The following is a 115,343-nucleotide window of genomic DNA, read 5'->3' on the forward strand; positions in this document are numbered from 1 at the left end:
TACTCCAATTACAGCAAAAAATCTATCCATTCGAATCGAATAAGCCAATTCTTTTCGAATGTATATATAATTTACGATACAAATCATGATATATATGATAAGTGTACTATAAGCCGCACCAGTTATGCCAAATTGACTTACAAGTACTATATTTAATATGACTTTTACAAAACTCGCTCCAACAACTATCCACGCCGCTTGCTTAGAACGGTTAATTCCTTGCAAAATTCCTATTGATAATACCATAAGTGATGTGAAATACGAACTACCAATTAAAATAGCTAACATTCCGCTCCCTTTCGCATCTGTAAACAATCCAACATTTAACGGGATTGTAAGTGCCATGAGCCAGATTGTTATCGGCGTTGTTAAAACATGAGCAAGCTCATTTGTCCGTTCAATTGTTTGTTTTGCTAACACTCTATCTTTCTTTGTTAATGCAGCAGTTAACAACGGGATTAACGGAAATACCATCGCACTTGCAAACACGACAATTAATTGTGTAAACGCAAATCCACGACTATATATACCAAATTGTTCTTGAATCGTTGTAGTGGATTCATGCAACATATGTGGAATCGTTACAGAATCAACTAAATTTAACACCGGCATCGATAATGCTCCAACTGCAATTGGAATCGAGACCTGAAGTATCTTTTTTGCATTATCTTTAAAATCTTGTAGTGAATATGTATTACTTTTATAACGATATATACTTTTTACATACTTCATTCTCAAATAGATAAGTGACGTAATTACTCCAAGGCAAGAACCAATCATTGCGCCGCCTGTTACAACATCACTCTCTTTATTCCAATATACAAATAAAAATGCAATTGCTAACATAAAGAAAACACGAATGAACTGTTCAATTACTTGTGACACCCCGGTAGGAATCATATCTCCAAAACCTTGGAAATATCCTCGATATACCGCCATATATGGTGCGATTAATAACGCAAACGAAGTTACGATTAATGGAAGTCTTGTATCTTGTCCACCAAGCATATTTGCAAACATACTTGATCCAATCATAATAACTGAAAATCCAAGCACTCCAAATATTACTCCAATAATAGATGCTGAAGTAAATAGTTTGGCAATTCCGTTCTCATCATTCTTCTCATGAAGTTCAGCGATTAATTTTGATATAGCTAGCGGTACTCCCGCTACTGATAAAGTTAAAGCTATCATATACACAGGAAAAACAAGGCGAAAAATCCCCAGTACTTCATCTCCTGCTATATTTTGTAATGGGATTTGAAAAAAACTTCCCAACACTTTCGATAGAAACGTTGTAATCGTTAAAATCGCAGCGCCTTTCACAAACTTATTATTCATCTTCTAGCTCTTTTCTTTCAATATATAATTTCCATACATATTACAACATAAAACGAGATAGCTATATTCTTCTCTTTTTTGAAAAATTTCACTTTATCTCATTTAGCTATCATACCAAATTTCTTATACATTGAATACTCTCTTTCTTTCTATGTTTTAAATATAGTATGTACACTAACGCCTTATTTATATCCAGTTATTTCTTCAATTTACTACTTCTACTTATTCGGGATAAACATGTGCTATAATGTAGCTATTGTCAGTAAGAGGAGTGTTTACAACATGCTGAATTCGGTAAAAAAGCTGTTAGGAGATTCTCAGAAGAGAAAACTAAAAAAGTATGAACAACTTGTTCAAGAAATTAATAATCTGGAAGAAAAACTATCTGATTTATCTGATGAAGAATTGCGTCATAAAACGATCACATTTAAAAACATGCTTCGTGACGGAAAAACAGTGGATGATATAAAAGTTGAAGCGTTCGCTGTTGTACGTGAAGCAGCAAAACGTGTACTTGGATTACGTCACTACGATGTACAGTTAATTGGTGGCCTTGTACTATTAGAAGGTAATATTGCAGAGATGCCAACTGGTGAAGGAAAAACATTAGTTTCTTCTCTTCCAACATACGTACGTGCTCTTGAAGGAAAAGGCGTTCACGTTATTACTGTAAACGACTATTTAGCAAAACGAGATAAAGAATTAATTGGCCAAGTTCATGAATTTCTAGGTTTAAAGGTTGGATTAAATATTCCTCAAATCGATCCTACCGAAAAGAAACTTGCTTACGAAGCTGATATTACATACGGTATTGGAACAGAATTTGGCTTTGACTATCTACGTGATAATATGGCTGCTTCAAAAGATGAGCAGGTGCAACGTCCCTATCATTTTGCTATTATCGATGAGATTGATAGCGTTTTAATTGATGAAGCGAAGACGCCTCTTATTATCGCCGGTAAAAAATCAAGCAGCTCTGATTTACACTATTTATGTGCAAAAGTTATTAAATCATTCCAAGATACTCTTCATTACACATACGATGCAGAAACGAAATCTGCTAGTTTTACAGAAGACGGTATTACAAAAATAGAAGATTTATTTGATATCGATAACCTATATGATTTAGAACATCAAACTTTATATCATTATATGATTCAAGCATTACGAGCTCATGTCGCTTTCCAATGTGATGTTGACTATATTGTACACGATGAAAAAATTCTACTTGTAGATATTTTCACGGGTCGTGTTATGGATGGTCGCTCTTTAAGTGACGGTTTACACCAAGCTCTTGAAGCAAAAGAAGGCTTAGAAATCACTGAAGAAAATCAAACACAAGCATCCATTACAATTCAAAACTTCTTCCGTATGTATCCAGCACTATCTGGTATGACAGGTACAGCAAAAACGGAAGAAAAAGAATTTAATCGTGTATATAACATGGAAGTTATGCCGATTCCGACAAATCGTCCAATCATTCGTGAAGACAAAAAGGATGTCGTATACGTAACAGCCGATGCAAAATATAAAGCTGTACGTGAAGATGTTCTAAAGCACAATAAACAAGGACGCCCGATTTTAATTGGGACAATGTCTATTTTACAATCAGAAACCGTTGCCCGTTACTTAGATGAAGCAAATATTACATATCAATTATTAAATGCAAAAAGCGCAGAACAAGAAGCTGATTTAATCGCAACTGCTGGACAAAAAGGTCAAATTACAATTGCGACGAATATGGCCGGACGAGGTACTGATATTTTACTAGGTGAGGGTGTTCACGAACTTGGTGGATTACATGTAATCGGGACAGAACGCCATGAATCGCGACGCGTTGACAATCAGCTAAAAGGTCGTGCTGGTCGCCAAGGTGACCCAGGTAGCTCTCAATTCTTCCTTTCTTTAGAAGATGAAATGCTAAAACGTTTCGCACAAGAAGAAGTCGAGAAATTAATGAAATCACTGAAAACAGATGAAACAGGACTTATTCTAACTTCTAAAGTCCATGATTTTGTAAACCGTACACAATTAATTTGTGAAGGTAGCCATTTCTCCATGCGTGAGTACAATTTAAAGTTAGACGATGTAATAAATGACCAACGTAACGTTATTTATAAATTACGTAATAACTTATTACAAGAAGATACAAATATGATTGAAATTATTATTCCAATGATTGATCATGCTGTAGAAGCCATTTCTAAGCAATATCTTGTAGAAGGTATGCTTCCAGAAGAATGGGATTTTGCTAGTTTAACAGCAAGTCTAAACGAAATTTTATCAGTAGAAAATATGCCATCATTATCAGCAAATAATGTACATTCACCGGAAGATTTACAATCCGTTTTGAAAGAAACATTATCTCTTTATAAAGAGCGCGTAAATGAGCTAGATAGCCATACTGATTTACAACAGTCGCTACGATATGTTGCCCTTCATTTCCTAGATCAGAACTGGGTCAATCACTTAGATGCAATGACTCACTTAAAAGAAGGCATCGGACTAAGACAATATCAACAAGAAGACCCTACTCGTCTTTATCAAAAAGAAGCTTTAGATATCTTTTTATACACATATGGTAATTTCGAAAAAGAAATGTGCCACTATGTTGCAAGACATTTAGGTGTTCCTGAAAACGTACAATAACGAGGTGAAAAATTATGTTATCATTCCTAAAAAAAGCTAAGAAAAACGGAAAAGATACGACTGTCTCTAGTAATCAACTATTCGGACAAGAAAGCACAAATACTGAAAATAAAACTGTACAACCAACGCTTTACTTCCACCCTAGCTGGGGTGCAGTAGGACAAGAACAAAAATACATTTATCAATTTTTACATAAAGAACTACCACGTTTAGAAGAATATCAAATTTCTTTATCTGGAATTGAGATTGAAAAGCGTGATAACGGTTATGACGTAGCTGTATTTATTCGCAGCACTGTTCCGAAACCAATTTCTTTCGAAGAAGTTACATTAATTCTTCTAAATAAAGAGAAAAAATTATGCGCGCGAAAAACATTCAACCTTTCTGCATTAGGAGATATTCCTGCAAATGTAAATATGCCGTTTATCTTTACATTTGAGCAAGAAACAATTACAGATGCTGAATTATCGCAAACGGATTGGGAATTAGCGTTCGAACTTGAAAGTAAGCATGTATTAGATTTAGATCCATCTTGGGAAGCTCAGTTACCTGAAGCAAGCAAAGAAGCTTTACGTAATTTCGTAGACAATTTAACACCTCCAAATGATGGTGAAATTAACTTCCTAGGTCTGCAAGCTGCACGAAAAGAAAACGGCGATTTACATACAACGCTTCTTATTCGTAACGGTTGTAAAGACAACATTCAACTAGAGCAACTTCCTCTTCATATTGAAGATGCCACAGGTGCAGTTGTTGTTAAAGGCGCTTTCACATTACCGAACCTTGAAATTAAAGCGAACACTACAAAACCGTGGTCATTTGTCTTCCCTGCTTCATCTATATTAAAAGAAGATATGGACCTATCTTCTTGGAAGGCACTTGTACCACAGGACTAATCATAGAGAAGCTCGCCTCTCTTACTTTTTTTCATACAAAAAGCCTGCTCAAAAAGATGGTCATCACACCTCTTTGGACAGGCTTTTTCTTTATGTAAAATTTATTTCGTTACGAATAAACGTTCAATATGATATTCAGCTTCTAATTTGCACATTTCATCTGCATGCTTTACTTTATTTCTTTTTAATTGCTCCACTTGTTCTTCGCTCGGTTTTTCATTAATAAGCTCGTTAATTTTTTCATTTACTTTCATTGCTAACGCTTGATGGAAATCTGGATGTCCTTTCAACTCGTCATCTACTTTATTGATCCAAGTTGATTTTGTGTATAAATACTGTTTCCACTGTTCAACAAATTGTTGCATATCAAACTTTTCTTCGTTCCATTCAATTTCTTTCATATACTTCTCAAAAGAAACAACAATTGAGCGTGTAATCCCAATCTTCACTCCGTGTGGTAACTGTTTGTACATCAATTATTCCCTCCAGCTTAAAGCTCTTCCTTCTGACAAAAAAGGAATCTCAAAATTCATATACATTACTATAATATCAAATACCTAATCTAGAATGTTACTATACTTCTAAGAGGAATAAATGTCAACAGACTCATAACATCTTTATATACAGATGTTATAAACAACAAAAACACCCTTATATAAGGGTGTTTCTTCATATAGTTTCCGTTTTTACAAACAGTAATTTATCTTTCTGTTCATTACTCGCCATCACTACTAACGTCTTTTTAATATGAGCAGGTACTTGCTCTAGCGTTACACTCAATCCTGACTTATCCGACTGCTCAATGAAATTCAATAACGCCATAGCTCCTGATACATCCATATAGCGTGCATCTTTCATACGTAAAACAACCGGAGATTTTACGTCTTGTAAAGCATAAAAAACACGATCCACTGTTAAAAACGAAAGTGGGCCTTTAATTTTATATGTCGCTTCTTTTTCTTTTACAATAGAAGATTTACGTTCTTTACATTTCACCATGTATATAATGAAGGAAAGAAGAATTCCGAAGCCAACCGCGATCATTAAATCAAACTTCACTGTGACAATCATTGTTATGAGCATAACAATGACATCACCTTTTGGCGCTACATGCATTTTCTTCATGCTTTCCCAATCAAACATGCCAATACCAGTTAAAATTAAAATACCTGATAATACAGCAAGCGGAATGTATTGTACGACTGATCCAAGTCCCATAATGAAAATAAATAATATAACACTATGCATACTTGCTGAAAGCGCCGTTTTACCGCCACTTCTTATATTAACGATAGATCGTACAGTCGCACCTGCCCCTGCTAATCCGCCAAACAATCCGCTCATCATATTACCGATACCTTGTCCGACAAGTTCTTTATTACTTTTATGACGTGTCCCCGTCACGTTATCCATTACGACCGATGTTAACAACGAGTCAATCGATCCTAATAAAGCAATACTAAGCGCTGGTAAAACAAGTTCTGCTACGCCTGTTCCACTTAAAGATGGAATATGAAGCGTTGGCATCGCTTCTGGAATCGTCCCAATTTTTTCAATCACCATATTTAATGACAAATTTCCGATAACCGGTAACCTCACTGTAAGCCCTTCTAACGCAGAAGAAAATAAAGGAAGCATAGCTGTCACACCTACTAATGCGACTAAACTAGATGGGATTGCCTTAATCCACTTTCCGGAAACAATCATGACAATAATCGTTAATACGACGAGTAGAAAACTATTTTGCACATGTTTCATTTCACCTAAAATAATAATCAATGCGATACCGTTCATAAATCCTGAAACGACAGGATACGGAATGTAACGAACGTACGAGCCAAGCTTACATACACCGAATAAAATTTGAAATAGTCCCGCCATCATAAATGCTATAAAACTTGCCTCTAATCCGTGCGTCGCAATAACCCCTGTTGCGATAACCGTAATCGGTCCAGTTGGCCCTGTAACCTGCCCAGGTGTACCACCAAATAACGCCGCAAATAAACCTGCAAAAATCGCACCATACAATCCAACTAGTGCTCCCTCAGACGTTCCCGTTGCAGCAATACCAAATGCAATGGCAAGTGGCAACGCAACGATCGCAACCGTAAAACCTGCTAAACATTCATTTGCTATTTTTTGAAACATATAATAACCACCTTCATATAAAGTCCATTTCCCATTGTACACCTAAAAAGATACATTCGTTAGTCCACTTTTTACAGTGTCGTGACGTAAACGCATTCAATTATAAGCTCACGCCGCATCTTTGGAAACGATTATAACTATGTTATAATGAACAAATTAAATCTTTTATTATATATTTGGAGGCACTATGCTAACTTTTGAAGAAAAATTATCGATTATTGAATCTTTCCCTGAATTAGAAAGAAAAAACGTATCATTAAAACGTGTGAACTTTCACTTTGAAGAAAGTCGTTTAGATAAAAAGAACGTTGTTTATCACTTACATCCAAATGGAAACGGATTTGTATATGCAAGTGGTATTAAAGGTTACAAAACGGATGATAAAGGTATGGTTAACATCCGCGAATTTTCAGCAGATGAATTACGCTCAGTAATCGAGCAATCAATTGAATTACTTTCACAAGAAGAAGTAGTAATTCCTGCAGAACCTGCGAAAGAAGAAGAATGGCAGAACGAAGACGGTCATATCCTTACTCTTATCTCAGAGGACGATATGTGGAACGTGTACGCTGGTGTAAATTTAGACGGTACATTTAACTCTTATCCAGAAGCTGCGGAATACCTTGATGAAGAAGGGTTTTCACGTAAATAAAAATAGAAAGTGGGCATCCCCCACTTTCTATTTTTTTGCCCCTTTTAAAGACTCTCTAAGCACAAACTTCTGTAATTTCCCACTTGCATTACGAGGAAGTTCATCCACAAATAAATAATGACGTGGACGTTTATAATCCGCTAATTCATCACTTTCTTTACAATACGTTTCTAAATCAGCCTCTGTAATTGTTTCATCTTTCTTCACAACAACTGCCACAACACGTTCTCCCCATAATTCATCCGGCTCACCAAGCACCGCAACATCTAATATACCAGGATGACTATGGAGGAAATCTTCAATTTCACGTGGATAAATATTAACGCCGCCACTAATCACCATATCATCCACGCGATCTGCGACGAATAAATAACCATCTTTATCGAAGTAGCCTAAATCACCAGAGTGATACCATCCTTTATACATCGATTTTTCATTTGCTTCTTCTCGGTTATGATAACCAGCCATCATAGTTGGACCGCGCAAAATAATCTCTCCTACTTCATAAGGAGGCAATACATCATCTGGTTCTGCCGGTGCATCTTCGCTTGGTTTTACAATTCGAATTTCATGACTAAAGCATGGCGTGCCTGCTGAACCAGCTTTCGTAATTTGATCCTCTTCTACGAGAAACGCAACAACTGGTCCCATTTCTGTCATTCCGTATATTTGAACAAGATCAATATAAAGACGTTCTTTACATTCCTTCACTAATGCTGGCGCCATTGCAGCCCCGCCGTATATACCGATCTTCATTGACGTTAAATCATACTGCGTTAAATCTTTTTGCAACAGCATATTCCACATCGTCGGTGCTGCAAAGAATGTCGTAATCTTCTCTTCTTGAATTGTATGTAATACTGTTTCCGTATCAAAATGATGTAAAATAACATTCTTTCCGCCAACTTGAATACGCGGGATAATTCCAGCATTCAGCTCACCGCAATGATATAAAGGTGCAACGACAAGTCCGACACTATCTCGATTATATTTTAGGAAATACGTACAAATCATACTATGCTCAGCCATTTCACGATGGCGATGTAATACACCTTTCGGATGACCAGTCGTACCGCTCGTATACAGCATCGAACAATAATCCATTTCATTAATTTCGATATCTATTTTCTTAGAAGATGCTGCGTTCACTTTTTCATGGTAAGAACTTGCATAAGAAGGTGTATCGTCTTCTACATACCAAAAAGACGAATTCGGAAAATCTCGTTCAATGATAGCGACAGTTGGCTCAACTGCTTTTTCAAAAACAACGACTTTCGAGGATGCATCCTGAAGAATATAAGATACTTCTTTTGCTTTTAAGCGGAAATTGATCGGGTTAAAGATCGCTCCAATTTTTGCACAGGCTAAGTAAACGTTTACAAATTCACGACAATTATATAAGTAAACAGATACCGTATCGCCCTTTCTTACCCCTTCTTCTAATAGAGCATGCGCCGTTTTATTTATTTGCTCATTCCACTGTTTATACGTCCAGCGAATATTTTTTTCTGGTTCCACTAACGCCTCTTTATTCAGATACTTACCAACAGATAAATCAAATATTCTCCCTATCGTCATGTACATGCCAACAATTTCCCCCTTTTCTCTTTCATAAATCTATCATTTCGTCCATAAGTAGACATTGTCCTTTAATGATTTGACTAATTTTTCTGATTATTATCGACATAGTTTTACAAACAGTTCCGCTTTTGGCGGTAAGTGAAATTATATCGGCGATTTTCCGGATATATCGGCGCAACTTGAATTATATCGGCGATTTTCAAAATATATCGGCGCAACTTGAATTATATCGGCGATTTTCCAGATATATCGACTTACCGACAAAAACTGACAAGATAAAAAAGGAGCTGTCCCGACTCGGAACAGCTCCTTTCTTCTTATGCAAATAGCTCTTCTAAAATTTTCAGTTTGTCTTCTGTATATTTTACGAAGCCATCGTTATATGATTTTGGATCTTTCGGATTAGCAAAGTGCGTAATTGCACCTGTCTTCGGATGAACAAATTTACTTGATGCCCCGCAGCCAAGTCCGATAATTGATTGTACTTCTTCCATAATGACAATGTTGTAAATACTTTCTTGTGTCGGCATTGCATAACCAACGTTCTCTAAGTTACCTAAAATATTCTTTTGACGGTATAGGTAATATGGTACGTAATTATGCTTTTGCGTCCACTCTTCTGCTTCGTGCATCATCGCTGTAATTTCTTCGCGACCTGCTACTTTATATTTACGTTTGTTTTGCGTCATTTCAGAAGCACGTTTAAATGATAACGTATGAACTGTTAATGATTCTGGCATTAACTTTTCTGTTTCATCTAGCGTATGCTTGAAAATATCTAACCCTTCACCAGGAAGACCAATAATTAAATCCATATTAATATTATTCATTCCCATTTCACGAGCTAAATGATACTTCTCAATTGTTTCTTCTACAGTATGATGACGTCCAATTGCTTTTAATGTTTCTTGATGGTATGACTGCGGATTAATACTAATACGGTCAATGTTCCATTTATTTAACACTTCTAGCTTCGCTGGCGTAATTGTATCTGGGCGACCTGCCTCAACTGTTACTTCACGCACATTTTTCACATCTGGGAACGCTTCATACATTTCTTCATACAGCATATCCATCTCTTCTGCTGTAATGCTTGTCGGTGTACCGCCGCCGTAATAAATCGTCGTAACTGTTACACCTTTTTCTTTTAAAAACTTACCAATTTCACGAACTTCATAATGTAAACCACCTAAGAATGAATCAACAGAGCCTTGACGTCCGTTAATTGCATACGCCGGGAATGTACAATATGCACATTTTGTTGGGCAGAATGGGATACCGATATAAATACTTACTTCCTCTTTCAAACGATATAAATCCGGAACTACCGCTAATTGGCAATCAACGATACGTTGAAGAAGTTCAATTTTCTCTTCATGAATTAAATAACTTTCACGAAGTTCTTGGTGCGCTTCTTCTTTTGACATACCGTTTTGAAGCATTTTATGAAGAAGTTTCGTTGGACGAACTCCAGTTAAAATACCCCAGCTTTGTTCAATACCAGTTAACTGCTGAAGAACAGAAAGATATACATAAGAAACAACGTGCTTCACTTGCTTCATACGCTCTTTTTCATCTGTAAAAGCAGATAAATCTTTTGCGAATGTTTCTTCATACACATTTCCAGTCGCAACATCTGTTAAACGAGCTGATGCTTTCACATTCTCTTCAATGTGTATATCAACGATAAGATTTGCTTCCTCTTGTTCAAATCCAATCGTACTATCTTCAAAAAATAAGCCGCCAATATTTTGTAGCGGACGTAAAAAACGATCATCTTGTAACGTTTTAATTGAAATTAACAACATTATCACCTTTTCATTTGCAAACTCTCTTTAGTTTACTTGAAGGGCGTTTGCAGGTCAATACAGAAGGTTTTACCTTATTATCATATCCTATTTAAAACAAACTGAATATTGATTTTTCATGAACTTTCCCTAGTTGTATAGACATTAGAATATACTCTTGTTACAATCTAGAACGTATTAGTACTTGCTACTAATTTAAATACATATAAAGGAGGACTCTTAACACGACATAAAGACTATCACGTGTTAAAACAACTATGAAAAAAAAGTTTTACAATATTTTAGCACTATCTTTAGCATTACAAACATTTGTAGCACCTATCCATTCATTCGCGGAAAGCATAGAGAAAACTGCGGAATTGTCTACGGATGAGCAAGCTTTAAAAAGCATTGAGGAACATGCAAAGCAGCATAGACATGACGAAGAAAACGACCTTGAAATCTCGGGTGAATATCTTCTCCACTTATCAACAAAACTTCCACTATACGATTCAAATGACTTAAAAACGAAAACAAATATTGAAATTGCTGAACCAGTAGTAAAAGCAACGAAGAAAAAAGGGAATGCATATTACATACAAACTACGTTTGGTGCTGGCTGGGTTAATAAGGAAAGTAATAGTTTAGAAGTACAAGAGATTCATAAACTCTCGAATCAAAAGCTAATTGTATCAGAAGAAACATCAGTATATTCCTTCCCTTTCCAATCGTTTAAAGAAGAAACGAAATTACAGCCACAAACAGTAGCTCCTACTGAACAAGCTGGGAATTGGTTTAACATTCAAATGAATGGAACTGAGAAATGGATTTATGCTCCTTCAGCTACATTCGACGGTACGAAAGCATCATTATTTGAAAAAACAGGTGCTATCGAAAAGAGAAGCGCAACTTTCTTCAAAACACCATCTAATTTACCTACAAATAACGTTTATGGTGTTACATTTAAAGAAATGATTGTTCCAAAAGGAAATGAAAATATTCGCCCTGGCTACGCAATGGAACCGAAATACATTACAATTCATGAAACTGCTAATACAAGTAAAGGTGCGAACGCTTTAAATCATGCGAAGTACTTAGATAATCAAGCTCGCGGAAATACTGATCGTTCAGCGTCTTGGCATTTTACAGTAGATGACAAAGAAATTTATCAACATCTTCCGCTAAATGAAGTTGGGTGGCATGCTGGAGATAAAACTGGAAACTATGAATCTATCGGAATTGAAATTGCTGTGAATAGTGATGGAAATTATACGAAAGCGGTAGAAAATGCGCGCAAGTTAGCTGCTTTCTTAATGAATGAATTAAACATATCTCTAGATCACGTTCAAAAGCATCAATTTTGGAGCGGAAAAAACTGCCCTGCATTTATGATTCAGCGCGGACAATGGGATGCTTTCTTAAAGGGCACGAACGCTTACTATAACGAACATCGTAAAGATGTTATGCCGCCGCTAGAAGTCCCTCATGAAAAAGACGACATTGCAGGTGGTTGGTATGAGCAAGACATTCGTCAATTAGCTGCTAGAAAAATCATGTTCGGTGACGGCAATGGTTCTTACTGGCCAAACCGCCTCGTGACACGAGCTGAGTTTGCAAATTTAATGTCGAGAGCTTTAAAATTACCTGCTGGAAACGCTAAATTTACAGACTTAAACGAAGCACACCCATCTTTAATAGATGGAATTAACCGCGCCGCTAGCGCAGGGATCATTAATGGTCGTGGGAATAATAAATTTGATCCCAATGCTACAATAACACGGATGAAGCTGTTATTATGATTGACCGTGCATTAGAATATAACTGGATTTATAGAAAAGAAGTGAAATTACCATTCACTGACCAACACTTAGCATACGATAAAAAAGCATTACAAAACGTTTATGCATACGGAATTGTAAAAGGTAACGAACGAAATGAATTCGTACCAAAAGGCACAGCAACACGCGCTGAAGCAGCCGCATTTTTAAATCGAATGCTTAAAGTTATTGAAGCTTAAACAAAGAAAAACGTAGCCAAAAGCTACGTTTTTCCTTTATCGTTTCGGTGTATTTTTATGATTCTTCAAAAACGGAAGCGGGAATTGCTTGCGGAAATGCTCTTTAATCATATACTCTACGCCGTTCTCACTATTTGAACGTGTAATCCAGTCGGCCGCTTGTTTTACCTCTACAGGCGCGTTTCCCATCGCTACTCCGAGACCCACATTTTCAATAACCTCTAAATCTTCCATGCTATCTCCAATGGCAACCATTTCGTTTAGCGAAATATTTAAATGCTCTCCAAGCAATTGTAATCCACGTAATTTTGATACATTTTGTGGCAAAATTTCTATTCGTTTTGAATCACATTCAATATACTCTATATCTTGAAACGCTTTTCTTAATGTATTCAGTCCTCTTTCTTTTTCACCTTTCGTTTGGAAAAGAACATCAATTTTTGGCGCCGCGACTGGATGATCACGAAGCGCATCACCTAACGAATCTACAAATTGAACTGGATAAAATAACGGATCCGCACTCGATAGCACAGTACGCGCAATTAAGTTTGGTGTATTTCTCTCGCGATTTCCGATTGAAAACCGTTCATGAGAAATGCGGACGTTACAGTCAAAATGCTCTAATACTTGCACAATATTAAATGTCTTCTCTTCCGATAACCTTCTTTGAACGTACGGCTTATCTAACGTTGCTGAAATGAAAGCACCGCCATGTGTCACTAATATCGAATCTAATTTTAACGCCTTTGCTACTTTATGAGCAGACTGAAAATTACGGCTCGTAAATAATGTAACGTATACGTCTTTTCTTTTCACAAATTCAATTGTTTCTCTTAATCCTTTTGCAATTTTTCCGTTGTTGTATAGTAGTGTCCCATCTATGTTAAGAGCTAGTAAGCGATAAATCATGTCGCACTCCCCCTCTTCGCTGTTGTACTCTATCCATAATTTATGAAATAAATGTAGCAAATAGAACGAGTTAGAATTTCTACTGAAAATTTGGTTTACTATATACATATACACTCAGTAAAGGAGATAGTACAATGCAGGCACCTCCTTCCTTTTATGAAGGCGATACGTTAGAAGTGGCAAAGAAATTACTCGGACAAAAACTTGTTCATATTGTAAACGGAATAAAGCGAAGCGGAATCATTGTTGAAGTAGAGGCATATAAAGGTCCCGATGATAAGGCCGCACATAGTTATGGCGGCAGACGGACGGATCGCACAGAAGTCATGTTTGGTGCACCAGGACATGCTTACGTATATTTAATTTACGGTATGTATCATTGTTTTAACGTCATTACAGCACCAGTTGGTACCCCGCAAGGAGTGCTCATTCGAGCCCTTGAGCCAGTAGATGGAATAGAAGAAATAAAACTAGCGCGCTACAACAAAACGGACATTACAAAAGCGCAATATAAAAACTTAACGAACGGACCTGGCAAACTATGCCGTGCCCTCGGAATTACTTTAGAAGAACGAGGCGTATCATTACAAAGTGACACATTGCATATAGAAATCGTCCCAGACGAAGAACACCTATCATCACAATACAAAATAACAGCAGGTCCTCGTATTAATATCGACTATGCAGAAGAAGCTGTACATTATCCGTGGCGTTTTTATTATGAGGGGCATCCGTTTGTTTCAAAGAAATAAAGTGAAACTTTAATCAGTGGGGAGTGCCTTCATCCCCCACTGATTATTAGTTGAACCAATCGGACTTTTATGGGCAGTTGATCCCCCGCCTAACTTCTTTGCTTTCGCTGAATTTGGAGGTGGGGATCTTACTGCCCATTAAAGCAGGATAAACAATATCGACTTACCGACAAATAAAAGAAGATGTTGTCTCATAAGTCTCTTTCGAAGTAAAATCACATGAAATTGAAAAGGAAGAAACGTTATTAAATCAACGTTTCTTCCTTTCACTTTCTATTCGGTTTTGGCTAAAAAGCACCTTTTGGGACAGCCTCTCTCCCTTTTACTCCGCACCTTCCGCAGTCGCAATATTATCCTCTAAATTTTCTCTAGATAATTCAGCCGCCATAAAGTCAGCTGTTTCTGGAAGTGCTAAATGCATATGAGCTTTTTGACAAATTTGGATCGTACAGTTTTCAACAACATAGTCGAAAACATGTCCGCCTCCGCTTCTTTCATCGTCAATATAATGTAAGTGGAATCCAGCTACACCAATACCTTGCGCATAATCTGGTGTCCAAAATCCAGCAAGCGTACCTTCTGTATGTTTAAATGAGAAGATGGGTTGTGATTTCGTCACTTCAACGAGCGGTGTATACGGTTTTTCTTGTCTTGGAACCGTTCTCGTTCTTACTTCGCGGAACGTACCATCCATTCGAATACCATAAAATAGGTTTTTACTCGGCATTAATTCATGTAATAATGCTTCCACTTCTTCACGATTCATCGGATGCTCCACTGTATAACTCATTTCTTTCTCAAAAAACGTTACAGTCGCAAATGGTGTTGTTTCCTCCGGCTCTACTTTTTCTGCTGAACCATCTGAACGTAAATGATAAAATTCGTTATCAAATGCAATCATTTCACCATCTAATTGATCAAATGTACCGATACCGAAATCACCATGTTTTTTCAAATCTTCAAAGCTAATCACACCATCATATATACCATCTAATAGCGCAAGCATTGTAGATGTTTGATATACTTCATTACTCGTTTTCGTTTTTTTTGCATCAATATCAATTAATTGCGCAACAGTCATCTCAAATCTGCCTCCATTAGTTTAATTGGTTTGGTAATAATTTTTCGCTTAATTTAATGTTGTCACGATAGTCAATTGGAATATCAATAATGACAGGGCCGTCTGCTGCTAATGCTTCTTTTAATACCCCTTCTAATTCATCAGGCGTGTTAACACGAAGACCTAACGCCCCGAAACTTTCCGCATATTTCACAAGATCAACATCGCCAAACTCTGTAGCTGATGTTCTGCCGTATTTCATCATTTGTTGGAATGCAACCATATCATATGTGCCGTCTCTCCAAACAAGATGGACGATTGGAGAATTTAAGCGTACCGCCGTTTCTAACTCCATCGCTGAGAATAAGAAACCACCGTCACCTGATACGGAAACTACTTTTTTACCTGGTTCTACTAAAGTAGCTGCGATTGCCCAAGGAAGTGCAACACCTAACGTTTGCATACCGTTACTAAATAATAATCTACGTGGTTCATAAGAACGGAAACATCTTGCCATCCAAATAGAATGGGAACCGATGTCACATGTAACGGTTGTATCGTCACTAATTAAAGAACGAAGTGTACGAATCACTTGAAGTGGATGCGTAACACCTTCTGAAGGACGATTTGGAACTTCTGCTTGTTCTGATAATTTCGCACGTAATCGTTCTAACACTGCTTCTGATTTCGTACTTAACACAAGTTTCGGTAATTTTGCTGCGATGCTATTTACTGTTAAGGCAATATCACCAATTAATTCACGCTCTGGTTGGTAATCATGATCGATATCTGCTTGATGGTCATCAAGATGAATAATCGTTCTGTCCCCAAGTTTATTCCAGAACTTTGGATCATACTCAATTGGGTCATAACCGATAGAAATAACAAGATCTGCTTCTTCTAGTAAAATATCACCTGGTTGGTTACGGAATAAGCCAACGCGGCCGAAGAAATGATCTTCTAACTCACGTGAAATGGCACCAGCTGCTTGATATGTTTCAACGACAGGAAGTTCTGTATCCGCAATTAATTCACGAACAGCTTTCGTCACTTCATTTGTGCTTGCTCTCATACCGAGTAAAATAACCGGCAATTTCGCTGCTTTTATTTTTTCTACTACGTATGTAATATCATGTGTGGGAGCGATTCCAAGCTGTGGCTTAGAAAGCGCACCGATAGACTCTACATTCGTTTCCGCAGTCATAACGTCTTGCGGAAGACTTACTAGAGTAGCTCCTGGATTTGTGGAAGTCGCACTTCGAAATGCATTTGATAATGCTTCTGGCACATTATCAGGATGCTCTACTTCTACGCTATATTTTGTGATTGGTTCGAATAGTGCAGCATTATCCATAGATTGGTGCGTACGTTTTAATCGATCTGTACGTGGAACTGCACCAGCTAAAGCAACAACGGGATCACTCTCCGCATTCGCAGTAACAAGACCTGTCGCTAAATTTGATGTCCCTGGTCCTGAAGTTACAAGACATACGCCCGGTTTTCCTGTTAATCTACCAATCGCAGCTGCCATAAATGCTGCATTTTGTTCATGACGACAAACGATTAACTCTGGTCCTCTTTCTTGCAGTACATCAAATACAGAGTCAATCTTCGCTCCTGGAATACCGAAAACATGTGTAACACCTTGTTTAATTAAACAATCAACAACAAGATCTGCTCCTTTTGTTTTTGTCTTCACGTCGTTTGCTTTTACACCTGTACTCAAACTAACCATTCCTTTGTTTCATAATTTGTGTAATAAAGATTTTAAACTTCACCTAGTTAATTAACGTGGTGAAGTATTATTTATCATTATATTACAAATGCATTATTTTTCCAACGATATGAATTTGACAGTTTTTTGACGCTCATTAAGGAATGCGCTTACAACCCTTTATTTATCCTAAAATAATATTTTTATATTTTCTCGAAAAAATCTAAAAAACTTCCATCTCATCACGGTATTTTAAAAATAACAGTACCTTGCAAAGAACACTACTAAATGATATATTTGTAAATATTGGAACACCCATTAATTGGAATAACATTCGTAGTTAGTATATCCCCCTCTCAACAAAGAGCGGATTCTCAGCTATAATTCATTATTTTATAAAGGGAAGTGATCGCAATGAACAAAAGTGAGTTTTTAAGCCAACTTAGTTCCTCCCTACGGAATATACCTAATTCAGAAAAGGAGGATATTATTTCAGAGTATGAAACTCATTTTATTAGTGGTAAACAAGATGGGAAATGTGAAGAAGAAATTGCTAGAAAACTAGGAAACCCTAAAACCATTGCTAAAGAACTTAATGTTTCCTATGCAATAAGCAATGCTGACAAGAAACGAAGCTTCAAAAATATGATAACTGCACTATTTTCTGTTATGAGCTTAAGTGTTTTAAACTTTGCCTTTATCTTTATCGCCTTTTTCGTACTACTCTTTTTATTACCTTTTCTTCTAGCACTAATCATTGCCACTCCAGTATTAATTATTTCACCTATTTTATTAATAGGATTAGGATTCTTTAAAGGGTTTCATCAAATTAGTTATTCCGATGTTTATAATGTGTTCATCGCTTTTTGCGTCGGTTTACTCATATCCGTCGTATGTTATCAAATGGTCAAACATATATACGCACTTTTAGTAAAGTATTTGAAATGGAATATAGCTATTTTACAAAGACACTAATGAATAAAAAAGGAGATTAAAATGAAGAAATATACTTTATATTCACTCATGCTACTTACAGTTTTATTTCTATCAGCTTGTTCAAACAGTGCACAACCTAAGGAAGAAAACGATGTACAATCTATTAAAGATGTTACGGTTAAAATTCCGGAAACTATATTCACTTCCTCAAAAAAGAATGAAACGATTAATGAAGATGAAATGAGAAAAAATATAAAAGATTATATAGATTATTGCTGGGAGTTATCTGAAAACATCATTCCACTTGCCTCAACAACTCCTGATAAGAATTTCACTGATTCCGATCGAAAAAAATTACAAAAACTAATCGATCTAGCGAAACAAAACGATATGAATTTCCATGAGTTTATTAGTAATAATAATTTACCTACTGATTATAAAAAACCTTCAAAAGAAATCTATGAATTTATGTCATCATCTACGGCTATTTTCGTAGAACTAGATCAAGAATTAAACAAACTCGCCCAAGATGGTAACTTATTCAAAGCCGATTTTTCTTTTACGAAGCACCTTGAGAAAGCTAATGGACGGAAGCAAAAAGAGATTGAAAAGTTTTTAAACGAAAAAAACATTAAAACTTCAATTAACAGCAATAAAAAGAATTAACGGATGTACTACATACCACTTTCAAAATAGCTATTTTGAAAGTGAGGTTTTGTGGTCTAACTATCAAATTCCCTAAACAAAAAAGACGCCCCTATACAGGGGCGTCTTCCACTATTACGCTTGTTGTTGCGCGCTATATAATTCTTCAAGTGGCTTCATGATAATTTTGTTAACGTCAGTGATAACTGTATTTAAGCGTTGCTCAGTTTCCATTAACTTTGTAATTTTAGCATCTTGTTGAATGCGAACTACAACTTCTTGTGCTTGTTGGTTGTCTTCTTCAGTGATTTCTTGGCCTTGCATCATTTTTTGTTGTAGGCTAAGTTGCATTGTGCGGAACTCATCGAATAAGTTCTTTGAAGCTGCATCAGCTTGAACTGCTGCGTAGCTCTCTTTTAACGTTTTGAAGTCATCGTTTTCAGCGATTGCTTTTTGTAATTCATATGCTACATCATGAATGTTTTTTGTCATTTTATTTTTCCTCCTTTAGAAGGCTAGCGCTTATCATACGCACTGCCTTTTACGTGCATTTACATACGCACCTCTTCTTACCATATCAAACTATGCAAGAGATGTGAAGAAATTTCACTTTTATTTGTATGTACATATCTTATTATTTAAGAAACAACAGTAATAATCCTTGCACAATTCCAATCATACCGCCTAATAGTGCTCCTAAATACGTAATCATTTTCAGTTCATTTTTTGTAATGGACAGCACTAAATCTTCTAGTCTCTCCGTGGAAAATGTGGACACTTCTTGCTGCACAATTTCAGCCAAGTGGAGATTATTTAGTATACTCGCTACGTTTTCTGCTCCCCACTTCAAGCCTTTCGTTACTGCACTTGGAACTACCTTTTCCATAATTGTTTCTCGAACTGGCTCACATACTTGCTGCACAGATTGATTTAAAAATTTACTTACTGTTTCCTCAACTTTAACTGCTGACAATATAGAGCTTACAATCATTTCTTTTTCTACAAACGTTTCTAATTCTTTTACCTCTCTTCCTTTTAACTTTTCCCACTCTTTTTGCAGTACTTCAGTTAAAAGCTGCTTTGTGCCATCTTGCCCTAAAAACTTAATGACCTCAGGCTGCACACGATCCACTACACTTACATTCCCTAAAAACATTCCGACTAAGTTAAGTAGCGTTCCCCTAGAAGCAAAGAAATCATCAATCATTTTTGAAAGACGTGCTTTACCTTCTTCACTCTCAAAAAACTGAGTTGCTCGCCCTAAAATAAATGCCGAAACATTTGGAATCGCATTCTCTATTTTCTCATGAACAGAATGAGGTAAAGCTTGTTCCCATGTATATGTATAGTACTCTTCTAAAAATGCCTGAATCTTTTCTGTAATCACCTGTTCGATTTTCTCAGTTGCTTCTTTTTCTACATGCGCTACGTCCCATTTTTCTAACATGTTTCGCAGTGACTGTTCATTCGTAATTACTTTATCCACTTCTACTTGTGCCCAGTGGATTAAACCTTTTTGAAACTCTTCATTTGTTAACTTCTTGCCGATTCCTTCTGGCGTTAACAAATGTTCTACAACCATTCTCCCTAATTGAACAGCAAGCTCATCGCGGCGCTTCGGAATTAATCCTGGTGTAAATGGCACTTGAAACTTCCCAATATACATAGGGCGATGAGGACGAAATAACATTTTTATTGCTAAATGATTTGTAAATCCTCCAATAATCGCTCCGAGCCCTGTCGTCGTTAACATACTTAACCATATATTCATTACAATCAACCTTTCGCTTCTCCAAAACTATAGCATATCATCATACGGACAAAAGTATAATGGTATAAAAACGTATTTGCAATATATAGCTTCGCCTATTATGCCAACATTTTGTTAGTAAAGGAGTGATTTCGTTGGTTCTCGGTATTTTAACTTCTCAGCCTCATTATGAGCAAACGTATTACACCGAAATCGCTAAACGCGCTCGGCTTTATCATAATGTCGTTGCCCAGTTTACGCCGTTTGGTATTGATCCTAAAACAGATCTTATTTCTGGTCTGATTTATGATACAGATACAGGAAAATGGAAAGAGCAAATATTCCCTATTCCTTCTTATATATACGATCGTTCTTCTTTTAACGAGGAAACAAACGTCGAAAAAGCAAAGTCAATTATTCGCTCATTACACAACCGTGCTTCCACTACCTTTTTAAACAACACACTCATTGACTTAAGCGAACTACATGATGTATTTCTCACGAATAAAAAATTATCTCCTTATATACCAAAATTTGAAATAGCAACGATACACAACGTTTTCAAACTGTTATTAAAAACAAAAGATATTATTATACGTCCTACTAACGCACATTCCAATGAAAGTTTGTACCGGGTCGTTTATAAAAATAAAACGTTTCATGTTGATACGATAAATGATGCCTACCATACTTCTACTCCAATTAAACGAACTGATGAATTTATATCTTGGTACAAATCTCATATACGATCAGCACGTTACATCACGCATACAATGCTGCAACCTCCAAATCAATTAACATACCCACTCCATATTCGAACCATTTTACAAAAAAATAAAGAACAGAAGTGGAACGTTATCGGTCAGTTTATACAAAAAAGTTCATTTCCGAATCAACTTTTACTATCGGCAACCGATGATTCCTCGCTGCATGCATTTTCAAAAATTAAATACGTACTATCTAGTACCGGTGTACAATTGTTACAAGACGCTTTACAAGACATTATAAATGAAGTGTTTCAAACGCTAGATGCATCTTATTCTTCATTATTCGAGCTAGAGCTTTCCACTATTATGGATCAAAAAGGGGCAATTTGGCTTATGTATGTCAACACGATTCCCCCGTACGAACATTACATTCGCCATAGTGATTCATTAGCCGAAAAAATATATCACGGACCATTAAAATTCAGTCGCTTTACACCATAATGAAAGGAGGTAAACCCATTTTGAAAGAGCACATATATACATTCAACATTTCAGACGAGAATCCAAATAGTATTACTTTACCTTATATTTTTTCCATTACACCACCAATTACATCCCTTTCCTTCGGCCTACGCCATGTTGCAAGTGAAGATGTAAAAATTCATTATTCCTTTACTCGCGAAATCATAATTGGAAAACAAATTGCTGAAAAACTTTTACTGCCTCATTCCACTACTATCCATGCATTCACACAAAATGAAACGATTATTTTCGGACCATTAATCGGGATTTTCACAACTGGTTTTAACGATGACGCTTCTAATCCTTTAGGGAACCGTTCCACATCTCTTGGCGAGTTACTAACTCCACCATTCACCTTACGACCATTTGTATTCGTTTTTGGTGTGCAACATATAGACTGGGAAGACGAAACAATTGAAGGGTATTTCTTTCAAGAGGAAAAGTGGATAAAGAAAAAAGTCCCTTTACCGAATGTCATTTACGATCGATTACCAAATCGGAAAGCCGAAAATTATAAACCGATCGTAAGAGCAAAAAGAAAGCTAGAGCATGACTATGCGATTCCTTGGTTTAACCCAGGGTTTTTTAATAAGTGGGAAGTACATCAACTTCTTATGAAAGATGAATCCATCATGCCGTTATTACCAAACACAGAAACATTTCAGCACTTCGAACAAGTGGAACGATTTCTCGGAACGTATAAATCAATTTACATGAAACCGATTCATGGTAGCTTCGGTAGAAATATTCATCAACTATTTTATTCTCAAGCAGAGAATTGCTACTACTGTCGTTATCGCGAAAATGAAGAAAATAAACTAAGAAAGTACCAATCATTAGAAACGCTTCTGAACCATGTGTTAAAAGGACATGATTTAAAAAAATTTATCGTCCAACAAGGTATTTCCTTACTTCGCTTCGATGGGCAACCTGTTGATTTTCGCATTCATACAAATAAAAATCATTTCGGCCAATGGATGGTCAGTGCAATCGTCGCAAAAATTGCTGGCAAAGGTAGCTTAACAACGCATGTAAATAGCGGTGGCGATACGAAATTGCTACAAGAACTTTTTCCTGATTCAACGAAACAAATTCAAATTGAAAATAAATTAAAACATACAGCCTTACAAATTAGTTACGCACTCGATGAACAAGTAACCGGAAATATTGGAGAAATCGGCTTTGATATTGGTTTAGACACGCAGGAAAACCCATGGCTCTTTGAAGCAAACTCTAAACCAGGGCGAACTGTATTCCAAGATGCCAAGTTAAAAGAACAGAGTGAACTAACGCGCCAATTATTTTACGAATATGCCATCTACTTAACTGAACACTCTTTGCGCGATACAAAAGAAAAAATGTCTCAAATAAAATCAGAGACTTCCTCAAACAACGAGCATATTCCGTCTCCTATGATTCACTCACAAATACAAAAACAAAAACAAAAACTTCCACCTCATTCATAAGGTGGAAGTTTTCTATTTACACAAGTTTTACTACAACCTCTGTTTCCACGTTACATACTCCGCAATAAAAAATATGATTGCAATATTCATTTGAATTATTATGTGTCAATCCATCTACTGCACTTAATAATTCTTGGTCCATATACGCACTATAATCGTCTATGTAATCTACAGCCTTCCCATAATCTTGGAGTATACTTTGGCAATTTTGACAAGAATATGTTTGTGATTCTAATGCGTTGCAAAACGGGCAAATTCCCATCACGATTCCTCCATACTTTATCTGATTGAAGAGAGCATCTAGCTATGCATAGGGGAGCAGTCACTCAAAATAGAACTATAAGTGTAATAAGTCATACATAAGAAGTTAATGATTTGCCCCAAAATATCGGGATACAAAAAGAAAAATATATTTCATATCGCTCTTAGTTTTACCTTCTTTCTAAAAAATAAAACGATTACTCTTATTTCATAATTTACGAAATCACTAAGATTTTTTTACAAAATTTACAAATTATTATTTCGTATATCTTTCTAGGTAACATCCATACTATGAGTACAAACTTAATTACCGATGGATTAGCGCCAAACGGGGCGATAATCTGGTTCAACTCCAGCTAGTCCAACCAAAAAAATTTTTATAACTCTAAGGAGGATATATTCCTATGGCAAACCAAAATTCTTCAAATCAATTAGTAGTACCAGGAGCAACAGCTGCAATCGACCAAATGAAGTACGAAATCGCTCAAGAATTTGGTGTACAATTAGGAGCAGATTCTACAGCTCGTGCTAACGGTTCTGTTGGTGGCGAAATCACAAAACGTCTAGTTGCAATGGCTGAGCAAAGCCTTGGCGGATTCCACAAATAAATATATATGGCAAAAAGGTCTCAAGGCATATGCCTTGAGACCTTCCTTCATTTATTGCAACATTTGTAAAAACTTCTTCGTACGTTCTTCTTTTGGATTTGTAAATACATCTTCTGGTGTACCTTGTTCGACAACGACACCGCCATCCATGAAAATAACACGGTTCGCAATTTGATGTGCAAAGCGCATTTCGTGCGTTACAATGACCATTGTCATGCCTTCTTTAGCAAGCTCTTTCATTACTTTCAGAACTTCTTGAACGAGTTCAGGATCAAGCGCTGACGTCGGCTCATCAAATAGTAACACTTCTGGTTCCATTGCAAGCGCGCGAGCAATTCCAACGCGCTGTTGTTGTCCGCCTGATAATTGGAACGGATATAAATCCACTTTATCTGCTAGACCCACTTTTTCAAGGAAATAGTTTGCTTTTTTCTTCGCTTCTTCTTTCCCCATCTTTTTCACTGTAACGAGCCCTTCCATTACATTTTGAAGTGCTGTTAAATGCGGGAATAGATTATGGTGCTGGAATACCATACCTGTTTGCGTACGAAGGTTGACAATATCTTTCTTCGTTACTTTTTGAGAGAAGTTAAGCTCTTTATTACCGATACGAATATGACCAGCGTTTGGCGTTTCTAACACGTTAAGACAACGCAGGAATGTCGTTTTACCAGATCCAGACGGCCCGATAATAACAACAACCTCGCCCTTCTCAACTGTTAAATCTATATGCTTTAGTACGGTATTATCTCCGAAACTTTTTTGTAAGTGCTGAATTGAAATCATAAAAACAAAAACTCCTTTTGTAAAAGGATTATTTTAATGTATAGCGTTCTGAACGCTTTTCTAACATCTGTTGTACGATTGATAATAAGAAACAAATAACCCAATAAATAAGACCTGCTTCAAAATAAACAATTAAAAACTCATAGTTCATTGCCGCAATTTCCTGCGCTTTTCGGAACATTTCTGTTACTAAAATTAACGATGCTAATGAAGTATCTTTCACTAAGCTAATAAATGTATTCGAAAGCGGCGGAATTGATACGCGCGTTGCTTGTGGTAAAATAACACGTTTTAACGCTTGCGGATATGTCATCCCAATTGTGTAAGCTGCTTCCCACTGCCCTTTCGGAATGGAAAGGATAGAAGCACGAATAATTTCAGATGCATACGCACCGACATTTAATGAAAATCCAACAACTGCTGCTGTATATGGCTCAACTTCAATATTAAGAGTTGGCAGACCATAGAAAATAATAAATAACTGTACAAGAAGTGGCGTTCCGCGAATGATAGATACATAGATACGAGCAATCCATTGTAAAATACGACTACCTGAAATACGTGCAAGCGCCGTTAACGTTGCCAGTATAAGACCGATAATAAATGTAATAAGCGTTAATGGAATTGTCGTAAAAACAGCTTCCTTCAGCATAGGCATGAAGGAAGTCTGCATAATATCCATCCAAGTAGACAATCGATCTGAAATCAATGCACTACTTAGATACATTTTCACCAAACCATTTTTTCGTTATTTTGTCATACGTACCGTCTTTTTTCATATCTTCTAACGCTTTATCTACTTCTTGTACAAGCTTAGTGCTACCTTTACGGAATAAGAATCCACTTTCTGAAGCTTCTTTTTCTGTATCTACAATTTTAATTTTCGCATCTTTTTTCGTTTCTAAATAATTTAACACTGATAATTTATCATTGATTGTGAAATCAACGCGCCCTGAAGCTAATAGTTCTGCTGCTTGGCTAAATCCTTCTACACCAACGATTTCCGCACCGTTTTTCTTAGCAATATCTGCATAGTTACTTGTTAAAGATTGTGCTCCTTTTAATCCTTTTACATCAGCAAATGTAGCAGGTTTATCTTTATCTTTTGCGATAACTAATGCCGCTGAAGATGAAACGTATGGTTTAGAGAAATCATATTTCTTTTGACGGTCTTCACGAATACCAACTTCGTTTGCAACCATATCGAAACGTTTTGCATCTAAACCAGCAAGTAAGCTATCCCATTGCGTTTCTTTAAATACAGGTTTTACACCTAAACGTTTTGCAACTTCTTCTGATAGTTCAACGTCAAATCCAGTTAATTTATTGCTTGAATCGTGGAACGTAAATGGTGGGTATGTACCTTCTGTACCAATTACAAGTTCACCGCTTTGTTTAATCTTTTGTAACGCGTCTTGACTAGCTGTATCTTTTTTCTCTTCTTTACCGCAGCCGGCTACAATCCCGATCGCTAATGTAGTTACTGCAAGCACTGAAAATAATTTCTTCATGATGGTAATCCTCCAAGTATTCTGATAGGAATTTAAAAACTATATTGATTGTATGCAATCTTGAACAATTTTTCAATGAAAATGTTCTTATTTAGTTTATCCTTTTTCTTCATAATCAAACAAAAAGGAAAAATAATGCTACATACAAAAAATAAGTAACATTTTTTAATATAGCATTTATTGTACGAAAGGTAAAATAATACTTCTTATTTAATTGCCGTGATTCACTAAAAAAAGAACTTGTGAAAATCACAAGTTCCTCCCCATACCTATTAAGCGCTCTGATTCCCTTCCATTTGCGTTTTGTACATATCGTAATAACGCCCGCGCTTTTTCATTAATTCATCATGAGACCCTTTTTCTAAAATCGTCCCTCTATCAAGCACGATAATTTGATCTGCACTTTTAATTGTTGAAAGACGGTGGGCAATAATAAATGTCGTTCTTCCTTTTTTCACAACTTCTAGCGCTTGTTGAATCATCGCCTCTGTTTCTGTATCGATACTAGATGTCGCTTCATCTAAAATTAAAATGGCTGGGTCAAAAGCGAGCGCCCTAGCAAACGATATAAGCTGACGTTCTCCGGTTGAAAGTGTACTTCCTTTCTCCGTAATTTCTTCATTTATATTGTTCGCAAATCTTTCAGCACCTACATCACGCAATGCTTTTACGATGCGCTCTTTTGAAATTTTTTCATTTTCTAAACTAACATTAGATGCTACTGTTCCGCTAAATAAAAATGGATCTTGCAGTACAATTCCCATATGTTCACGAGTTGCTTGTTTCGGCATCTCTTTTACGTCATGACCGTCAATTGTAAGCTTTCCTTTTTCAAACTCGTAAAACTGAAAGAGTACATTCATAATGGAACTTTTTCCTGAGCCAGTATGACCGACAAGTGCGACTGTCTCGCCTTGTTTCGCTTCAAATGAAATATTTTTTAACACTTCATCTTTTCCATTATAAGAAAACGACACATTATCAAACTTCACATTTCCTTGTAAGCGAGGTATACGTTCTTCTTCTACTGCTTCCCCTTTTTCCTCTAATAATTCAAAAACACGTTCTGATGCAACGCGCGATTGTTCTAAGTTAGCAAGCTGATTCACCATATTTGTAATCGGTGAGAATAATCGTGTTAAATAATCAACGAACGCATATAGTATCCCTAGAGAAATGACGCCTGTAGCACTTAATGAAGCACCGCCGAAATACCAAATTACTCCTGTGAAAGCGATATTTCTTAATACACCTACTAAGTTATGCGAAGTTGCTGCATTTAAATTTAAAATTTTATTTTGATACTTAAAATAATCGCCATTTAATTCTTCAAATTCTTTTTTCGTTTCACGCTCTTGACGGAACGCTTGAATAATTGGCATCCCTTGAATGGATTCATTCACTGTTCCGTTAATATCAGATAAACGAGAGCGCATTTTATGATTGTATACAGACGCATACTTTCTATATAAAATAGCCCAAACAATTAAAATTGGGATGATGAGTAAACATAACGTCGCCAATTTTACATCAAGTAAAAATAGCGCAGCGAATATCCCAATAATATAGATGATACTTGAAACGAATGTTGCAAGCACCGTTACATATAAATCACGAATGGCCTCTGTATCATTCGTCACACGCGACACAATTTTCCCTGCTGGTAAATGATCAAAATACCGAATCGGCAACGTTTGAATATGAGAAAAGACATCTTCCCTCATAATTTGAATAATTTTGTTCGCTGCTTTCTGCAAGAAAAATTGCTTTCCGTATGCAAATAATGAAACGACTACTAATAAAGCAAAATAGCCTCCACCAAGTAATAATAGTCTGTTTATTTCTGGTTTATAAAACGCAAACACTTCTTCTTTCGTTAATGCTTTCGCTTTATACACTTGCACCGCCTTACCATTTTGAACGGTAATCATATCACCTTTTACAGTCCGTGACCCTTCTAGATTTACTTTATTCGGTACAAAGTAATATTGAAAACCGACTTGCATCACGCGTACTTCTTTTCCTTTTTTCTCACCTTCCTGGAAGCGATCGCTTCGCTTATAAAAGGCGCCATTATACGAAACAGCCTCTTCACTCTTTTCTGTTTCATACCAAGGCTTCTCTATTCCAACGATATGATCGTCAATCATCGTTTTCGCGACGAAAGGACCAGCAAGCTCTGCGATGACGAAAATAAATAACATTAGCATCGCTGCAAAAATCGTCCCTTTTACTTTCATTGCGTATTGAAACAATCGTTTTGAAACGCTCATATTTTCACCCCACTATCCGCACTTTCACTTTCACCCTGTTGTCTTTCAAACTGTTCCGCATACCAGCCTCCCTTTTGAATAAGCTGATCATGCGTACCTTCTTCTATTACTTCTCCTTCATCCATCACGAGAATCCAATCCGCATGTTGTACGGCAGATAAACGGTGCGTCGTAATAATCGTCGTCTTTCCGCTTCTTTCTGTTCTTATATTTTCAATGATCGCTGCTTCCGTACGAGCATCAACAGCTGATAAAGAATCATCTAAAATTAATATTTCCGGATTTTGAATAACAGCTCGTGCAATCGAAATCCTTTGTTTTTGCCCTCCTGATAAAGAAACACCTTTCTCTCCGACGAGCGTTTCTAACCCTTCTGGTAAAAACTCTAAGTCTTTTTTAAACGCTGCAATTTCAATCGCTTTCTCGAGTTCCTCTTCAGTCGCTTCCCTATTTCCGAATAAAATATTTTCTCTCGCTGTTTTTGAGAATAAAATATGTTCCTGCGGTACATAACCAATCCACCCAAGCACATTTTCATTCGTCATTTGATCTAACGTCACATCAGAGACTGCAATATCTCCATCTCCAAGCGGATATTGGCGAAGAAGCTGACGTACGAGCGTCGTTTTTCCGCTTCCTGTTTTTCCAACAACCCCAAGCGTTTCCCCTTGTTTTAATGTAAACGAAACCTTTTTTAAATTTGTTTCAGTTGATGAAGGATATGAAAAGGTAACATCATCAAATTGAATATAATCCGGCTCTTGTACAAGCTTTGGATGTTTCGGATCCTTTACATCTGGTTCATACGCTAACGTTTCATTTACACGGTCGAGTGACGCATTTCCTCTTTGCATAACATTGATTAATTCACCAATTGCAAACATCGGCCAAATCATCATCCCTAAATACACGTTAAAGGAAACAAGTTCACCAAGTGTCACCTTTGATTGAAATACAAGATATGCGCCATACACTAAACCAATTAAATAACTAAGACCGACAAGCATTTTCACAGTTGGCTGGAATAGTGCATCAATTCTAGCTACTTTCATATTCTTTTCGTAGACGTCATCTCCTAATTGATGAAATCTTTCCTGATCTGCATTCTCTTGTACATACGCACGAATAACACGCACGCCAGCAATCGATTCTAATACTTTATCGTTCATATCACCGAACGCATCTTGCGCAACTGTAAATCTTTCATGCAATTTCTTTCCATATATATTCATCGCATACGCCATAATTGGAAGCGGTATAAGTGCCGCAAATGTAAGCTCCCAACTAATTGTAAATCCCATCATAAAGACAATCGTAAGCATATATAAACTCGAATCAACGAGCGTTAATATACCGAAACCAGCTGTCATAGCGATTGCTTTTAAATCATTTGTCGCTCTCGCCATTAAATCACCAGTACGATTTTTTTGATAAAAAGTCGGCGTCATCTTAAGTAAATGCCCCATAAATTTAGAGCGCATCGTTTTCTCAAGCACGAATGCACCGCCAAACAATTGATGTTGCCATACGAAAGTGAGGCCATATCCAACTATCGTAACCCCAATTAAAATAAGAATAGACTGTATAATAGCTTCGTTCGATAACGTTCCTGTTTTTATATTATCTATCGTAACCCCTAACACTTTCGGGGGAATAACTTCAACTATATTCACAATTAAAAGAGCTCCAATGGCGATACTATATCTCCTCCAATGCTCTTTAAAAAACCACTTTAACTTTAGTAATACTGAAAACAATGTAATCTCTCCCTTCTCGTTCTCGTTTATCTCTCATTTCTTTATCCGCTATCCAGACCCATTACATTTACATTTCGTAACCCATACAATCTCATCACATTTTTCCACCTTCCAAAGTTTTATTTAGTAACATGGAAAATAAACAAAAAAAAGCATACCGCCGCTTGACGATATGCACAAAAATGCATAAAAGCGTACGTTACGATATACGCAACGTACGCTTTTTATAAGACAAAAATGCCCTATATATCCGCACGGGTTGCGTAATGATATAAATGTTTTCTGCCATTTAACAGAGCTAAACCCATTACATTTACGATTACAATCATTACGCACACCCCCTTCATTTATTTTCCATTTATAATCTTATAACTTTATTGAGTATTCTGTCAATTGTTTTTTTACAAATTGAATAAAAATATATGATCCATCATTTCGAAATAAGGGAATGTTCTGTAAGAAAGGGCATACAAAATAAAAACTTCATAAGAAATCGTTTTCACAAATATTTCATTTGAAAAATGTTATCAAACCCCATACAATCACCTTATACTCACTCTTACAAGTTGCTATTTTAGGAGGACTAATCATGACAACTAGCAATACGTACAAATTTTATTTAAATGGAGAATGGAGAGAAAGCTCTTCAGGAGAAACAATCGAAATTCCATCTCCATACTTACACGAAGTAATTGGACAAGTACAAGCAATTACTCGCGGAGAAGTAGATGAAGCAATTGCATCTGCAAAAGAAGCTCAAAAATCATGGGCGGAAGCTTCTCTACAAGATCGCGCAAAGTATTTATATAAATGGGCTGATGAGCTCGTAAATATGCAGGATGAAATTGCCGATATCATTATGAAAGAAGTCGGTAAAGGATATAAAGATGCGAAGAAAGAAGTTGTTCGTACAGCTGATTTCATTCGTTATACGATCGAAGAAGCTTTACATATGCACGGAGAAAGCATGATGGGCGATAGCTTCCCGGGCGGTACAAAATCAAAACTTGCGATTATCCAACGCGCACCACTTGGTGTTGTATTAGCAATCGCACCATTTAACTACCCAGTAAACTTATCTGCTGCAAAACTTGCACCAGCATTAATTATGGGTAACGCTGTTATTTTCAAACCAGCCACTCAAGGTGCAATTAGTGGTATTAAAATGGTTGAAGCACTTCATAAAGCTGGTCTTCCAAAAGGCCTAGTAAACGTAGCGACAGGACGCGGTTCTGTAATTGGTGACTACTTAGTAGAACACGAAGGTATCAATATGGTATCGTTCACAGGTGGTACAAACACAGGTAAACATTTAGCGAAAAAAGCTTCCATGATTCCACTTGTATTAGAACTTGGTGGTAAAGATCCTGGTATCGTTCGTGAAGATGCTGACTTACAAGATGCTGCAAACCATATCGTAAGCGGTGCATTCTCTTACTCTGGTCAACGTTGTACAGCTATTAAACGTGTACTTGTACACGAAAACGTAGCAGACGAGCTTGTTGGCTTATTAAAAGCGCAAGTAGCTGAACTATCAGTTGGATCTCCAGAACAAGACAGCACAATCGTTCCATTAATCGACGATAAATCTGCTGACTTCGTTCAAGGTTTAGTTGACGACGCTGTAGAAAAAGGTGCTACGATTGTTATCGGTAACAAACGTGAGCGTAACTTAATTTACCCAACATTAATCGACCACGTAACTGAAGAAATGAAAGTTGCTTGGGAAGAGCCATTTGGCCCAATCCTTCCAATCATCCGTGTTTCTTCAGATGAGCAAGCAATTGAAATTGCTAACAAATCAGAGTTCGGCTTGCAAGCGAGTGTCTTCACAAAAGACATTAACAAAGCATTCGCAATTGCTAACAAAATCGAAACTGGTTCTGTTCAAATTAACGGACGTACAGAGCGCGGCCCTGACCACTTCCCATTCATCGGTGTAAAAGGTTCAGGTATGGGCGCACAAGGTATTCGTAAGAGCCTTGAGTCTATGACACGTGAAAAAGTAACTGTATTAAACTTAGTTTAATCTTATACAAAGAAGCTGATCTAGTTTTAGATCAGCTTCTTTTCTATATACTTCCAAAAAACAGAGTATTTCGTTCTACTTCCGATTTGGTTTTCCAAACCGAACTAAAACATGCCATAATAATTTTAATTCCTGAAGCACTTCCTCATAAGTTCCACGATCACTCCAAGATAATGGATTGTGTTTCAAATCCGCTACAGCAGAACCGATTATATTTGCATCGATACAATTATGTCGTGCAATACGTCTTGCCAAAGATGGCATTTTGGAACCTCTAAAATCCATTGGAACTTCGTCTACCGGCAGTACAAAACCCATGTGCCAATACAAATCAATAGCATACTTCAGGCAAATTTCTTCTAAAGTTCTTCCTACATCCGTACCCTTAAATGAAGGATCTACAACAAGAGCTTCCACGTCTTCTTTAAGAGAAATCTCTCCATGAACTTGCGCTTCAATATAATGATTAAGATTACGGGCTGGCTCTTTGCTTACTAAATCTATAAACGGCCTTTCCATGTTAGCCAGTAAATGATTAACTAATCTTGTTGGAGTCAAATTCCCTTCACCAATTGCACACTCTCTTACGAATGTCTCTTCCAAAAGAGCAGCTAAAATCATATCAAACTCCTCATAAGTCCCCTTTTCTTTTGGATCTTGATGCGAATCTAAATACGTATATGTAGAGCGAGAAGAAACTTTTGGAGATAAGAGAAAATAACATGATCCAAAACGCGGAGCCGGCCCATCTGGATGTAACATCAAATTTAGCGCCCCATACTTTGGCCGTTGATCATTCGTTACACCTTCCAATTGATATGCTCCTCCAAATATTCTCTGTTCCCAAAGGTCACGTTCACCGCCAGGATAAGCAGATACGCTTCCGTTAGATAGCAATGTTTCAAACTGACTTTTATATATTCCTTGCTCAAACAATGCTTCAGCAACACTTTTCATACTCGAATCGAGTCTGTCTGGATGAAAGTGTAAAGCGATCCTTGCATGAGATTTTAAGTTAGCCACAGCTTCTTCAAATATTTCATCTGTAATATTACACATGTTAAGTATATGATTAATTGTTGCTTTCGCCTCACGTTTTTCGTTCTCTGCATATTTTGAAATATACTCTAAAGCAAATAATTGAGACCTTGATAATTCCATAATCCAATCTCCCCTTTAATTGAAATGACCTTAATCCTTTCAATTAAAAGTGCATTTTTTCCTTCTTATGCAACTAACCTAGTGTATTGAACAAAAAGTACTTTCATACAGTCTAATTACAGATGCGAGCATTCTTTACGGGTAAATCCACACATTCTACAGAAATGTGATATCCTAGCCAACGCTCAGCAATATGTTCAAATGATAAGGCAGAGCCTGTTGTAAAAAATCGATGCTCAGGATTCAGATTGTCAGACAAAATTCCTTTGTGCTGTAAAATTGTGCTTAACTCTATCGCTGTTTCTTCTGCAGAACTAATAATCGTTACATCCTCTCCTAGTTCCTTTTTAATATAAGACTCTAAAAGTGGATAATGCGTACACCCAAGAATTAACGTATCTATATCTTCTTTCGTTAATGGCAGTAAAGCTTGTTTCACTTGCTCGGTTACATATGCTGTATCTTCTAATTGATTTTCTACAACTGTAGCTAAGGTCGGGCACGCATGACTATGCACTTTCAAATATGTATCAAGCTCATGCAATGCTTTTTCGTACATATTAGATTTTATCGTACCTACAGTTCCAATTACTCCGATTTCCCCTTTCTTCGTCACTTTAATTGCCGCTCTTGCTCCTGGATGGATAACGCCAATAACCGGAATAGAAAGTGCTTCTTGCAGCGCAGTCAATGCAGCAGCTGCAGCAGTATTACATGCTACAACTAGAGCTTTTAACGGAAACTGTTTGAGGAACTCAACCATTTCAAATACGAAAGATTGTACCTCTTCTACACTTCTTGGCCCATACGGACAACGCTCATTATCACCAATATAATAAATGCTCTCTTTAGGCAATTGTCTTATAATTTCGCTCGCAACTGTTAATCCCCCAACTCCCGAATCTAACACACCTATTACTGAATGTTTATGACATACAGACATATACTTCATCCCCTTTTCAATCATCTAGCGCCAACAACATTTATTATATTATGAAAATTCAATATTACATAATAATCCCTCTTACTTTTAATCACAAACTCTTCTCTATAATCTGATTATTATTATATCCATTGACGTATAAAAATTCATTTGTTACTCTTAAATACGTTAAATTAATATTTAAATCCTCATTCGTATCTCGGTGAGGTAGAGGTTGCAGTCATTAAGAGTATCATTTCAGGAGATGTAGTGGCATTGATGAACGAATGAGAAAGGAATGATTGCCGAAGTAAGCCCGTGTCCACCATGCACGCTTGCTGGGTCTGCTACTTAATAAGTGCAGAACTGTCACAAACGTTTCGTTTGTGGAGAGCTATCGAGAGGTATGTCGTGGGTTTCTTATAAGATAGAAAGCATGTAGCGGCAAATTACGTGCTTTTTTTGTTTTGTTTGGGACTTCTCTTCCTGACTCAGGAAGACATACATATCTCCTCGCTTGACTTGGTTATACTAACTTTGGAGGTATTTTCTATGCAACAAAAAAAATGGGGCTTTTGGGTACTCACAGCTTTCGTTGTCGGTAACATGGTTGGCGCTGGTATTTTCATGGTGCCAAGTACGTTGGCACAAACAGCAAGCCCTCTCGGTGTCACTTTAGCTTGGTTAACAACAGGGTTTGGTGTTTTAATGCTAGCTCTTGTTTTCGGTAATTTAGCAATTCGTCGTCCTGATTTAACGACAGGGCCACAAAGTCATGCATATGCTTTATTCTCAACACCAAAAAAGAAAAAAATGGCTGGTTTCAGTATGGTATGGGGATATTGGGTTGCAAACTGGGCAAGTAACGTTGCCATCATTACATCATTTGCGGGATATTTATCACTCTTCTTCCCAATTATGAAAGATACACGACTACTATTTTCAATCGGTTCTTTTAATGTAGAAGTCGGAAAACTAATTACATTTACGATTTGTTCCATCTTACTTTGGGGAACTCATATTATATTAACAAACGGTGTAAGCGGAGCTGGAAAGCTAAACTTCTTAGCAACAACAACGAAAGTAACTGGATTCCTATTATTCATCGTCGTTACATTATTTGCATTCGAAGCTTCTAAGTTTGGACAATGGTACACACCGATGATCGATAAATCAGGTGTATCACACGGCCTTCTTTCACAAGTAAACTTAGCTGCTCTTACGACGCTTTGGGCATTTATCGGAATTGAATCAGCGGTTCTTTTATCAAACCGTGCTGTTTCTCCAAAAACGGTAAAACGCGCAACAGTTGCGGGATTACTTATTACAGTTGCGATTTACTTAGGAATTACAATTTTAACAATGGGTGTACTTCACATTGATAAATTACAAGCTTCTGAACGTCCATTAGCAGATGCACTAAACGCTGCAATGGGTCATGGCGGCGGGAAACTGATGGCATTACTTGCTCTTACTTCCCTATTCGGTTCCATCTTAGGCTGGATTTTATTAAGCTCAGAAGTACCATATCAAGCAGCAAAAGAAGGTTTCTTCCCTTCCTTCTTCACAAAAACAAACAAAAAAGGAAGTCCAATTTATTCATTACGATTAACAAACATTATGTCGCAAGTGTTCTTATTCTCAACATTATCAGGAACAATTGCGGAAGCTTATACATTCGTTATTACTGTATCGACACTGGCCTACCTCATTCCATATCTCGTTTCACCAATCTTCCAGTTAAAACTAGTCGCAACTGGTGAAACGTATAAAAATGAAATGCGGGCAAGAATTACAGATGGCATAGTCGCAGTGATTGCACTTTGCTACGCACTATGGGTTATTAAAACAGGAGCAGCCGATATAAAAACATTCCTTCTCGGAATTGGTTTATTCGTAATCGGCTTTGCCTTCTATCCATTAATGAATCGTGATCAGAAAAAAAATAACGAAAAGAAAAACGGGCAAGTTGCATAACGCAATTTGCTCGTTTTTTCTTTTCCAAAACATATATAATAGAACAAAGAGGTGAAAAACATGTCAATCGAATCACTATGGAGCAGCCGTTTCCAACAACATATGCAAAATATCATTACATACTTTGCACGTATGATTAACGGTTTACTATATAGCTTTATCTTTATTTCATGCGTTGGCGCATACTACTATGCTCAGTTTCTAAAAGCATCTCCTTCTAAAGGAATATCTTTACTACTCATCACGATTGTACTTACATTCATTATAACGAGATGCCCTATTCGTACATTTATTCAAAAACCTGACGCTGTCTATTTACTAGCACTAGAAGAGAAATTAACTTCTTATTTCAAAAAATCTCTTCTATACAATTACATCATTCAGCTTTTCCCATTATTATTTACGTTCCTTATTCTCGTTCCGCTTGCACTGCAATCATTACAATTAACGATACCTTTCTTATGTACAATCTTTATCATTTTAATGGTTACGAAAGCTTGGAACATATACATACATTGGATGTGGCGTGATCGTCACGAAAAAAATATATGGCTGATTATTCGTATTGCTTGTAACGCCCTAGTCATTTATATGCTGTTTTATGCGGCAAATGTTCTCATATTGGGCGGATTACTTTTACTGCTTGCTTTCCTGCTTCTTTATACGAAAAAACAGCCTACAAAACGAATACCATGGGATTACATAATCGAGCAAGAAGAAAAAATGAACGTTCGTTTTTATCAATTTGCTAGCATTTTCACCGATGTCCCGCAACTAAATAAGCAAGTAAATAAAAGAAAATGGCTTACAACTTGGATTGAACCTTTATTACATAAAAAACGAGCAACTTTCTTCTATTTACATACACTAGCATTTTTACGCGGGAATGATTATTTCGGTATATATATTCGCTTAGGGTTGATCGGTGCCTTCGCCTTATATTTTATACCAAGCATATACGTAAAAGGCGCTATCGCATATATCGTCCTATATATGATTTCTATGCAGCTCCGTTCCCTATGGAAATATTTTTCGGGAAATATTATTGTAACATTATATCCAATTGATACTGAAAAACGACTGAATCAATTTCTTCACTTACTCTTTATATTGCTAAGCATTCAGCTTGTTGTATTTTCAATTGTTATACTCATTGCTACAGGTCAATTTTTACATAGCCTTATCATTATGATTATCGGGTTACTCTGGATCAAATTTATTATTGTACCAAAAACGAAACAACGCGTTTCTTCGTTTTAACGAAAAGAATTATCTTAAATGCCAAGGAGAAAATAAAGTATCTCCTTGGCTTTTTTATTTTCCCTTCTCAAACAAGAATCACTGGTACAACCAACGTTTTATGATTTTTACATACAAAAACGATAATACATGTTTACATCCTAACAAAAAGGGTATCTATTAATTAACAGCGTAAAGGAGGGGCCTATATTGTGAATAAAAAAACGGAACAATTGGAACACCACGTTACGGATAATCAACGCAAACATGCTTTAACAACAAACCAAGGAGTAAAAATAGCCGAGGATGAATTCTCTTTAAAGATGGGCTTAAGAGGCCCAACCTTAATGGAGGATTTCCACTTTCGAGAGAAAATGACCCACTTTGATCATGAACGAATTCCTGAAAGAATTGTTCATGCGCGCGGAGTTGGCGCTCATGGTTATTTTCAGCTTTATGAATCGTTAGAAGCATATACGAAAGCAGATTTTCTTACTAATCCTTCAAAGAAAACACCTGTATTTGTACGGTTCTCGACCGTTCAAGGCTCTAAAGGATCCAATGACACAGTAAGAGATGTACGCGGATTCGCCACAAAATTTTATACAGATGAAGGTAACTATGATTTAGTAGGTAATAATATGCCTGTATTCTTTATCCAAGATGCTATTAAATCCCCTGATTTTGTCCATGCAGTTAAACCAGAACCACATAATGATATTCCTCAGGGAGCTAGCGCTCATGATACATTTTGGGATTTTGTTGCGCATAATCCCGAGTCTACTCATATGGTTATGTGGCAGATGAGCGACCGTGCTATTCCGCGTAGTTTACGAATGATGGAAGGTTTTGGGGTTCATACATTTCGACTTATTAATAAAGAAGGAAAAGCCCACTTCGTAAAATTTCATTGGAAACCTACCCTCGGGGTTCATTCATTAGTATGGGATGAAGCTCAAAGGATTGCTGGGAAAAACCCTGATTTCCATCGTCAAGATTTATATGAAGCAATTGAAAAGGGCGATTATCCAGAATGGGAGCTTGGATTGCAGCTAATTCCAGAAGAAGATGAGCATGCATTTGATTTTGATATTTTAGATCCAACGAAATTATGGCCGGAAGAAGAAGTTCCTGTAAAACTAGTTGGTAAAATGACATTGAACAAAAATGTTGATAACTTCTTTGCAGAAACGGAGCAGGTAGCTTTCCACCCTGGCCATGTCGTACCAGGTATTGATTTTTCAAATGATCCTCTTCTGCAAGGAAGATTGTTCTCCTATACAGATACACAATTATCTCGTTTAGGAGGCCCTAATTTTCACCAAATTCCTATTAACCAGCCCGTATGTCCTTTTCATAATAACCAACGTGATGGCATGCATCAAATGCAAATTCATCGCGGTCAAACAAGCTATCATCCTAATGGCTTAAATAACAATCAACCAGCAACCGTGCAAGCTGAACAGGGCGGATATGAGCATTATCAAGAAAAGATTGATGGACATAAAATTAGGGGGCGCAGTAAAAGCTTTCTTAACTTTTATTCGCAAGCTAAACTTTTCTACAATAGTATGAACCCTATTGAAAAGCAGCACATAAAAGATGCATTTTGCTTTGAAGTTGGGAAGTGCAAATCAGACATGGTGAAGGCAAATGTAATTGCTCTTTTAAACCACGTCGATCGTCAATTAGCAAAGGAAGTCGCTAACATGATTGGAGCCCCTTTGCCTAAAGAAAATCACGAAATAAATTCGGATGCAAAATCACCTGCACTAAGTATGTCCAACACTATTTTTAAAGCTGATTCCAAAAATGTGGCAATTCTATTGAATGGTGACCCAAGCGTCTCCCTTCTGTCCGAATGGATTCAAGCTTTTGTACAACACCGAATGAACTATAGCATCATAGATAATAAAATTCATCAATTCAATGATTCCATTAAAGTAACGGATATTTATACAACAGCAGACTCTGCACTTTTTGATGCGGTATTAGTGTTTAGTAGCGAATCTGTCATTCAACCCCCTGTTTTAGAATTTGCAGAAACTACTTTTAAACACTTTAAACCGATAGCCTATGTCCTTAGCGATCCTCATGCTTTAGACAATAGTAAAATCAAATTAGATGGAGCAGGAATTTACAACTTAACAAACACTTCAATTGAGTCATTTATAGAAGGCATTGCCCAAGGACGATTCTGGAACCGATAATATAAGGAGCGGATTAGAATGAGTAAAAAAATTGCTATTTTAATAACGGATTATTTCGAGGACACAGAATACACAGAGCCAGCAGAAGCTTTTAAACAAAAGGGATATGAATTAACAACTATTGAAACAGAAAAAGGTAAAACGGTACACGGTAAACAAGGAAAAAGTGAAATTGTAATTGATAAAGGTATCGATGACGTTTCTCCAGAAAACTTTGACGCACTCTTCATACCGGGTGGATTTTCTCCAGATATACTTCGTGCGGATGAGCGTTTCGTTCACTTTAGTAAAGCATTTATGGATGCGGAAAAACCGGTTTTCGCTATTTGTCACGGACCTCAGCTACTCATCACTGCACAAACACTTGAAGGACGTGATGTCACTGGATATAAATCTATTGAAGTCGATTTAAAAAACGCCGGTGGAAATTTCCACAACAAAGAAGTTGTCGTATGCCAAAATCAGCTAGTAACAAGTAGACAACCTGAGGACATCCCGGCGTTTATTGAAGAATCGTTGCGTATATTGGAATAGTTATTAAAGATTAATCAAAGTAGCTATTTAGCTACTTTGATTAATCTTTTTATTTGTATGAAAAACAAAAAAGAACCTTATTTTAATGATCTTTTCATACACCCTCTTTTCTCTCCCTGGAACTTCTAATCACTTTTCATAAGCAGTTCTCATATAGTGAAAATGACTATACAATTCCTATCCATAAGTTAAATCATGATTTTACACATATATAAATACAAAAGATGGGAGCCTTATTTATGAATAACAATCCACCTTCAACGCCCCCAAATCCAGCGGAAACGAATAATAATGAAGTGAGCTTACAAACGTTACGCGTCATCGGACTTATTGTACTGATTAGTGGCTACATATTAGTCACTCTTTCTGAAGTAGGAACGTTAAAAAATCTTTTACTACAACCGAGCACTACTCCAAATTTAGCTGAAGTTGATCCGTTTTAAAAGCCATATGAAAAGCGATTTCTAGCATCGCTTTTCATATCGTTTTATCCAATCTGAGAAACCTCCCCCTCATACTTCTCTCTCCCAATCGCCTTCATAAATAATAAAATACTGCTCATACCAACGATAAAGTACAGAGCACTCATGCCCCAAGATGCGATAAATGAACCTAGCATAACACCCAATGCCCCGTTCATTTTTGCTACTTGAAAGACCATTCCGTTAATCGCCATATATGAACCTCTCGCCTCATTTGGTACCATATCTGCCATAATAGATTGACGCACTGGCACATACATCATCTCTCCTACCGTTTGGAAAAGCCCTGCAATTAATAAAATCCATAAACTATTGCTCGTTCCGAGTATTGTAAATCCAATTGTATAAATGAATAAGCCTACATATAATATTTTCAAATCGTTGAAGTTTTTCAGCATTTTAATAAGAAGTGCTGAACATAATACAACTAAAATTGTATTCTCTGCAGAAATCCAGCTCAGCATGCGAATACCTGTTAAATCAAACGTAACACCATTCCCGAATAAAAAGTGCACCGTTTCAAATTCCTTCTGCAAACGTACTCCTAAATAATTATTAATTTGAAACTCTAACGATAATGTACATATACTTGCTGCACAAAAAATTAAAAATGCTTTATCTTTCATTACGACTTTATAACTATCCGCCATATCTTTTAATACATTTTTCCTCTCTACTGTTTTTCTCACTACGTACACTTCTTCCATATATACAGCCATCACATATAAAGTAATAATGGCAACAAGCGTTAATACGATGAACAATTGTAATCTATAGTTTTCAAATAGTAGCCCTCCAAATATCGCTCCAATCGCAATGGATAAATTAATTGCCCAATAGTTAATGCTGTACATCACTTTTCGATTTTCAGGTGTACTTACATCAATTAACATTGCCTCTGTCGCAGGGTTCATAAGTCCAGATCCTAAACTATTCACTAGCATAAAGATAAATGTTAACCAAGGTGAATCTATATAATCGGAATTTGCAATCCCCATACAAGCAATGGAAATGACTTGTATACTTTGACCGATAATCATAACCTTTTTACGACCAAGCCGATCTCCAACATACCCACCGTACAAACCAATTACTAATGAAGCTATGACATTAATAAGTAGTAACGCACCAGCAATCGCACTACCTAACTTTATTGAAAAATAAATCGCCATAAATGGAAAAATCATCGTGGATACAGTACGTGTTAAAAACGAAGTTATAATTCTAATTTTTATATTTCGATGCATACTCCAAAATCCCATTGTTTCCCCCTCCTTATGCTTACTTATTTTACTTTGAAAAAAAGGAAGAAAAAGGTTAGAATATTCTAAAGAGTTTCCCCTTTTATAATAGAAGGAAGTGTATATATGAAAATTATGGACTATTACATTAGACTAAGACTACATGCACAAGATCAACAGCATATGCGAAATAGCTTACAAGAATTAGCGGATGTTTTATATTGCAGTACGAAAAACGTAAAGATTTTATTAAAGAAAATGAGCGAGGAACAATTAATTCATTGGACTCCAGGGCGTGGCCGCGGAAATAAAACAGAAATTCTATTTATACATAATTTCGTAGAAGCGATTGAGTCCTATACAGATGAACTGTTAGCGCGAGAAAAATTAAAGGACGTTTTTCTTCTTTTAAAAGAACCTCTCCCCCTTGCACTTCAAAAAAAGATAGAAAATAAACTACATCATCATTTTGGATACGAACCTTCAAATGATATGTACGACATATTAAAAATTCCTATATCGAGAAAGATATTCCCCTTAGATCCGGCTTTTGTGGCTGTAACTACAGAGAGCCATCTTACGAATCAAATTTTTGATACGTTAGTCGTTTATAACGATGTTACGGAAAAAATGGAACCACACATTGCGCATACGTGGGAATTAAGTGGAGACGGGCTCACGTGGACTTTTTATTTACGAAAGGATGTATATTTTCATAACGAAACAGTTTTAACTTCTAAAGATGTACGATTTTCATTTGAAAGACTAAAAGAAGTTCATTCCCCTTTCAAATGGTTAACAGAAGAAATTGTTCAAATTGAAACACCATCACCACTGCAAATTCGATTTCATTTAGCAAAACCAAATTTATTTTTCTTACACTATGTAAGTTCCATACAACTAGCAATTTTGCCGCGTGATGCAGTTATTCAAAATCATCATTATATAGGTACTGGACCTTTCAAACTTTCTCATTACTCTGAAGATAATATCGTACTCGAAGCGTTCACTCATTATTTTAAAGAGCGCGCGTTATTAGATCGTATTGAATTTTGGAGTATTCCTGATCATGTACAAATCGATGCTGATTATGAACTGCCAAATGAAGAAGAAAATGAAAGGCATAATATACAAATAGAAGAAATAGGTTGTATTTATGCTGGCTTCAACTTTACAAAACCTGGTCCTCATCACGACATTTACTTTCGAAAGGCTTGGAGAGAACTATATGATGTTGAAATGATACTTCGTAGCATAGAAGGAAGACGAACAATTGCTGCATCAAGCTTTTTCCCTGAAAGAAGCCGCCAAGCTCCTAAAAGATCTTACTCTTTAGAAAAAGCGAAAGAGTATTTAAAAAAGAGCACTTATAATGGAGAGACGATACATATTTACTTCTTCGCATTTAAAGATAGTGCAAATGATGCATATTTCTTAAAAGAACGATGTGAAAGTTTAGGTATACAAGTAGAGCTTCACCCATTTCTCGTTTCAGATTATATGAACCGTTCTATCGATCAACATGCCGATATTATTTTCATGGGAGAAGTGTTTGCTGCTGATCATGAACTTGCATTCTTAAATGTATTTAAAAATAAAAGTTGCTTCGTAAACCGGTTCATGGACCTGCACTACGAAAAACAAATTAACTGTTTACTTGATACATTTTTATTAGAAGAAAATAAAGAAAAGCGCTACGAGCTCATGTATGAGATCGAAGAATTTTTACAAACAGAACACATCATTTTATTTAACTATCACGTTTTAAAAAGAAAGACATACCCTTCTTCTTTAAAAAACGTAACAATTGATTCATTCGGTTGGGCAAATTTTGCGAAGTTATGGATACAGCCATCCACGTATTAACATGCAAGTTTTTATAAAAGGAGAAGGTACTACATCCTTAGTAGTACCTTCTTCACATACAAATACAAACTATTATTTAATTACTTCATCTAAGTGATCTTTCAAGTTCAATAAATATTGCTCAATATCCGGATTCTTCACCACATCATAACAAGCAAAACTCTTTAACGGACTCATCCCAAGAAACTTCTGCACGCGGTGTAAATGACTAAGCGTTGATTCTAGACTTTCCCCTTCAAAGAACTTCGTCTTATCTCCAAATGAATTTTCAGGTGCATTCCAAGTTGTAGAGAACATATACTCTTTCTCTGTTAATAAACCACCTGTTCCGTATTCATCTGCACCTTTAAAGAACAAACCGTATTCATATACTTCATCCATATACGTTTTAAATAATCCTGGAACACTAAACCAATAAATCGGTGTTTGATAAATCACAACATCAGCCCATAAAAATTTATCTTGTTCTTCTTTTATATTGTATCCATCTTGAATCGTTGTTGTTTTCACTTGATGACTCTCGCTTAATACCGTCACCATATGATCCACTAACGTTTTATTTAATCGTCCTTCCTTTGTACCGTATTTTTCATGTCCATTTATAATAAATATATTTTTCATCGTTTTTCTCTCCCCTACTCTATTCCTCGTTTATTAACCCAAGTTGCTGTTTCAACGTAAGATTATCTTCTAAATGCCAGTCTTCCGTAATCTTTCCGTCTTTCACATGCAAAATATCTATTGCAGAAAAGCTAATATTTTTACCGTTATGCGTTCCTGTAAAAGAAAGACGAGCTGTTACTTTATCACCGACGACTAATAAATCTTCAATCTCGCAATGTATATTAGGAACGACTTTACGAAAATTTTGTGTTGCAAACTTTAACCCTTCAACACCTTGTGGTCGCCCTTTTGGCAACGTATTATCGAAGAAATTTTCAGTAACAGTCTGCGAAAGAAGCTCCTCTTTACCTGTATCCCAAAATGCATAAAAACGCTGCGCTGCATGAACCATTTCGGTCGCTTCCATTTTACTTAGTGAAGGATCGATTGTCATTTTTTTTGCCTTTGGCATTTCTTTTAATAACTGTACTTCAGTTTTTCCCTCCACGCCACATGCTACAAGCACAATACAAATAACAAACAAACTAAGAAATCCAAACAACTTTTTTACCCCCATGAAAATCACCTCCCCCTCATAAAAAAACTTTATATTTCGTATTGCTATTGTATATAGACTAACTTCCTTTATGGAAGTAGTGATATTTTTTTCATATAATTACCAAAAGTATAGTTTTGTGATACTATAAAGCAAATTCATCAAAAAAATTTTATGGAGGCTAGTTCCATGAACAATATAGATCCAGTTGAATTAACGAAAGGTTTACCTGGCATACCTTGTCCTATCGCTAAAACGCTTGATGTAATTCGTACGAAATGGACGTTTTTAATTATTCGCGACCTTCTTATCGAAGGAACATTACGCTTTAGTGATTTACAAAATCAATGGACGGCATTAGTCCGAAAACATTATTGCTTCAACTAAAAGAATTAGAAGCTCAAGACATTATAACGAGAAAAGTATATCCAGAAGTTCCGCCTCGTGTAGAGTACACATTAACGGATAAAGGAAAGCAATTAGAGAGGATTTTTATTGAATTAAAACGATTTAGATTAAGTTTATAAAACAAAAACCCCTTACCGTTGTAAGGGGTTTGATTACTTGGCAAAACTTTCAGCTAACTGTTTCTCTCTCCACATAAATGTAATAGCGAGACCAACTATTAAGACAACTCCTGAAAATGCATATGGATAATGAATATTCATATCAAATAATATTCCGCCCATCGCTGGTCCTGCGATATTTCCTAAACTCGTATAAGTCGAGTTCATACCAGCAACGAATCCTTGCTCTTTTCCAGCTGCTTTTGATAAAAACGTCGTTAAAGCTGGACGAAGTAAATCAAATGCAAGGAAAATAAAGCACGTAACGAGAAGTACAATCCAATAATTAAAGACTACCGTTGAAACGAACGCCAATACTGCACCTACAATTAAACAGATTTGAATTAACACTTTTTCACCGAATATATCAACCAATTTACCAAACATAAATACTTGCACAACTACCCCAAAGATTGAACTAATTGTAATAATTGCCGCAATATCTTTCGGTGTGAACCCAAACTTATGATCAGAAAACAGACTGAACACCGTTTCATACGCCGATAAACCGAACGCAAGTACAAATACGATAATAAATGCGATTGCATACATTGGATGTAATGATTTCTTTAAATCACCAATAAAGCTTGATTCTTTCGTATTAGAAGAAATCTCTGCAAGCTCTTCTTTCGTTAACGGTTCTTTCAAAATAAAGATCGAAATGACACATGCTATAAAAGCAATTGCTGCTGCAACGAAAAACGGCACACGTATACCGTATTCTGCAATAAATCCGCCGATTCCAGGTCCTATAATAAAGCCGGTACTAATAGCAGCAGATAAATACCCCATCGCCTTTGGACGTTCCTGTATAGATGTAATATCCGCAACATATGCCGTAACACCAGGCATAATAAACGCAGCACTAATTCCGCCTAACACCCTCGCTGCATAGAGCATCCATACATCTGTTCCTAATCCAAACAGAAGCTCTGAAACACCAAAAATAAATAATCCAATGATTATCATTTTCTTCCTACCATAAAGGTCGACCCACCGGCCTGTAATAGGTGAAGCAATAAGCTGAGCCATTGCAAACACTGCAACGAGATATCCCATCGTCTTACCTGTTAAACCCATATCATTCATAAAGGACGGCATAACCGGAATGATTAATCCAATCCCTAAAAAAGCAATAAATATATTACTCAAAAGAATGACCAATACCATCTTTTGTTCTTTTATCGGTTTCTTCACTTTCAACACCTCTTCCCGTAAGCTCCCCTCAAAAAAATAATGCCCAAGAAGCTTTTTCTTTATCCTGCTATTTGTGGGCTAATTATGAGTAGAGATGCCCCTACTCGTTAGAATTTCACTGTATCCTTCCACACATACATACGCATTAGGTGAATGACTATCATTCATTTTTCCTCAAAAATGAACCTACCTTCTCAGACAGGTTCATCTCACTATTTCTTTATATGTAATGCATGTGTTAAAAAATCTAGTACTTCTGCCTTTTGTAACTCGACTTGCTCATCATCTTTATGATCATATAAATACACTTGCTCCGCTGCTGATTCAACTAGAGCGATAAATAACTTCGCTGTTCGCTCTGCGTGAACCGAATCACGAATTTCACCCGCTTCTTTCGCCTCATTTAAAAATTCACTTAGCCACATATAAAGAGGCTCATACACAGCTTCCCATTCTTTTATATGTTCTGTAGATGCAAGACCCGCATACATTAAAGCTTGTATTTCACGATATTCCTCTATGAAGTGAAACACCGCATCTATTACTTGCGTTACTTTACTTGAGAAAGGCGCATCGTTTTGCACTTTTTCTTTTACTGCAAGTATCATCTTTTCAACCATCACTTCTGCTATTGCAGGCATAACAGATAACTTAGAAGGAAAATATAAATAGAAAGTTCCTTGTGCAATGCCAGCTAATTTCACGATATCAGAAATCTTCGTTTTTTCAACACCCTTTTCCTGAAATACTTCAATCGCTGCATAGACAATTTTCTCTTTTTTATTCATCATCTAAACCCTTTCACACGCGTATTGAATGACTGTCACTCATTTTATAAGATAATCGATTGTACTGTCAATGATAGTGAACTTTGCGAGGAAATCATTTTTTTCATAATAAAATCTCCTAACAAAAAATTAGGAGATAAAAATGCCAAATACCTTTAAGAAAGAGCCTTTAACCCTGTCACGCCGCATACAATAAGAGCTACACTAATGATACGTGCTTTACTTTTCGACTCACCAAACAGGAACATGTTTAATAAAACGGCACCTGCTGTTCCAATACCAATCCAAACCGCATACGCGACACTTACTTGTAAAAATAAGAAAGATGTATACAAGAATGCAAAGGATGTAGCAAACCCACCTATATAAAGAGCCCCATTTGCTAATGTTTTATCTTTACTATACATTTTAAGACCGATTACACCGACTATTTCACTAATTGCAGCACAAAATACGAAAAACCAACCCATCTTTAAGCAGCTCCTTCCATAGTATCTTCTTTATTATCAGCTAGCTTTAAACCGATAACGCCAGCTACAACCATCACGATAAAGAATAATTTTCCTACACTGAAACTCCCGCCAAAAAGGAATACATCCATTAAGAAAGTACCTACCGTACCAGCTCCGGCGAAAACAGCATATACAGTCCCTGTTGCAAGATGTTCACACGCTTTAGAAAGGAAGTGAAAATCAACAGCGATAACGCCTAAAATAATAATCCAATGCCACCAAGTATTCGCTGTATTAAAACCAAACACCCAAAAAATTTCAAAGATACATGTTAATATGACATATAACCAAGCTTTATTTTTCATACCTCTCACCTCTTATGACTGACTATCAGTCATTTTTATTTTAAAAAAATATGCTCTTTCATCCCTACTATATATAAACAACTATCATCCTCATTTACCTTTTATATTTGTTCCGTTTTCAAACTAACTACATCCTTCCAAAGAAAAAATGACTGAATGTCATTCATATATATTGTACATGAATATTTTAAAAACTGTCAATGCCGAAAGTTTATTTAAAATTTCTTTCATCTGATTTGTATATTTCCTAATAATCTGTCAATACTGCTAGTAACATAATATTTTCTCCACTCCCCCTTGGAGAGATCCCTTAAATAGAGCAGTTAGCTTTTGCTAGCTGCTCTTCTTTACATTTATTTCACCCAACATACCGAATCATCGCTACTTCATCACAATAATCTACCTTTGGACAATGTCTACAATCAATCCATACCTTCTCTGGTAACGCCTCTCTATTCACAAAATCAAACCCGCACTTTTGAAAAAATTCCGTTTCATATGTTAAAGAAATAACTCTGCTCACTTTTATTTTCGCTGCCTCATTTATTACATGGTTTACTAACATACGTCCGATCCCTTTCCCTGCATATGTATGCGAAACGACTAACGATCGTACTTCTGCAAGGTCCTCCCCTAATACATGTAAACCAGCAACTCCGACGATTTCTCCCTCTTCTTTCATAACATATAAACATTGTAAATATTGATAGAGAGACAAAAGAGAACGCGGTAAAACCACTCCCTCTTTTGCATAAACTTCAATGAGACTATAAATTTCTTTCACATCACTCGTAACTGCATTACAGATTTTCATATTCCATCCCCTTGCCCCCTGATATTAATATTTATAACTTTAAATGAATTTTAATACATAATTTTTATATAATAATACATCTCTCTTTTCTTCTCGTCAATCACTTTATACAAACAAAAAACCAAGCAATCTAATCGATGCTCGGTTCCTCATTTCGTATCGGTAATACCGTCGAATATTTAATTTCACGAAGTGCTAAACTCGTCTGTATCTTTGTAATACCAAGCTTATTCAGCTTTCTAATAAACTGCTCTAGTTCTTTACGATCACGATTTGCAACCTTTAATAAATAATCGTACTCTCCTGTTAAACAGTGACATTCTAACACTTCCGGCATCGATTCTAATTCTTTCTCCAACACTTCCAACTTGTCAAATTGATGAATATTCGTACTCATAAAAATGAAGCATAACAAGTCAAAACCAAGCTTCTCTTGATTTAAAATAGCTACTTGCTTATCAATGAATCCTTCTCCATCTAATCTTTTTATTCTTGCATGCATTGCAGCTGGTGATAAATTAACACGTCGTGCAAGCTCTGCATTACTTACTTGTGACTCCTTCTGCAATATATCTAAAATTTGGACATCTAGATCATCCAACACTTTAATAACAGACGACTCCATTATAATTCCCCCTTTTTTCTTACCGATGATTATTCGAAAAAACACCTTATAACTTATATAAAACTGAACATCCTTCTTTAAATATCATTCATAACAAAACATTTTATCAATTTTTATCCATTATACAAAAGAATATATTACACAATAAAGAAAAATGCTAAAATTATTTACAATTCACATTGATTACAACAAAGGGGATTTTAATATGCCTTATTTTTATGTCTTTTTACTATTACTAACGAGCTTATTATGGGGAGGAAACTTTGTCGTTGGAAAATCACTTGTTGATCACGCATCTCCAATGACACTTACAAGTTTAAGATGGATGATTGCGATCGTTTGTTTATTACCGATGGTATGGTTTAAAGAAAAGAAAATCATTCCACCACGCGCTGCGATACTTCCGTTAATATTGATGGGAATTTCAGGGGTTGCTCTTTTTAACATCTTTCAATTTTTAGCATTAGAAAAAACATCCGCAACAAATGTAGGGCTTATTTCTACATTAAATGCAATTTCAATCGCATTATTTTCTGTCTTATTTCTAAAAGAAAAAGTAAATACACTTCAAATTTTATCTATGATTCTTTCATTCTTCGGGGTTATCCTCGTCCTATTAAAAGGTAACTTTGCACTTTTATTTTCACTACATTTTAATAGCGGCGATTTATGGATGATTGCGGCAGTTTGTATTTGGGGAATCTATTCTGTTTGTAGTAAATGGGCAACAAAAACAACGACACCACTCATGGCGACGTTATACTCTGGTATTTTCGGCGTTATTTTATTACTACCATTTAACATAGGAAGCTTCACTGTTACAAATATCAACACTTCTTTTATAACATCACTTTTATATACTGGACTCATTTCCACAGTTCTTTGTATGGTATTTTGGAATGTTGGCGTACAAAAATTAGGAGCAACTACATCCGGCATTTTTCTAAACTTCAATCCCATTTTCACAGCTATTTTAGCATTCCTTTTCCTCGGAGAAGAATTAACGTGGATTCAAATTTTAGGGACAATGATCGTTGTGACAGGATGTTATTTATTTTCTCATTTCAAAACAGTTGCCGTTCAGCCAACTAGAGCTTTAATGCGAAAACATTCTTAATCCAAAAACATCGCCAGCGAAGTGGCGATGTTTTTATTTACGTTTCATTTCTTTCACATACTGCTTTTCTTCTTCTGGCGATAAACGTTCTGTCGCCTTTCCAGTATCACCACCTTGAATTTCCCACAAAAAGTTATGCTCCTCAACCGTTTGTGAAAAATCCCCTTTCTCCCAGCGCTCCAAAGTAGAAAGTAACTCTGACTTATATTTAAAATTCGTACCGCTTTCTACTGCGTTCTTCGCACCACGAATTTCCTTATTTGTCATTTCAATAAATCCCCATTTTTCAGAGGATTTCACTTTTTGATGTACCATCCTATGCATTGTAGAAATAATTTCAGCTTCACTAACTTGTTGCTTCTCTTCCTCTGCTTTCTTTCCTTGTTGTCCCATTACTTTTTGCGCTTTAAGACTCTTCTCCTCTTCTTCTATATAATTAATACCTTTAGTAACACCGAATACAGCTCCTATCGCAATTACGATCACTGTAATTGTCCCTATAATCCATTTTTTCATATTATGTATTCCCCATTCCCCTAATAATCACATAAACAAATGGAATCGCCTGCACACAGTCGATTCCATTTGTTTCCTTATTTTATTTTAAACCTTAAGCGCTTCTCGCACAATATAACTATCCACACATTGCTTGAATTTTATGATTTTTCCATTTTCAAGTTGCCATATATGAACAAATTCTGCTTCAAATGATTTTCCCGTTTCTTTATAAACTCCTGAATACATACCTTCAGCAATAATTACATCTTTTTCACTTACTTCATGATACGTATTTACACTTGCTTTATAATCATCCCATTCTGATCCTAATTGGCTAAATACATTTTCCATTATAGCTTCTACACCTATATAAGTTCCCCCGTACGGGAATCCTTCTGCCTCTGTCCATTCTACTTTTTCAGAGAGGGCTTCTGCTAAATGTTTTGCATTCGAAGAAGCTGATCCTTCATATGTACTTCGAATAATTTCTAAATTTGATTTAGACATGTTACTTCCTCCCGTTTTATTTTTTTTACACAAGATGTAACACATATAGTTACATCTTGTGTAAAAAAATATTAAATTGTTTTATTCTTAATTTATAAGTTGTAATCATTATAGTTACAATCATTATTCAAGTCAACAATTTATAAATAAAATCTACTTCGTTTTCATTACTTTCTCTTTTATGAAACGGTCTACATATCCTTCTGCTTTTACAACGAATAAATACGCACCCATTGCTAATAATGCAAGGTCTAATTCATATCCTGGATTCTTTCCATCTCCTAATAAACCTGCTGCTCCATTTACCTTTACGATAGCTCCAGCTAAAATAAGAGCGAATAACAATCCTACATACTTTACGCCTAAACCGATAATTAATAATATACCACCAACTAATTCAACTGTTGCTACGCCATATGCAAGACCGCCTGGTAAACCAATGCTTGTAAACCAGCCTGCTACGTTATCGATACCTGATTGAAACTTCGCTAAACCATGTGCAAAGAACGTTACTCCTAACACGATACGAATAATTAAATTCCCAATATATTGATTCATTTTTCCTCTCCTTTTGTTTTGTTATGGTGAACTTTTATTTACAAGTCAAAACAATACGGTATTTCATTTCATTCGTCAAATACTTTTTTAAAGAAAACAAAAAACATTATCCCTTTTACGGATAATGTTTTCCTACAAAGTAGCGTTAATTCAAGCTTTTACTCTATCGCACAAAAAGTTGAAACATTTTTCCAGCGCCAACATACGGCAATAATGATATATCCTCTTCTACAACCATGCCAACAACGTTCACTTTCTCATCTACAGGCAAATCATGTATAGCAACTTGCATCTCTCCAGCATATCTACCGTACAATTCATTATCAATTGTAATGCTGCCTTTCTTTCTTACAATTGCATTCATTGGCTGTAAAATCACTTTATTTTCTTCTCGTGATTCTACAGACCGAATGACATCACGGGCTGGATCCAGCCTATTTGTATGCACTTGCTCCACCACTTTTAATACTTCATTATCAGTTATAAATGATTTGTAACGCAATGGAATAATCCCTCTACTCGCACTCGCTATCTCTTGTACACTTTCTACACTTCCGCTTATATCCCCGATTAACACCTTATCGACACCACAATGTTGTACAAGTTCTAAGTACGCTTCAAGCGGGCGCATATTGCGGTGCTTTTCTAACGTTGGTAATCCTTCATATAACGGGCCCCGTTTCTCCCCATCCCCTGGAATAAATGCCATCGTTTTTATTCCGCACTCATGCAAATATTGATTTTGCTGTTGCAAGAAGGACTTTGCTAGTCCTGTTTCCGGGCGCGGGTAAAAATTATGCCATGCTTCTACATTCTCTACCCGTATCTTTTCAGTGATTAACTCTTTCCAAAATGAATCTGTAATCGTGCTCGCATTTAAAGCTACTTTCATTTTATGGGATACACGCGCGATTTCTTTCGGCGTGATGCCATAGTCCATTCGTAAACCAGTAATTCCCCACTCTACTAACTCTTCCACATTTTCGTACGTCATTCCTAAATGGTGTAGCGATTTTGGGGAAACATCGACCATTAATTCCATTTCATTTTCAAGAGCCTGTTTCCCAAGTATTTGAATTAACTCTTTATACGTATTTGGATCATCTTCTGGTATATGAAGTGATGTAAAAATAGATGAAAACCCGTTTTCCTTCGCTACTTTTAGCCACTCTTCTTGCTTCTTTACTCGTTCTTTTGCAAGGTAAATTGAAACTCCAATCATATGAATCTCCCTTTCTATAAATAGAAAAAGAGAAAGGAATCCCTTTCTCTATATGTTTTCTGCCATTTCTTCTTTAAATCCGAAGAAGTACGTAAAGATGAATCCGAACGTATATGCCACTACTAATCCAAGGAAATATAATAAATATTTATTATCAGCAATTAACGGAATTAACGATAATCCTGATACACCAATTCCAAGTGCAGCTGTTTTCATAACTGCTTGGAATGCACCGCCAACTGCTGCTCCTAAACAAGCTGTAAGAAACGGTTTTCCCAGTGGTAATGTAACCCCGTATAATAACGGTTCACCAATTCCTAAAAATCCAACTGGTAATGCCCCTTTAATTACGTTACGCAGTCGTTTGTTTTTTGTTTTTACAAAAATAGCAATCGCTGCTCCTACTTGCCCAGCGCCAGCCATTGCAAGTACCGGTAATAAAGGCGTTACGTGCGTTTGATTAATAAACTCCATGTGAATCGGTGTTAAACCGTGATGTAATCCGACCATAACGAGCGGTAAAAATGTTCCAGCAAGTACTGCCCCAGCAAACGCTCCGCCAATACTTAAAATACCATTAATTCCGCTCGTAATTCCTTCAGATAAGAAACCTGCTACCGGCTGAATTGCTAACATCGTTACGATACTTACGACTAACACAGTAATAAGCGGCGTTACAATAATATCAACTGCATTTGGTACAGCTTTTCGAACTTGTCTTTCCACTACAACCATAAGCCACGCTGCAAAAATAACTGCAAACAATCCGCCCCGTCCGGGTACGAGCGCTTCACCAAATAACTTTACGTTCGCCATCGCCGGATTGAAAATTAAAATACCAGCAATTGCCCCAAGAACTGGTGTCCCGCCAAACTCTTTCGCTGTATTCCAACCGACTAAAATGCCTAAGAATGTAAAGATACCGCCGCCAATAAGTAGTAACATTTGTAGCCATGTTGCATTCGGATCAGCGCCTGCGTTTTTCGCAAAGTTAGCAACCCCGTTTATAATACCTGACGCAACAAGACCCGGAATTAACGGAATGAAAATACTTCCTATTTTTCTTAAAAAGTTTTTCACCGGTGTATTATTTTTCTTCTTAATCTCTGACTTCATCTCTTGCCCAAGATCTTCAAGGTGATGATCTGCCACCTCACCAATTCGCAGTCCCGTTAAACCTTCCATCTCTGCTGCTACTTTATTTACCGTTCCCGGACCAACGACAACTTGAAGCGTCTCATCTTCAATAACGCCCATAACCCCTTCAACCTTTTTCAAAAGGTCCATGTTCACTTTACTTTCATCATGAAGCGTTAATCGTAGTCTCGTCATACAATGAGCAATGCCACGAATATTTTTTACTCCCCCAAGTTGCTCTGAAATTTCTCTGGCCATTCTCTCTTCTTTCTTCATAATAGAATCCCCCTCCCTATTATTTTATAGTGCCTTCTTCACAAACCCTTTCGCTTCTTTTAGTTTCTCCAGTGCTTCCCCATACTCACACTGCAATAACACCATAACAATCGCAGCTTTCACGTTACGTTCTGCTTTTTCATAATGCTCTGCCGCTACTTCATAACTAACACCTGTTGCTTCCACAATAATTCGTTTTGATCGTTCTATTAACTTTTCATTTGTAGATTGAACATCTACCATCAAGTTTTTATATACTTTCCCTACACCAATCATAGATGCTGTTGAAATCATATTGAGCACTAGTTTTTGCGCTGTACCAGCTTTCAAACGCGTTGATCCTGTTAAAATTTCTGCGCCTGTTTCTACTTCCACGTTTAGTTTTGCATATTTACTTATTTCAGCATTTTTATTACAGGAGATACTAGCTGTACTCGCTCCTACGCTATTCGCGTACTTCAAGCCACCAATAACATAAGGAGTTCGACCACTTGCTGCAATTCCAATTACAGTATCTTTCTCGTTTAATCCAATATTTTTTAAATCTTCTTCTGCTAACTCTTCGCGGTCTTCTGCCCCTTCTACCGCTTTAGTAAACGCTTTCAATCCACCTGCTATAAATCCTTGCACCATTTTATCATCTGTGCCAAATGTCGGCGGACATTCCACTGCATCTAGAATGCCTAAACGGCCACTCGTACCAGCCCCAATGTAAATTAAACGTCCCCCTTCTTCAAAAGATTTAATAACAGTCCCTACAACCTTTTCAATTTGTTCTATCTCTTTTTCAACTGCTAATGCAACAGTTCGATCTTCTTCGTTCATACTTTGTAGAACTTCTTTTATGCTCATCTCATCTAAATTCATCGTCTTCTCATTGCGATGTTCTGTCGATAAATTTTCTAACATATTACCACCTACTTTGAAATTTAATTTCATACTTTTATTATAACTTTAAGAAATTTAAAATCAATATTACTTTATTATTTTATGAAATTTCATTTCTTTTCATGACGAATTTATGTCCGTATGCAAAAAAAAAGATGGGGTCCCCATCTTTTCATTTTAACTTCCGTAACCGCAAAGCTTCTTCTCTTGTCTCCATAAATTGATCCAATACTTTATTACCAATACGATTAAACGTAATGACATATAAAGCATCAATCATATTCAATTGTGTCATTCTCGAAGCAATACTTGCAATACGATGATCTTGTTCTACATCTGGCATACAAAGACGAATATCCGCCTCTTTATATAACGGTGATGATTGATCAAGCTTTGTAATCGCAATAACTGTTGCACCTTGTCTCTTCGCATATTGCGCCATTTCGAGTACATCTTTCGTACGACCAGATGTTGAAATCGCCACAAATATATCGCCTTCTTTTAAATTTGTCACAAGCGGCAACATCATATGAAAATCAGATAGCATCATTGCAGTAAATCCGAGTCTTGTAAATTTATAAGCCCCGTCCATTGCTGGAGTTGCTGATCCACCTACTCCGTAAAATATAATTTTATCCGCATTTACAATACGATCCGCTGCTTTCTCAAGCTCCTTCTTATCAATAGCCGTAACGCTCGCCTCAATTGCAGCTTTATTCACATATGTAACTTTATTAAACAAGTCGTACGGGCCATCTTCCGTATTCATCACTGAAAAATCATTAATATTATAATCAGCAATCGTTAATTCACGAACGAGCGCGATTTTAAATGCTTTAAAGCTCCCAATCCCAATCGACTTACAAAAACGAACAACACTCGCTTCACTTGCACCTGCATTCGTTGACACTTCTTTCGTCGTTAAGTTCGGAACAATCTCTGCATTCTCCATTATGTACATGGCAACCTTTTTTTCAGCTGGTGAAAATTGATCCATATTACTTTCAATTTTAAATAGTAATGTTGAAGCTTTCACTATTTAACCTCCACTTCTTACGGTTGCGTTCACTTATTTTCTCTTGCTTCAAGAAGGTAAAAACCATCATCGCCAGGAGGATGAAACACATTTACAATGCGATTCCCTTTTTGATAAACAGTTCTTTCCCCTTCTGTCCACTTCTTTCCCCAACCGTTCATCCAAATCGTAACATCAGGTAAACAAGCAGTATATTTCAGCTTCTGATCGTACTCACCATCTGCTTCTTCTGAAAAAATAGAAACCGGAAAATCTTTCACTTTTGATTCTTTCCATGCAGTAAACGGTGTACATACTGCAATAAGTACGATTACACCGATAACCTTCTCCTTCGTAATCTTCACACTTTCCTCTCCTTGTCATATCACATACATAGATTTTACCATAATTACAAACCTTTCATGCCACATGACTATTGCTTGTTCCAATAAAAAAGAGCTTACCTAATTCAGATAAGCTCTTCCTCTTCACACGAAATATTTCTTTAAAAGCGGCGGCGTAATAATCGTCGTTAATATAACTACAATAACAATCGCTGTGAAATTTTCTTTCGCTAATAAATTCGCCGTAAGTCCATTCGCTGCGATGATAAGTGCTACTTCTCCGCGCGACACCATTCCTGCACCGATACTAATAGAAGATTGCAGGTTGAATCCTGTTAGCCTTGCTCCTAAACCTGAACCAATTAACTTTGTGAAAATCGCAATAAGCGTCATGATGATAATGAACCAAAGCTGGCTTCCGATACCTTGAAATGTAATTTCCATTCCGATACTTACGAAGAACACCGGTACAAATATTGCATAAGCAATCGGTTCAATTTTATGTTCTACTTCGTGCTTATACTCTGTTTGAGAAATGGCAATTCCGGCTGCAAATGCTCCAATAATGCCTGCAATTCCCATCATTTCACTGTAATAAGAAAAAGAGAAGCAAATAATAAGAGCCGCGCTAATTAACGCTTCTGTTACACGAAGCGGCACGAGCATTTTCATAATCCAAGGAACAACTTTCCATGCAATAAAAACAATGCTAACAAAGAAGATAATTTTCTTTACGATAACAAGTGTTATATTCACATCTTGCGTTCCTAAAAAGCTCATAACAAACGCTAATAAAATAACGACGATGACGTCATCAAATACGGCAGCACCTAAAATCGTTGTACTTTCTCTCGTATTCATTTTTCCTAAATCTCTTAGCGTTTGCACTGTAATACTAACTGACGTTGCGCAAAGTAATAATCCTAAAAAAATGGCATGAGATTGTATTAATCCAAACAGCAATCCTGTTACATAACCACCGATGAAAGGAAAAATAATTCCACCAGCTGCTACTGCAAATGAAGATTTCAAATTCCGATTTAACTCTTCTAAATCTGTTTCAAGTCCAGCCATAAACATAAGTAGTAAAACACCAATCTCACTCAATTCATCGATTAATTCAGAACTATTTATAATACCAAGTACAGCTGGACCGATAATAATACCGATAATTAATTTACCAAGTACAGAAGGCTGGCCAAGCCTCACGCTAATATCACCAGCTAATTTCGTACAAAGTAAAATGACGACAAGTTCAAAATAAAATAACATAACATCTTCTCCTACTTTAACTTTAATCAGTGGGTCGTTAACCCTCGTCCATTCCTGCAAGTAGTTTCTCCTATTCATCCGCATTTTATTTGTCATATTTTTATTTGACAAAATATTCTGAATTATATTAAGATTAATCCAGCAATTTTAAAAAACTATGCACCATAACTGTACCTCCATTTCCTTACATACTCTTTTCTAGTGGGCTCATACTACATTCGCAGTTATGGCAATGAAAAAACGGGGGAGAGTCCAAAGTGAAGTCATTATTACGAAAAAAGGCGATTACTACTGAATCACCACGACAACTACAAAGAACATTAACCGCACTTGATTTAACGTTTTTAGGAATTGGCGCCGTAATTGGGACAGGGATATTTGTATTAACAGGTATTGTTGCAGCGAAACATTCTGGTCCTGGTATTATGCTATCATTTCTTATTGCTGCATTTACTTGTGCTTGTGTAGCCTTTTGTTATGCCGAATTTGCTTCTTCTATTCCTGTCTCAGGAAGTGTGTATACTTACGCATACATGACAGTCGGTGAAGTCGTCGCCTTCATCGTCGGATGGTGTTTAATGCTCGAATATTTACTTGCCGTCGCAGCAGTAGCTGTCGGTTGGTCTGGTTATTTACAATCTTTACTACAAGGGTTTAACGTTCATCTGCCCGCCATAATCGCCTCGGCCCCTGGCGTAGGAAAAGGTGGTCTCATCGATTTACCAGCTGTTTGTATTTTACTACTCATTACAGGTCTTTTAAGTTTTGGTATACGTGAAAGCGCACGCATTAATAATATTATGGTTCTTATTAAATTGGCTGTTATTATCGCCTTTATCGTAGCAGGCGCAAAATATGTAAAGCCTGAAAATTGGACGCCGTTCATTCCATTCGGGTACGATGGTATTATTACTGGAGCTGCTACTGTATTCTTCGCCTTCTTAGGCTTTGATGCAATCGCAACCGCTGCGGAAGAAACGAAAAAACCACAGCGCGATTTACCAATCGGCATTATCGGTTCCCTTCTTATTTGTACTGTTTTATATATGATTGTATCTTTCGTTTTAACAGGTATGGTTCCTTATACACAATTAGATGTTTCTGATCCAGTTGCATTTGCCTTGCATTTCGTTGGCGAGGATACAATTGCCGGACTACTCGCTGTTGGAGCGATGACTGGAATGACAACCGTTCTCTTAGTCGTTATGTATGGACAAGTTCGCGTTTCGTATGCGATGAGCCGTGACGGTTTACTTCCAAAAGCGTTAGCACGTGTAAATAAAAGAGTGAAAATCCCTTTATTAAACACGTGGATTACTGGTGTTGTTGCCGCTTTATTAGCAGGACTTTTAGATCTGCACGTATTAGCGAATTTAGTAAACATCGGGACATTAACAGCCTTCACATTCGTTTGCTGCGCAGTACTTATTTTACGAAAAACACACCCTGACTTAAAACGCGGATTCCGCACACCTTTCGTACCTGTACTACCAGTTGTCGCAATTCTTTGCTGCTTATATTTAATGATCAATTTGTCTAAAACAACATGGATTAGCTTTGCCGTTTGGCTTATAGTCGGCTTATGCTTCTATTTCTTCTACTCTAGAAAGCATAGTCACTTAGCTACCGAAAAAACGAATGATGAAAAGAAAAAAGCATAACAAAATAGCTCGCCGTTTTAGCGGCGAGCTATTTTTCTGTACTATTATATTTTTTCGTTAACGATTGTAAAATGAAAAATATGCCGATGCAAGCTGTAAACGATGCCCAATTTCCTATTGGCGTTGCGTATTTCACAATTCCAATACCTACAAGTAATAGGAAAATAATCACCTGATATATGAGCTTCCACTTTTGCATATATTCCCTCCTTTACTTCGTTCCCTTCTTTTTCTTCTTCCATGCATTTAAACTATCAAAGAAGAAATTAATAAATAACGTGCCTAAACCCGCTAATAAAAACGTCATTAAAAATAGAACCCATATACTTTTTTCTTTTAAGAAATAATATCCTACAAGGAGCACAACCGCGATCCATACATATTCAAGAATTCTTTTTAGCTTTTTCTCTTCCAAATTATTCGCTCCTTCATTCTATGCTATTTTTAGTATAACAAAAAAGAAGCCTATCATGATAAGCTTCTTTTCTTCTCTCTTATTTGTTTATGCTTTTTTCAACAAGTGAAATCGTATACTCTAATGTACGATTCATCGTTTCTACTTGTGCATCTTTTACTTTTACATCTTTCACTACAGCTTCGGCCACTGTAATTTTTTGACTCAGTGCTTTCACTGAACCGTCCGTTACATTTGCAGCTTGCGCTTTTTTCACTACTGCTTTTGCAGATTCAATATTGATTTGTAATTTTTCTTTCGGTGTTTTCGGTTGTTCTACTACTTTAGATTGTACAAATGTTACATTAGCTGTTTTTAATTCGTTATACGTTTGAACGATTTGCTCTCCCGTACTCCCTACATTTTCAAATGCTTGCTTTGCATTATTATAGCTTTTCTCTAATTCTTGAAATGCTTCCTTTGAATATTGACCTGGCTTATCACCAAACTCATACGTACCAGCTAGCACTTCTTTTACTTTTCCAAGCTCTTCAAATAACGCATTTACTTGCTCTAATTTCGTACGGTTAGAAAACTCATTGTACGCCGCTAATACTTCTGAAGAACTTAACGCTTTACTATATAATCTTGCAAGTGCGATTTGTCCATTTAACGGAATACCGCCATTTCCATTGCTATCAGGATCCGCTCCAAGTGCAAATGGTACATTTGGATGATACACTTTTCCTGTAGCCGGTTGGCTATTTACTTTTTTACCATCTACATAAATAGCTACTTCACTTCCGTTATACGTTCCTGTTAAGTGATATGTTTTGTTTGCTTCTAATTGAACGCCAACGCGTTTATAACTGCCGCCAATGTGAGCCCATAATTCAACATATCCACTTCCTGTAGATTCAAAACCAATTCCGCCACTCTCTGTATTTTGCAAAATACCTTGTCCGCGAATTTCATTCATTGAAAATACAGTTTCTAGCGTGAACGTATTTGCTACTTTCTCTTTTTGTGCTGCTGAAAATGGAAGGTATCCAAATGTATTAGCTTGTCCATTCAATTTCATTACATTTGTTTTTAAAGCTTTATCGTATGCAATAGATACATTCCCTTTCACATCGCCCTTCGTTCCAAACGATGAATTATCTTTAAATGTACCATCTAAGAAATTCACATCAAAAACATCTGCCTTTGGCACTTTTACATTCGGATCAATATTATCTTTTTTCGTAGTAACTTCTGCCGTTAACGGCTGCGCACTTTCATTACCGAACGAATCGATTGCAACTACTTCAAGCATATATGTTTTTCCACCATCTAATCCTGCAAGCGTAAACGTAAGATCTTTTGGTACTGGATCACGATAAAACTCTGAGAATGCTAACAATTTATTCTTTATTTCGCCCGTTTGCTTATCTCTAGCTTGTACACGATAAGAGTGAACAAGAAGGTTATCCAACGCTTGTGGGAATGTTACTGTTGCCGCATTTTCTGTTACATTTGATACCGAAAGCTTTGCATCCTTAGCAAAGTAAGGTTTTTCTTTATCACGATCTTCTACATGTGTAAAAGTTTCTTTCTTTGCTGGTAATTTAATTTTCCAAGGCTCACCTGTCCAAGAATTTGTATGGAAATCACGACGATTGATCGTTACTTCTTCATCATCTACTTCTACTAATAAACCTTGGCTTAATGTACTAGCTCCTGGCGGGATCGTCCCTTGTACTTTACCACCTTCAACTTCCATATAACTTACTGAAGATGTACCAACTGATGTAAAGTCTTTTTGATGAATCGATCTCGGATCATCTAACGGATAATGTGAATGTCCTGAAAACGTAATAACCTGTGGATATTCTTTTAACACCTCGTTAATTTTCGCACTATCTTTTGTTCCCCACTCTTGGCTACCGTATACTGTATCTTTAATATGTTGGTGTAAAAATACGAAAATTGGTTTTTCTGGATCATCTTTTTGTGCCTTTGCCATTTCTTCTTTTAACCAATTAATTTGCTTGTCTGAATAATATCCATGAGTTGTCCCATCTTCCGGAGACATGACAAGGAAATGATACCCTTTTACCACTTTGTGATAGTAAATCGATTCCATTCCTGTTTTTTCTAAGAAACGCTTCTGTGCGCCCTCTACAGATAAACCGTTCCAATAATCATGGTTACCAAGAGAATTCATTCGCACAGCATCTTTATTTGCATTTTCATTATACACTTGCATGAAACGATCATATTGTTGCAGTGATCCTGAATCAGTAAAATCTCCCACAATTACAAACGCATCTTGTTTAGGTGCAAGTGTATTTAGTTGCTCGATTGCTCGTTTCCAACGAAACGTATCATCTGTTCCACTATTCTTAATATGTACATCACTTACAACCGGAAAAACGATCTTCTTCTCACTCGGTGCCTTTTCTTGCTTCTTCTCTTCCGCTTTAACTGATGTACCCCACGGAAATGATACAAATGCTAATACAAAAACCATTAATAATCCAATAAGACCTTTTACTTTGCGTAAAGCTGTTCTTTCCACATGAATCCCCCTCATATAATAAATTAATTACATTGGTTATTGTATCGAACATATATTAACTTAATTTAAACTAAAAATTTATTTTGTTTAAATTTTGTAAATATACAGTCAATTTTATATTAAATGCCACATTTACATAAAACAAGTACTTTTTGTCTAATAGATAACTAACTTTTTCCTATAAAAACTATGAAGAGATATAAGCCTATGAAACTATCACGATTTTATTTTTTTTATCCATTCTTAACACATCGGCCATGCTTCCACATTTAATAGTAGTAAAAGACTACTTAAAAAGGAGGGGGTTGTATTGAAGAATAAAAAAAACATTGGCTGTTTTGCTCCTTTGTCTATCATTTGCCCAGATCCTTGTCCACCTCCCCCTCCTCCAGATCCAGATTGCGAGCGAGTAACAAATGAATTTGCAGGAAATTTCCTTATAACGAATAACAACATTCCCTCCGCCAAAGATGAATCACAATCGATGATACTGTGGCAAAGTGATGGAATGCTGCCTATATCAGGCACTGTCTCGGTTTACAATAGTACTAGCAGCACAGAAGCAATTACCATTGAAATCGTTGGAGCAGTAACCAATATTTTCACTGTGTTTCCTGGTAATACAATATCGTACACAGGAAAAGACTTACAGTCAGTTAATATTGCTAATATCCAACATAATCCTTCACTATATTTAGAAGGCAAGTACTGTTGCCAATTTACATGTTGTTTATAAAATACCAATCTTATTACTTCCTCAATTAAAAAAGCATACCATTTGCGGTATGCTTTTTTATGAAATCGGATAACGTACTGTAATACAAAACTCACCTTGATTAACAGTTGTTCCTGTTGTAGTAATTCGAACAGTCGTAAAATATCGTACAGTGAAAGTACCACTACTTTGTGGTTGTACGGTAATTGTATCAATTACTGTAGCACCTACTAAAAAATCAACTGTAATTGGAGCCGCACCTACATCATATTTCACGTAACCTGAACCATATACTTCTTGCGTGATATTATTTGTATATACAATTTGAGTACCAGCACCTGTAATAGACCAGTCTGTACATACTTGATCTTGTACAAGCGTTTTATTAGAACAACAAGACAAACTGGAACTTCTCATTCCCATTTTAATCCTCTCCTATTCTGCTATGAAAGTGGATAACGTGTTGTAATACAAAATTCTCCCTGATACGTTCCAGCAGGTGTTGCAGGTAATACAACTTGTATAATGTCAAAACGCCGATACGTAAACCCGATACTCGTTCCTGGGTTTAATGTTTGTGTATCTATTACAGTACCAGCAGAATCAAGCGCCTCTACAGTAATTGGTCCTGGTCCAACATCATATTTAACAAAACCAGTCCCCACTACGTTTTGGTTAATATTATTTGTATAGAGAACATTATCAATTGCTGTTGCAACTACAGTAGCAGACCACGGACTACACACTTTATCTTGTACATAATTTTTATCTGGACAACAAGTTAATGCTGCCCCTGAGCACTCACAAGACATAGTTGTTTCCCCTCTCTCTTTTATATTCCCTATATGTGTATGTCCTTCAGAGTCTTTTGCCTGTACTATTCATCTATTTTCAAAAAATATACAAATATCAATGACTAGATAGATTCAGTGCTGTTCCTTTTTTTCATAAATTTATAGGTTACTATACCACCGACAACGATAACGACGACTAGTAATATCGGTAGCATATATTGCCCCACAACATCCGCCGCTTTTTCCCAATGCGGACCTAATTTCATTCCAAAATAGACATATAAAGTTGTTAACGGGAACATTGCTACAAATGTATATATACTAAATTTCCATATGTTCATTTTCGCCATACCACATGGAACAGAAATAAGCGTTCGAACGCCAGGTACAAAGCGTCCAACAAATGCTACAACTGGTCCATATTTCTCAAAGAAATCATCTGCTTTTTGAATTTGTTCTTCTTTAATAAAGAAGTATTTCCCGTACTTTATTAATAGAGGACGACCACCGTAATAACCGAGTGCGTATAACGTTAACGGTCCTGTCGTTCCGCCAAGCGTTCCAGCTAATACAGCTAGCCAAAAATTCATATCACCCTCGTACACCCAATATCCAACCATAGGCAAAACGACTTCTGCGGGAATAAATTCAAACGTTAAAGCCAATACAACTCCAAAATAAGAAAACTGCTTTAAAAACTCAATTATATCTAAAATAATTTGCTCCATATTTTAACTCCTATCCTACATTTACGTTATGCTTTTCTTGTAATTGAACTGGAGCCATTTTTACAATTCGGTTCAAAATAAATAACACAATCCCAATATCATCTAAAATACCGATGAACGGTAAGAAGTCTGGAATTAAATCGAGCGGCATCGTTACATAACCAACTAAAAAAGCAATGGATAAGATTTTCTTCTTTATTGAAACCTCTTTTGAAGTAAAAAAGTCAAATAGGAATGGAACAAATCGGCGAACATGAAATACAACTCTTAATCTACTAATAAGTTTTTTCATTTTTATTTCTCCTCTCTTTGTATACAAAAAGGCCCCTACCAAATATGGTAAGGGTCCTAAAAAAGACAATAAGGGGCCTTTACCATTGCTGGTAAAGGTCTCACTAACAACGAAACGTTGCCAATAAAGCCGAGGGTTTCTCCCTGTAATGACGACTTTACTGTAATAAGTTACTCCCCTTTATATACACAATTTTATACAATCACATTAAAATATTTTAGAGGGCTTGTCAATATCTTTTATATTCCAATCCCTTCCGTAAAAAAACAAAAAACGCATAGGAAATTTCTTACTATCTCATAATATACATAATCATTTTTGAATGAAAGGAGAGATTTCATTTGCATACCGTATGGAAAGGTGCACTTTCACTTGGACTATTAAATATAGGAATTAAACTATATAGCGCCGTAGAAGAAAACGACATAAAATTTTTAAGTCTCCATAAAGAATGCTTAACACCTATTAAATATAAAAAATTCGCTCCCGATTGTACAGATGAAGAAGTCAATGATAAAGATATTGTAAAAGCCTATGAATACGCACCTCATAAGTACATTATTATGGATGAAAAAGAATTATCTGCGTTGCAAAAAGCTCACGAACCACGATCTATTCGTATTATATCTTTTATCCAAAATAACGAAATTGATTCTGTTCTCTATGATCGTTCTTATTTTATAGGCCCTACTCCAGGACACGAAAAATCGTATCTATTATTAAAAGAAGCTCTTGAACGTACGAATAAACTTGGTCTTATCCATATTTCCATTAGAAAAAAACAACATTTAGCTATTATCCGTAACTTTGAAGATGGACTTATGTTGCAAACTATTCACTACCCTAATGAAATTCGCGATATCACAAATACACCTAACTTACCAAGTAATGAAAATTATCCTATCCAAAAACAAGAACTCACCGCAGCAATCAACTTAATTCACCACCTTACAAATCCTTTTGAACAAGAAATGTATACAGATGAGTATAAAGAAGCCCTTACCGAATTAATCGAAGAGAAAATTGAACAACAAGAAAAAACGGAAACAATCTCTCCTACTCCAAACATCATCAATATCATGGAGACATTACAAGCAAGTATTGAACAAGCAAAAATAAAAAGAGACAATAAAACAGAAAAAGAGGCCAAATAAAATTGACCTCTTTTTCTTTAAAGCGGATTACATTTCGGCATTTCGAGTCCAGATGATTGAGCTAATTTTAATAAATAATAACATTCTTCCCTTGCCATATGATCTGCCATTCTCGCTGATAATACACTTAATACTTCATTTGATAACTCAAGCTCTTCCACTTCATGTAAAAAATGTGAAAATAATTTTAGTTCAAGTGAAACATCTTTTGTAAACTTCTTTAATGCAGGAAAATGATGAAGCTCTGTTCGTAAATATCCAGTCATCTCAACCGCCTTTAAGTAAAATTGTTCAAAATGCTTCGTAAATTCTTCGCTTTTCTCTTTTAATCTTTTTTCAACAAGATCTAACCCACCAGAAATAGAGCCTGCATGACCAGCTGCATCTGTTAACCAAACGAGATGATAATGAAGTTCATGAAAAACAGGTGGAATTTCCCCCTTCTTCAAAAACTCTAAAACCGTTATATACTCTTCCACTTCGTTTACCATATGATTAATAAAAGTCGGCGTAAAATGAATTGTAATTTTCCCTTCCAACTGTTTCTGTATAATATTTAATTTAAACGTCCGGATCTCCTTAGCTGCTTGTTCTGCCTCTTTGGAAAATGCCACAAGATTCACATTACGAACTTTATTTAACAGATTCGTAAATGTTTCAACAAAATAAGTAGCTTTCTTTATATCTTCTTTTTCCTTTGGAGCTAACGCATCAAGTAAAAACTGCGCATGATCAGTAAGTACCTTTAGCCAAAATTGATGCTCAAACAACGCACTTTCTTCATAATTTCTCTCCACCAAATCCCCTCCGTCTATTCATCCTTCTCTACCACTTGAAGTTTATATCCATCTGGGTCTTGTACTACAATACTCCTCGCGCATTCATTTTCTGTATATAAAATTTCATAAAAAGCTAGCTTCTTTTTCAATTTCTCTATGTCAGAAATCGTAAATGTTAAATCCTCACATGAATCTGTAACACTTTTTTCCTGCCCACCTAACATACGATTCATAACAAAACTAATTCTCGTTGAATCGGCATCATACCAAACCCCCGTTACATCTAATTGTGGTCTTTCTAAACTAGGTTTAATTCCTAAAATCCCTTCGTAAAAATATAACGTTTCCTTTAAGTTTTTCACTTCCAATACAATGAATTGTTTCACAGTCTCCACATTCATTCCCCCCGTACCTATTACTTTTTTATATGTGTCATAAATGCTCATTATGTCTGAATACAATACGTAGTAATGAACATGTAAGGAGGTTTATTCGTGAATAAATATATGAGATCATTTGTGCCCTATCATAGTCCTCTCGATCCTTGTCCTCCTATCGGAAAAAAATATTATTCTACTCCTCCTAATTTATTTTTAGGCTTTCAACCGCCAAACTTACCACAATTCACGCCAAAAGAAGCACTCCAAAAAGGAACTTTATGGCCTGTTTTTTATGACTATTATGAAAATCCTTATAAAAAAGGGCGGTGACTACTGACGTGACTCAATCGCTACCAGAAGAATATTATGAGCTGTTACTGGAGCTTCAAGAACTAGACTTTGTACTAGTCGAACTCACTCTTTATTTAGATACACATCCAGATGACACTGCCGCGATTAATCAATTTAATGACTTTTCCTATAAACGAAGAGTATTAAAACAAAAGATGGAAGAAAAATACGGGCCACTCCAACAGTTTGGAAACAGCTATTCTAATGCCCCTTGGGAATGGAGCAAAGGTCCTTGGCCATGGCAAATATAAAGGAGAGAAACTATGTGGATTTATGAAAAAAAATTACAATACCCTGTTAAAGTAGGAACTTGCAATCCAGCACTTGCAAAATTATTAATTGAACAATACGGCGGTGCAGATGGAGAATTAGCTGCTGCACTCCGTTACTTAAATCAACGTTATACAATTCCTGACAAAGTCATTGGTCTCCTTACTGATATTGGTACAGAAGAATTTGCTCACCTTGAAATGATTGCTACAATGGTTTATAAGCTGACGAAAGATGCGACTCCTGAACAAATGAAAGCTGCTGGTCTTGACCCTCATTACGCTGATCATGATAGTGCACTCCACTACCATAACGCTGCTGGTGTTCCATTTACTGCAACCTATATACAAGCTAAAGGTGATCCAATTGCCGACCTATACGAGGATATTGCGGCTGAAGAAAAAGCACGCGCAACATATCAATGGCTTATTAACTTATCAGATGATCCAGATATAAATGACAGCCTACGCTTCTTACGTGAACGAGAAATCGTCCATTCACAACGTTTCCGAGAAGCGGTTGAAATTTTAAAAGAAGAACGTGATAAAAAAATATTTTTTTAAAACACGTATCCTAGTGATATGTGTTTTTTTACGCTATAAGTTAAATCCTTCCTATTAAACATATAAATAGTATATTTATTCGATTTAATGCATTATTTTTTAATTTTTTCAAAATTCCCTATTGCTTTCTAGTCATCAGACCTTTAAAATAATAACAGTTACTCGACAAATTATTTGAATTTTCGACAAAAACACTCATTAGGAGGATTTTCTTTATATGCGTACAACTTTAAAACCAGCGCAAATACTTTCGATTAGTTTACTACTATTCGCAGTTTTCTTCGGTGCTGGTAATATGATTTTCCCGCCCCTTCTCGGCCTTTCTTCCGGAGAAAATATGTGGATTTCCATTACAGGATTTATTATTACAGACGTCGGTTTATCTTTACTAGCTATCGTCGCTGTTGCCCTTGCCGGTGGTAGTTTTAACACTTTAGCAAGCCGTGTTCACCCAAAATTCGCAGCAATATTTGCTATCATTATTTATCTTTCAATCGGCCCACTATTTGTTATTCCACGAACTGGATCTGTATCTTACGAAATTGGGATTGCACCACTTTTCCCAGACCAATGGTACTCTATGTTAGTTTTTAGTGCGATTTTCTTTACAGTCGTCTACTTCTTATCATTAAATCCATCAAAATTAGTAGATCATATCGGAAAAATATTAACACCAATTTTACTTGGAATTATTGCGATTATGGCAACAAAAGCAATTCTTTCACCAGGAACATTTACAGAACCTATTGGTGACTATAAAGAAATTCCATTTTTCAAAGGATTTCTTGAAGGATTTTTAACGTTAGATGCAATCGGTGCACTTGTATTATCAACGATTGTTGTAAATGCAATTCGCCAAAACGGTATACAAGAGAAGAAATCAATTGCGAAATATACAATTATTTGCGGAAGCATTGCCGCTCTATTTTTAACAATTGTGTACTTCTTACTCGGTTATATCGGTGCTTCAAACGGCAACTTAGGACAATTCGAGAACGGTGGTCAACTATTAGCAACTGTTATGTATCACTTCTTTGGGACAAGCGGTAATGTTTTATTAAGCATCGCCATTATCTTCGCTTGTTTAACAACAGCAATTGGTGTTGTAAGTGCATTTGCAAACTATTTCGCAACAGTATTAACAAATGTTTCTTACAAAAAGCTTGTACTATACGTTTGTATTTTTAGCTTCATTATTTCAAACTTAGGATTAAGTTTACTAATTAAAATTACTTTGCCTGTATTAATTATTCTATATCCAATTACAATCATTTTAATTTTCGTATCATTTATCGATAAATATACGAAACGTAAACCTTCTGTTTACATCGGAGCAATGATCGCAGCATTCATTATTAGCTGTATTCATGCACTTGATAATGTGGGAATGATACCAAGTTTTATCGCTAATATCGTACACACGATTCCTTTTTATAACTTAGGAATCGGTTGGATCGTTCCAGCAATAATTGGTGGTATAATCGGATACTTTATTCCGCAAACAGAAGCTGAAGGCGAAGTTTCTACAAAATAAAGAAAAGAAGCAAGCATGAAATACATGCTTGCTTCTTTTTATTTTCACATCGTATGCTTAAAAGTAAATAACTCTTCTTTCGACTGCACAGCAGATTGTTCCTCTTCTGCAACGTCCTTCTTTATCTCTCCTCCCAACCTTACTTTCATCATCGCCTCTTCGATACTTTTTACAATCATATTTCCTGAAAAAATAGTAAGTCCAAAAAATGTAATCGGAACGAGAGGGATCCACGGATTCACTGTTAATGACCTAAAGTATACTCCAATTAAACCTGACCATTCATGCGTATAAGATTCCACCTCTTTTATTTGTCCACCAAACATTACAGTCCCACCAAAGAACACTTCAAGTAATCCTAAGTGCAGTAAAATAGTAAGAGTCTGCGTAAACTGCTGAAGAAATACGAGTATAAACGTCATATAGAGGTGCGGAAAAAGATGTTTTATAACAATATGTCTTCTCGATCCACCTAATATGCGTGCGGCATCAACAAATTCTTCCGTTCGCAATTTACGAACTTCCTTCGCAACATACAGTGCAATAACTGGCATTACAAGCAGTACAAGTAATACCACTTGAAACGAAGCCCTTTCAAAAAAGGTTGTTGTCTCCTCTCCGCTTCCAAATGTATTTGCAGATTGAAGAAAAAAATACGCAATCATAACTGTCGGAATAACTGTAAAACTATCAAAGAAAGCCTCAATTTTTGAAAATCCTCTTTTTATATACGTTCCGAGTACGACACCGAAAAACACACCTATTACCATTCTAAGTGCCGCAATTAAAATAGATATACCAATCGTCCACTTCGCGCCCTCAATGACTAAATGTAACAGGTCATACCCTTTCCGGTCTGTCCCGAGTAAAAATTGTAATGAAGGTGGAAACGGTGGCACTTGTGGATTTTCATCCGCATCATATTGCAATGTAACTTGTCTAATATGTCCATCATTCCATAACGTATTTCCGATGCTCAAAAGAACTAATAGGAGAAGAAACCCAATACTTATCCAAAATCTTTTATCACGTTTTATATACGTCCACATATTATAATCTCTCCTTCATCGCAGCCGGAATGAGATAATGAAACAATTTAAATAAAATAAAAATCGGAATATATATAAGAAGTACACTAACAATGAAAACCTCAACTCTAATACCGAAATACGATTTCAAAAACATAAAAATACCACCCGTATTAAAAATCCATTCTATAATATATAAATTAGATAACATAAAAAAGATATTCGTTTTCGCAAAGAATAATGTACTAAGCAACACATTTCGTAAAATATGGCGATTTAAAATATGAAAGCGCCCCAGCCCTTTCGCCTTAGCAAATAGTACATAATCTTTTTCTAGTTCATTTTCAAAACGAAGCACGATCATTTTTACAAACATAATCGTAGTCGGGATGCTCAAACACAATATTGGCAACCCCCTAATCGACTCGCCTCCAATTGAAGCAATTTGAAAAGGTAAAAAACCTGTTTGTTTAAAAAACCATACAACTAAAATTTGTGATACTAAAATAAGAAGGATATCTGGAATGGATTCTAGGAAGATAAGAAATGATTTAATTCGATGTTGTATACGCGGTGAACTACTCATAATTACATAAACAATACAAAATGCTACAAATAATGAAATGAAAAAAGCAGCTAAAAATATAATAATTGTTTCTTTATAATGGACAAACAACTGTGGAAATAAAAATTTATCTCCCACATATTTAAAATTGGAGATGTCCATTAAATTCACAAACACTTCTTGTAAACTCTTTATGTACTGTGATGCATGCAGCTCAAATCCATAAAATAGTTTCGGCAATGTCCCTAAACAAATAATACCCAAAATCGAAATAAGAAATTGAAACGTCACTTCCATCCCATTCAAAAATACTTTTTTGACCATTTTCGCCCTTCTCTCTCTATAATTTACCTCTTAATTTTATTCTTAATTTTCTGAATTGTAAATATTTAATATATAAAAAATCGCTAGGTTATGACCCTAACGATTCTTTGTGTAACTGTTTTTCTCTTTTCGCAAACGGCATATACAAAATAAAACATCCAATAAGCGCTGCGAGTTCTAATGAAATAATATAGTAAGGATGCGGTCCTAACATATCAAGTAATGAAGCTGTTTCTGGCTTATGGGCTAAAAACATATAATTACCACCTGTTTTGTAATTTACAAACGAAACAAGCGGAATCAATATGTTTAAAAATATCATTGTGCGTTTAATAGATTGTACTGTCGGACGATAACCTTCCACCCAAGTCATAAAGAGCGGTGCCCAAATGAGCAATATATGCGCGATAAAATATTCAATGAACCGAAAATGCGGAAAAGCATATTGCAAGTTTGGCGTTAAAATGGCTTGTGATGCACCAATAATTCCTGTAAAAAATACAATCTCATATATACGGTAACTTTTCGTTATGATCATAATTGACGCTAACAACAAACTAATCGTACATAACTCAAACGGTAATGAAGTGGCTAGCTCAAAAATCCCTGCTTTCCACTCCCACATATGAAGTCCAATTTCACTCCCTATAAATAGAAATGCAATCGCATATCGAACCGTTATATTCCACTCATTTTGACGTAATACATCTTGGTATTGATATAAAAAAACGATTCCCACCAACAGAATAAATAATATAATGGCATGTTGCCTTGAGTAGGGAATAAACGGTTTTAATGGATGCGCACTAAAATAAGCTTCCATCTTCCTTCCTCCTCTCCTTCATACAATATTATTGTAAGAAAAAAAACACGCGTCAATTCATTTGCTTACACTGGGACAAGCTCTACCTTACATTTACATATTCATACCTTACAAAACTGTAAGGTTATTGTAAGCTAAAACGATTTGTCAGATTCTTTCCCTCTTCTATACTTAATGTAGATACTAAAACGAACGAAAAGGTGATAAATAGATGAAGAAGAAAAATAAAGTGTTAATTACTAGTGTAGTAGCAATCGGAATTGCAGCTGGATCATACTTTGCATTTGCTGGCGGCGGTTCAGAAGTAGCAATGGCATATAGCGGATATAAAGTAACAGAAAAACAGATTGAAAACGCGCAAAAATTTGGCGGTGAAGTCATTCCAAACGGCATCGAAACAATTTCATTCGATCCAACAAAAGGAACGTATGAATTAGCTGTAAAAAAAGGTGATGAAGTAAAAAAAGGGCAACTCCTTTTTAAATACAATGACCCTGCTGCGAAACAAGGTATAACAGAAGCAGAAATGCAAAAGAAAATCGCACAAAAAGAAGTAACATTATTCCAAAAACAAATTGATGCTGCGAAACAAAAATTACAAAAAGATAAAAATGCAGGCCTTCCTGCTGAAGCATTAAAAGCATCAGAAGTTGAAGTTGGACAATTAGAATCACAACTTGAAATGAAAAAGTTTGAAGTTGAAAAAGCTGATGAAATGATTAAAGCAGCAAAAGAGAAAGTAAACACTCTTTCTGTAACGAGTCCTGCTGATGGCGTAATTGATGATATCGTAAAAGTCGCTGACGAAAAAACAGGTATGAGCGGTATTACACTTCGTCATGCTGGTCCATTTAAAGTAAAAGGTCAACTTTCTGAATATGAGCTTGCTAGTATGAAAGTTGGGCAAGAAGTTACTGTTTCATCAAAAACCGTTGCTGGTAAGACTTGGACAGGAAAAGTAACAGAAATCGGTTTTACTCCATTAAAGAGTATGGACGAAAACAAAACAGTTTCTAACTATCAATTCACTGTCACTTTAGATAATAGTGAAGAATTACAAAACGGCTTCCACGTTTACGTAACAAGTAAATCTGGCGAAGCAACTGGTACAATTGTTCCGAAAAGCAGCATCGTGAAAAAAGGTGATAAAAATGTTGTGTTTGTTGTAAAAGACGGTAAAGCGAAAGAACAAGCAGTTACTGTTGAATTCGAGACTGATAGCGAAGCAAAAGTTTCTGGAGTGAAAAAAGGAGAGGAAATTATTTCTAAACCTGAAAAAGACTTAAAAGATGGTATGGAGGTTGTCGCCCAGTGATTAACTTAAAAGGCATCACGAAATCCTTCCAAAATGGTGCAGAGTCCGTTCAAATATTACACGGAATTGACGTAACACTGAACCAAGGAGAATTCACTTCGATTATGGGACCTTCTGGTTCTGGTAAATCAACATTAATGAACATTATTGGTTGTTTAGATAAACCGACGACAGGTACGTACGAACTAGCTGGTCAAAACATTTCAAACATGTCTGAAACAGAACTTGCACACGTACGTAATAAAGAAATCGGATTCGTATTCCAAAACTTCATGTTATTACCGAGACTTACAGCACTTCAAAATGTAGAGCTACCTCTTATTTACGCTGGAGTCGATAAAAAAGAAAGACGTGAGCGCTCGTTAGCTGCTTTAACAAAAGTAGGTTTAGCTGATCGTGCTACTCATCTGCCGAACGAATTATCAGGTGGACAAAAACAGCGTGTCGCTGTTGCACGTGCAATCGTAAATAACCCGAAATTCATTTTAGCCGATGAACCGACGGGAGCACTTGATACGAAAACAAGTACACAAATTATGGACCTCTTTTACGAATTAAATAAACAAGGCTCAACAATTATTATGATTACCCATGATCGTGAAATTGGGGAAGCAGCAGCACGTCAAATTGTAATTCGTGACGGAAATATCGTCCAAGATTGGAGAGGTTAATTTTGAACACGAGTGAAAATATACGCATGGCCCTTTCCTCTATCTTTGCCCATAAAATGCGTTCTATCTTAACGATGCTAGGAATTATTATCGGTATTAGTGCCATTATTACTATCATTTCAATGGGTGATGGTACAAATGCAAAGTTTAAAAAAGAGTTAGGCCAAGGAAAAGATAACGAAGTAACGATTTACTACAACAATCCTGACTATGGAACAGATAATGCCAAAATTACAGCTGATATGCTAAACCGACTGCAAACTGTGTCAGGCGTCAAAGATGTGTATCCAGATGTAAGTATGAAAGTAAAAGCATCTGCTGGTTCAAAAGATGTAAATCTTGATTTAAAAGGTGGAACAGGCGCCTTTATGACAGATTCGAAGATAAAATTAGTTCACGGTCGTGAATTAAACGACAGTGAGCTAAACCAAGCAATCCCTGCTGTTATATTAAATGAAGAAGCTTTCAACAAATTATTTAGTGGTTGGGAATCAAATCAATACGCAGATATAAAAGGAAAGCCGTATAAAATAGTCGGTGTATACGAAACGAAAAATGACTTTGGAATGCCTATGCCTGAGGGTTATACATCACTTGAAAACGCGCCTGTCATTTCAGGAGTAACTGAGTATGACTCTGTAAGATTAACAATGACCTCTCCGGCCGAACGTAAAAGTGTAGAAAAACAAGCCGTTTCTGTTTTAAACGAAATGAAAGCTCCTAAATTTGAGCACAAATTCGAAGCACAAGACTTAGGTGAATTTACGAAGCAATTAGATGAATCAATCGGTATGATGAAAATGGTATTCGGTGGTATTGCCGCTATCTCCTTACTTGTTGGTGGTATCGGTGTAATGAACATTATGCTTGTATCTGTAACAGAGCGTACACGTGAGATTGGTATTCGTAAAGCACTTGGTGCAACGCGTGGTAAAGTATTAACACAATTCTTAATTGAATCTTGTATTTTAACAGGACTCGGTGGTTTCATCGGTTTCATGCTCGGTATCTTCTTCGCTTGGATCGTCTCCATCTTTGCTGGATGGCCACTCGTTGTCTCAAAAGAACTTGGACTTCTTGCAGTAGGTATCTCCATGTTAATCGGTATTATATTCGGTTTACTGCCAGCTAACAAAGCTGAAAAACTGGATCCAATTGAATGTTTACGATATGAATAAACAAAAACGTAGGAGTTTACACTCCTACGTTTTTTATTTATCTATTAAATCATGTTTCTTCTATTATATATGTTTCACGTTATAAACATCTTTCATTATTTTAATCTGCTAAATCTATTATAGAATTCTATTATTGCAAAAATACTATGTGAAAGTCGAAAATCAAGGCGTAATTTTTTCCATACCTCGACTTATTTTGTAACAATTATAGCGATATTTTATTAAATTTCAACTCATTTTTATTTCTCCACAACTAAAATAGTTATTTTTACATAACTACTTTTCTGTTCCGACAGCAAAATACGCCATTTTTGTAATGATTACGAAACAATTACGTAATACTATAGAAATACTATTAACCTATCAGAAATTGAAATACTACCTTTTTTATGCATCATGTGCTCTAACCTCCCCTAAAAACTATAAGAAAGCGCTTTTAGGATATTACTGGAATTATTACAAAATATTAATGACCCGTTACGAAAGCTTTGTAATTTTATGTTTTTCGCAAATAAGAAAATAATGGTTGCTATAATGAGGTCAACGAAAACAAATGCAATGGAGGCTATTATGAAAAAATTTATGGGTATAGCAACAGCAGCGGTTTTTGGTCTTGGGATTTTCACAACATCTGCTAAAGCAGAAACAATCGTAACGACTGATGTACTAAATGTACGAGAAAACCCAACTACTGAATCAAAAGTTGTAGGAAAATTATTAGATGGATATAAAGTTAACGTTTTACATACAGAAAACGGATGGTCAAAAGTGAAATTGAATAGCGGTAAGGAAGCTTTCATTAGCGCTGACTACACAAAAGACACTTACTACGTAACAGCTAACGTATTAAACGTACGTGCTGGTGCAAACACAGACTCAGAGATTCTTGGGAAATTGAAACAAGATGACGTAATCGAAACAACACACCAAGTTGAAAATGGTTGGATCCAATTTGAATATAACGGAAAAACAGCTTACGTTCACGTTCCTTACTTAACAGGTAAAGCTCCAGTTAAAGTTCAACCAGTAGTTAAAGCTGAAAAAACAACTACAGTTCAAGATACAGCTAAAGCCGTGGCAACAACTAAAGCTCGTGAAGTAGCTGAAACGCAAGCAAAAGCTAAAGCGGAGGAAGCAACTAAAGCTCGCGAAGCAGCTGAAGCTCAAGCAGCGGCTAAGGCTCGTGAAGCAGCTAAGGCTCAAGAGACAGCTAAAGCTCAGGCAGAAGCTAAAGCTCAAGCAGAAGCTGAAGCTCAAGCAGAAGCTAAGGCTCAAGAAGCAGCTAAAGCTCGTGAAGCAGCTAAAGCTCAAGAAGCAGCTGAAGCTCAAGCAGCGGCTAAAGCTCAAGAGGCAGCTAAAGCTCGTGAAGCAGCTAAAGCTCAAGAAGCAGCTGAAGCTCGTGAAGCAGCTAAAGCTCAAGAAGCAGCTGAAGCTCGTGAAGCAGCTAAAGCTCAAGAAGCAGCTAAAGCTCGTGAAGCAGCTGAGGCTCAAGAAGCAGCTAAAGCTCGTGAAGCGGCTAAAGCTCAAAAACCAGCTACACAACAACCTGTTGCAAAAGAAACTGAAACAAGTGCACCATCATCTTCTCGTGAGTTACGCGTTGTAGCAACAGCTTATACAGCAGATCCACTTGAAAATGGTTATAAAGCAGGCGACCAAGTAAAATCAGCTTTAGGTCACAACTTAACAGCTAATCCAAACATGAAACTAATCGCAGTTGATCCAAGTGTCATTCCATTAGGTTCAAAAGTATGGGTTGAAGGTTACGGAGTAGCAATCGCTGGTGATACTGGTGGAGCTATTAAAGGAAATAAAATCGACGTTTTAATGCCAGACAAAGGTACATCAAGTAACTGGGGACGTAAAACAGTTACAGTTAAAGTATTAAACTAGTTTGTAAAAAAAGAGTCAGTCTCATTGAGGCTGACTCTTTTTTTGATGCTTACATTCTTTCTCTTGGAAGTAAGCAATATTATCTCGAAGCCACTCCCTCTCCGACATAAACAAGTTTCCACGTTTTTTGTACACTTTATCAAATGTCTTTAAAACTTCTTCCTGATCAACAAACTTATGTAAGAAACGAAGAGCAATGATAACCTCTGATTCATCCGTAGGCTCTACTTCATTTTTACGTCTTCTAGCGACAATTTTATTCACACGTTCGCAAATTGGTCTCATTGCCATTTCGTCGCCATACATATAAATAGCTCGAACAGCTTCATATTTCACCATCGCATTTCTATCATGCAAAGCTTCAATATAGACTATTTACAAGTCTGCTCCCCCTATTTTTGCTAACACCTCAATAACGGTTGAACGAATATAAGCACTATCTCTGTATAAAATCCTTGTTAATGGAAGAATCAATAGACTACCATTTCAACAGAAAAAAGAGGATGCCACAGCATCCTCTTTTTTCACTCCCCTATTCCACACAAGTAAACTGCGTCCAAGCTCCTACATAATCTAGTAAGAATAACTCTTCTTCTGCAATTGTACCGACAATATTTTTTCGTTCATCTATCGGCATTTCTTTTAGAATGATTTGTAATTCGCCTTTATACTTACCAAATGAGTTGTTACCAATTACAACTTGGCCTCTTTCCTGCAGTACGCTTTCGCGCACCGGGAAGTCATAGTCTTTGTACTTTTTACGTACTTCTGTAGAACGTACCATATATTCTGTTATGTCACCGCGTCTTACGTGTAATTCTTGCAGCGTGGCTCTCTTCTCTACTTCAGTCGCCTCGTCTACAAAGTTTACTTTCAGCTGTAACATGTAACGATTTAAGTTTCCTAGTTTCTCTAACTCTTCTTCACTCGCATAAGCATTTCCGATAATAACGTCATCAATAAGCCCTGTCGCCCATAAATGTTTCGCTTGTACTTCAATCGGTAAGTTACGATGCTGTTCTAATGTACATAATCCGTCGTTAATATCCCATGGGCCGATGTTAGCTGCATGTGACGTAATAAACGCTGCCGTGCGAATACCATGTTTTTTAAAGCGTTCACTACAGCGAATGAAATAGTCGTACGGAAGTCCAGTAAATTTTTGCGGATAGAAGTTATGACAACCGATTAAAGCTGACTTATTCGCTTGATGCGAAAGAATATTTTCTAAGTAAGCAATATCGTTACTTACGTTCAGCTCAATTTTTAAGCCGTACGGATTATTCGTCATTTTCGCTTCAGTTAATCCGTCAAACCCTAAATCTAATCGAATACCGTCTGCACCTAACTCTGCGAAGAATGATAGATCACTATAACTAATACCGAGCTGATCAAAGACAGCTGGAGCTACATCTAAAATAACTTCCATATTGTTATCTTTTGCGTGATGAATAATTTCTTTAAATTCAGCTACAATCTCTTCTTTCGGACGATTCACAGATAATAAACAAGTGAATATTCTTGAAAAACCGTGGCGTGCCGCTGCCGAAATGTATGCCATATCTTTTTCTTTCGTTGAATGCTCTGGATAAAGTGAAATTCCTAATTTACGCTCCATGCTTTTGCATCTCCTTCACACGTTGTATTAATGCCATGCTCGTAAATCTATATTTTGCAGATAAACATGTTGCACATAAAATCGTTGGTACAACAATTACGTACGGTGATTGTAAGCTTAGCATTACATAGGCACCCATTGAACTACCGATAAATACAATTGATACTAGTAGTAAAACTAATAAAGATTTACTTTGTACCCATTTTGAATAATGTGCAATACACTGCCCCGCTACAAATGTAATTAAGATGATAATTGCTCCGAGCATTCTGTTTTCTCCTCTCCTGCTAATTGTTGTTTCTCATACATTTTGAAGAACGGATAGTAAATAACGAATGAGATAACAAAGTTAACAAGTACAAGTACACCAGCCATAATTGTCCAGTCCGTACTAATAATCGCTGCAATTGGCGCTAACATCGTAAATGGCAATTTCGCCATCATCATCGGAATCATACCTGAAACAACTGCGAAATATGATACTGTCGTTGTAACTAACGGTGTAATTACGAACGGAATAATTAAGATTGGGTTCATTACAATTGGTGCCCCGAAAATAATTGGTTCATTAATATTGAATAAGCCTGGCACGAATGATAATCTACCTAACTCTTTTAAGAACTTAGATTTAGAGAACATAAACATAATTACTAAAGCTAACGTTGAGCCTGATCCACCGATCCATACGAACCATTGAATAAATTGCTCTGTAAATAAGTTTGGTAATTGATGTGCATTTCCTGTAGCTGTGAATACTTCCATATTTTCAAGAATTGCAGAATCCCACATTGGACGAATGATCGGTCCTAAAATCGCAGGGCCATGTATACCGAATGACCAGAAGAATACGATTAAGAATACTGTTAATAAACCGCCGAATAAATTATTTCCTACTAATACTGATTTTAGTGGTGCGATTAAATATGTGATTGTTGTATTTACATCAAATTTCAAACCGTAGCGAATGCCCCAGAATAAAAGAATAACTGCTAACGTTGGAATTAATGCTGCAAACGAATTTGAAACTGCTGGTGGTACACTATCTGGTAATTTAATTGAGATATTATGCTTAATCATAAAGTGATAAATTTCTACTGCAATTAAAGCTGTAACAATTGCGCCGAATAAAGATGTGGCACTTAATGTTCCTACTGAAATATATCTACCTGCATCAATAACACCTGGTACAGCTTTCGTAATTTGAATTGGTTCAACCGATGCTAGTAAAAAGGCGAGTACAGATAATAACCCTGCACTTAATTGATTGAGCTGATAAAAATTCGCGAGCGAAGCCCCTACCCCAAATGCTGCATATAATGCCATTAGTCCTACTGTAAATCGGAATGGAATATCTAAAATATGGCGAAACGGTGCAATCCACTCCATATATGCATCAATTGGTAAGTTTAAAAAGATAACGAAAAATGACCCGACAATCGTTAACGGTAATGTAGAAATAACCCCGTTTCGAATTGCTAATAAATGTCGCTGTCCGGCAATCTTTTGTGTTGTTGGCATAATCTTTTGTTCCATAAAACTCATAAATCCATTCATCAAAACCCCTCCTCTTTCTCTTTTCTATGAAAGGACGAAATAAAGTTATAACATTATAATGTTTATATTTAAAAAAATATAATTATGCTAAAACTAATTGTTCTGCTTGTTTCAGTACTTTCAAACCATCACACATACCATAATCTCGTTGGTCTATAATCGCAACTGGTATATTGTATGAATTTGCAAGAAACTCTACGGCTGGAAATAAATATTTCACCTGTGGCCCAATTAAAACAACATCAGCATTTTTTATTTCCAGTTTCACAAGTTCTGAATCAACTGCTTTAATTTTATAATCCTTCCCTTGTTTCATTGCCTCTTCTTGCATTTTTCTTACAACCATACTCGTTGACATGCCTGCTGCACAACATAATAAAATGTACATCTTATACTGTCACTTTCTCTTCTACTCGTTTATGAAGAGTAATAAATTCTTCAGCAAGTTCTTTCACTGTAATTGCATTCATTAAATGATCTTGTGCATGCACTAACAGTAAACTGATTTCCGCATGATTTCCTCTTGCTTCTTCTTGAATTAAGTCCGTTTGAATACGATGAGCTGCTGAAATTTCTTCACTAGCAAGTTTCATCTTTTCACTCGCACTCTCAAAATCTCCCTGTCTTGCAAAAGCAATTGCTTCAAGTGACGCGCTTCTCGCGTTGCCACCATGTAAAATTAACGCAAATGGAGTTTGCATATCAGTCATTTTAAATTCCCCCAAGCCATCTTTTTTCTATATTGTTATCTTATTATGAAAACGCATACAATTAAACATAAAAAACTTCCGTTGTGTAACGGAAGTTTTTATATACTTCTCTTATAACGATAATAATATCTCTTGAAAATCTTTAACCACTTCAGCCTGAGCTAATTTCTCTATCGTATTTTGATTAGACATAATATCATATAAAAAATCATAAAGCTTTTGTAAATCTTCATTATTATTGCGCTTTACACTAAATAAAATAATAACTTGTACTTTCTTATCTCCCCAGTCAACCGCTTTATTAAGTGTACAAAACATCAAAAATGTTTTCTCACTTAATAACTGCATCGGATGTGGAATCGCAACTAAATTCCCAACCGCTGTAGGGGATGTATTCTCTCTTTCCATAACAGAGTCATAAAAGTGTTCTGGTACATAGTTTTTCTCAGCAGCTTTCTCACATAAAAATCGGATAACCTCTTCCTTCGTAGAAGCATTGTGATTTAAAAAGATTAAATCTTCCTTCATATATTGCTGTACACTAGTATTCACATGCGTAAATAACTGCTGACCAATTGACTTAATCTCTTTATCATCAAATATTGAGTTTACTTTTATAACAGGCACAGGTAAACCACTTGGTATATGAATCGTACTAATAATACAATCTATTTTATCTTTATAAAGGTCTTCTACTTTCAATTGATAATAACCGGTAATTCCCACAATCTCTAATTTATCTCGGAACTGTGATAGAATTTTATATTTCAATAGTTGGGCACTTCCTTGACCAGTTGCACAAACTAATAAACATCTTTTCTTTTGATTCTGTTCCTGTAAACGACTCATCGCTCCGCCGAAGTGAATCGCAATATAACCAATTTCACTTTCCGGAATCGATTCTCCCGTATATTCACCAATTATATCTCCAACGAGAACCGCAATTTCAAAAGCATACGGATAATTCTTTTTCACTTCTGCCAAAAGAGGATTTCTCGTATTTAACTTATACTTCAAACGATTTAATAACGTTTTTAAATGAACACCAAACCCAAATAATAATTCTTCATCATAATAAAAAATAAGATTCCGTTCTTCCGCTACTTTAAAAAGAATATGTTGCATGAATGCATATAAATCTTTTCCTAATAGTTCTTCCACATTTTCATAACGATCTTTCGCTGTAACAGCAGTACTTAATAAATGCATCGTCACATATAAAACTTCTTCTTCTGGAAATGAAAGATGCAACTCTTTCTCTAAATCCTCTAAAATCTCTTTCGCAATTGTATATTCTTTCTTTATTATAAGTTCAGCTTGCTCTACATGTAGTCCTTTCATATAATGTTGATCTTCACAACGCTTTAATGCAATTGCAATATGAATGACTAAATTATCAATTTCTATATCTGATAAGTATATCGTTCCTCCTTCGATATACTTTAATATAATCGAACGGATAAGCGGTATATGAGGTAACGATAAGTATGTATCATTCTGCTCAAATTGCTCATGAAACGGAGTATGGTCATAACGCGGTAAACCATATTGTGATAAACAAGAACGAATATGAAACTCCTCTCCGACAATACGTATACCATAATACGGTCTCTTTTCAATTTGTAATTGATAGCGACCACATATATCTGTCACATCTTTCATAATTAAATTTACAGTCGATTTACTTACATAAATCTCCTCTGCTAACTGTGAAAGCTTCACATACCCATCTGTCGTTAAAATACGTTGTAGAATGTAAGCTATCCTTTCTTCGTAAGAAGTTGGGATCTTTTCCGTCTGTTTTTGAAATAGACTCACGCAAAACTCTTCAAACTTCTTCGCTTGTATAATTTCTAGTTCGTATCCAGTCCCTCTTTGCGATTCAATTTTCGCTCCATTTTCTTCCAATATATCATTTAATAATTTTATATCTTTTTGAATCGTCTTCGTTGATACATGTAAACGGCTCGCTAAAAAAGCTCGATTTAACATCGATTTCTCTTCTAAAAACTCCTCTAAAATAGAAACTAATCGCTGATGCACCTTTGTCATAGCTCTTCCTCTCGCAATTTATATATAAAAAGGAAAAAGCTGCTGAAATCAGTAGTTTTTCCCTTTTATTTTATCTATTTCTTTAATGTAAATCCGAATTTATCCCATGCTTGCAAATAATCTAATAAGAAAATCTCTTCTTCTACAATTCGACCAACTACATTTGTTTTTCCTGTATTCACCATATCTTTTAATGCAATTTGCAATTCACCTTTATATTGGCCATATTGCTCATTATCAATTAGAAGATCGCCGCGCTTAATTTCACGTGTATGATGAGGTTTAAACTCTTCTTTTTTATATTTCACACGGCTTTGTGTAGAGCGAATCATATATTCAGATACATCCCCGCGATAAAAATGAGGTTCGTCTAATACGATAATTTTTTCTAGTTCTGTCGTTGTATCATATAACTCTATATCAAATGTTTGTTTCTCTTTATTTAATGCACCTAGTGCTTGTAATTCTACTTCTGATGCATAAGCATTCGCAATAATAACATCATCAATTAATTCTGTTGCAAATAAATGCTTCGCTTGTGTTGTCATTGGTAATTCACGATGCTGCTCTAACGTACATAATCCTTCTGTTACTGGCCAAGGTCCATATGTTGCATCAAATGATGAAATAAAAGCAGCCGTTCTCATACCGTAATCTTTAAATTGTTTCGAGCATTTCATAAAATGATCATATGATAATCCAGAATAACGATGCGGATAAAAATTATGGCAACCAATTAAATTTTCGCGATTTGGTCTATGACTCATAATGTTATCTACATACTTCGTACCGTTACTCATATTGATCTCAATTTTTAAGCCATACGGATTGTACGTCATAATTGATTCTTCTAATCCTGAGAAACCAACATCTAAACGAATACCGTACGCACCTAGTTCATGGAAAAACGATAAATCGTTATATGAAATACCTAATTGCTCAAAAACAGCTGGACTAATATCAACTAACACTTGGAATCCTAATGCATTTGCATGAGAAATCGTTTCTTTAAACTCTTCTATAATTTTCTCTTTTTCACCATCTACAGATAATAAACATGTAAATACACGAGTAAATCCGTATTTACTTGCTAATGTTAAATACTCTTTATCTTTCTCTACTGTTGAATGTTCTGGATAAATAGAAATACCTAATCGTCTCATATGTACACGCCTCTTTCTTCATCATATTGTAAACCTTTTCAAATATATGTAGCGAAAAAGTATATATCCCCTTCTCATTCACTACTTTTTGAATCCGCTTTCTTTAAAGAAAAAACAATTTCTATCATTCATAACAACTACCAGTCTATACATCTATACTTTACATCTTTTTTTCATAGTTGTGTAGTCTTTCCACAAATTTGTCAGTTTTTTACCTCGAAAATTGTTGTACGTTTTCAAGGCACCTTCCTTGACTGTTACATTGGCCAATACATATACTCGAAAGAAAAGAGAAATTTTTTATATAGGGGATGAATATATGGGAGAAGCAATACTCGTAAAACGAGAACCGTTATGGACGAAAGAATTTGTCGCGCTAATTCTAGCAAACTTATGTATGTTTTTAGGATTTCAAATGTTAATTCCGACTTTACCTGTTTATGTGAAAGAAATTGGAGGTACAAGTTCCAATATTGGATTTGTTGTCGGTATGTTTACTGTTGCGGCACTTTTTGTTAGACCGCTAACTGGAAATGCCTTGCAAAAATTCAGCAAAAAAATCATTTTAATGATCGGTACTGCTATTTGTTTACTCGCTATGGGTAGTTATCTTTTCGCTTCAACTGTTTTCCTATTGCTTGCCGTTCGAATTTTACACGGAGCTGGTTTTGGTATTACAACGACTACATATGGAACTGTCGTTTCCGATTTAATTCCGCAAGCTCGCCGCGGTGAAGGCATGGGATATTTCGGTCTTTCTGGAACGATTGCAATGGCGCTCGGTCCACTTATCGGACTTTGGCTTATGCAAACATATAACTTCACGATTCTTTTTTTATGTGCACTTTCCTGTACAATTGTTTCATTAATATTAACGAAACTACTTCAAATCAAAAAATCGCCGCAATCACCACAGCAAACATCTGGTACCTTTCTCGATGGATTTATTGAGCGTAAAGCTTTACTTCCTTCATTATTAATATTATGTATTACATTAATGTACGGGGGAATCGGAAGCTTTATTACGTTATTTGCTACGGAAGTCGGCATTGCTGATATAAGCCTCTTCTTCTTATTTAATGCACTTGCAATCGCTGTTACTCGTCCATTTTCCGGAAAGTTATATGATGCGAAAGGTCATTCTTTCGTAATTATTCCAGGAGTTATTATTACGTTTACAGGGATTATTTTATTGTCGTATACAACTACCATTCCAAGCTTAATTATTGCAGCAGCATGCTACGGAAGTGGTTTCGGAGCGATTCAACCTGCACTACAAGCGTGGATGATTGACCGAGTAGCACCGCACCGACGAGGAGTCGCAACAGCTACATTCTTCTCAGCATTTGACCTTGGAATTGGTGCTGGCGCGATTATTTTTGGATTCATTGCACATTTTACAAACTACGCAACTGTATATCGTTATTCCTCTCTACTACTTATTGCTTTCCTGTTCATTTACATTACAAGTGTAAAAAAACAAAAGCATGGTGATAAAAATACGGAAAAAGCTGCTGGATAATTCCAGTGGCTTTTTTACGTATTTTTGATTTTATAAAACTACATGCATTTTCCTACATATTTTTTTACCTTTCATCAAAAAATATACGATGAACTCACAGACGCTTTCCTTCATATACAAATGAAAAACACTATTCTAAAGAGTGTGATTTCTTTACAAAAATACGATTTACAAAAGATAAAAACCAATAAAATACAGCTGTTTCTTTAAAGAATTGTAAACTTTTTATCCCTTTGTAAATTTAGTGTAAATTTTACTGATAAATCGTTTACAGTGGCTCACGGTTTAGTTAATAATTACATCGTACATGAAATTTAAGGAGTGGAATGCGTGGAATACAATGTTCAAGATATGATCTTCCAGTTCATTGGTGGATTAGGTATTTTCTTATTCGGAATTAAATACATGGGCGATGGACTGCAACAAGCTGCTGGAGATCGTCTTCGTGATATTCTAGATCGCTTTACAACAAACCCACTGATGGGTGTACTAGCAGGTATGTTAGTTACCGTATTAATCCAATCAAGTTCAGGAACAACCGCTTTAACAGTCGGACTTGTAAGTGCTGGGTTTATGACATTAAGACAAGCAATCGGTGTTATTATGGGTGCGAACATCGGTACGACAGTTACTGCATTTATTATTGGAATTAAAATCGGAGAATATGCTCTTCCAATTATGGCAGTTGGAGCTATCTTACTATTCTTCTTTAAAAATAAAAAAGTACATTCTTTAGGTCAAGTTATATTCGGTTTTGGTATGTTATTCTTCGGTTTAGAACTAATGAGCACAGGTATGAAGCCTCTTCGCTCTTTAGAATCATTCCAAGAATTAACGGTTAGCATGAGTGATAATCCAATTTTAGGTATTGTTGTTGGTACAGTCTTCACTTTAATTGTACAAAGCTCAAGTGCAACAATCGGTATTTTACAAGAACTATTCGGTCAAGGTGCAATCGATTTACAAGCTGCCCTTCCTGTATTGTTTGGTGATAACATCGGTACAACAATTACAGCTGTATTAGCAGCAATCGGTACTTCAATTGCTGCAAGACGCGCAGCATTAGTTCACGTTATCTTTAATATTGTCGGTACAATCATCTTTACAATTTTATTAATACCTTTTACAAATTTAATTCAATACTTCCAAACGTCATTAAACTTAAATCCAGAGATGACAATTGCATTTGCACACGGAACATTTAACGTAACGAATACAATTATTCAGTTCCCATTCATCGCTGTATTAGCATGGATTGTAACGAAAATTATTCGCGGGGAAGATGCTGCTATTGATTTCAAACCGCAACATTTAAATCCAATCTTTATTGAACAATCTCCAGCTATTGCTTTAACTGAAGCACAAAAAGAGATTATTCGTATGGCTGAGTTTTCATTACATGGATTAAAAGAAGCAAACCAATTTTTAAACACACAAGATAAAAAACACGCTGACATGGCTACTCAATTAGAAGGAGCTATTAACAACTTAGATAAAAAAATTACCGAGTATTTAGTTTTACTATCAGAAAAGCCGCTTTCACCTACAGATTCTGAAAAACATTCCGTTTTAGCAGGTGTCGTTGGCGATATTGAACGTGTCGGTGATCATGTAGAAAACCTTGTAGAACTTGTTGATTTCCAAATTTCAAACCGTGTTTCCCTATCAAACGAAGCACTAGCTGAATTAAATGAAATGCTTGAGTTAACGATTTCAACATTACAAGACGCAGTTGAAGCTTTAACAAACTTCGATACTGAACTAGCTCAAACAGTTATTGCAAAAGAACGTAAAATCGACCAAATGGAACGTGTTCTTCGTAAACGTCACGTATTACGTCTGAACGAACGTAGTTGTTCAGGTGATGCAAGTATCATCTTCGTTGATATGGTAAGTAACTTAGAGCGCATTGGCGATCACGCTGTAAATATCGCTGATGGTGTTTTAGGTGAACAAGGTAAAGTCAATTTAAAACAATCATTATAATAAGAAAGAGACGCTTACGTTAGCGTCTCTTTTTTTATTTCATATTTATAACCGTTCTTCCTTTTAACTTTCCTTGCAATATAAGTGTAAACTTCTCATCTAATTCTTCTAATGTACATTCTTCTGTATAAGATAGTAACTCTTTGTTTTCCCATTCATTTGCTAGAAGCGTCCATACATCTCTTCTCACATCTACTGGGCACTGTACAGAATCTACCCCTAACAGGCTTATGCCTCGCAAAATAAACGGATATACCGTTGTTTGTAATTCATGGCCTGCCACATTACCGCATGTCGTTATGCACCCGCCATACTTTACCGTTTTTAAAGCTATTTCTAACATATGTCCACCTACAGTATCGATAACCCCTGCGTATATTCCTTTTAACATTGGTCTTCCTGATCCATCATTCAATTCTGCGCGATGAATCACCCTTTTCGCTCCTAGACGTAGTAGCATCTCTTCCTCTTCCATTTTCCCTGTCGCTCCTACTACGCTAAACCCTAGCTTACTTAAAATACTAACAGCTACACTTCCTACGCCGCCTGTAGCACCCGTTACTAGTACATCTCCCATACTTGGCGTTATACCTGCTCTAATAAGCTTATATACTGATAAAGCAGCTGTAAAACCTGCTGTCCCGTACATCATACTTTCCTTTAATGACATTCCCTCTGGTAAAGGGACAATCCAAGATGCTGGTACGCGAATATATTCTCCGAAACCACCAGAAGTATTCATCCCTAAATCATATCCCGTTACAATGACTTGATCTCCTGCCTTAATAGTAGCATCTTTACTACTCACAACCACTCCTGCTGCATCAATTCCTGGCGTATGAGGATATGTTCTCGTAACACCTTTATTGCCTGTGGCTGAAAGAGCATCTTTATAATTTAATGAAGAATAATGAACCTGTATAAATACGTCCCCTTCAGGTAAACTACTTACTTCTCTCGCTACAATGTTTCTTACAAACTGCTTATTTTCTGTTTCGTTCACAACAATTGCTCGGAATGATGTATGATTCATTACGCTCTCTCCTTTATCCGTCAAATTCTTCTTTATTATATAGAAGAAACAAGTAAACCTATTCATTTCTTCTTGGCTATATTTCAACAAATCTTACTTCTCTATTACTTTCTCACAATACATATTTTCATTTCTACTAAAAAACCTTATACTTATTCTACATCTGAAAAATAAAATATATAAAATCTGACTTTTTATAAATAAATTGAATTTTTACGAAATGTAAATGATTTGTAATGTTTTTTTTCGCTAAATTTCATTATAATAAGTGGATATGAGTGTCGTATTTCAATCCAAATGAAGGAGTACAGGAAATGGAGCAAAACCCATCTTTGCAAGAAAATACACGCAGTAACCCGAAAAAAAATAAGAAAAAAATAAAAGTTATTATAAGCGCTATACTATTCGTTTTATTAATAGGCGGCGGTTATACTTGGTTTTTAGTAAATAAAGCATCTTCTGCTGTTCGAAATGCCGCACATGATTTAGCGCGCGGTGATAAATCTGATTTACGTGATAGAGCTGTAAAACCTATTACAAACAATGTCTCTGTCTTAGTAATGGGTGTTGATGAAAGCGATGTCCGAGGAAAAGAATATGGTGAAGCTATTAGAACAGATGCGCTGTTGCTTGCAACGTTTAATAAAGATAGCAAAACTGTAAAACTATTAAGTATCCCACGTGACACATATACTTATATTCCAATAGAAAAGAAAAAAGATAAAATTACACACGCTCATGCATTCGGTTCTGCTAAAAATGGAAAAAATGGTGGACCACAAGCAAGTATTGATGCAGTTGAAAAATTAATGAATGTTCCTGTCGATTATTTTGTGAAATTTAACTTTAAATCATTTATAAAAATCGTCGATGACTTGGGCGGTATTGAAGTTGATGTACCAGTCGAATTTACTGAGCAAGATAGCAATGATAATGCAGAGGCAATTCACCTAGAAAAAGGTGTTCAAAAGTTAAATGGCGAAGAAGCTCTTGCTCTTGCTAGGACAAGACACATCGATAGTGATGCAATGCGTGGACAACGTCAACAACTCGTTATCGAGGCTATTTTAAAGAAACTAACAAGTGTTGGTTCTGTAACAAAAGTTGGCAACATCATTGATGATATTAACGGACAATTCGTTACAAACTTAACATTTGATGATATGCTTTCATTCTATAAGTACGGATCGGATTCAGAAATCGAGAAATTACAAATTCAAGGTGACGACTGCTATATGGAAAAAGGGGACGATACATGTAGCAAATCCGCTGGTGGCGGCCGAACGTATTACTACAATCCAGATAAAAAAGAATTAGCAAAGGTTACAAACGATCTTCGTACTCATCTTGGATTACCTGCATATACAAAAACAGACTCTGATTCGAAAAAAACAAGTACAGAGAAAACAAAAGAATCTAAGTCTGAAAATACAAGTGAACGCGAATCAAGTAACAATGAAATGAAAAATAAAAATAGCAATGAAGATACAGAAACATCGTCTAACGACAATGAATAATAAAGAAGCAGTTCTCTATGGAGGTAGAGTACTGCTTCTTTTTATTCCGTCACAATTAAAAATCAGAACTTTCTAACTATCTTTTTTAATATTTTTAAATTATAATAAATAGTAGCAATCTATTCCAATTATCAGGGGGCTCATACATATGAAAGCTGCAGTAAAACATAACATCTCAGATTTTAAAGACTACTTAAAATCAAACGATATATACATGGAAGAAAATATAGATGAAAATGATGGTTCTGTTCATTTTTCAGTAGGATTAGAGACAGAAGCTGGCGCAAAAATTCAACTTATCGCTGCTTTCCAAAACGAACATCCTACTGTAGATATATACTGCTTCAATGTTGCTCACGTACCTAATGAAGCAGCAACAAATGATGTTTTACATACCATTAATGAATTAAATACATCTTATCGATTTGCAAAATTCACATTAAACAAGCAAAATGCAATTGATATTTCAACATCTCTTGCATTCTCAGAGCCAAACTTTAATCCAGCACTTGTCTTTGAACATACGAGAATGCTATATAAATTAGCAAATGACGAATATAAAAACTTAATGAAAGTGATTTGGGCATAAATAAAAGGATGGGCTGCAAGCAGCGCCATCCTTTTATTTCAATATCATATCAATCCACATCTTAATAGCTGTACCTACAATCAAAATCGATAACATATATTGCAGTGCTTTTTGATTGATCTTTTTCCCTACTTGCGCTCCAAGCGGCGCTGCAAAGATACTTGCAATCGCAATAATAAGAGCTGGAATTACAACTACTTGTCCAGTTATTACTTTTCCAGTTGTAATCCCTACTGAAGAAATAAACGTAATAGCGATAGATGTTGCTATCGTTGTACGTATCGGCAATTTTAAAATAACTAGCATAATCGGAACTAAAAGGAACGAACCTCCAGCACCTATAATGCCTGATGCTCCGCCTACAATAAATGCTAACAAACTTGCTATCCATTTATTATATTTCAATTCATCACCATTATTTCGTTTCGGTACGAACATCATAATAGCAGCAATTGTTGCTAACGCTGCATAAACAACATTGACCGTATGTTCCTCTAATGCATTAGCACCAAAACTACCTATGAAACTTCCTATTAATATACTAGCTCCCATATACACAACGAGCGTTTTATCCATATCATTACTTTTCCGATAAGCCCATGCCCCTGCAAAAGTTGCAAAGAATACTTGCACCGCTGTAATACCACTCACTTCATGTGCAGTATAGCCAGTAAATCCTAGCAATACCGGAATGTATAAGATCATCGGATAATTAATAATCGCACCGCCAATTCCAACCATTCCTGATATAAACGATCCTATAAACCCAATTATAAAAAGTAATACGACTAAACTCACCTTATATCCCCCGCCTTCTAAAAAGAAGGTGATTTAAATGAATAAGTTTACATTCCCATCCGAAGCATCTGCTAAATAAGCTCCTACTCCTGCAAACTCTACCCCTTCCATAATCTCTTCCTCTTTTAACCCTAATAAATCTACTGTCATTTGACAAGCTACAAGTTTAATCCCCTGTTCTTTCGCCAAATCAATTAAATCTGGTAACGGCATCGCATTATGTTTTTTCATAATACCTTTAATCATCTTTGGTCCCATACCAGCAAAATTCATTTTAGATAATCCCATCTTATCAGCGCCGCGTGGCATCATCTTTCCAAACATTTTTTCTATGAAAGTTTTCTTTACCTCTACATGTTCATCTTTCCTTAAAGCATTTAATCCCCAGAAAGTATGAAAAATAGTTACCTCTTGATCATACGCCGCTGCACCATTTGCAATAATATAAGCAGCCATCGCTTTATCATAATCTCCGCTAAATAAAACGATTGTTGTTTTTTTTTGTTCCATGTTTTCTCTCCTCCGAATTACCTATAGGGGTATTTTGATTGTTATAAAAAATCGTTTATTTTCGCTCTACTCTACTTTACCTTCCCTTCCCTTCCCAAGCTAACATACCACCTACCATATTGATCACTTGAAAACCGTAACTTTCTAAAAACTGAACAGCTCGTGCACTTCTTCCGCCAGAACGACAAACGATAATATATTCTTTCTTTTTATCCAAATCATGCATACGAAATTCTAACAGTCCTAGTGGAATGTTACACGCTTCTGGAATTTTCCCTTCAGCTACTTCTTCTACTTCACGTACGTCTACGATATTTACTGCTTCTTTACGTAACAATTTTTCTTCTAATTCTTTTGCTGTCATTTCTTTCATTTTACATTTCCTCCTCACAAACCATTCATACCGCCTGAAACATTGATAACGTGCTGAAATCCTAATTTTTTTAATACTTTTGCAGCCTGCTTACTTCTCATTCCACTTTGACAAAGAACAATAACTTCTTTCTGTTTATCTAATTGTTGCGCCTTATTAGCTAGTTCATTTAATGGGATATTCCGAAACCCTTTAATATTGTTCCCTCTATATTCACCAGCTGTTCGCACATCAATAAATTGCTTATTATTTTGTCCCATCATACGTTTTAATTCTTTTCCTGAAATATTTTTTACTCCTCTAGCTGGTAAGAATCGAGAAATAATAAACCACGATACAAGTACAATTAAGATTATATTCAATATTGTCTTCACATCCATAAAGCTATTCAAACTCCTTCTATACTTTTTTCCTATCCAAATACATACTATAACTTTGAATATGGAACCCCTTCTTTCTTAAAAAGCGGATACTTAAATTCCGATCCACTTTATTATGAACAATAAGATGCAAAGGCTTATTTGGTATTTCATGATAATACCGTTTTAAATACGCATATGGTATACACATAATTCTAGAATTGTTATCACTGTCGCTCTCTGTATAATTTCGTACATCTACAATAACACTTTCCATTTTCCTTACTTGTTCTAACGAAATAGATGCAACATTTAAAACGGGAATGTAACGTTTTACTAAACTTCCCAGTACCAATACTATTAGGGGTATAACTATATAAAACATATATGATTATCCTCTTTACTTTCAATAATAAGCAGATGATTTGCTCCTCCGCCTATTATTGAAATGCTATGCTTTCTTGATCCAGAACTTTAATTCGCCATCTTCTTCTGTATGCTTTAACACTTCATGACCGCCTGTTTGTGACCATGCTGGAATATCTTTGATCGCACCTTTATCTGTTACGTGTACTTCTAACACTTCTCCTGATTGTAATGCCTCCATTGCCTTCTTTGTTTTTACAATTGGCATTGGACATGCTAATCCTTTTACATCTAATACTTGCTTTACATTCATCTCATATACCTCCTGTTTTTATCATTAAGCCTTCTTAATCCAGAACTTTATTTCGCCTTTTTCTTCTGTATGCTTTAACACTTCATGACCGCCTGTTTGTGACCATGCTGGAATATCTTTAATCGCACCTTTATCTGTTACGTGTACTTCTAACACTTCTCCTGATTGTAATGCTTCCATTGCCTTCTTTGTTTTTACAATTGGCATTGGACACGCTAATCCTTTTACATCTAATACTTGCTTGGCATTCATTTCATATACCTCCTGTTTTTATTTCATTTGAAACCGAATTAATTATGAACAGCACAACGGTTTGGACCAATCTCCATTTCACGCTCTTCGTCTTCATTTGGGTTTAATTGTCCCATATTTGTTTGACGAATTTCTTGATATGCATTCGGTTGAGGTGGTAAATTCTCTGTTACAACTTTACGGAACTCTCCCTCATCCTCAATATTTAAACCTGCATTATGCTCAAATAAATCTTTTAATTTTGCACTAACAATACCACTTTCGTCCATTTCACTTATTTTTGAATAATGAGCCGGTAACACAATTAAACTTTGAGATAGTTCTTTATATCGGCTATACAAAGTATTACGTAAATCACTTACCCAATCTTCAGCCTTCCCAGCAAGGTCCGGTCGCCCGATTGAATCTACAAATAAAATATCGCCTGATAATAAATAGGAATTATCTACAACAAATGATGTACTTCCAATCGTATGCCCTGGTGAGTATAATGCGTCAATTTCAATTTTAGTACCCCCCACCGTAATAACAGATCCTTCAACAAGCGGTTCGTATGAGAAAACAACTTCCTCCGCATCTTTTGGCGGTAACCAATACGTACCACCTACTTTTTCCGCTAACTTACGTCCTCCAGAAATATGGTCTGCATGTAAATGTGTATCCATTACATTCGTAATCGTAACAGCATGCTCTTTCGCAAATTCTTCATACGCTTCAACTGTTCTTACTGCATCAATAACTGCTGCTTCACCGTTTGAAACGACCATATAAGATAAACAGCCTTTTCCAAGACGGTTAAACTGATACATACTTCCGCCATTTTTTAAATCTCCAACTTTTACAGGCTTTACATATTCACTCCATGCCTTCATACCACCAGCTAAATAATAAATATTTTCTAATCCAGCCTCTGTTAATTGCTCTGCCACAAATATAGAAGACCCTTCTTTTGCGCATACTACTAAAACATCTTTATCTTTAGGTAATTCACTTACAATATGATCTACACCATCTAACAAATCAAAATACGGTTTATTTATAGATGAGATTTGTTTCCCTTCAATTTTCCAATCTTCATAATCCGTCTCATTACGAACATCTAAAATAAACAACTCTCCGAATAAAACTTTCTCTGCAACATCTTTTGCTTGTAATGATTTAACACTCATCTTTTTACCCCCTATGGTATATTTACATTTAAAAAAATTTAATTCTTTATATTCCCTTGCCACTCTAACATACCTGGAATGACATTTTTCACATTTTCATAACCTTTCTCTTTCAACATATGGCAAGCTACATCACTACGGTTACCCGTTCGGCAAACAACATAAATTTGCTTCGTCTGATCTAAAACTGCACTGTCTAACTCTCCTAACGGCACCGAAATGGCCGATGGAATATGACCAAAAACGAATTCCGCTGCTTCTCGAACATCTAATACAATACACTCTTCATCGCTTAATAATATCTCTTCCAACTCCGTATTCGTAATTGTATGAGGATACTTTGCTACTTCGTTCACTTCATGCTCATGTGCTTTCCTAATGTAATGCATCAAAACATCGCCCTCTTGTTTCGTCCCGATATATTGATGCCCTACTTTATTTGCCCAGCTTTGTATATCTACTGTAGATCCTTTATCTGTTGCCTTAATTTCAATCACTTGTCCTGATGCCAATCCTTCTATCGCCTTCTTCGTTTTCACAATCGGCATCGGACAAGCTAACCCTTTACAATCTAAACTCATATCCACTTTTATACTCATAGTGATTCCTCCATAACTTATATACATATACCTGTAGGGGTATATTAAAATGTTTTTGAAAATCTGTCAACACTTACGTTTGACAGATTATCGGCTTTTTACAAGTAATTGAACAGCTTCTTTAATTAACTCTTCATTTGAACCATTACCACTTTCAAACTGTTCACGCAAGCATTGCTCTAAATTCGTTCCAACAACAAGTCCAATTGTACGATCAAGTGCAGAACGAGATGCCGTTAACTGTGTAATAACCTCTCGGCAATCTTTTCCTTCTTCCATCATACGAAGCACACCACGAACTTGCCCTTCAATACGTTTTAATCTATTTTTCATGTCTTGATTATATTCCATTGTATAATCACCTCATTACCATTATGTCACCATTTATAGCTTATGACAATACATTATACCCTGTAGGGTATTTTGTAAACCCCTATTTTAAACTTTTACCTTATACATTCACAAAATACAAAGCGAAACCTTCATCTATAGGCTTTCATCTTCCACCAAATTTTGAAGTGGAAGATGAAAAAATATTAATATACAATACGTTCTGGTAATACTGTTCCATACAATTTAAAACCACCATCTACATTCTTTACCTTATATCCTTTTTCCATTAACATGCGCGCTGCAACATATCCTCTCATACCGAGTTGACACGTAATATATATATCTTTATCCACTGGCACTTCATTCAAACGATCACGTAATTCATCTAACGGAATATTAACAGAGCCTTTAATCATTCCTTGTTTTAATTCATTAGGCTCTCGAACATCAATAAGATATCCACCATTTTCAACAATACGATCTATTTCATGCCATTGTACTGTGTCCACAAAACCATCTACTATATTACTTGCTGCATACCCTACCATGTTTACAGGGTCTTTTGCAGAAGAATATGGCGGGGCATATGATAATTCTAAATCTGGCAAATCAAGTACAGTTAAATTTGCTTTTATTGCCGTTGCGATAACATCCATACGCTTATCTACACCGTCACGTCCTAGAGCCTGTGCTCCGTAAATTTTCCCACTATCTTTATTAAAAATTAATTTTATTAGCACTGGCGCAGCATTCGGGTAGTATCCCGCATGCGAATTTGCCTGTACATGCACTACCTCATAGGGTATATTTAATCGTTTTAATATTTTCTCATTTACTCCCGTCGAAGCAACCGTTAAATCAAAAACTTTAGCTACAGAAGTTCCGAGTGTACCTTTATATACAGAATCTGTATGACCATGAATAATATCTGCTAACATACGACCTTGACGATTAGCTGGCCACGCTAACGGAATCATCGTTTCTGTTTCTGTAACAAAATCTTTTACTTCAATCGCATCACCAATTGCATATATATGTGGGTCCGACGTTTGAAATTTCTCATTTACTTTTATCGTCCCTCTAACTCCTAATGCTAATCCTGCATCCTTCGCTAAACTACTCTCTGGTTGTACACCAATTGCTAAAATAATCATATCTGTCTCTATAATTGAGCCACTTTTTAAACGTACAACAGTCCCATTCTCTTCTAACGCATCTACACCATCTTCAAAAACGAGCTCAACATCGTGTTTTTGAAGATGCTCATGCACATATGCCGCCATTTCATAATCGATTGGTGGCATCACTTGATTTGCCATCTCTACAAGAGTAACATCAATTCCACGTTCTCTTAAGTTTTCAACCATTTCCACTCCAATAAATCCGCCACCAATCACCGTCGCATGACGTGGTTTCTTCTCATCAATATACGCTTTAATACGATCAGTATCTGGTACATTCCGTAACGTAAACAACACCTTCGCTTCTTCAATACCCGGGATAGATGGAACAATTGGTTTCGCCCCTGGTGAAAGAATTAACACATCATATTTCTCGTTATATGTTTCATTTGTCGTTACATTCTTTATCGTAATTGTTTTCTCTTCTTTATTAATCTGTACTACTTCACTCAATACACGTATATCTAAATTAAAACGCTTCGACATTCTTTCAACAGTTTGTACTAATAATTTTTGTCTTTCTGTAATGACACCGCCAATATAATATGGCAATCCACAGTTTGCGAATGAAATGTATTCACCACGTTCAACCATAATAATTTCATCTTCCTCACTTAAACGACGAAGCCTTGCAGCTACTGATGCGCCGCCAGCAACTCCGCCTACTACAACTATTTTTCTGGACATATTTTAAACCTCCATAGTATTTAATTTTCTCAAACTTCACACAAAACCTATACCTGTATGGGTATATAATAAATTATAAAAAAGTTAATTTCAATCAATATGGCTTTCTTTCACAAATTTGAAACAAATAAAGTGAAACTTTAATCAGCCCTCACCAATCGGGGGCTTACTGCCCGGTAAATAGCGAGATAAAAAAGAACTTAGACCTTTCCAAGTTCTTTTGCGTGTAGTTCTATAACTCTCTGTACGACTAAACCAATGTATAAATACACGTTTTTAATAACTGAAATACACCTGTATTTAAATTTTCAAAATCAATAGCTTCTTCACATAAGGGTAGATCCATTCCACGTAAAATTCTTTAATGTCACAACCTGAAAAAACGGATCCCAACGGATTCGTTTTCTACAATGATATGTTTATTTTTTTCGTTTCATCTCTGTCATTAATCATAACCATCTGCGCCTTATTATTTGGTAAAAATACGATATATTTTCCCGTTCTCACATTCCTCCAAATAACTTTTCCTTCTTCATCCGTTTTCCCTATTGAGATCCCAATTTCTTTACTGGGCTGAGGTGATTCATCTTTCATAAGTATAATTTCAAAATCTTTTATTGGCTCTTTCTCTTTATTTTTTACATGAAAAATTACAAAATTAACAACCTTACTAAACTTCTTTTCTTTATTTGCTATAGAACTAGACATTATAATGATGACCAATACACAACATAAAATCCATAAAAGCTTATTATATTTATTCAGACCATTTTTTAAGATTATTAAACACATTGTCTGTTATTCGATTTCCGAAAAGGCTCCGACTCTTCCCCATCATGTTTACACCCTTCAAATGAGGGTGAAACAAGATCTTCTCCCCTTCGATCATTACTATACAAAGATTGTTCTTGAAAAAGTACACGTTCCCCCTCATTTGAAACTGATGTCCACGGTACATCTTCTGCATACACCTTCTGATTCACCAAAAATACTGTACAAAAAAAGATAAAAAGAACACCAAAACTATAAAGAGCCAACCTACATCTTATAGAAATAAAGCTATCCACCATAACTTACCTCCTATACAAATGATAGCGAACAATTGAAGATCCCTTTATAAATTCTAGTTTTTCTTTTTTCAGAAGTCAATGTAATTAATAATGATAATCATTATTAATTACATTGACTTAACAAAATCACACAATTAGTCATATTCTTTACTCTGCGTTCAAAAATCTGTCTCATTAAAGGTTCACTTTATTACATAAACCCGTAACCTTCTTCACAATCAGATCCGCAGTATTTTCCTCCGGTGGCATCAATAAATTTGTAACCGGCCCATACACAACAGGACTTAATTCCACTTCATAACCACCATATGAAATTTTTTCCTTTGTCGGCAAGTAACCAATATATCCGTTCATATATTATCCACCAAAGAAAGCCAATTCATTTTGAAGATTCTCTTTCACTTCTAATGCCGTTTCCGAAAAAGGTTCCATCGGTATACCTGAAAACATACCATCATTCACTTGAAACAGTTGCACTTCTAAATCAATAGTTAAATGCCGAATACCTTGCTTATATTTCTCTAAAACGATAGTAAGCCATTCATCCGTGTTCACACCCCACTGCTTCTCAGCTAATTGAGCCATGCTTCGTATTTCATCAATTTCAGGGATATCCTGCAGTTTCATTTGCACCGTACTCGAAACTGTTCTTAAATTTACAATTGGGCTATATGTAACTGTCGGTAACATCGTTAATACATGTCCACTAAGCGTATAAGCCATTTGTGTTAATGCTTCCTTAGAACCTCGATACTTCGCATTCACATTACCAGCAGCACCTTGAACAATAATAACAGGACAGTTTACGATCTTCTCAAGAATCTCTCTTGTCATCCCCGGATAGTCCGCTGATAATGCATCACTATCACCTTTTAAAACATTCGGATGGGCCGTACAAAATACTATAATCCCAGATAACGCCTTCGTTTCAGCATCTTTTATTGCTAACATACCAATTCGTTTATCTACAACACCCTCTATATTTGTTCCCATCTTCACTCTTCCATCAGGTGTTCTCTCTCTTCGGTTTACTCCAATATCACCTGTCGTAACACCCCAGCCAACTTCACATCGCTTCAAGTTGTTATTCGCAGTAACAGTACCTTGCACCACATTATTTACTAAAATCGTTTTATACGACTGTACGAGCGAATCATCACCGATCGTCTCTGGGCCGGAATGCGTATGAGTATAAACAACCGTTATTCGCTCAAACGGCACATGAAGCCTACTTGCTACTCGCTCACGAATTATATTCGTATCTTCTATTAACATCCCAATATTATCAATACTTATAAACACAGTTTTCATTTCATCTTTTTCAAATACAAAAACTGTCCCATAAATACGTTCTTCAATATTATTTATTCCTGTCTCTCTATGATATCCGACAAAATCAATACCTATAGGCGGCGTAATATCCACCTTGCATACCCCTATTTTGCTCATTTAAATCGCTCCATTTCTCTATGTAACTCCCTTTTTTCAAGAATAGCATATTTAAAACTTTGTTCCAGATGACAAAGACCGGACACTACATTCTATGTCCGTTCTTCCCCAAAGTCTATCATATTAATAGGAAGGCACCATTAATCAGCTATATATTCAATTCTGCCAAATATATAACAAACCTATAACCCAGGAGATTAAATATACTGGTTATGTTGAAACCGTTTCTAGAAACGAAATCAAAAATTCTTTATAGTAAATGTGTGCAACAACTTGAATGTGTGAGTAAGGATTTTTAAGTTTATAGATTTACTAGTACTCTAGTTATTGGTATAAAAAACACATAATGAAAAACAGATCAAAAAAAGCCACTATATACATAGTGGCTTTCCTTATCACACATACTTCCGATGCACCATCTTCCCATCATAAGAAAACACAACGCCCTTACTCTCCACGATTGACTCCATATGCACTGTTCTTCCCCACAACTGATGAAGATATGGTAATACCTTTTCTAAGTATTTTAAATCGAGCTCGATTCCTTCGTAGCTATGTTTAATATACAATTCTCCGTTCTTTAAGTAGTCCCCGTCTTCTACTACTAAGTACGGGAAGCCACCATTTGTACGCATATTTACGAGCTGATCACGTACATGTTCCCACTCTTTATCTATTACTTTATATTCTTTTCCTTGGCGCTGGAATAAGTACATATCTTCTCTCATTACGAGGTCTTTATTTAAGTAGTTTCTTAAGAACGATACGTCCCATTCGATTTCGCGTTCTTCAAAGATTTTTTCACGACCAGACCCTGGTTTGACGCCTCGGCGTTTCATTTCTTCTGTCGGGTTGTTGTAGCGTTCTTCAATATCTTCAAACATTTTAATACCGAGGTAGTACGGGTTAATGCTTGTTTTTGATGGCTGCACAACACCTGCATTTAATTTCGCAAATTCAATTGCTTCATCAGATGTTAAATCCATTTCGCGAAGTATGCGTTGATGCCAGAAGGATGCCCAGCCTTCGTATTGCTAAGGTGCTTTACCAATTACCTCTTGAAAACGACCTCCTGCATATTCATAAAAAGCAATGTATCAAACGGGAGAGTTTCCCTAAATCCGAGTTCATGCAATAATCGGACATTCACCATTATTCATACTTGTTGTATCAAGACAATATACAAAATCATCTATATCTTTACTTCTCTCTTATCTTCAAACCCATTCTTTGATCCTGCTCTTGTATTTGAGCATATCAGGGTATTATGTAAATCTGTAAATAAAGAGTATGAAAAATTGATGAAATTCATTTGATCTTAATTATAGTTTTGTTTCCTACTAATGAGCCAATCCCCAGCTGTTCTCACACCCTTTTAATATCTGAAAAGATAATGCCTATAAAACCCTATTAATATCTTGCTATATATTACCTATAAAGCTAAAATAAATAAAGAATTAGTAATATTATTAAAAAGGAGACAAATTAAAATGGAAGATTCGATGCATAATAGTGAACATTCTAGAAGTCAAAGGGGGGAAAATTCTTCTACTTCAAAAAAGTTCTTAAAAATTTTACTAGTAATTATTCCAATTTTTTTATCCGTTATTGGTACATATGTGGGTTACATGGGCTATCAGGATAACAAAACAAATATAGAAGAAATAGACAAAATTTCTCAAGATGTTCAAACTTTCCTTGATAAATATGCAGATCAGGTATTAATTGCTTTCAATAACCAGCAAATGGGAGCAGTTGCTGAATTTATCGACCCAAATAGCGAGTATTTTGAACAGATGAAAGAAGCTATAAATAACCAAGCTAAAAATGAGAATAAATTCAAAACAATCAAAATTCATCCATCATCAAAATTAGAAAAAATCAATGCAACTACATATAAACTTGAAACAGACGAAACTTATATATTCCAAAACAAACATAAAGAAACATATCGGGAAACTGTAACTAAGCGAATGTATACTTTCAAAATAGAAAAAAACAAAATTGCAATTATAAGTTTCGTTCCTGGTAAAAGTGATCCCAAAAAGTTAGATTAATTCAAATATGCCTGACCTATAAAGCATAAAGAATTCTTATATTACAACCTTGAGCCCTTAGCATATATAGTGCTTATTCTATTAAACAAACACTATATAAAAGCCGCTGATCCCAGCGGCTTTCTTTAGACATACTTCCGATGCACCATCTTCCCATCATAAGAAAACACAACACCCTTACTCTCCACAATCGACTCCATATGCACCGTTCTTCCCCACAACTGATGAAGATATGGTAATACCTTTTCTAAGTATTTTAAATCGAGCTCGATTCCTTCGTAACTATGTTTAATGTATAATTCTCCGTTTTTTAAGTAGTCTCCGTCTTCTACTACTAAGTACGGGAAGCCGCCATTTGTACGCATATTTACGAGTTGATCACGTACATGTTCCCACTCTTTATCTATTACTTTATATTCTTTTCCTTGGCGCTGGAATAAGTACATATCTTCTCGCATAACAAGATCTTTATTTAAATAGTTTCTTAGGAACGATACATCCCATTCGATTTCGCGTACTTCAAAGATTTTGTCTCGACCAGATCCTGGTTTTACGCCGCGTCGTTTCATTTCTTCAGTAGGGTTATTGTAGCGCTCCTCTATATCTTCAAACATTTTAATACCGAGGTAGTATGGATTAATGCTTGTTTTTGATGGCTGAACGACGCCCGCATTTAATTTCGCAAATTCAATTGCTTCATCAGATGTTAAGTCCATTTCGCGAAGTATGCGTTGATGCCAGAAGGATGCCCAGCCTTCGTTCATAATCTTCGTTTCAAGCTGTGGCCAGAAATATAACATTTCCTCACGCATCATCGTTAATATGTCCCGCTGCCAATCTTCTAGCTCACGGCTATATTCTTCAATAAAGAGGAGTAAGTCTTTCTCTGGTTGTGGTGGGATTTTCTTCTTTTTACGTACATTGGAGCGTTCCCTCTTTTTATTGCGATCATCTAAATTCCATAAATCATCGTATTGCGATACCTTTTTCTTTTCTACTTCTTCCTCTTCTAAATCATCAATACTCCACGCAAGTTTTGGACGCATAAGCGACGGATCAATATGCTCTTGAATGGCAAGTACGGCATCTAAAAATGTTTCTACCTCTTCTTTTCCGTACTTATGCTCATATGCTTTCACCCGTTCAGCTGTCGCTGACATACTTTCTACCATATCCCGCTTCGTATTTGAAAAACGAATATTATTTTTAAAGAAATCACAGTGCGCTAACACATGCGCTACGATTAATTTATTTTGAATTAACGAGTTCGTATCTAATAAAAAGGCATAACATGGATCAGAGTTAATAACGAGTTCGTATATTTTACTAAGACCTAAATCGTATTGTAATTTCATTCTGAAAAACTGTTTTCCAAAACTCCAATGTGAAAACCGCGTTGGCATCCCATATGCACCAAATGTATAAATAATTTCCGCTGGACATATTTCATAACGCATCGGATAAAAATCAAGCCCAAATCCAGTCGCAATTTCCGTAATTTCCGCAATTGCATATTGCAGTGCTTTATCGTCACTTGCTCTCATTATTTTCCCTCCTTACACTTTCCCTTAAGAAAGTGTATGATTGAGAACAAGCTTTCATGAGGATTGATTGCATAATAAAAAGACACCCTCATAAAAACGAGAATGTCTCATCTATTACCCTTCAATAATCTCCATCTTCTCCGTAATCGGTGTACGAGCTTTTCCTTCTGGTGCTTTATCGAAATAGCCAAGGTGAAGAATTCCAACGATGCGTTGACCTCTTGTTAAACCAAGTCCTTCTATAAATAATGGATTGTAGTTTAATCCGCCTGATTTCCAAACACAACCTAATCCACGTTCCCAAGCAAGAAGTTGGAAGTTTTGCATAAATGCACATGTTGCAGCGTAATCTTCGTCACGTTGAATTTGACGTGGATCTTCATTTATGTAAACAACAATTTGTGCTGGCGTGCTTAAGAAACGATCCGATAAAATTTTACCGCGTTTCGCTCTTTCTTCTTCTGTGAAAGAGTTTAATACTGCGTCCACTAATTTCTGACGACCTTCTCCAATGTATAATTTACAATTCCATGGTTCACGATGTTTATGATTCGGTGCCCACGTTGCGTCGTTTAATAGTTCAATTAATAACTCTTTGTCTACTGCTTTATCTGTAAATGTACGAACAGAACGTCTTTCTTTAATCACATTTGCGATGGAAGTATATGTAGTCATATTTTTCTCTCCCTTATTTTTATCTATATGTATACGTTTATTGTTGATATTGATTTTCAATTTCGATTATACCTTAGTTTTTTACTATTAATCAATGTTTTATGTTGGAAAACTCCCAAAAACTTCAGTTCATACTGTGAATAAAAAAACTTGATTTGTTCACAAGTATTTCACATTTTATGGAAATGATATGTGTACAGTTTTTCACATTATCCATCTAGGAGGAATTTATATGTACAAAAAAATCGCAGTAAGTATGACTATGGCAGCATTATTATTCGGTGCAACCGTCTTCCCTACTTTCGCTGCTACGCCAAAAGAAGTAACATTGCATCATCATAAACCAATTTCAGAAGCAGAAATGCAATCACTCGAAAAACTCGGCTATAACAAACATGAAATTTGGAAAGCTGCCCACATTGCAAAAATGAGTAAAAAAGAAATAAAAGACGTTTTAGCTTACTATAAGCAAAATAATTCTTGGGAGAAAACAGCAGAGCATTTCGGGGTAGATCCAAGTAAGTTGAAAAAGCATCATATGAATAAAGAAACAAAAAAAGCACTACTGCAACAATTAGCAAATATGCAAAAATCTACACCAGACGGGCTAAAACAAAAAATGAAAGAATATAATATCGGATTACGTCAGCTCACGGTATTAACAATCATCTCTCAAAAAAGTAATACTCCCCTTGATGATGTGCTAAAAATGAAAAAAGACGGAATGGATATGAAACAAATCGCCGAAAAATTAAATGTAAAAAAAGAAGATATACGAGCTGAAATGATTAAATTAGTAAAGTCAATTAAGGAAAAGAAAACAAATTAATACAACAAAAGGAAGAGTTTTTTTATATTCTTCCTTTTGTTTATGAACTTTCAATTTTTAAGTATAAATTCCCGTCTTTCCCAAAAACTAACACAAGTAAATGATATATGTTAGGGGTGAGAAAATGTTCGGTTTATCATCTAAGAAATCCAAAAATACTAATCCAAAAACACTTTGTTCTATTCCAGAATTTATACAAAGCATGACAGAATCTAGCGATTTTGTCTCTTATAACGTACTTGAAAATGAAACATTATGTTTGTTTTATTATAAATCTGTCGTGGAAGCACTTATTATTAAACAATTTATTTTAACTCCTCTAAAAAAGGAATCGGATCGAATTCAAAACATCTCTGATTTATGTAATATCGTCTCTATTGAAGATATTATTACCTCCCCTTCTATTGATGATATTCGTGAGAAATTATTAGGGGGATATATTTTATTACGCTTAAAAAACAATTCGAATCCCGATCAATATGCTTTAATTCGTGCCGAAAGTACTGTTTTAGGAATACGATTAAATAATGATACAGAAAATGAATATAGCGTAATCGGGCCTAAAATCGGTTTCGTTGAAAACCTTGATACAAATATACACTTATTACGCCGAAATATTGTAACGGAGCAACTCATATTTAAAGAAGTGACCGTCGGAACTATGTCAAAAACGAAAGTAGCAGTTGCCTATATAGAAGGCGTTACAAATGAACAATTTATCAACACCGCCATACAACGGCTAGAAGACATTGACTTTGATGTCCCATTTGACGCAACTATGATTGAGCAATTTATTAGTGATAATAGCAATTCACCGTTTCCTGTTTTATTGCCTACAGAACGATTAGATCGAGCTGTATATGCATTGGTTAACGGACAAGTTTTAATTTTAACAGATGGCTCTCCATATGCTTTATCAGGACCGACAACGTTACTAGATTTTTTCATTTCTCCAGAAGATTATTATTTACCGTGGATGATTGGATCGTTCTTTCGCATTATTCGTTTTTTCGGAGCTATATTTTCTCTTTTTTCATCCGCTATTTATACAGCGGCTTTAACGTATCACTATCAAATGATTCCTGCTGATTTACTAGGACCTATTATTTTCTCAAGAGCGAACGTACCTTTCCCACCTATTTTAGAAGCACTCTTTTTAGAAATTACAATCGAATTGCTTCGTGAAGCAGGAGCACGTTTACCTACGAAAGTAGGACAAACAATTGGTATTGTTGGCGGGATTGTAATTGGGCAAGCATCTGTTGAAGCTGCTTTAACAAGTACAATTTTATTAATTGCAGTTGCTTTATCCGCTCTTGCATCTTTCACAACACCGACTGTAAAGATGTCTTCTACTATCCGGTTGTTACGCTTTCCACTTATTCTTTTAGCCGGCGCATTTGGTGGATTAGGTCTTATTGTCGGGTTTGTATTTATTTTAGCTCATTTAATTAAATTAAAATCACTTGGATCACCTTATTTATTACCTTTATATCCATTTCGTGGTTTAGGTACAGCAGAAGGTTTTCTTCGATTACCGTTTAGTCAAACGGCACAACGGCCTTCTTTCCTTAGACCGAAATCAAAATGGCGCTATAACCCGAACAAAGTGAAGCAAAAACGTGATGGTGATAATCAATGAAAAAACTTTTCTTGTTCCTTATTATAATCTTTTTTGTTCTACAAACTGGTTGTACACAAACGTATGTAGTGGATACACAGCGAATTATTCATATTGCTGGATTTGACATCACAAAAAACAAAAGATTCCAAGGAACTATCTTATTCCCAGAATACACACATGGTGTAAAGTCTAAGCCAGAAACGCAATCAACATCTGCTCGTTCACTTGAAACAATCGCTTCACGATTGAACGCTAAATCTCCTCACAATGTTGTTGTAGGTCAAATGCGTGTCGTCCTATTTGGAAAGGCTCTAGGAGAACGCGGAATGGGAGAAATTATTACTAACTTACAACGTGATCCAAATATCGGACGTGATGTACAACTAGCAATTGTAGATGGAACGGCCGAAGAGCTTTTAAATTATGGAAAAAAAAATGGTTCTTTATATATTGCTGATTTACTCGAGCAAAATATAAGAAATGAGAACATTCCACAAACTGAATTAAACGTCTTTTTATATAATTATTACTCTTCTGTATGTGATGCCTATGTTCCTTATATTAAAATGGACGATAATCATTCTGTCGCTGTCAAAGGACTTGCCTTTTTGAAAGGCGATAAAGTCGTTATGTATACGGATAAAAGACATTCTGTTTTAGCAAAATTACTAATTAATCCTACAAAAAATGGGCGTTACGAAGCAGCAATAACAAAGGATAAACATAAAGGTATGGTTGTTATACAAAACTTAGCTGGGAAAAATAAATATGATATAGATCAAACTGGCGACATACCAAAAGTAAAAATCCATTTAAAATTAAATGGTTTAATTAAAAACTCTCCTAATTGGATTGATTTAAGAAAAGAAACAAATATCAACTATATAAAGAAACAAATTGAACGAAATGTTGAAAAAGACTGTGAAGATTTAATAAAACAATTCCAAAAAAAGGAAATTGATCCTTTAGGCATACGCGATGAAATTAGAAGTCATACGAGAAAATGGAATATAAAACAAATTCGAAATATGTATAAAAACGTAGCCGTAGATATAAATTTAGATCTTAATATTGTACAATCTGGAATCGGGGAATAGTGAGGTGAAATAAGCAATGAATACAATGAATAAAGCAAAGACAGTCTCTCCATACTTTGCCTTTATATTATTACATTCGCTTCAAATTGGAATAGGAGTTCTTGGGTATCAGCGTGTAATTTTAAAAAACGCTGGTTATGATGCCTGGATTTCTCTTATTATTGCGGGGATTACAACCCATATTGTGCTGTTTTGTATGTTAAAAATGTTAGAAAAAGACGGAGATTTAATTAGCATTCATACAACAACTTTTGGAAAATGGATTGGTTCTATATTTTCCGTGATTTTCACTCTTTATTGCTTATTATTTTGCCTTACTGTTCTTCGTACATATATGGAAGTGATACAAGTTTGGATTTTCCCTACCATTAAATTATGGAAACTAACCTTTATGTTTTTATTAGTGACTTGCTATATTATAAAGGGTGGATTTCGCTCTGTAACCGGAATATGTTTTTGGGGAGTCGTTCTTCCTATTTTCGTTGTATTCTTTTTAATTTATCCAATGAAATACGCTCATTTCCGTAATATTTTACCTATTTTTACACATTCACCTTTTGACATGCTTATATCTGCAAAGCAATCTGCATTAGAGTTTCTCGGCTTTGAAACAATCCTTATCTTCTATCCATTTATTGAAAAAGGTAAGTCTTTAAAAAGATGGGCTCATACAGGAATTTTTTTTAGCACTTTGATTTATGTAGTTTTAGCTATTGTATCTTTTATGTATTATAGTGAAGGACAATTAAATCATACTATTTGGCCTACTTTAACGATGTTAAAAATAATTAAAGTTCCTTTCATTCAACGGTTTGAATACATTATTATTTTTGTTTGGTTTTTAATTATTTTGCCGAACCTTTGTTTAACCATTTGGTCATCATGCCAAACGATGAAGCGTTCATTTCATATTTCATTTAAATTTACATTACCATTTTTTATTTTCATCGTTTTTACAGCTTCTTTATTTTTTAAAAACCGTGAAAGTATCAACACATTAAATACAGTACTATCTCAAGCTGGCTTATATATTGTATACGCTTATATCCCAATTTTATTTCTATTCCATTCAGTGCGATGGCATTTCAAAAATCGGTCAAAAAAATCTTCACCCGACACACCGTAATCTCTGATACAATTTGATTAATACATTTGTAAAGGGGACAAGCGAATGAAAAAGTATGTATTTTCTTTACTTGCAGTACTGAGTTTAATTCTTGCTGGATGCGGAAGTACTAGTACAAATGACCAAAAATCTTCTGAATCAAAAAAAGAAGAACATGACCACGCATCGCACACTCAGCAAGCTGACATTCAAGAGAAAACAAAAGGAGTCGACACACTTCCTACCTTCCTAGACAAGCTTGATCCACAAATGAAAGATATCTACACTGTCGCTGGACAAAATGCAGAACTATTAGATTGGATTCCATGTTACTGCGGTTGCGGTGAAAGTGTAGGACATAAAAATAATAAAAATTGTTTTATTCGTGAAATTAAAAAGAATGGTGAAGTTGTTTGGGATTCTCATGCAACGACTTGCGTCAATTGCCTAGAAATCGCAGTTGAATCTGCTTCGATGAAACAAAAAGGAAAATCAACGCTTGAAATTCGTAACTATATCGATAATAAATACAAAGAAGGCTATGGCAAACCAACACCTACGCCAATGCCAAAAGCTTAAAAAACGAGGACATACCTCGTTTTTTTCATTCACTTTTTTTCTTAACAAATTCTTTCAAGTGTATTTCTCCTTACTTATCACACACTATATATAACTCTCGGTAAGGAGGGTACACAGTGCAAACATATAACGACTATGATAAAGCTCTCTATTACACGTATTGCTGTAATTGGGATAAATTACTCGTTCTCATGGTTCAAACGAACGATCAATTATTTTCTAAGCGTATTGAGCATTTTTTACACGCTTATCAATACAGTAAAGAACTGCCAGAAGTTGATAAACAATTGCAGCTCCTATTTCAATATATTGACCACGCATCCCAAAAGTCACATATAGAAGAAGTAGAGCAAATTCAAATGTAAACTATAGCGCTATTCTCTTCCTGAGAATGGCGTTTTTTTAAAATATTTATATCAATAAAAGTTTCCCCGTATAAAACTTTTATTGATAAACATATTTTTTCTTTCTTTTCTGTACCACTTCATACTATAATTTAGTATGTAACTATTATAAGAGAGGTATAAAATATGGGACGAGAAAAAAAGCAAGAATATGCTTTATTTACCGCGTGGGGAGCTTCGTTTATTGCTACACTAGGAAGTCTATACTTTTCCGAAATCATGAAATTTGAGCCTTGTGTCCTTTGTTGGTATCAACGCATTTTCATGTATCCATTCGTTTTATGGCTCGGTATCGCTGTAGTAAAAAAAGATTATCGCATCGCAAGTTATTCTTTACCGATCGCAAGTATTGGTGCTTGTATTTCTTTATATCACTATGCAATTCAAAAAGTCGCAGCATTTTCGGCTGCAGGGGCAGCTTGCGGCCGTGTACCATGTACGGGAGAATACATAAACTGGTTCGGCTTTGTGACAATCCCGTTTTTAGCACTTATCGGCTTTATTACAATCGCTGTTTGTAGCTTTATTGTCATCAAAAACAAATAAGGAGATGAAAGAATGAAAAAAATGCTTATATTTGGCGGTATTATTATCGTCTTATTTGCGGCAATCTTTGCTGTAACTCAAATGGAAAAGAAAAACGCATCGACAGATGAAAAAGGTTACTACTCAAATAAAATTTCTCTTGAAGATCTCAATAAAAATATAGAAGATAAAAAAGAACAAACGATTTACTTTTATCAAACCTCTTGCGTTCATTGTCAAAAGGTCTCTCCTATTGTTGTACCTTTAGCGAAAGATTTAAATGTTGATATGAAAGTAATTGATATTGAAAATTTAAACGAGCCTTGGGATAAGTACGATATTAAAGGAACGCCAACGATTATTCATTTTAAAGATGGTAAAGAAGTAAGCCGTATTAGCGGAGAACAATCAAAAGAAAAGTTTAAAGAATGGTTTGAACAAACGAAAAAATAACGAGAAAAGGAAACTCCTTCTACACATGAAATGGACGTAAAATTCCAAACTAATGTATAAGGAGGGGGTTTTATGCCAGAAGTAAGATGCTCTGTTTCCAATTGTTCATTTTGGGGACAAGGTAACTTTTGTCAAGCAAGTGCGATTATCGTTCAGCCAGATGCGGATGAAACTGGTCAAACTGAAAATGAATCGTATACAAGTGCAGTTTTAACGAACGAGACGCTAGAAAGTTCTGTAGCAACAAGTGTAGAGACTTGTTGTCATACATTTAAGCCAAAATATTAAACATAAAAAGCATACGACTAATCGTATGCTTTTTTACATTCCCCTCCAAAAATCATGCATAATAAAAAAGTACAAAATAACGAGAACGGCTGTCCCGCATAACGTAATACGCCGATATATACTTTTCTCCCCTTCCCTTGCCTTAACAAATGCCCAAATAAATCCGAAGAACAATATTAAATCAACGTATGGAACATAAAACGAAAAGACGAGAAACGCATACAAATACACGATAAATAAACAGGTCGTTACTAAGAAAACTTTAAACGCAAATTCACTTTTCATAATGTAACCGCCCCCTATCTGTACTGTATTATATTCAGCAAAGTACAATAGTTGCAGTTAAACTGGAAGTAGAAATAAGCTACCGTCTATAATACGGTAGCCTATTACGGAACATTATATTTTCGTTTATATATATTACTTAAAATCGAAGAAGGAATTTGCTCATAACGAATTTTTTCTCCTGTTTCATCCACTATATACAAATTGTTTCCTATATAATATATTCCATCTTTTCGTTTTGAGTACACTGCATACCTTTCGTTTGGCAATACCATTTTCACTTTCGTTAGCTGTCCATTCGGTTCTTGCCAATATATATCGGCGCGATCTACTAACGTAAGCATACCAATTTGCTCTTCTTCTACTTTACGACCATTCCAGCTCACAACACGATAACCAAGCTTATTCGCTTCATATTCCGGGCTCGTATGAAACCGAGAAATGATTACTTTCGTCTGTAATTGAACTCGGTCATATAACCACTGTATATCCCTGTCATGCATACGAATACAGCCATTTGATTCCCTACTTCCAATTGTCCATTCCCGATTTGTCCCATGAATCGCATATTCATTCTTATCTAGTCCAAGCCATCTCGTACCAAGAGGGTTATTTGGTGCACCACCAGCTATTTTTTTTCGATGGTATTCTTTATTTTTATATTTAGTTATAATACAAAAATTACCTTCAGGCGTAGGTGTACGATCTCTTCCAGTTGTTACGGGGAATGTTTTTGTATAATTTCCATTTTCAAAAAAAGATAATTGGTTTGTCGTAAGGTTCACTAATATTAGATGATCTGTATTAGCAAAAGCACTAACCGGTAGGATGAAAAATAATAGTATGACGAAACATAGCTTTTTCATTTATATCCCCCTAGCGCTCACTATAATAAGTGGAATTAACTTTACTTTGCTCTTATAAATGAAAACTATCCATTTACAATAACGCCCCCATTGACATGTATCATTTGCCCGGTAACATAGGATGAATCATCAGACGCTAAATATACGTATGCTGGTGCTAATTCATATGGTTGGCCCGGTCTTTGCATCGGAACATTGCTTCCAAACTGTGATACTTTTTTCTCATCAAAGCTCGATGGAATAAGTGGTGTCCAAATCGGTCCTGGCGCAACACCATTTACACGAATCCCTTTTTGTACTAATGACTGAGAAAGTGATCTTGTGAAAGCAACGATTGCCCCTTTCGTTGCGGAATAATCAATTAACGTTTCATTTCCTTCGTATGCAACGATAGACGCGGTATTTATAATGACATCCCCTTGCTTTAAATGAGAAAGTGCGGCTTTCGCAACGTGAAAATAAGAAAAAATATTAATACGAAAAGTCTTTTCTAGCTGTTCTGCTGTAATATACTCTAGTCCTTGCTGCGGATATTGCTGCGCAACATTATTTACTAAAACCTGTAAACTTCCTAGCTGCTGAACGGTCTCTTGAACAACATCTTTACAATGCTGTTCATCACTTAAATCACCCGGCAACAATACACAC

At 35.8% G+C, this 115,343-nt stretch carries 115 protein-coding genes, 6 pseudogenes and 1 riboswitch (2 of these 122 cut by a window edge); of the genes and pseudogenes, 44 read left to right on the plus strand and 77 right to left on the minus strand.

Going from position 1 to position 115,343, the window contains the following annotated elements:
• A protein-coding gene (locus ACTFNE_RS21695) for a putative polysaccharide biosynthesis protein (protein WP_270705323.1) crosses the window boundary here: on the minus strand, positions 1-1,341 show its 5' portion. It extends 180 nt beyond the left edge of the window; only the first 1,341 of its 1,521 coding nucleotides appear in the window; its start codon is at positions 1,339-1,341; its stop codon lies beyond the left edge, outside the window.
• Positions 1,342-1,623: 282 nt separating this feature from the next.
• Here ACTFNE_RS21695 and secA2 point away from each other — a divergent pair, with 282 nt between their 5' ends.
• Together secA2 and ACTFNE_RS21705 are read left to right on the plus strand one after the other, a co-directional pair.
• Positions 1,624-3,990, plus strand: a complete 2,367-nt coding sequence (gene secA2, locus ACTFNE_RS21700) for an accessory Sec system translocase SecA2 (RefSeq protein WP_270705324.1) — start codon at positions 1,624-1,626, stop codon at positions 3,988-3,990.
• Positions 3,991-4,004: 14 nt separating this feature from the next.
• Positions 4,005-4,886, plus strand: coding sequence for an accessory Sec system S-layer assembly protein (locus ACTFNE_RS21705; protein ID WP_270705325.1), 882 nt, complete (start codon positions 4,005-4,007; stop codon positions 4,884-4,886).
• 101 nt (positions 4,887-4,987) lie between these two features.
• On the opposite strand, the gene ACTFNE_RS21710 is transcribed toward ACTFNE_RS21705, so the two are convergent.
• Complete coding sequence (locus tag ACTFNE_RS21710) at positions 4,988-5,359, minus strand: hypothetical protein (RefSeq protein ID WP_000278023.1); 372 nt, start codon at positions 5,357-5,359, stop codon at positions 4,988-4,990.
• A gap of 196 nt (positions 5,360-5,555) precedes the next feature.
• Complete coding sequence (locus tag ACTFNE_RS21715; RefSeq protein WP_270705326.1) at positions 5,556-7,034, minus strand: SulP family inorganic anion transporter; 1,479 nt, start codon at positions 7,032-7,034, stop codon at positions 5,556-5,558.
• A 187-nt stretch (positions 7,035-7,221) separates the two neighbouring features.
• Here ACTFNE_RS21715 and ACTFNE_RS21720 point away from each other — a divergent pair, with 187 nt between their 5' ends.
• Positions 7,222-7,686: a hypothetical protein gene (locus ACTFNE_RS21720; RefSeq protein WP_000955016.1), complete on the plus strand. Its 465-nt coding sequence runs from the start codon at positions 7,222-7,224 to the stop codon at positions 7,684-7,686.
• A 27-nt stretch (positions 7,687-7,713) separates the two neighbouring features.
• On the opposite strand, the gene ACTFNE_RS21725 is transcribed toward ACTFNE_RS21720, so the two are convergent.
• Together ACTFNE_RS21725 and ACTFNE_RS21730 are read right to left on the minus strand one after the other, a co-directional pair.
• Positions 7,714-9,270, minus strand: coding sequence for a fatty acid--CoA ligase (locus tag ACTFNE_RS21725; RefSeq protein ID WP_270705327.1), 1,557 nt, complete (start codon positions 9,268-9,270; stop codon positions 7,714-7,716).
• Positions 9,271-9,584: 314 nt separating this feature from the next.
• A complete protein-coding gene (locus ACTFNE_RS21730; RefSeq protein WP_002002173.1) occupies positions 9,585-11,075 on the minus strand; it encodes a coproporphyrinogen III oxidase in 1,491 nt (496 codons plus the stop codon).
• A 257-nt stretch (positions 11,076-11,332) separates the two neighbouring features.
• Between ACTFNE_RS21730 and ACTFNE_RS21735 the strand changes: the two are divergent.
• A pseudogene (locus ACTFNE_RS21735) lies at positions 11,333-13,071 on the plus strand (S-layer homology domain-containing protein).
• A gap of 36 nt (positions 13,072-13,107) precedes the next feature.
• Here ACTFNE_RS21735 and ACTFNE_RS21740 read toward each other — a convergent pair.
• The gene (locus ACTFNE_RS21740) at positions 13,108-13,980 is read right to left on the minus strand and encodes a Cof-type HAD-IIB family hydrolase (protein WP_046198819.1); all 873 of its coding nucleotides are present in this window, start codon (positions 13,978-13,980) and stop codon (positions 13,108-13,110) included.
• Positions 13,981-14,114: 134 nt separating this feature from the next.
• Here ACTFNE_RS21740 and ACTFNE_RS21745 point away from each other — a divergent pair, with 134 nt between their 5' ends.
• Entirely contained in the window at positions 14,115-14,732 is a 618-nt protein-coding gene (locus ACTFNE_RS21745) for a DNA-3-methyladenine glycosylase (RefSeq protein ID WP_046198820.1), read from the plus strand.
• Positions 14,733-15,054: 322 nt separating this feature from the next.
• Here ACTFNE_RS21745 and alsD read toward each other — a convergent pair whose 3' ends face one another.
• Both alsD and alsS read right to left on the minus strand, forming a co-directional pair.
• The gene (alsD, locus tag ACTFNE_RS21750) at positions 15,055-15,813 is read right to left on the minus strand and encodes an alpha-acetolactate decarboxylase (RefSeq protein ID WP_046198821.1); all 759 of its coding nucleotides are present in this window, start codon (positions 15,811-15,813) and stop codon (positions 15,055-15,057) included.
• A 16-nt stretch (positions 15,814-15,829) separates the two neighbouring features.
• Positions 15,830-17,518 (minus strand): acetolactate synthase AlsS, encoded by a 1,689-nt coding sequence (gene alsS / locus ACTFNE_RS21755; RefSeq protein ID WP_046198822.1) that lies wholly within the window; start codon positions 17,516-17,518, stop codon positions 15,830-15,832.
• A gap of 402 nt (positions 17,519-17,920) precedes the next feature.
• On the opposite strand from alsS, the gene ACTFNE_RS21760 reads away from it, so the two are divergent.
• Both ACTFNE_RS21760 and ACTFNE_RS21765 read left to right on the plus strand, forming a co-directional pair.
• Positions 17,921-18,481: a DUF1700 domain-containing protein gene (locus ACTFNE_RS21760; protein WP_046198823.1), complete on the plus strand. Its 561-nt coding sequence runs from the start codon at positions 17,921-17,923 to the stop codon at positions 18,479-18,481.
• Positions 18,482-18,502: 21 nt separating this feature from the next.
• Positions 18,503-19,108 (plus strand): NDxxF motif lipoprotein, encoded by a 606-nt coding sequence (locus tag ACTFNE_RS21765; RefSeq protein WP_046198824.1) that lies wholly within the window; start codon positions 18,503-18,505, stop codon positions 19,106-19,108.
• Positions 19,109-19,222: 114 nt separating this feature from the next.
• Here ACTFNE_RS21765 and ACTFNE_RS21770 read toward each other — a convergent pair whose 3' ends face one another.
• Together ACTFNE_RS21770 and ACTFNE_RS21775 are read right to left on the minus strand one after the other, a co-directional pair.
• Complete coding sequence (locus ACTFNE_RS21770; protein WP_046198825.1) at positions 19,223-19,579, minus strand: YlbF/YmcA family competence regulator; 357 nt, start codon at positions 19,577-19,579, stop codon at positions 19,223-19,225.
• Positions 19,580-19,721: 142 nt separating this feature from the next.
• Positions 19,722-20,858: a DUF445 domain-containing protein gene (locus tag ACTFNE_RS21775; RefSeq protein WP_270705328.1), complete on the minus strand. Its 1,137-nt coding sequence runs from the start codon at positions 20,856-20,858 to the stop codon at positions 19,722-19,724.
• Positions 20,859-20,992: 134 nt separating this feature from the next.
• On the opposite strand from ACTFNE_RS21775, the gene ACTFNE_RS21780 reads away from it, so the two are divergent.
• The gene (locus tag ACTFNE_RS21780; protein ID WP_270705329.1) at positions 20,993-22,045 is read left to right on the plus strand and encodes a YheC/YheD family protein; all 1,053 of its coding nucleotides are present in this window, start codon (positions 20,993-20,995) and stop codon (positions 22,043-22,045) included.
• 20 nt (positions 22,046-22,065) lie between these two features.
• On the plus strand, positions 22,066-23,532 hold the full coding sequence (locus ACTFNE_RS21785; protein WP_270705330.1) for a YheC/YheD family endospore coat-associated protein: 1,467 nt from the start codon (positions 22,066-22,068) through the stop codon (positions 23,530-23,532).
• A 16-nt stretch (positions 23,533-23,548) separates the two neighbouring features.
• Here ACTFNE_RS21785 and ACTFNE_RS21790 read toward each other — a convergent pair whose 3' ends face one another.
• A complete protein-coding gene (locus ACTFNE_RS21790; RefSeq protein WP_270705331.1) occupies positions 23,549-23,794 on the minus strand; it encodes a hypothetical protein in 246 nt (81 codons plus the stop codon).
• A 403-nt stretch (positions 23,795-24,197) separates the two neighbouring features.
• On the opposite strand from ACTFNE_RS21790, the gene sasP reads away from it, so the two are divergent.
• Positions 24,198-24,401: a small acid-soluble spore protein, SasP family gene (sasP, locus tag ACTFNE_RS21795; protein WP_000013338.1), complete on the plus strand. Its 204-nt coding sequence runs from the start codon at positions 24,198-24,200 to the stop codon at positions 24,399-24,401.
• A 51-nt stretch (positions 24,402-24,452) separates the two neighbouring features.
• Here sasP and ACTFNE_RS21800 read toward each other — a convergent pair whose 3' ends face one another.
• The 5 genes from ACTFNE_RS21800 to ACTFNE_RS21820 all read right to left on the minus strand — a co-directional run bounded on the left by ACTFNE_RS21800 (position 24,453) and on the right by ACTFNE_RS21820 (position 30,728).
• Complete coding sequence (locus ACTFNE_RS21800; RefSeq protein ID WP_000623601.1) at positions 24,453-25,187, minus strand: amino acid ABC transporter ATP-binding protein; 735 nt, start codon at positions 25,185-25,187, stop codon at positions 24,453-24,455.
• Between the two features lie 28 nt (positions 25,188-25,215).
• Positions 25,216-25,914: an amino acid ABC transporter permease gene (locus ACTFNE_RS21805; protein ID WP_002170323.1), complete on the minus strand. Its 699-nt coding sequence runs from the start codon at positions 25,912-25,914 to the stop codon at positions 25,216-25,218.
• Positions 25,901-26,698 (minus strand): amino acid ABC transporter substrate-binding protein, encoded by a 798-nt coding sequence (locus ACTFNE_RS21810; protein WP_000732860.1) that lies wholly within the window; start codon positions 26,696-26,698, stop codon positions 25,901-25,903. The genes ACTFNE_RS21805 and ACTFNE_RS21810 overlap by 14 nt, the downstream gene beginning before the upstream one ends.
• Positions 26,699-26,970: 272 nt before the next feature.
• Positions 26,971-28,971 (minus strand): ABC transporter ATP-binding protein, encoded by a 2,001-nt coding sequence (locus ACTFNE_RS21815; protein ID WP_270705332.1) that lies wholly within the window; start codon positions 28,969-28,971, stop codon positions 26,971-26,973.
• Complete coding sequence (locus ACTFNE_RS21820) at positions 28,968-30,728, minus strand: ABC transporter ATP-binding protein (protein WP_046198829.1); 1,761 nt, start codon at positions 30,726-30,728, stop codon at positions 28,968-28,970. The genes ACTFNE_RS21815 and ACTFNE_RS21820 overlap by 4 nt, the downstream gene beginning before the upstream one ends.
• 589 nt (positions 30,729-31,317) lie before the next feature.
• Here ACTFNE_RS21820 and gapN point away from each other — a divergent pair.
• Positions 31,318-32,757 (plus strand): NADP-dependent glyceraldehyde-3-phosphate dehydrogenase, encoded by a 1,440-nt coding sequence (gene gapN / locus ACTFNE_RS21825; RefSeq protein WP_000213630.1) that lies wholly within the window; start codon positions 31,318-31,320, stop codon positions 32,755-32,757.
• Positions 32,758-32,832: 75 nt separating this feature from the next.
• On the opposite strand, the gene ACTFNE_RS21830 is transcribed toward gapN, so the two are convergent.
• Complete coding sequence (locus tag ACTFNE_RS21830; RefSeq protein WP_074533142.1) at positions 32,833-33,918, minus strand: DUF3626 domain-containing protein; 1,086 nt, start codon at positions 33,916-33,918, stop codon at positions 32,833-32,835.
• A 112-nt stretch (positions 33,919-34,030) separates the two neighbouring features.
• A complete protein-coding gene (gene racE / locus ACTFNE_RS21835; protein ID WP_000109652.1) occupies positions 34,031-34,861 on the minus strand; it encodes a glutamate racemase in 831 nt (276 codons plus the stop codon).
• 200 nt (positions 34,862-35,061) lie between these two features.
• A riboswitch (Lysine riboswitch) is annotated at positions 35,062-35,245 on the plus strand.
• 147 nt (positions 35,246-35,392) lie between these two features.
• Between racE and ACTFNE_RS21840 the strand changes: the two genes are divergently transcribed.
• The 5 genes from ACTFNE_RS21840 to ACTFNE_RS21860 all read left to right on the plus strand — a co-directional run bounded on the left by ACTFNE_RS21840 (position 35,393) and on the right by ACTFNE_RS21860 (position 41,243).
• The gene (locus ACTFNE_RS21840; RefSeq protein WP_001186312.1) at positions 35,393-36,817 is read left to right on the plus strand and encodes an amino acid permease; all 1,425 of its coding nucleotides are present in this window, start codon (positions 35,393-35,395) and stop codon (positions 36,815-36,817) included.
• Positions 36,818-36,877: 60 nt separating this feature from the next.
• On the plus strand, positions 36,878-38,077 hold the full coding sequence (locus ACTFNE_RS21845; RefSeq protein WP_270705334.1) for an ABC transporter permease: 1,200 nt from the start codon (positions 36,878-36,880) through the stop codon (positions 38,075-38,077).
• A 191-nt stretch (positions 38,078-38,268) separates the two neighbouring features.
• Positions 38,269-40,266, plus strand: coding sequence for a catalase (locus ACTFNE_RS21850; protein ID WP_270705335.1), 1,998 nt, complete (start codon positions 38,269-38,271; stop codon positions 40,264-40,266).
• A gap of 18 nt (positions 40,267-40,284) precedes the next feature.
• On the plus strand, positions 40,285-40,800 hold the full coding sequence (locus ACTFNE_RS21855) for a type 1 glutamine amidotransferase domain-containing protein (RefSeq protein ID WP_242277496.1): 516 nt from the start codon (positions 40,285-40,287) through the stop codon (positions 40,798-40,800).
• A 239-nt stretch (positions 40,801-41,039) separates the two neighbouring features.
• Positions 41,040-41,243, plus strand: coding sequence for a hypothetical protein (locus tag ACTFNE_RS21860; RefSeq protein WP_001063858.1), 204 nt, complete (start codon positions 41,040-41,042; stop codon positions 41,241-41,243).
• Between the two features lie 44 nt (positions 41,244-41,287).
• On the opposite strand, the gene ACTFNE_RS21865 is transcribed toward ACTFNE_RS21860, so the two are convergent.
• On the minus strand, positions 41,288-42,544 hold the full coding sequence (locus ACTFNE_RS21865; RefSeq protein ID WP_270705336.1) for an MDR family MFS transporter: 1,257 nt from the start codon (positions 42,542-42,544) through the stop codon (positions 41,288-41,290).
• Positions 42,545-42,628: 84 nt separating this feature from the next.
• Between ACTFNE_RS21865 and ACTFNE_RS21870 the strand changes: the two genes are divergently transcribed.
• On the plus strand, positions 42,629-44,389 hold the full coding sequence (locus tag ACTFNE_RS21870; protein WP_270705361.1) for an SgrR family transcriptional regulator: 1,761 nt from the start codon (positions 42,629-42,631) through the stop codon (positions 44,387-44,389).
• 72 nt (positions 44,390-44,461) lie between these two features.
• Here the strand turns inward: ACTFNE_RS21870 and ACTFNE_RS21875 are convergent, their stop codons facing one another.
• Positions 44,462-45,010 carry an NAD(P)H-dependent oxidoreductase gene (locus ACTFNE_RS21875; RefSeq protein ID WP_046198837.1) on the minus strand — a complete coding sequence of 183 codons (549 nt, stop codon included), beginning with the start codon at positions 45,008-45,010 and terminating at the stop codon, positions 44,462-44,464.
• A gap of 19 nt (positions 45,011-45,029) precedes the next feature.
• Positions 45,030-45,569 carry an ester cyclase gene (locus ACTFNE_RS21880; RefSeq protein ID WP_046198838.1) on the minus strand — a complete coding sequence of 180 codons (540 nt, stop codon included), beginning with the start codon at positions 45,567-45,569 and terminating at the stop codon, positions 45,030-45,032.
• A gap of 168 nt (positions 45,570-45,737) precedes the next feature.
• Here ACTFNE_RS21880 and ACTFNE_RS21885 point away from each other — a divergent pair.
• Positions 45,738-46,075: pseudogene (locus ACTFNE_RS21885) on the plus strand (winged helix-turn-helix transcriptional regulator).
• A gap of 33 nt (positions 46,076-46,108) precedes the next feature.
• On the opposite strand, the gene ACTFNE_RS21890 reads toward ACTFNE_RS21885, so the two are convergent.
• The 6 genes from ACTFNE_RS21890 to ACTFNE_RS21915 form a co-directional block, all read right to left on the minus strand.
• Positions 46,109-47,311, minus strand: a complete 1,203-nt coding sequence (locus ACTFNE_RS21890; protein WP_000742937.1) for an MFS transporter — start codon at positions 47,309-47,311, stop codon at positions 46,109-46,111.
• 212 nt (positions 47,312-47,523) lie between these two features.
• Positions 47,524-48,102 carry a TetR family transcriptional regulator gene (locus ACTFNE_RS21895; RefSeq protein WP_002163739.1) on the minus strand — a complete coding sequence of 193 codons (579 nt, stop codon included), beginning with the start codon at positions 48,100-48,102 and terminating at the stop codon, positions 47,524-47,526.
• Between the two features lie 152 nt (positions 48,103-48,254).
• Positions 48,255-48,569: a DMT family transporter gene (locus ACTFNE_RS21900; protein WP_000539674.1), complete on the minus strand. Its 315-nt coding sequence runs from the start codon at positions 48,567-48,569 to the stop codon at positions 48,255-48,257.
• A gap of 2 nt (positions 48,570-48,571) precedes the next feature.
• Complete coding sequence (locus tag ACTFNE_RS21905; protein WP_000790625.1) at positions 48,572-48,916, minus strand: DMT family transporter; 345 nt, start codon at positions 48,914-48,916, stop codon at positions 48,572-48,574.
• A gap of 358 nt (positions 48,917-49,274) precedes the next feature.
• The gene (locus ACTFNE_RS21910; RefSeq protein WP_046198839.1) at positions 49,275-49,730 is read right to left on the minus strand and encodes an N-acetyltransferase; all 456 of its coding nucleotides are present in this window, start codon (positions 49,728-49,730) and stop codon (positions 49,275-49,277) included.
• Between the two features lie 130 nt (positions 49,731-49,860).
• Positions 49,861-50,355 (minus strand): Lrp/AsnC family transcriptional regulator, encoded by a 495-nt coding sequence (locus ACTFNE_RS21915; RefSeq protein WP_000446094.1) that lies wholly within the window; start codon positions 50,353-50,355, stop codon positions 49,861-49,863.
• Between the two features lie 205 nt (positions 50,356-50,560).
• On the opposite strand from ACTFNE_RS21915, the gene ACTFNE_RS21920 reads away from it, so the two are divergent.
• Positions 50,561-51,472, plus strand: coding sequence for a DMT family transporter (locus ACTFNE_RS21920; protein WP_046198840.1), 912 nt, complete (start codon positions 50,561-50,563; stop codon positions 51,470-51,472).
• Positions 51,473-51,505: 33 nt separating this feature from the next.
• Here ACTFNE_RS21920 and ACTFNE_RS21925 read toward each other — a convergent pair whose 3' ends face one another.
• The 9 genes from ACTFNE_RS21925 to ACTFNE_RS21965 form a co-directional block, all read right to left on the minus strand.
• Entirely contained in the window at positions 51,506-51,988 is a 483-nt protein-coding gene (locus ACTFNE_RS21925; RefSeq protein WP_000758765.1) for a DUF6241 domain-containing protein, read from the minus strand.
• Between the two features lie 87 nt (positions 51,989-52,075).
• A complete protein-coding gene (locus tag ACTFNE_RS21930; protein ID WP_046198841.1) occupies positions 52,076-52,477 on the minus strand; it encodes a nuclear transport factor 2 family protein in 402 nt (133 codons plus the stop codon).
• 153 nt (positions 52,478-52,630) lie between these two features.
• The gene (locus ACTFNE_RS21935) at positions 52,631-53,035 is read right to left on the minus strand and encodes a DoxX family protein (RefSeq protein ID WP_046198842.1); all 405 of its coding nucleotides are present in this window, start codon (positions 53,033-53,035) and stop codon (positions 52,631-52,633) included.
• Positions 53,036-53,198: 163 nt separating this feature from the next.
• Positions 53,199-54,257, minus strand: a complete 1,059-nt coding sequence (locus tag ACTFNE_RS21940) for a DUF871 domain-containing protein (RefSeq protein ID WP_082112698.1) — start codon at positions 54,255-54,257, stop codon at positions 53,199-53,201.
• 48 nt (positions 54,258-54,305) lie between these two features.
• Positions 54,306-55,670, minus strand: coding sequence for a PTS transporter subunit EIIC (locus ACTFNE_RS21945; protein ID WP_000711320.1), 1,365 nt, complete (start codon positions 55,668-55,670; stop codon positions 54,306-54,308).
• Positions 55,671-55,694: 24 nt separating this feature from the next.
• On the minus strand, positions 55,695-56,579 hold the full coding sequence (gene murQ / locus ACTFNE_RS21950) for an N-acetylmuramic acid 6-phosphate etherase (RefSeq protein ID WP_046198843.1): 885 nt from the start codon (positions 56,577-56,579) through the stop codon (positions 55,695-55,697).
• A gap of 151 nt (positions 56,580-56,730) precedes the next feature.
• Positions 56,731-57,594, minus strand: a complete 864-nt coding sequence (locus ACTFNE_RS21955) for a MurR/RpiR family transcriptional regulator (protein ID WP_000648163.1) — start codon at positions 57,592-57,594, stop codon at positions 56,731-56,733.
• Between the two features lie 29 nt (positions 57,595-57,623).
• Complete coding sequence (locus ACTFNE_RS21960) at positions 57,624-57,938, minus strand: outer surface protein (protein WP_270705342.1); 315 nt, start codon at positions 57,936-57,938, stop codon at positions 57,624-57,626.
• Between the two features lie 123 nt (positions 57,939-58,061).
• Positions 58,062-59,285, minus strand: coding sequence for a cation:proton antiporter (locus ACTFNE_RS21965; RefSeq protein ID WP_370530089.1), 1,224 nt, complete (start codon positions 59,283-59,285; stop codon positions 58,062-58,064).
• Between the two features lie 161 nt (positions 59,286-59,446).
• Here ACTFNE_RS21965 and ACTFNE_RS21970 point away from each other — a divergent pair, with 161 nt between their 5' ends.
• Complete coding sequence (locus ACTFNE_RS21970; RefSeq protein WP_046198846.1) at positions 59,447-60,850, plus strand: amino acid permease; 1,404 nt, start codon at positions 59,447-59,449, stop codon at positions 60,848-60,850.
• Between the two features lie 28 nt (positions 60,851-60,878).
• Here the strand turns inward: ACTFNE_RS21970 and ACTFNE_RS21975 are convergent, their stop codons facing one another.
• The 3 genes from ACTFNE_RS21975 to ACTFNE_RS21985 form a co-directional block, all read right to left on the minus strand.
• On the minus strand, positions 60,879-61,049 hold the full coding sequence (locus ACTFNE_RS21975; protein ID WP_001174836.1) for a hypothetical protein: 171 nt from the start codon (positions 61,047-61,049) through the stop codon (positions 60,879-60,881).
• A gap of 12 nt (positions 61,050-61,061) precedes the next feature.
• Positions 61,062-61,265: a hypothetical protein gene (locus ACTFNE_RS21980; RefSeq protein ID WP_000391504.1), complete on the minus strand. Its 204-nt coding sequence runs from the start codon at positions 61,263-61,265 to the stop codon at positions 61,062-61,064.
• Positions 61,266-61,344: 79 nt separating this feature from the next.
• The gene (locus ACTFNE_RS21985) at positions 61,345-63,804 is read right to left on the minus strand and encodes a LamG-like jellyroll fold domain-containing protein (protein WP_046198847.1); all 2,460 of its coding nucleotides are present in this window, start codon (positions 63,802-63,804) and stop codon (positions 61,345-61,347) included.
• Between the two features lie 310 nt (positions 63,805-64,114).
• Here ACTFNE_RS21985 and ACTFNE_RS21990 point away from each other — a divergent pair, with 310 nt between their 5' ends.
• A complete protein-coding gene (locus tag ACTFNE_RS21990; RefSeq protein WP_000791313.1) occupies positions 64,115-64,540 on the plus strand; it encodes an S-Ena type endospore appendage in 426 nt (141 codons plus the stop codon).
• 57 nt (positions 64,541-64,597) lie between these two features.
• Here the strand turns inward: ACTFNE_RS21990 and ACTFNE_RS21995 are convergent, their stop codons facing one another.
• The 4 genes from ACTFNE_RS21995 to ACTFNE_RS22010 form a co-directional block, all read right to left on the minus strand.
• Positions 64,598-64,942, minus strand: coding sequence for a DUF3992 domain-containing protein (locus ACTFNE_RS21995; RefSeq protein WP_000525809.1), 345 nt, complete (start codon positions 64,940-64,942; stop codon positions 64,598-64,600).
• Positions 64,943-64,962: 20 nt separating this feature from the next.
• Entirely contained in the window at positions 64,963-65,331 is a 369-nt protein-coding gene (locus tag ACTFNE_RS22000; RefSeq protein ID WP_001277529.1) for a DUF3992 domain-containing protein, read from the minus strand.
• A 104-nt stretch (positions 65,332-65,435) separates the two neighbouring features.
• Complete coding sequence (locus ACTFNE_RS22005) at positions 65,436-66,041, minus strand: DedA family protein (protein WP_046198848.1); 606 nt, start codon at positions 66,039-66,041, stop codon at positions 65,436-65,438.
• 10 nt (positions 66,042-66,051) lie between these two features.
• Positions 66,052-66,333, minus strand: a complete 282-nt coding sequence (locus tag ACTFNE_RS22010; RefSeq protein ID WP_000733846.1) for a YkvA family protein — start codon at positions 66,331-66,333, stop codon at positions 66,052-66,054.
• A gap of 341 nt (positions 66,334-66,674) precedes the next feature.
• Here ACTFNE_RS22010 and ku point away from each other — a divergent pair, with 341 nt between their 5' ends.
• A complete protein-coding gene (gene ku, locus ACTFNE_RS22015; protein ID WP_046198850.1) occupies positions 66,675-67,487 on the plus strand; it encodes a non-homologous end joining protein Ku in 813 nt (270 codons plus the stop codon).
• Positions 67,488-67,504: 17 nt separating this feature from the next.
• Here the strand turns inward: ku and ACTFNE_RS22020 are convergent, their stop codons facing one another.
• Both ACTFNE_RS22020 and ACTFNE_RS22025 read right to left on the minus strand, forming a co-directional pair.
• The gene (locus tag ACTFNE_RS22020) at positions 67,505-68,284 is read right to left on the minus strand and encodes a DUF2935 domain-containing protein (RefSeq protein WP_046198851.1); all 780 of its coding nucleotides are present in this window, start codon (positions 68,282-68,284) and stop codon (positions 67,505-67,507) included.
• A gap of 14 nt (positions 68,285-68,298) precedes the next feature.
• Positions 68,299-68,712 carry a VOC family protein gene (locus tag ACTFNE_RS22025; protein WP_001996766.1) on the minus strand — a complete coding sequence of 138 codons (414 nt, stop codon included), beginning with the start codon at positions 68,710-68,712 and terminating at the stop codon, positions 68,299-68,301.
• 48 nt (positions 68,713-68,760) lie between these two features.
• Between ACTFNE_RS22025 and ACTFNE_RS22030 the strand changes: the two genes are divergently transcribed.
• The 4 genes from ACTFNE_RS22030 (at position 68,761) to brnQ2 (ending at position 71,364) form a co-directional block, all read left to right on the plus strand.
• Entirely contained in the window at positions 68,761-68,976 is a 216-nt protein-coding gene (locus tag ACTFNE_RS22030) for a spore coat associated protein CotJA (RefSeq protein ID WP_001046257.1), read from the plus strand.
• An 8-nt stretch (positions 68,977-68,984) separates the two neighbouring features.
• A complete protein-coding gene (locus ACTFNE_RS22035; protein ID WP_000194490.1) occupies positions 68,985-69,248 on the plus strand; it encodes a spore coat protein CotJB in 264 nt (87 codons plus the stop codon).
• 12 nt (positions 69,249-69,260) lie between these two features.
• Complete coding sequence (cotJC, locus tag ACTFNE_RS22040) at positions 69,261-69,830, plus strand: spore coat protein CotJC (protein ID WP_000265273.1); 570 nt, start codon at positions 69,261-69,263, stop codon at positions 69,828-69,830.
• Between the two features lie 217 nt (positions 69,831-70,047).
• Positions 70,048-71,364, plus strand: coding sequence for a branched-chain amino acid transport system II carrier protein BrnQ2 (brnQ2, locus tag ACTFNE_RS22045; RefSeq protein WP_046198852.1), 1,317 nt, complete (start codon positions 70,048-70,050; stop codon positions 71,362-71,364).
• A gap of 44 nt (positions 71,365-71,408) precedes the next feature.
• On the opposite strand, the gene ACTFNE_RS22050 is transcribed toward brnQ2, so the two are convergent.
• The 3 genes from ACTFNE_RS22050 to ACTFNE_RS22060 all read right to left on the minus strand — a co-directional run bounded on the left by ACTFNE_RS22050 (position 71,409) and on the right by ACTFNE_RS22060 (position 74,104).
• Entirely contained in the window at positions 71,409-72,413 is a 1,005-nt protein-coding gene (locus ACTFNE_RS22050; protein WP_000269959.1) for an ABC transporter permease, read from the minus strand.
• A 1-nt stretch (position 72,414) separates the two neighbouring features.
• Positions 72,415-73,281, minus strand: a complete 867-nt coding sequence (locus ACTFNE_RS22055) for an ABC transporter permease subunit (RefSeq protein WP_000239660.1) — start codon at positions 73,279-73,281, stop codon at positions 72,415-72,417.
• Positions 73,282-73,369: 88 nt separating this feature from the next.
• Complete coding sequence (locus ACTFNE_RS22060) at positions 73,370-74,104, minus strand: YwaF family protein (RefSeq protein ID WP_046198853.1); 735 nt, start codon at positions 74,102-74,104, stop codon at positions 73,370-73,372.
• 211 nt (positions 74,105-74,315) lie between these two features.
• Between ACTFNE_RS22060 and ACTFNE_RS22065 the strand changes: the two genes are divergently transcribed.
• The 4 genes from ACTFNE_RS22065 (at position 74,316) to entC (ending at position 79,161) form a co-directional block, all read left to right on the plus strand.
• Entirely contained in the window at positions 74,316-75,419 is a 1,104-nt protein-coding gene (locus tag ACTFNE_RS22065) for an efflux RND transporter periplasmic adaptor subunit (protein WP_046198854.1), read from the plus strand.
• Positions 75,416-76,090: an ABC transporter ATP-binding protein gene (locus tag ACTFNE_RS22070; protein WP_000609100.1), complete on the plus strand. Its 675-nt coding sequence runs from the start codon at positions 75,416-75,418 to the stop codon at positions 76,088-76,090. The genes ACTFNE_RS22065 and ACTFNE_RS22070 overlap by 4 nt, the downstream gene beginning before the upstream one ends.
• Positions 76,091-76,116: 26 nt before the next feature.
• Entirely contained in the window at positions 76,117-77,268 is a 1,152-nt protein-coding gene (locus tag ACTFNE_RS22075) for an ABC transporter permease (protein ID WP_439998358.1), read from the plus strand.
• 447 nt (positions 77,269-77,715) lie between these two features.
• Positions 77,716-79,161, plus strand: a complete 1,446-nt coding sequence (gene entC, locus ACTFNE_RS22080; RefSeq protein ID WP_270705362.1) for a cell wall-binding protein EntC — start codon at positions 77,716-77,718, stop codon at positions 79,159-79,161.
• 21 nt (positions 79,162-79,182) lie between these two features.
• Here the strand turns inward: entC and ACTFNE_RS22085 are convergent.
• From ACTFNE_RS22085 to ACTFNE_RS22120, 8 genes and pseudogenes are all read right to left on the minus strand, one after another.
• Positions 79,183-79,632 (minus strand): annotated as a pseudogene (locus ACTFNE_RS22085) (HEAT repeat domain-containing protein); the annotation flags it as partial.
• A 61-nt stretch (positions 79,633-79,693) separates the two neighbouring features.
• Positions 79,694-80,779 (minus strand): DUF871 domain-containing protein, encoded by a 1,086-nt coding sequence (locus ACTFNE_RS22090; RefSeq protein ID WP_046198857.1) that lies wholly within the window; start codon positions 80,777-80,779, stop codon positions 79,694-79,696.
• Positions 80,769-81,047, minus strand: a complete 279-nt coding sequence (locus ACTFNE_RS22095; protein WP_046198858.1) for a hypothetical protein — start codon at positions 81,045-81,047, stop codon at positions 80,769-80,771. The genes ACTFNE_RS22090 and ACTFNE_RS22095 overlap by 11 nt, the downstream gene beginning before the upstream one ends.
• The gene (locus ACTFNE_RS22100; protein ID WP_001013054.1) at positions 81,023-82,333 is read right to left on the minus strand and encodes a PTS sugar transporter subunit IIC; all 1,311 of its coding nucleotides are present in this window, start codon (positions 82,331-82,333) and stop codon (positions 81,023-81,025) included. Before ACTFNE_RS22100 ends, ACTFNE_RS22095 begins: the two co-directional genes overlap by 25 nt.
• A gap of 82 nt (positions 82,334-82,415) precedes the next feature.
• Positions 82,416-82,721: a PTS sugar transporter subunit IIB gene (locus ACTFNE_RS22105; RefSeq protein WP_000275647.1), complete on the minus strand. Its 306-nt coding sequence runs from the start codon at positions 82,719-82,721 to the stop codon at positions 82,416-82,418.
• 1 nt (position 82,722) lies between these two features.
• Positions 82,723-83,043, minus strand: a complete 321-nt coding sequence (locus ACTFNE_RS22110; protein ID WP_046198859.1) for a PTS lactose/cellobiose transporter subunit IIA — start codon at positions 83,041-83,043, stop codon at positions 82,723-82,725.
• 111 nt (positions 83,044-83,154) lie between these two features.
• The gene (locus ACTFNE_RS22115; RefSeq protein ID WP_046198860.1) at positions 83,155-85,095 is read right to left on the minus strand and encodes a BglG family transcription antiterminator; all 1,941 of its coding nucleotides are present in this window, start codon (positions 85,093-85,095) and stop codon (positions 83,155-83,157) included.
• Positions 85,096-85,169: 74 nt separating this feature from the next.
• The gene (locus ACTFNE_RS22120; protein ID WP_001253343.1) at positions 85,170-86,258 is read right to left on the minus strand and encodes a DUF871 domain-containing protein; all 1,089 of its coding nucleotides are present in this window, start codon (positions 86,256-86,258) and stop codon (positions 85,170-85,172) included.
• Between the two features lie 319 nt (positions 86,259-86,577).
• On the opposite strand from ACTFNE_RS22120, the gene ACTFNE_RS22125 reads away from it, so the two are divergent.
• Together ACTFNE_RS22125 and ACTFNE_RS22130 are read left to right on the plus strand one after the other, a co-directional pair.
• Positions 86,578-87,780: an MFS transporter gene (locus tag ACTFNE_RS22125; RefSeq protein ID WP_000503265.1), complete on the plus strand. Its 1,203-nt coding sequence runs from the start codon at positions 86,578-86,580 to the stop codon at positions 87,778-87,780.
• 330 nt (positions 87,781-88,110) lie between these two features.
• Positions 88,111-89,766: a Na/Pi cotransporter family protein gene (locus ACTFNE_RS22130; protein WP_000456258.1), complete on the plus strand. Its 1,656-nt coding sequence runs from the start codon at positions 88,111-88,113 to the stop codon at positions 89,764-89,766.
• A gap of 34 nt (positions 89,767-89,800) precedes the next feature.
• Here ACTFNE_RS22130 and ACTFNE_RS22135 read toward each other — a convergent pair whose 3' ends face one another.
• Positions 89,801-90,799 (minus strand): YhdH/YhfP family quinone oxidoreductase, encoded by a 999-nt coding sequence (locus tag ACTFNE_RS22135; protein WP_046198861.1) that lies wholly within the window; start codon positions 90,797-90,799, stop codon positions 89,801-89,803.
• A gap of 314 nt (positions 90,800-91,113) precedes the next feature.
• Between ACTFNE_RS22135 and ACTFNE_RS22140 the strand changes: the two genes are divergently transcribed.
• Both ACTFNE_RS22140 and ACTFNE_RS22145 read left to right on the plus strand, forming a co-directional pair.
• A complete protein-coding gene (locus ACTFNE_RS22140) occupies positions 91,114-92,316 on the plus strand; it encodes an LCP family protein (protein ID WP_000437431.1) in 1,203 nt (400 codons plus the stop codon).
• 148 nt (positions 92,317-92,464) lie between these two features.
• Positions 92,465-92,905: a YbjN domain-containing protein gene (locus ACTFNE_RS22145; RefSeq protein WP_000642365.1), complete on the plus strand. Its 441-nt coding sequence runs from the start codon at positions 92,465-92,467 to the stop codon at positions 92,903-92,905.
• A 33-nt stretch (positions 92,906-92,938) separates the two neighbouring features.
• On the opposite strand, the gene ACTFNE_RS22150 is transcribed toward ACTFNE_RS22145, so the two are convergent.
• The 15 genes and pseudogenes from ACTFNE_RS22150 to spoVR (ACTFNE_RS22220) form a co-directional block, all read right to left on the minus strand.
• Entirely contained in the window at positions 92,939-93,703 is a 765-nt protein-coding gene (locus ACTFNE_RS22150) for a sulfite exporter TauE/SafE family protein (protein WP_046198862.1), read from the minus strand.
• Positions 93,704-93,736: 33 nt separating this feature from the next.
• Positions 93,737-94,213, minus strand: a complete 477-nt coding sequence (locus ACTFNE_RS22155) for a DsrE/DsrF/DrsH-like family protein (RefSeq protein ID WP_029437546.1) — start codon at positions 94,211-94,213, stop codon at positions 93,737-93,739.
• Between the two features lie 76 nt (positions 94,214-94,289).
• Complete coding sequence (locus tag ACTFNE_RS22160; protein WP_046198863.1) at positions 94,290-94,586, minus strand: rhodanese-like domain-containing protein; 297 nt, start codon at positions 94,584-94,586, stop codon at positions 94,290-94,292.
• Between the two features lie 14 nt (positions 94,587-94,600).
• The gene (locus ACTFNE_RS22165) at positions 94,601-94,966 is read right to left on the minus strand and encodes a rhodanese-like domain-containing protein (protein ID WP_000382692.1); all 366 of its coding nucleotides are present in this window, start codon (positions 94,964-94,966) and stop codon (positions 94,601-94,603) included.
• 19 nt (positions 94,967-94,985) lie between these two features.
• On the minus strand, positions 94,986-95,330 hold the full coding sequence (locus ACTFNE_RS22170; protein ID WP_071726426.1) for a sulfurtransferase: 345 nt from the start codon (positions 95,328-95,330) through the stop codon (positions 94,986-94,988).
• Positions 95,331-95,396: 66 nt separating this feature from the next.
• A complete protein-coding gene (locus ACTFNE_RS22175; RefSeq protein ID WP_001101369.1) occupies positions 95,397-95,624 on the minus strand; it encodes a sulfurtransferase TusA family protein in 228 nt (75 codons plus the stop codon).
• A 24-nt stretch (positions 95,625-95,648) separates the two neighbouring features.
• Positions 95,649-95,876 (minus strand): sulfurtransferase TusA family protein, encoded by a 228-nt coding sequence (locus ACTFNE_RS22180; protein ID WP_046198865.1) that lies wholly within the window; start codon positions 95,874-95,876, stop codon positions 95,649-95,651.
• Positions 95,877-95,914: 38 nt separating this feature from the next.
• Positions 95,915-97,045, minus strand: a complete 1,131-nt coding sequence (locus tag ACTFNE_RS22185) for an MBL fold metallo-hydrolase (RefSeq protein ID WP_046198866.1) — start codon at positions 97,043-97,045, stop codon at positions 95,915-95,917.
• Between the two features lie 38 nt (positions 97,046-97,083).
• Positions 97,084-97,644: a sulfurtransferase TusA family protein gene (locus ACTFNE_RS22190; protein ID WP_046198867.1), complete on the minus strand. Its 561-nt coding sequence runs from the start codon at positions 97,642-97,644 to the stop codon at positions 97,084-97,086.
• 87 nt (positions 97,645-97,731) lie between these two features.
• The gene (locus ACTFNE_RS22195) at positions 97,732-97,995 is read right to left on the minus strand and encodes a metal-sensitive transcriptional regulator (RefSeq protein WP_000456206.1); all 264 of its coding nucleotides are present in this window, start codon (positions 97,993-97,995) and stop codon (positions 97,732-97,734) included.
• Positions 97,996-98,180: 185 nt separating this feature from the next.
• Positions 98,181-99,845: a CoA-disulfide reductase gene (gene cdr / locus ACTFNE_RS22200; protein ID WP_270705352.1), complete on the minus strand. Its 1,665-nt coding sequence runs from the start codon at positions 99,843-99,845 to the stop codon at positions 98,181-98,183.
• A 405-nt stretch (positions 99,846-100,250) separates the two neighbouring features.
• Positions 100,251-100,637, minus strand: a complete 387-nt coding sequence (locus ACTFNE_RS22205) for a DUF2606 family protein (protein ID WP_270705353.1) — start codon at positions 100,635-100,637, stop codon at positions 100,251-100,253.
• Between the two features lie 32 nt (positions 100,638-100,669).
• A pseudogene (locus ACTFNE_RS22210) lies at positions 100,670-100,915 on the minus strand (glutamyl endopeptidase); the annotation flags it as partial.
• 174 nt (positions 100,916-101,089) lie between these two features.
• Positions 101,090-102,364 (minus strand): annotated as a pseudogene (locus tag ACTFNE_RS22215) (neutral/alkaline non-lysosomal ceramidase N-terminal domain-containing protein).
• Positions 102,365-102,759: 395 nt separating this feature from the next.
• Positions 102,760-103,392: pseudogene (gene spoVR / locus ACTFNE_RS22220) on the minus strand (stage V sporulation protein SpoVR); the annotation flags it as partial.
• 462 nt (positions 103,393-103,854) lie between these two features.
• Between spoVR (ACTFNE_RS22220) and ACTFNE_RS22225 the strand changes: the two are divergent.
• Entirely contained in the window at positions 103,855-104,421 is a 567-nt protein-coding gene (locus ACTFNE_RS22225) for a TcaA NTF2-like domain-containing protein (protein ID WP_046198872.1), read from the plus strand.
• A 125-nt stretch (positions 104,422-104,546) separates the two neighbouring features.
• Here the strand turns inward: ACTFNE_RS22225 and spoVR (ACTFNE_RS22230) are convergent, their stop codons facing one another.
• Entirely contained in the window at positions 104,547-105,965 is a 1,419-nt protein-coding gene (spoVR, locus tag ACTFNE_RS22230; protein WP_001202713.1) for a stage V sporulation protein SpoVR, read from the minus strand.
• Positions 105,966-106,079: 114 nt separating this feature from the next.
• Positions 106,080-106,640, minus strand: coding sequence for a nitroreductase family protein (locus tag ACTFNE_RS22235; protein ID WP_000214810.1), 561 nt, complete (start codon positions 106,638-106,640; stop codon positions 106,080-106,082).
• A 232-nt stretch (positions 106,641-106,872) separates the two neighbouring features.
• On the opposite strand from ACTFNE_RS22235, the gene ACTFNE_RS22240 reads away from it, so the two are divergent.
• The 9 genes from ACTFNE_RS22240 to ACTFNE_RS22280 all read left to right on the plus strand — a co-directional run bounded on the left by ACTFNE_RS22240 (position 106,873) and on the right by ACTFNE_RS22280 (position 113,544).
• Positions 106,873-107,469, plus strand: a complete 597-nt coding sequence (locus ACTFNE_RS22240; protein WP_046198873.1) for a hypothetical protein — start codon at positions 106,873-106,875, stop codon at positions 107,467-107,469.
• A 124-nt stretch (positions 107,470-107,593) separates the two neighbouring features.
• Complete coding sequence (locus tag ACTFNE_RS22245) at positions 107,594-109,111, plus strand: spore germination protein (RefSeq protein ID WP_046198874.1); 1,518 nt, start codon at positions 107,594-107,596, stop codon at positions 109,109-109,111.
• Entirely contained in the window at positions 109,108-110,190 is a 1,083-nt protein-coding gene (locus ACTFNE_RS22250; RefSeq protein WP_046198875.1) for a Ger(x)C family spore germination protein, read from the plus strand. Before ACTFNE_RS22245 ends, ACTFNE_RS22250 begins: the two co-directional genes overlap by 4 nt.
• 16 nt (positions 110,191-110,206) lie before the next feature.
• Positions 110,207-111,316 carry a GerAB/ArcD/ProY family transporter gene (locus ACTFNE_RS22255; protein WP_046198876.1) on the plus strand — a complete coding sequence of 370 codons (1,110 nt, stop codon included), beginning with the start codon at positions 110,207-110,209 and terminating at the stop codon, positions 111,314-111,316.
• A gap of 45 nt (positions 111,317-111,361) precedes the next feature.
• The gene (locus ACTFNE_RS22260) at positions 111,362-111,874 is read left to right on the plus strand and encodes a PCYCGC domain-containing protein (RefSeq protein WP_000761036.1); all 513 of its coding nucleotides are present in this window, start codon (positions 111,362-111,364) and stop codon (positions 111,872-111,874) included.
• Between the two features lie 116 nt (positions 111,875-111,990).
• Positions 111,991-112,239 carry a YhdB family protein gene (locus tag ACTFNE_RS22265; protein WP_001195458.1) on the plus strand — a complete coding sequence of 83 codons (249 nt, stop codon included), beginning with the start codon at positions 111,991-111,993 and terminating at the stop codon, positions 112,237-112,239.
• A 165-nt stretch (positions 112,240-112,404) separates the two neighbouring features.
• On the plus strand, positions 112,405-112,824 hold the full coding sequence (locus ACTFNE_RS22270) for a disulfide formation protein C (RefSeq protein WP_000532258.1): 420 nt from the start codon (positions 112,405-112,407) through the stop codon (positions 112,822-112,824).
• Positions 112,825-112,836: 12 nt separating this feature from the next.
• Entirely contained in the window at positions 112,837-113,256 is a 420-nt protein-coding gene (locus tag ACTFNE_RS22275) for a thioredoxin family protein (RefSeq protein ID WP_000738457.1), read from the plus strand.
• 72 nt (positions 113,257-113,328) lie between these two features.
• Positions 113,329-113,544, plus strand: a complete 216-nt coding sequence (locus ACTFNE_RS22280) for a DUF1540 domain-containing protein (RefSeq protein WP_001115486.1) — start codon at positions 113,329-113,331, stop codon at positions 113,542-113,544.
• Between the two features lie 33 nt (positions 113,545-113,577).
• Here ACTFNE_RS22280 and ACTFNE_RS22285 read toward each other — a convergent pair whose 3' ends face one another.
• From ACTFNE_RS22285 to ACTFNE_RS22295, 3 genes are all read right to left on the minus strand, one after another.
• Entirely contained in the window at positions 113,578-113,829 is a 252-nt protein-coding gene (locus tag ACTFNE_RS22285) for a hypothetical protein (RefSeq protein ID WP_000834195.1), read from the minus strand.
• Positions 113,830-113,933: 104 nt separating this feature from the next.
• Positions 113,934-114,695: a L,D-transpeptidase gene (locus tag ACTFNE_RS22290; protein WP_046198877.1), complete on the minus strand. Its 762-nt coding sequence runs from the start codon at positions 114,693-114,695 to the stop codon at positions 113,934-113,936.
• 65 nt (positions 114,696-114,760) lie between these two features.
• On the minus strand, positions 114,761-115,343 hold the 3' portion of the coding sequence (locus ACTFNE_RS22295) for an SDR family oxidoreductase (protein ID WP_046198878.1). The gene runs 284 nt beyond the window's last position; the window shows 583 of its 867 coding nt (coding positions 285-867); the start codon falls outside the window, past its right edge — the gene reads right to left on this strand; the stop codon is at positions 114,761-114,763.

Source organism: Bacillus cereus group sp. MYBKT111-2, assembly GCF_051915205.1.
GTDB classification, from domain to species: domain Bacteria; phylum Bacillota; class Bacilli; order Bacillales; family Bacillaceae_G; genus Bacillus_A; species Bacillus_A paranthracis.

Bases quoted from the DNA above. Each gene is read 5' to 3' on its own strand.
- secA2 (WP_270705324.1), top strand. From the start codon at position 1,624: ATGCTGAATTCGGTAAAAAAGCTGTTAGGAGATTCTCAGAAGAGAAAA.
- ACTFNE_RS21705 (WP_270705325.1), top strand. From the start codon at position 4,005: ATGTTATCATTCCTAAAAAAAGCTAAGAAAAACGGAAAAGATACGACT.
- ACTFNE_RS21710 (WP_000278023.1), bottom strand. From the start codon at position 5,359: ATGTACAAACAGTTACCACACGGAGTGAAGATTGGGATTACACGCTCA.
- ACTFNE_RS21715 (WP_270705326.1), bottom strand. From the start codon at position 7,034: ATGTTTCAAAAAATAGCAAATGAATGTTTAGCAGGTTTTACGGTTGCG.
- ACTFNE_RS21720 (WP_000955016.1), top strand. From the start codon at position 7,222: ATGCTAACTTTTGAAGAAAAATTATCGATTATTGAATCTTTCCCTGAA.
- ACTFNE_RS21725 (WP_270705327.1), bottom strand. From the start codon at position 9,270: ATGTACATGACGATAGGGAGAATATTTGATTTATCTGTTGGTAAGTAT.
- ACTFNE_RS21730 (WP_002002173.1), bottom strand. From the start codon at position 11,075: ATGTTGTTAATTTCAATTAAAACGTTACAAGATGATCGTTTTTTACGT.
- ACTFNE_RS21740 (WP_046198819.1), bottom strand. From the start codon at position 13,980: ATGATTTATCGCTTACTAGCTCTTAACATAGATGGGACACTACTATAC.
- ACTFNE_RS21745 (WP_046198820.1), top strand. From the start codon at position 14,115: ATGCAGGCACCTCCTTCCTTTTATGAAGGCGATACGTTAGAAGTGGCA.
- alsD (WP_046198821.1), bottom strand. From the start codon at position 15,813: ATGACTGTTGCGCAATTAATTGATATTGATGCAAAAAAAACGAAAACG.
- ACTFNE_RS21760 (WP_046198823.1), top strand. From the start codon at position 17,921: ATGAACAAAAGTGAGTTTTTAAGCCAACTTAGTTCCTCCCTACGGAAT.
- ACTFNE_RS21765 (WP_046198824.1), top strand. From the start codon at position 18,503: ATGAAGAAATATACTTTATATTCACTCATGCTACTTACAGTTTTATTT.
- ACTFNE_RS21770 (WP_046198825.1), bottom strand. From the start codon at position 19,579: ATGACAAAAAACATTCATGATGTAGCATATGAATTACAAAAAGCAATC.
- ACTFNE_RS21775 (WP_270705328.1), bottom strand. From the start codon at position 20,858: ATGAATATATGGTTAAGTATGTTAACGACGACAGGGCTCGGAGCGATT.
- ACTFNE_RS21790 (WP_270705331.1), bottom strand. From the start codon at position 23,794: ATGGGAATTTGCCCGTTTTGCAACGCATTAGAATCACAAACATATTCT.
- sasP (WP_000013338.1), top strand. From the start codon at position 24,198: ATGGCAAACCAAAATTCTTCAAATCAATTAGTAGTACCAGGAGCAACA.
- ACTFNE_RS21800 (WP_000623601.1), bottom strand. From the start codon at position 25,187: ATGATTTCAATTCAGCACTTACAAAAAAGTTTCGGAGATAATACCGTA.
- ACTFNE_RS21805 (WP_002170323.1), bottom strand. From the start codon at position 25,914: ATGTATCTAAGTAGTGCATTGATTTCAGATCGATTGTCTACTTGGATG.
- ACTFNE_RS21810 (WP_000732860.1), bottom strand. From the start codon at position 26,698: ATGAAGAAATTATTTTCAGTGCTTGCAGTAACTACATTAGCGATCGGG.
- ACTFNE_RS21815 (WP_270705332.1), bottom strand. From the start codon at position 28,971: ATGAGCGTTTCAAAACGATTGTTTCAATACGCAATGAAAGTAAAAGGG.
- gapN (WP_000213630.1), top strand. From the start codon at position 31,318: ATGACAACTAGCAATACGTACAAATTTTATTTAAATGGAGAATGGAGA.
- ACTFNE_RS21830 (WP_074533142.1), bottom strand. From the start codon at position 33,918: ATGGAATTATCAAGGTCTCAATTATTTGCTTTAGAGTATATTTCAAAA.
- racE (WP_000109652.1), bottom strand. From the start codon at position 34,861: ATGTCTGTATGTCATAAACATTCAGTAATAGGTGTGTTAGATTCGGGA.
- ACTFNE_RS21840 (WP_001186312.1), top strand. From the start codon at position 35,393: ATGCAACAAAAAAAATGGGGCTTTTGGGTACTCACAGCTTTCGTTGTC.
- ACTFNE_RS21845 (WP_270705334.1), top strand. From the start codon at position 36,878: ATGTCAATCGAATCACTATGGAGCAGCCGTTTCCAACAACATATGCAA.
- ACTFNE_RS21855 (WP_242277496.1), top strand. From the start codon at position 40,285: ATGAGTAAAAAAATTGCTATTTTAATAACGGATTATTTCGAGGACACA.
- ACTFNE_RS21860 (WP_001063858.1), top strand. From the start codon at position 41,040: ATGAATAACAATCCACCTTCAACGCCCCCAAATCCAGCGGAAACGAAT.
- ACTFNE_RS21865 (WP_270705336.1), bottom strand. From the start codon at position 42,544: ATGGGATTTTGGAGTATGCATCGAAATATAAAAATTAGAATTATAACT.
- ACTFNE_RS21875 (WP_046198837.1), bottom strand. From the start codon at position 45,010: ATGAAAAATATATTTATTATAAATGGACATGAAAAATACGGTACAAAG.
- ACTFNE_RS21880 (WP_046198838.1), bottom strand. From the start codon at position 45,569: ATGGGGGTAAAAAAGTTGTTTGGATTTCTTAGTTTGTTTGTTATTTGT.
- ACTFNE_RS21895 (WP_002163739.1), bottom strand. From the start codon at position 48,102: ATGATGAATAAAAAAGAGAAAATTGTCTATGCAGCGATTGAAGTATTT.
- ACTFNE_RS21900 (WP_000539674.1), bottom strand. From the start codon at position 48,569: ATGGGTTGGTTTTTCGTATTTTGTGCTGCAATTAGTGAAATAGTCGGT.
- ACTFNE_RS21905 (WP_000790625.1), bottom strand. From the start codon at position 48,916: ATGAAAAATAAAGCTTGGTTATATGTCATATTAACATGTATCTTTGAA.
- ACTFNE_RS21910 (WP_046198839.1), bottom strand. From the start codon at position 49,730: ATGAAAATCTGTAATGCAGTTACGAGTGATGTGAAAGAAATTTATAGT.
- ACTFNE_RS21915 (WP_000446094.1), bottom strand. From the start codon at position 50,355: ATGGAGTCGTCTGTTATTAAAGTGTTGGATGATCTAGATGTCCAAATT.
- ACTFNE_RS21920 (WP_046198840.1), top strand. From the start codon at position 50,561: ATGCCTTATTTTTATGTCTTTTTACTATTACTAACGAGCTTATTATGG.
- ACTFNE_RS21925 (WP_000758765.1), bottom strand. From the start codon at position 51,988: ATGAAAAAATGGATTATAGGGACAATTACAGTGATCGTAATTGCGATA.
- ACTFNE_RS21930 (WP_046198841.1), bottom strand. From the start codon at position 52,477: ATGTCTAAATCAAATTTAGAAATTATTCGAAGTACATATGAAGGATCA.
- ACTFNE_RS21935 (WP_046198842.1), bottom strand. From the start codon at position 53,035: ATGAATCAATATATTGGGAATTTAATTATTCGTATCGTGTTAGGAGTA.
- ACTFNE_RS21940 (WP_082112698.1), bottom strand. From the start codon at position 54,257: ATGATTGGAGTTTCAATTTACCTTGCAAAAGAACGAGTAAAGAAGCAA.
- ACTFNE_RS21945 (WP_000711320.1), bottom strand. From the start codon at position 55,670: ATGAAGAAAGAAGAGAGAATGGCCAGAGAAATTTCAGAGCAACTTGGG.
- murQ (WP_046198843.1), bottom strand. From the start codon at position 56,579: ATGTTAGAAAATTTATCGACAGAACATCGCAATGAGAAGACGATGAAT.
- ACTFNE_RS21965 (WP_370530089.1), bottom strand. From the start codon at position 59,285: ATGACAAATAAAATGCGGATGAATAGGAGAAACTACTTGCAGGAATGG.
- ACTFNE_RS21975 (WP_001174836.1), bottom strand. From the start codon at position 61,049: ATGCAAAAGTGGAAGCTCATATATCAGGTGATTATTTTCCTATTACTT.
- ACTFNE_RS21995 (WP_000525809.1), bottom strand. From the start codon at position 64,942: ATGGGAATGAGAAGTTCCAGTTTGTCTTGTTGTTCTAATAAAACGCTT.
- ACTFNE_RS22000 (WP_001277529.1), bottom strand. From the start codon at position 65,331: ATGTCTTGTGAGTGCTCAGGGGCAGCATTAACTTGTTGTCCAGATAAA.
- ACTFNE_RS22005 (WP_046198848.1), bottom strand. From the start codon at position 66,041: ATGGAGCAAATTATTTTAGATATAATTGAGTTTTTAAAGCAGTTTTCT.
- ACTFNE_RS22010 (WP_000733846.1), bottom strand. From the start codon at position 66,333: ATGAAAAAACTTATTAGTAGATTAAGAGTTGTATTTCATGTTCGCCGA.
- ACTFNE_RS22025 (WP_001996766.1), bottom strand. From the start codon at position 68,712: ATGAGCATTTATGACACATATAAAAAAGTAATAGGTACGGGGGGAATG.
- cotJC (WP_000265273.1), top strand. From the start codon at position 69,261: ATGTGGATTTATGAAAAAAAATTACAATACCCTGTTAAAGTAGGAACT.
- brnQ2 (WP_046198852.1), top strand. From the start codon at position 70,048: ATGCGTACAACTTTAAAACCAGCGCAAATACTTTCGATTAGTTTACTA.
- ACTFNE_RS22050 (WP_000269959.1), bottom strand. From the start codon at position 72,413: ATGTGGACGTATATAAAACGTGATAAAAGATTTTGGATAAGTATTGGG.
- ACTFNE_RS22055 (WP_000239660.1), bottom strand. From the start codon at position 73,281: ATGGTCAAAAAAGTATTTTTGAATGGGATGGAAGTGACGTTTCAATTT.
- ACTFNE_RS22060 (WP_046198853.1), bottom strand. From the start codon at position 74,104: ATGGAAGCTTATTTTAGTGCGCATCCATTAAAACCGTTTATTCCCTAC.
- ACTFNE_RS22065 (WP_046198854.1), top strand. From the start codon at position 74,316: ATGAAGAAGAAAAATAAAGTGTTAATTACTAGTGTAGTAGCAATCGGA.
- ACTFNE_RS22075 (WP_439998358.1), top strand. From the start codon at position 76,117: ATGGCCCTTTCCTCTATCTTTGCCCATAAAATGCGTTCTATCTTAACG.
- ACTFNE_RS22090 (WP_046198857.1), bottom strand. From the start codon at position 80,779: ATGGAGCGTAAATTAGGAATTTCACTTTATCCAGAGCATTCAACGAAA.
- ACTFNE_RS22095 (WP_046198858.1), bottom strand. From the start codon at position 81,047: ATGCTCGGAGCAATTATCATCTTAATTACATTTGTAGCGGGGCAGTGT.
- ACTFNE_RS22100 (WP_001013054.1), bottom strand. From the start codon at position 82,333: ATGAATGGATTTATGAGTTTTATGGAACAAAAGATTATGCCAACAACA.
- ACTFNE_RS22105 (WP_000275647.1), bottom strand. From the start codon at position 82,721: ATGTACATTTTATTATGTTGTGCAGCAGGCATGTCAACGAGTATGGTT.
- ACTFNE_RS22110 (WP_046198859.1), bottom strand. From the start codon at position 83,043: ATGACTGATATGCAAACTCCATTTGCGTTAATTTTACATGGTGGCAAC.
- ACTFNE_RS22115 (WP_046198860.1), bottom strand. From the start codon at position 85,095: ATGACAAAGGTGCATCAGCGATTAGTTTCTATTTTAGAGGAGTTTTTA.
- ACTFNE_RS22120 (WP_001253343.1), bottom strand. From the start codon at position 86,258: ATGAGACGATTAGGTATTTCTATTTATCCAGAACATTCAACAGTAGAG.
- ACTFNE_RS22125 (WP_000503265.1), top strand. From the start codon at position 86,578: ATGGGAGAAGCAATACTCGTAAAACGAGAACCGTTATGGACGAAAGAA.
- ACTFNE_RS22135 (WP_046198861.1), bottom strand. From the start codon at position 90,799: ATGAATCATACATCATTCCGAGCAATTGTTGTGAACGAAACAGAAAAT.
- ACTFNE_RS22140 (WP_000437431.1), top strand. From the start codon at position 91,114: ATGGAGCAAAACCCATCTTTGCAAGAAAATACACGCAGTAACCCGAAA.
- ACTFNE_RS22145 (WP_000642365.1), top strand. From the start codon at position 92,465: ATGAAAGCTGCAGTAAAACATAACATCTCAGATTTTAAAGACTACTTA.
- ACTFNE_RS22155 (WP_029437546.1), bottom strand. From the start codon at position 94,213: ATGGAACAAAAAAAAACAACAATCGTTTTATTTAGCGGAGATTATGAT.
- ACTFNE_RS22160 (WP_046198863.1), bottom strand. From the start codon at position 94,586: ATGAAAGAAATGACAGCAAAAGAATTAGAAGAAAAATTGTTACGTAAA.
- ACTFNE_RS22165 (WP_000382692.1), bottom strand. From the start codon at position 94,966: ATGGATGTGAAGACAATATTGAATATAATCTTAATTGTACTTGTATCG.
- ACTFNE_RS22170 (WP_071726426.1), bottom strand. From the start codon at position 95,330: ATGTTTTATATAGTTATACCCCTAATAGTATTGGTACTGGGAAGTTTA.
- ACTFNE_RS22175 (WP_001101369.1), bottom strand. From the start codon at position 95,624: ATGAATGTAAAGCAAGTATTAGATGTAAAAGGATTAGCATGTCCAATG.
- ACTFNE_RS22180 (WP_046198865.1), bottom strand. From the start codon at position 95,876: ATGAATGCCAAGCAAGTATTAGATGTAAAAGGATTAGCGTGTCCAATG.
- ACTFNE_RS22185 (WP_046198866.1), bottom strand. From the start codon at position 97,045: ATGAGTGTTAAATCATTACAAGCAAAAGATGTTGCAGAGAAAGTTTTA.
- ACTFNE_RS22190 (WP_046198867.1), bottom strand. From the start codon at position 97,644: ATGAGTATAAAAGTGGATATGAGTTTAGATTGTAAAGGGTTAGCTTGT.
- ACTFNE_RS22195 (WP_000456206.1), bottom strand. From the start codon at position 97,995: ATGGAATATAATCAAGACATGAAAAATAGATTAAAACGTATTGAAGGG.
- cdr (WP_270705352.1), bottom strand. From the start codon at position 99,845: ATGTCCAGAAAAATAGTTGTAGTAGGCGGAGTTGCTGGCGGCGCATCA.
- ACTFNE_RS22205 (WP_270705353.1), bottom strand. From the start codon at position 100,637: ATGTGTTTAATAATCTTAAAAAATGGTCTGAATAAATATAATAAGCTT.
- ACTFNE_RS22225 (WP_046198872.1), top strand. From the start codon at position 103,855: ATGGAAGATTCGATGCATAATAGTGAACATTCTAGAAGTCAAAGGGGG.
- spoVR (WP_001202713.1), bottom strand. From the start codon at position 105,965: ATGAGAGCAAGTGACGATAAAGCACTGCAATATGCAATTGCGGAAATT.
- ACTFNE_RS22235 (WP_000214810.1), bottom strand. From the start codon at position 106,640: ATGACTACATATACTTCCATCGCAAATGTGATTAAAGAAAGACGTTCT.
- ACTFNE_RS22240 (WP_046198873.1), top strand. From the start codon at position 106,873: ATGTACAAAAAAATCGCAGTAAGTATGACTATGGCAGCATTATTATTC.
- ACTFNE_RS22245 (WP_046198874.1), top strand. From the start codon at position 107,594: ATGTTCGGTTTATCATCTAAGAAATCCAAAAATACTAATCCAAAAACA.
- ACTFNE_RS22250 (WP_046198875.1), top strand. From the start codon at position 109,108: ATGAAAAAACTTTTCTTGTTCCTTATTATAATCTTTTTTGTTCTACAA.
- ACTFNE_RS22255 (WP_046198876.1), top strand. From the start codon at position 110,207: ATGAATACAATGAATAAAGCAAAGACAGTCTCTCCATACTTTGCCTTT.
- ACTFNE_RS22260 (WP_000761036.1), top strand. From the start codon at position 111,362: ATGAAAAAGTATGTATTTTCTTTACTTGCAGTACTGAGTTTAATTCTT.
- ACTFNE_RS22270 (WP_000532258.1), top strand. From the start codon at position 112,405: ATGGGACGAGAAAAAAAGCAAGAATATGCTTTATTTACCGCGTGGGGA.
- ACTFNE_RS22275 (WP_000738457.1), top strand. From the start codon at position 112,837: ATGAAAAAAATGCTTATATTTGGCGGTATTATTATCGTCTTATTTGCG.
- ACTFNE_RS22280 (WP_001115486.1), top strand. From the start codon at position 113,329: ATGCCAGAAGTAAGATGCTCTGTTTCCAATTGTTCATTTTGGGGACAA.
- ACTFNE_RS22285 (WP_000834195.1), bottom strand. From the start codon at position 113,829: ATGAAAAGTGAATTTGCGTTTAAAGTTTTCTTAGTAACGACCTGTTTA.
- ACTFNE_RS22290 (WP_046198877.1), bottom strand. From the start codon at position 114,695: ATGAAAAAGCTATGTTTCGTCATACTATTATTTTTCATCCTACCGGTT.